General features: G+C 73.4%; 95 protein-coding genes, 6 tRNA genes and 1 riboswitch (1 of these 102 only partly in view). Of the genes, 58 read left to right on the top strand and 43 right to left on the bottom strand.

The window, feature by feature from the left end; all coding sequences use genetic code 11:
- Nucleotides 1-247: 247 nt before the first annotated feature.
- Nucleotides 248-1642 carry a SpoIIE family protein phosphatase gene (locus tag ACIBH3_RS22695; protein ID WP_396313857.1) on the bottom strand — a complete coding sequence of 465 codons (1395 nt, stop codon included), beginning with the start codon at nt 1640-1642 and terminating at the stop codon, nt 248-250.
- A 151-nt stretch (nt 1643-1793) separates the two neighbouring features.
- Nucleotides 1794-3188, bottom strand: a complete 1395-nt coding sequence (locus ACIBH3_RS22690; RefSeq protein ID WP_396313848.1) for an NAD(P)/FAD-dependent oxidoreductase — start codon at nt 3186-3188, stop codon at nt 1794-1796.
- Nucleotides 3189-3628: 440 nt separating this feature from the next.
- On the opposite strand from ACIBH3_RS22690, the gene ACIBH3_RS22685 reads away from it, so the two are divergent.
- Entirely contained in the window at nt 3629-4684 is a 1056-nt protein-coding gene (locus tag ACIBH3_RS22685) for a TetR/AcrR family transcriptional regulator (protein WP_396313847.1), read from the top strand.
- A gap of 296 nt (nt 4685-4980) precedes the next feature.
- On the top strand, nt 4981-7392 hold the full coding sequence (locus tag ACIBH3_RS22680; protein ID WP_396313846.1) for a sigma-70 family RNA polymerase sigma factor: 2412 nt from the start codon (nt 4981-4983) through the stop codon (nt 7390-7392).
- A 76-nt stretch (nt 7393-7468) separates the two neighbouring features.
- On the opposite strand, the gene ACIBH3_RS22675 is transcribed toward ACIBH3_RS22680, so the two are convergent.
- The 3 genes from ACIBH3_RS22675 to ACIBH3_RS22665 all read right to left on the bottom strand — a co-directional run bounded on the left by ACIBH3_RS22675 (nt 7469) and on the right by ACIBH3_RS22665 (nt 11360).
- A complete protein-coding gene (locus ACIBH3_RS22675; protein ID WP_396313845.1) occupies nt 7469-8164 on the bottom strand; it encodes a DsbA family oxidoreductase in 696 nt (231 codons plus the stop codon).
- Between the two features lie 182 nt (nt 8165-8346).
- Nucleotides 8347-8898, bottom strand: coding sequence for a universal stress protein (locus ACIBH3_RS22670; RefSeq protein WP_396313844.1), 552 nt, complete (start codon nt 8896-8898; stop codon nt 8347-8349).
- 131 nt (nt 8899-9029) lie between these two features.
- Complete coding sequence (locus tag ACIBH3_RS22665; protein ID WP_396313843.1) at nt 9030-11360, bottom strand: asparagine synthase-related protein; 2331 nt, start codon at nt 11358-11360, stop codon at nt 9030-9032.
- A gap of 1155 nt (nt 11361-12515) precedes the next feature.
- Between ACIBH3_RS22665 and ACIBH3_RS22660 the strand changes: the two genes are divergently transcribed.
- The 8 genes from ACIBH3_RS22660 to ACIBH3_RS22625 all read left to right on the top strand — a co-directional run bounded on the left by ACIBH3_RS22660 (nt 12516) and on the right by ACIBH3_RS22625 (nt 22605).
- The gene (locus ACIBH3_RS22660; protein WP_396313842.1) at nt 12516-13943 is read left to right on the top strand and encodes an MFS transporter; all 1428 of its coding nucleotides are present in this window, start codon (nt 12516-12518) and stop codon (nt 13941-13943) included.
- 562 nt (nt 13944-14505) lie between these two features.
- Nucleotides 14506-16149 carry a TROVE domain-containing protein gene (locus tag ACIBH3_RS22655; protein WP_396313841.1) on the top strand — a complete coding sequence of 548 codons (1644 nt, stop codon included), beginning with the start codon at nt 14506-14508 and terminating at the stop codon, nt 16147-16149.
- Nucleotides 16150-16244: 95 nt separating this feature from the next.
- On the top strand, nt 16245-17480 hold the full coding sequence (lhgO, locus tag ACIBH3_RS22650) for an L-2-hydroxyglutarate oxidase (protein ID WP_396313840.1): 1236 nt from the start codon (nt 16245-16247) through the stop codon (nt 17478-17480).
- Between the two features lie 124 nt (nt 17481-17604).
- Entirely contained in the window at nt 17605-18435 is an 831-nt protein-coding gene (gene trmB, locus ACIBH3_RS22645) for a tRNA (guanosine(46)-N7)-methyltransferase TrmB (RefSeq protein ID WP_396313839.1), read from the top strand.
- 126 nt (nt 18436-18561) lie between these two features.
- On the top strand, nt 18562-19938 hold the full coding sequence (locus tag ACIBH3_RS22640; RefSeq protein WP_396313838.1) for a PrsW family intramembrane metalloprotease: 1377 nt from the start codon (nt 18562-18564) through the stop codon (nt 19936-19938).
- Between the two features lie 15 nt (nt 19939-19953).
- Nucleotides 19954-20027, top strand: a tRNA-Met gene (locus ACIBH3_RS22635).
- A 209-nt stretch (nt 20028-20236) separates the two neighbouring features.
- The gene (locus ACIBH3_RS22630) at nt 20237-21082 is read left to right on the top strand and encodes a hypothetical protein (protein ID WP_396313837.1); all 846 of its coding nucleotides are present in this window, start codon (nt 20237-20239) and stop codon (nt 21080-21082) included.
- A gap of 392 nt (nt 21083-21474) precedes the next feature.
- The gene (locus ACIBH3_RS22625) at nt 21475-22605 is read left to right on the top strand and encodes a hypothetical protein (RefSeq protein ID WP_396313836.1); all 1131 of its coding nucleotides are present in this window, start codon (nt 21475-21477) and stop codon (nt 22603-22605) included.
- 66 nt (nt 22606-22671) lie between these two features.
- Here ACIBH3_RS22625 and ACIBH3_RS22620 read toward each other — a convergent pair whose 3' ends face one another.
- From ACIBH3_RS22620 to ACIBH3_RS22605, 4 genes are all read right to left on the bottom strand, one after another.
- Nucleotides 22672-23334 (bottom strand): tyrosine-protein phosphatase, encoded by a 663-nt coding sequence (locus ACIBH3_RS22620; RefSeq protein WP_396313856.1) that lies wholly within the window; start codon nt 23332-23334, stop codon nt 22672-22674.
- A complete protein-coding gene (locus ACIBH3_RS22615; RefSeq protein ID WP_396313835.1) occupies nt 23327-24199 on the bottom strand; it encodes a hypothetical protein in 873 nt (290 codons plus the stop codon). The genes ACIBH3_RS22620 and ACIBH3_RS22615 overlap by 8 nt, the downstream gene beginning before the upstream one ends.
- Nucleotides 24200-24385: 186 nt before the next feature.
- Nucleotides 24386-25123 carry a sensor domain-containing protein gene (locus tag ACIBH3_RS22610; RefSeq protein WP_396313834.1) on the bottom strand — a complete coding sequence of 246 codons (738 nt, stop codon included), beginning with the start codon at nt 25121-25123 and terminating at the stop codon, nt 24386-24388.
- Between the two features lie 180 nt (nt 25124-25303).
- Nucleotides 25304-25915, bottom strand: coding sequence for a GNAT family N-acetyltransferase (locus ACIBH3_RS22605; protein ID WP_396313833.1), 612 nt, complete (start codon nt 25913-25915; stop codon nt 25304-25306).
- 34 nt (nt 25916-25949) lie between these two features.
- Between ACIBH3_RS22605 and ACIBH3_RS22600 the strand changes: the two genes are divergently transcribed.
- Both ACIBH3_RS22600 and ACIBH3_RS22595 read left to right on the top strand, forming a co-directional pair.
- Nucleotides 25950-26882 (top strand): hypothetical protein, encoded by a 933-nt coding sequence (locus ACIBH3_RS22600; protein ID WP_396313832.1) that lies wholly within the window; start codon nt 25950-25952, stop codon nt 26880-26882.
- A gap of 144 nt (nt 26883-27026) precedes the next feature.
- Nucleotides 27027-27509, top strand: coding sequence for a hypothetical protein (locus ACIBH3_RS22595; RefSeq protein ID WP_396313831.1), 483 nt, complete (start codon nt 27027-27029; stop codon nt 27507-27509).
- A gap of 206 nt (nt 27510-27715) precedes the next feature.
- Here the strand turns inward: ACIBH3_RS22595 and ACIBH3_RS22590 are convergent, their stop codons facing one another.
- From ACIBH3_RS22590 to ACIBH3_RS22575, 4 genes are all read right to left on the bottom strand, one after another.
- A complete protein-coding gene (locus ACIBH3_RS22590; protein ID WP_396313830.1) occupies nt 27716-28249 on the bottom strand; it encodes a DUF3995 domain-containing protein in 534 nt (177 codons plus the stop codon).
- A 173-nt stretch (nt 28250-28422) separates the two neighbouring features.
- A complete protein-coding gene (locus ACIBH3_RS22585) occupies nt 28423-28782 on the bottom strand; it encodes a hypothetical protein (protein ID WP_396313829.1) in 360 nt (119 codons plus the stop codon).
- 209 nt (nt 28783-28991) lie between these two features.
- Nucleotides 28992-29186, bottom strand: a complete 195-nt coding sequence (locus tag ACIBH3_RS22580; RefSeq protein WP_396313828.1) for a DUF397 domain-containing protein — start codon at nt 29184-29186, stop codon at nt 28992-28994.
- Nucleotides 29187-29197: 11 nt separating this feature from the next.
- The gene (locus tag ACIBH3_RS22575; RefSeq protein WP_396313827.1) at nt 29198-30058 is read right to left on the bottom strand and encodes a helix-turn-helix domain-containing protein; all 861 of its coding nucleotides are present in this window, start codon (nt 30056-30058) and stop codon (nt 29198-29200) included.
- Between the two features lie 322 nt (nt 30059-30380).
- Here ACIBH3_RS22575 and ACIBH3_RS22570 point away from each other — a divergent pair, with 322 nt between their 5' ends.
- The gene (locus ACIBH3_RS22570) at nt 30381-30761 is read left to right on the top strand and encodes an ATP-binding protein (RefSeq protein WP_396313826.1); all 381 of its coding nucleotides are present in this window, start codon (nt 30381-30383) and stop codon (nt 30759-30761) included.
- Between the two features lie 108 nt (nt 30762-30869).
- On the opposite strand, the gene ACIBH3_RS22565 is transcribed toward ACIBH3_RS22570, so the two are convergent.
- Nucleotides 30870-31868, bottom strand: coding sequence for a M23 family metallopeptidase (locus ACIBH3_RS22565; RefSeq protein WP_396313825.1), 999 nt, complete (start codon nt 31866-31868; stop codon nt 30870-30872).
- Between the two features lie 12 nt (nt 31869-31880).
- Nucleotides 31881-32039: riboswitch (cyclic di-AMP (ydaO/yuaA leader) on the bottom strand.
- A 257-nt stretch (nt 32040-32296) separates the two neighbouring features.
- Between ACIBH3_RS22565 and ACIBH3_RS22560 the strand changes: the two genes are divergently transcribed.
- The 18 genes from ACIBH3_RS22560 (at nt 32297) to ACIBH3_RS22475 (ending at nt 51169) form a co-directional block, all read left to right on the top strand.
- Nucleotides 32297-32587 (top strand): YiaA/YiaB family inner membrane protein, encoded by a 291-nt coding sequence (locus ACIBH3_RS22560; RefSeq protein ID WP_396313824.1) that lies wholly within the window; start codon nt 32297-32299, stop codon nt 32585-32587.
- Nucleotides 32588-32811: 224 nt separating this feature from the next.
- Nucleotides 32812-33672 carry an alpha/beta fold hydrolase gene (locus ACIBH3_RS22555; protein ID WP_396313823.1) on the top strand — a complete coding sequence of 287 codons (861 nt, stop codon included), beginning with the start codon at nt 32812-32814 and terminating at the stop codon, nt 33670-33672.
- Nucleotides 33673-33874: 202 nt separating this feature from the next.
- A complete protein-coding gene (locus ACIBH3_RS22550) occupies nt 33875-34444 on the top strand; it encodes a TetR/AcrR family transcriptional regulator (RefSeq protein ID WP_396313822.1) in 570 nt (189 codons plus the stop codon).
- 347 nt (nt 34445-34791) lie between these two features.
- On the top strand, nt 34792-37080 hold the full coding sequence (locus ACIBH3_RS22545; protein WP_396313821.1) for a SpoIIE family protein phosphatase: 2289 nt from the start codon (nt 34792-34794) through the stop codon (nt 37078-37080).
- Between the two features lie 188 nt (nt 37081-37268).
- Entirely contained in the window at nt 37269-37604 is a 336-nt protein-coding gene (locus tag ACIBH3_RS22540; protein WP_396313818.1) for a type VII secretion target, read from the top strand.
- A gap of 70 nt (nt 37605-37674) precedes the next feature.
- Nucleotides 37675-39384: an alpha/beta hydrolase gene (locus ACIBH3_RS22535; protein ID WP_396313820.1), complete on the top strand. Its 1710-nt coding sequence runs from the start codon at nt 37675-37677 to the stop codon at nt 39382-39384.
- Between the two features lie 101 nt (nt 39385-39485).
- A complete protein-coding gene (locus ACIBH3_RS22530) occupies nt 39486-39965 on the top strand; it encodes a hypothetical protein (RefSeq protein ID WP_396313819.1) in 480 nt (159 codons plus the stop codon).
- Nucleotides 39966-40144: 179 nt separating this feature from the next.
- Entirely contained in the window at nt 40145-40480 is a 336-nt protein-coding gene (locus ACIBH3_RS22525) for a type VII secretion target (protein WP_396313818.1), read from the top strand.
- A gap of 58 nt (nt 40481-40538) precedes the next feature.
- Nucleotides 40539-42251 carry an alpha/beta hydrolase gene (locus tag ACIBH3_RS22520; RefSeq protein ID WP_396313817.1) on the top strand — a complete coding sequence of 571 codons (1713 nt, stop codon included), beginning with the start codon at nt 40539-40541 and terminating at the stop codon, nt 42249-42251.
- Nucleotides 42252-42263: 12 nt separating this feature from the next.
- Nucleotides 42264-42854: a hypothetical protein gene (locus ACIBH3_RS22515; protein WP_396313816.1), complete on the top strand. Its 591-nt coding sequence runs from the start codon at nt 42264-42266 to the stop codon at nt 42852-42854.
- A 171-nt stretch (nt 42855-43025) separates the two neighbouring features.
- Nucleotides 43026-43361 (top strand): type VII secretion target, encoded by a 336-nt coding sequence (locus tag ACIBH3_RS22510; RefSeq protein ID WP_396313815.1) that lies wholly within the window; start codon nt 43026-43028, stop codon nt 43359-43361.
- A gap of 58 nt (nt 43362-43419) precedes the next feature.
- Nucleotides 43420-45126 (top strand): alpha/beta hydrolase, encoded by a 1707-nt coding sequence (locus ACIBH3_RS22505; protein WP_396313814.1) that lies wholly within the window; start codon nt 43420-43422, stop codon nt 45124-45126.
- Between the two features lie 117 nt (nt 45127-45243).
- Nucleotides 45244-45729, top strand: a complete 486-nt coding sequence (locus ACIBH3_RS22500; protein ID WP_396313813.1) for a hypothetical protein — start codon at nt 45244-45246, stop codon at nt 45727-45729.
- A 140-nt stretch (nt 45730-45869) separates the two neighbouring features.
- A complete protein-coding gene (locus ACIBH3_RS22495; RefSeq protein WP_396313855.1) occupies nt 45870-47261 on the top strand; it encodes an ATP-binding protein in 1392 nt (463 codons plus the stop codon).
- Nucleotides 47242-47658, top strand: a complete 417-nt coding sequence (locus ACIBH3_RS22490; RefSeq protein ID WP_396313812.1) for a roadblock/LC7 domain-containing protein — start codon at nt 47242-47244, stop codon at nt 47656-47658. Before ACIBH3_RS22495 ends, ACIBH3_RS22490 begins: the two co-directional genes overlap by 20 nt.
- Complete coding sequence (locus ACIBH3_RS22485) at nt 47655-47999, top strand: DUF742 domain-containing protein (RefSeq protein ID WP_396313811.1); 345 nt, start codon at nt 47655-47657, stop codon at nt 47997-47999. Before ACIBH3_RS22490 ends, ACIBH3_RS22485 begins: the two co-directional genes overlap by 4 nt.
- A gap of 73 nt (nt 48000-48072) precedes the next feature.
- On the top strand, nt 48073-48642 hold the full coding sequence (locus ACIBH3_RS22480; RefSeq protein WP_396313854.1) for a GTP-binding protein: 570 nt from the start codon (nt 48073-48075) through the stop codon (nt 48640-48642).
- Nucleotides 48643-49957: 1315 nt separating this feature from the next.
- A complete protein-coding gene (locus ACIBH3_RS22475; RefSeq protein WP_396313810.1) occupies nt 49958-51169 on the top strand; it encodes a cytochrome P450 in 1212 nt (403 codons plus the stop codon).
- Between the two features lie 191 nt (nt 51170-51360).
- On the opposite strand, the gene ACIBH3_RS22470 is transcribed toward ACIBH3_RS22475, so the two are convergent.
- Both ACIBH3_RS22470 and ACIBH3_RS22465 read right to left on the bottom strand, forming a co-directional pair.
- Nucleotides 51361-52197, bottom strand: coding sequence for an isocitrate lyase/phosphoenolpyruvate mutase family protein (locus ACIBH3_RS22470; RefSeq protein WP_396313809.1), 837 nt, complete (start codon nt 52195-52197; stop codon nt 51361-51363).
- Between the two features lie 167 nt (nt 52198-52364).
- On the bottom strand, nt 52365-52877 hold the full coding sequence (locus ACIBH3_RS22465; protein WP_396313808.1) for a carboxymuconolactone decarboxylase family protein: 513 nt from the start codon (nt 52875-52877) through the stop codon (nt 52365-52367).
- A gap of 50 nt (nt 52878-52927) precedes the next feature.
- Between ACIBH3_RS22465 and ACIBH3_RS22460 the strand changes: the two genes are divergently transcribed.
- Nucleotides 52928-54367: a PLP-dependent aminotransferase family protein gene (locus ACIBH3_RS22460; RefSeq protein ID WP_396313807.1), complete on the top strand. Its 1440-nt coding sequence runs from the start codon at nt 52928-52930 to the stop codon at nt 54365-54367.
- 115 nt (nt 54368-54482) lie between these two features.
- Here ACIBH3_RS22460 and ACIBH3_RS22455 read toward each other — a convergent pair whose 3' ends face one another.
- The 10 genes from ACIBH3_RS22455 to ACIBH3_RS22410 all read right to left on the bottom strand — a co-directional run bounded on the left by ACIBH3_RS22455 (nt 54483) and on the right by ACIBH3_RS22410 (nt 64127).
- Nucleotides 54483-54905, bottom strand: a complete 423-nt coding sequence (locus ACIBH3_RS22455; RefSeq protein WP_396313806.1) for a DUF2690 domain-containing protein — start codon at nt 54903-54905, stop codon at nt 54483-54485.
- A 243-nt stretch (nt 54906-55148) separates the two neighbouring features.
- Nucleotides 55149-55367 carry a DUF6126 family protein gene (locus ACIBH3_RS22450; RefSeq protein ID WP_396313805.1) on the bottom strand — a complete coding sequence of 73 codons (219 nt, stop codon included), beginning with the start codon at nt 55365-55367 and terminating at the stop codon, nt 55149-55151.
- Between the two features lie 100 nt (nt 55368-55467).
- Nucleotides 55468-56070, bottom strand: coding sequence for a helix-turn-helix domain-containing protein (locus ACIBH3_RS22445; protein WP_396313804.1), 603 nt, complete (start codon nt 56068-56070; stop codon nt 55468-55470).
- 73 nt (nt 56071-56143) lie between these two features.
- Nucleotides 56144-57856: a pyruvate dehydrogenase gene (locus tag ACIBH3_RS22440; protein WP_396313853.1), complete on the bottom strand. Its 1713-nt coding sequence runs from the start codon at nt 57854-57856 to the stop codon at nt 56144-56146.
- A 356-nt stretch (nt 57857-58212) separates the two neighbouring features.
- The gene (locus tag ACIBH3_RS22435; RefSeq protein ID WP_396313803.1) at nt 58213-60624 is read right to left on the bottom strand and encodes a glycoside hydrolase family 65 protein; all 2412 of its coding nucleotides are present in this window, start codon (nt 60622-60624) and stop codon (nt 58213-58215) included.
- On the bottom strand, nt 60621-61370 hold the full coding sequence (locus ACIBH3_RS22430) for an HAD family hydrolase (protein WP_396313802.1): 750 nt from the start codon (nt 61368-61370) through the stop codon (nt 60621-60623). The genes ACIBH3_RS22435 and ACIBH3_RS22430 overlap by 4 nt, the downstream gene beginning before the upstream one ends.
- Before the next feature lie 169 nt (nt 61371-61539).
- Entirely contained in the window at nt 61540-62325 is a 786-nt protein-coding gene (locus ACIBH3_RS22425) for a VOC family protein (protein ID WP_396313801.1), read from the bottom strand.
- Nucleotides 62326-62487: 162 nt separating this feature from the next.
- Nucleotides 62488-62919 carry an SRPBCC domain-containing protein gene (locus ACIBH3_RS22420; protein WP_396313800.1) on the bottom strand — a complete coding sequence of 144 codons (432 nt, stop codon included), beginning with the start codon at nt 62917-62919 and terminating at the stop codon, nt 62488-62490.
- Between the two features lie 278 nt (nt 62920-63197).
- Nucleotides 63198-63270, bottom strand: a tRNA-Lys gene (locus ACIBH3_RS22415).
- A gap of 161 nt (nt 63271-63431) precedes the next feature.
- Nucleotides 63432-64127, bottom strand: coding sequence for a DNA polymerase beta superfamily protein (locus tag ACIBH3_RS22410; protein WP_396313799.1), 696 nt, complete (start codon nt 64125-64127; stop codon nt 63432-63434).
- 238 nt (nt 64128-64365) lie between these two features.
- On the opposite strand from ACIBH3_RS22410, the gene ACIBH3_RS22405 reads away from it, so the two are divergent.
- From ACIBH3_RS22405 to ACIBH3_RS22390, 4 genes are all read left to right on the top strand, one after another.
- On the top strand, nt 64366-65565 hold the full coding sequence (locus ACIBH3_RS22405; protein WP_396313798.1) for a DNA glycosylase AlkZ-like family protein: 1200 nt from the start codon (nt 64366-64368) through the stop codon (nt 65563-65565).
- A 100-nt stretch (nt 65566-65665) separates the two neighbouring features.
- Nucleotides 65666-66415 (top strand): SDR family oxidoreductase, encoded by a 750-nt coding sequence (locus ACIBH3_RS22400; protein WP_396313797.1) that lies wholly within the window; start codon nt 65666-65668, stop codon nt 66413-66415.
- An 84-nt stretch (nt 66416-66499) separates the two neighbouring features.
- Nucleotides 66500-67237: a tyrosine-protein phosphatase gene (locus tag ACIBH3_RS22395; protein WP_396313796.1), complete on the top strand. Its 738-nt coding sequence runs from the start codon at nt 66500-66502 to the stop codon at nt 67235-67237.
- A gap of 46 nt (nt 67238-67283) precedes the next feature.
- Nucleotides 67284-68000, top strand: coding sequence for a YDG/SRA domain-containing protein (locus ACIBH3_RS22390; RefSeq protein WP_396313852.1), 717 nt, complete (start codon nt 67284-67286; stop codon nt 67998-68000).
- Here ACIBH3_RS22390 and ACIBH3_RS22385 read toward each other — a convergent pair.
- Nucleotides 67899-68180: a hypothetical protein gene (locus tag ACIBH3_RS22385; RefSeq protein WP_396313795.1), complete on the bottom strand. Its 282-nt coding sequence runs from the start codon at nt 68178-68180 to the stop codon at nt 67899-67901. The two genes, ACIBH3_RS22390 and ACIBH3_RS22385, sit on opposite strands and share 102 nt — an antisense overlap.
- Nucleotides 68181-68305: 125 nt before the next feature.
- On the opposite strand from ACIBH3_RS22385, the gene ACIBH3_RS22380 reads away from it, so the two are divergent.
- The gene (locus tag ACIBH3_RS22380) at nt 68306-69406 is read left to right on the top strand and encodes a hypothetical protein (protein WP_396313794.1); all 1101 of its coding nucleotides are present in this window, start codon (nt 68306-68308) and stop codon (nt 69404-69406) included.
- A 188-nt stretch (nt 69407-69594) separates the two neighbouring features.
- Complete coding sequence (locus ACIBH3_RS22375) at nt 69595-69906, top strand: hypothetical protein (protein ID WP_396313793.1); 312 nt, start codon at nt 69595-69597, stop codon at nt 69904-69906.
- Nucleotides 69907-69975: 69 nt separating this feature from the next.
- On the opposite strand, the gene ACIBH3_RS22370 is transcribed toward ACIBH3_RS22375, so the two are convergent.
- From ACIBH3_RS22370 to crcB (ACIBH3_RS22350), 5 genes are all read right to left on the bottom strand, one after another.
- Nucleotides 69976-70851, bottom strand: coding sequence for a TIGR02452 family protein (locus tag ACIBH3_RS22370; RefSeq protein WP_396313792.1), 876 nt, complete (start codon nt 70849-70851; stop codon nt 69976-69978).
- 217 nt (nt 70852-71068) lie between these two features.
- Nucleotides 71069-73339 carry a DEAD/DEAH box helicase gene (locus tag ACIBH3_RS22365; RefSeq protein ID WP_396313791.1) on the bottom strand — a complete coding sequence of 757 codons (2271 nt, stop codon included), beginning with the start codon at nt 73337-73339 and terminating at the stop codon, nt 71069-71071.
- 1225 nt (nt 73340-74564) lie between these two features.
- Complete coding sequence (gene crcB, locus ACIBH3_RS22360) at nt 74565-74939, bottom strand: fluoride efflux transporter CrcB (protein WP_396313790.1); 375 nt, start codon at nt 74937-74939, stop codon at nt 74565-74567.
- The gene (locus ACIBH3_RS22355) at nt 74936-75256 is read right to left on the bottom strand and encodes a DUF190 domain-containing protein (protein ID WP_396313789.1); all 321 of its coding nucleotides are present in this window, start codon (nt 75254-75256) and stop codon (nt 74936-74938) included. The genes crcB (ACIBH3_RS22360) and ACIBH3_RS22355 overlap by 4 nt, the downstream gene beginning before the upstream one ends.
- 125 nt (nt 75257-75381) lie before the next feature.
- Nucleotides 75382-75849: a fluoride efflux transporter CrcB gene (gene crcB, locus ACIBH3_RS22350; RefSeq protein ID WP_396313788.1), complete on the bottom strand. Its 468-nt coding sequence runs from the start codon at nt 75847-75849 to the stop codon at nt 75382-75384.
- Nucleotides 75850-75919: 70 nt separating this feature from the next.
- Between crcB (ACIBH3_RS22350) and ACIBH3_RS22345 the strand changes: the two genes are divergently transcribed.
- The 4 genes from ACIBH3_RS22345 (at nt 75920) to ACIBH3_RS22330 (ending at nt 76707) form a co-directional block, all read left to right on the top strand.
- Nucleotides 75920-76261, top strand: coding sequence for a metallopeptidase family protein (locus ACIBH3_RS22345; RefSeq protein ID WP_396313851.1), 342 nt, complete (start codon nt 75920-75922; stop codon nt 76259-76261).
- A 139-nt stretch (nt 76262-76400) separates the two neighbouring features.
- Nucleotides 76401-76473, top strand: a tRNA-Glu gene (locus tag ACIBH3_RS22340).
- 59 nt (nt 76474-76532) lie between these two features.
- Nucleotides 76533-76606 (top strand) — tRNA-Asp (locus tag ACIBH3_RS22335).
- A gap of 27 nt (nt 76607-76633) precedes the next feature.
- Nucleotides 76634-76707, top strand: a tRNA-Phe gene (locus ACIBH3_RS22330).
- 162 nt (nt 76708-76869) lie between these two features.
- Here the strand turns inward: ACIBH3_RS22330 and ACIBH3_RS22325 are convergent.
- Entirely contained in the window at nt 76870-78114 is a 1245-nt protein-coding gene (locus tag ACIBH3_RS22325; protein ID WP_396313787.1) for an ALF repeat-containing protein, read from the bottom strand.
- A 391-nt stretch (nt 78115-78505) separates the two neighbouring features.
- On the opposite strand from ACIBH3_RS22325, the gene ACIBH3_RS22320 reads away from it, so the two are divergent.
- Nucleotides 78506-78781, top strand: a complete 276-nt coding sequence (locus ACIBH3_RS22320; RefSeq protein WP_396313786.1) for a hypothetical protein — start codon at nt 78506-78508, stop codon at nt 78779-78781.
- A gap of 131 nt (nt 78782-78912) precedes the next feature.
- Here ACIBH3_RS22320 and ACIBH3_RS22315 read toward each other — a convergent pair whose 3' ends face one another.
- The 3 genes from ACIBH3_RS22315 to ACIBH3_RS22305 all read right to left on the bottom strand — a co-directional run bounded on the left by ACIBH3_RS22315 (nt 78913) and on the right by ACIBH3_RS22305 (nt 82838).
- On the bottom strand, nt 78913-79359 hold the full coding sequence (locus ACIBH3_RS22315) for a hypothetical protein (RefSeq protein ID WP_396313785.1): 447 nt from the start codon (nt 79357-79359) through the stop codon (nt 78913-78915).
- 141 nt (nt 79360-79500) lie between these two features.
- On the bottom strand, nt 79501-82041 hold the full coding sequence (locus tag ACIBH3_RS22310; RefSeq protein ID WP_396313784.1) for an ABC transporter permease: 2541 nt from the start codon (nt 82039-82041) through the stop codon (nt 79501-79503).
- Nucleotides 82041-82838 (bottom strand): ABC transporter ATP-binding protein, encoded by a 798-nt coding sequence (locus ACIBH3_RS22305; protein WP_396313783.1) that lies wholly within the window; start codon nt 82836-82838, stop codon nt 82041-82043. The genes ACIBH3_RS22310 and ACIBH3_RS22305 overlap by 1 nt, the downstream gene beginning before the upstream one ends.
- A gap of 98 nt (nt 82839-82936) precedes the next feature.
- Here ACIBH3_RS22305 and ACIBH3_RS22300 point away from each other — a divergent pair, with 98 nt between their 5' ends.
- The 8 genes from ACIBH3_RS22300 to ACIBH3_RS22265 all read left to right on the top strand — a co-directional run bounded on the left by ACIBH3_RS22300 (nt 82937) and on the right by ACIBH3_RS22265 (nt 92548).
- Entirely contained in the window at nt 82937-83920 is a 984-nt protein-coding gene (locus ACIBH3_RS22300) for a LuxR C-terminal-related transcriptional regulator (protein WP_396313782.1), read from the top strand.
- Between the two features lie 391 nt (nt 83921-84311).
- Nucleotides 84312-84791 (top strand): helix-turn-helix domain-containing protein, encoded by a 480-nt coding sequence (locus ACIBH3_RS22295; protein WP_396313781.1) that lies wholly within the window; start codon nt 84312-84314, stop codon nt 84789-84791.
- The gene (locus tag ACIBH3_RS22290) at nt 84788-85351 is read left to right on the top strand and encodes a hypothetical protein (protein WP_396313780.1); all 564 of its coding nucleotides are present in this window, start codon (nt 84788-84790) and stop codon (nt 85349-85351) included. The genes ACIBH3_RS22295 and ACIBH3_RS22290 overlap by 4 nt, the downstream gene beginning before the upstream one ends.
- A complete protein-coding gene (locus ACIBH3_RS22285) occupies nt 85344-86582 on the top strand; it encodes an MAB_1171c family putative transporter (RefSeq protein WP_396313779.1) in 1239 nt (412 codons plus the stop codon). Before ACIBH3_RS22290 ends, ACIBH3_RS22285 begins: the two co-directional genes overlap by 8 nt.
- Nucleotides 86579-87301 (top strand): oxygenase MpaB family protein, encoded by a 723-nt coding sequence (locus ACIBH3_RS22280; RefSeq protein WP_396313778.1) that lies wholly within the window; start codon nt 86579-86581, stop codon nt 87299-87301. The genes ACIBH3_RS22285 and ACIBH3_RS22280 overlap by 4 nt, the downstream gene beginning before the upstream one ends.
- A gap of 79 nt (nt 87302-87380) precedes the next feature.
- Nucleotides 87381-88127, top strand: a complete 747-nt coding sequence (locus tag ACIBH3_RS22275; protein ID WP_396313777.1) for a histone deacetylase — start codon at nt 87381-87383, stop codon at nt 88125-88127.
- 235 nt (nt 88128-88362) lie between these two features.
- Nucleotides 88363-92358, top strand: coding sequence for an ATP-dependent RNA helicase HrpA (gene hrpA / locus ACIBH3_RS22270; RefSeq protein WP_396313776.1), 3996 nt, complete (start codon nt 88363-88365; stop codon nt 92356-92358).
- A gap of 116 nt (nt 92359-92474) precedes the next feature.
- Nucleotides 92475-92548: transfer RNA gene (locus ACIBH3_RS22265), tRNA-Asp, on the top strand.
- A gap of 348 nt (nt 92549-92896) precedes the next feature.
- Here ACIBH3_RS22265 and bldC read toward each other — a convergent pair.
- The gene (gene bldC / locus ACIBH3_RS22260; protein ID WP_014137253.1) at nt 92897-93103 is read right to left on the bottom strand and encodes a developmental transcriptional regulator BldC; all 207 of its coding nucleotides are present in this window, start codon (nt 93101-93103) and stop codon (nt 92897-92899) included.
- 511 nt (nt 93104-93614) lie between these two features.
- The gene (locus ACIBH3_RS22255; RefSeq protein ID WP_396313850.1) at nt 93615-94493 is read right to left on the bottom strand and encodes a hypothetical protein; all 879 of its coding nucleotides are present in this window, start codon (nt 94491-94493) and stop codon (nt 93615-93617) included.
- Between the two features lie 183 nt (nt 94494-94676).
- Here ACIBH3_RS22255 and ACIBH3_RS22250 point away from each other — a divergent pair, with 183 nt between their 5' ends.
- Both ACIBH3_RS22250 and ACIBH3_RS22245 read left to right on the top strand, forming a co-directional pair.
- Nucleotides 94677-95837, top strand: coding sequence for a Glu/Leu/Phe/Val dehydrogenase dimerization domain-containing protein (locus ACIBH3_RS22250; RefSeq protein ID WP_396313775.1), 1161 nt, complete (start codon nt 94677-94679; stop codon nt 95835-95837).
- Nucleotides 95838-96247: 410 nt separating this feature from the next.
- Nucleotides 96248-96499 carry a DUF3073 domain-containing protein gene (locus ACIBH3_RS22245; RefSeq protein ID WP_396313774.1) on the top strand — a complete coding sequence of 84 codons (252 nt, stop codon included), beginning with the start codon at nt 96248-96250 and terminating at the stop codon, nt 96497-96499.
- Between the two features lie 187 nt (nt 96500-96686).
- Here the strand turns inward: ACIBH3_RS22245 and purM are convergent, their stop codons facing one another.
- The 3 genes from purM to ACIBH3_RS22230 form a co-directional block, all read right to left on the bottom strand.
- Nucleotides 96687-97772, bottom strand: coding sequence for a phosphoribosylformylglycinamidine cyclo-ligase (purM, locus tag ACIBH3_RS22240; protein WP_396313773.1), 1086 nt, complete (start codon nt 97770-97772; stop codon nt 96687-96689).
- Between the two features lie 71 nt (nt 97773-97843).
- Nucleotides 97844-99424 carry an amidophosphoribosyltransferase gene (gene purF / locus ACIBH3_RS22235; RefSeq protein WP_396313772.1) on the bottom strand — a complete coding sequence of 527 codons (1581 nt, stop codon included), beginning with the start codon at nt 99422-99424 and terminating at the stop codon, nt 97844-97846.
- A 251-nt stretch (nt 99425-99675) separates the two neighbouring features.
- Nucleotides 99676-100530 carry a diacylglycerol kinase gene (locus tag ACIBH3_RS22230; RefSeq protein WP_396313771.1) on the bottom strand — a complete coding sequence of 285 codons (855 nt, stop codon included), beginning with the start codon at nt 100528-100530 and terminating at the stop codon, nt 99676-99678.
- Between the two features lie 126 nt (nt 100531-100656).
- On the opposite strand from ACIBH3_RS22230, the gene ACIBH3_RS22225 reads away from it, so the two are divergent.
- Complete coding sequence (locus ACIBH3_RS22225; protein ID WP_396313770.1) at nt 100657-101940, top strand: adenylosuccinate synthase; 1284 nt, start codon at nt 100657-100659, stop codon at nt 101938-101940.
- Between the two features lie 184 nt (nt 101941-102124).
- Nucleotides 102125-102727 carry a GNAT family N-acetyltransferase gene (locus ACIBH3_RS22220; RefSeq protein WP_396313769.1) on the top strand — a complete coding sequence of 201 codons (603 nt, stop codon included), beginning with the start codon at nt 102125-102127 and terminating at the stop codon, nt 102725-102727.
- Between the two features lie 26 nt (nt 102728-102753).
- Here ACIBH3_RS22220 and ACIBH3_RS22215 read toward each other — a convergent pair whose 3' ends face one another.
- Nucleotides 102754-103242 carry an LURP-one-related/scramblase family protein gene (locus tag ACIBH3_RS22215; protein ID WP_396313768.1) on the bottom strand — a complete coding sequence of 163 codons (489 nt, stop codon included), beginning with the start codon at nt 103240-103242 and terminating at the stop codon, nt 102754-102756.
- A 257-nt stretch (nt 103243-103499) separates the two neighbouring features.
- Here ACIBH3_RS22215 and ACIBH3_RS22210 point away from each other — a divergent pair, with 257 nt between their 5' ends.
- Nucleotides 103500-105320, top strand: a complete 1821-nt coding sequence (locus ACIBH3_RS22210) for an NHL domain-containing thioredoxin family protein (protein WP_396313767.1) — start codon at nt 103500-103502, stop codon at nt 105318-105320.
- A gap of 240 nt (nt 105321-105560) precedes the next feature.
- Here the strand turns inward: ACIBH3_RS22210 and ACIBH3_RS22205 are convergent, their stop codons facing one another.
- Nucleotides 105561-106856 (bottom strand): M18 family aminopeptidase, encoded by a 1296-nt coding sequence (locus ACIBH3_RS22205; RefSeq protein ID WP_396313766.1) that lies wholly within the window; start codon nt 106854-106856, stop codon nt 105561-105563.
- Nucleotides 106857-107278: 422 nt separating this feature from the next.
- On the opposite strand from ACIBH3_RS22205, the gene ACIBH3_RS22200 reads away from it, so the two are divergent.
- A complete protein-coding gene (locus ACIBH3_RS22200; RefSeq protein ID WP_396313765.1) occupies nt 107279-108892 on the top strand; it encodes a peptidoglycan-binding protein in 1614 nt (537 codons plus the stop codon).
- Nucleotides 108893-109070: 178 nt separating this feature from the next.
- Nucleotides 109071-109567: the 5' end (the start) of an ABC transporter permease gene (locus ACIBH3_RS22195; RefSeq protein ID WP_396313764.1), read on the top strand. It continues 751 nt past the right edge of the window; only the first 497 of its 1248 coding nucleotides appear in the window; the start codon lies at nt 109071-109073; the stop codon falls past the right edge of the window.

Genomic DNA, 109567 nt, shown 5'->3' with positions numbered 1-109567 from the left:
TTCCCAGCCCCAGGAGGCTTTGCCGGGCCCGACCTGACGGCCTGTCCGACGTCCCAAACTTTAGCCGAGGCCCGCTCCGAAAAGCGAATCCGACCGCACTCGTGAATTCCGCGCAGCAATTCGCGCCGGGATGCGACGAGGCGCAGCCCGGGGCTGGTGCTGAGTGGTGTTTCGAAGGAGTGGCCACCCCGGGACCGTCCGTGCGATTCGCGCGTCCGGTTCTCCCTGTCAGGCAGCTCGGAGAACACTAGACCTCGCGGGAGAGTGAGTCAAGTGACGGATGGATGTCGACTGGGAGGCTCTCAGCGGCCTCGCACGTGTCCTGCTCGCACCGATCTTGCTCGCTCTCGGGATCGGCCGGCAGGTGGAAGGCCAGCACCGCCACGTCGTCGTCGTGCTCGGCGGTGACACCCATCGCCCGGAGCAGGCGGGAGCAGATCACGTCCGGGGCTCCCACCGCTCCGCCGAGGGTTCTGGCCAGCAGGTCGAGACCCTGGTCGATGTCCTCGTCCCGGCGCTCCACCAGGCCGTCCGTATAGAGGACGCCGGTCGTGCCGGGCAGCAGGCGCAGGGTGTGGGAGAGGTGGACACCACCACCGGTGCCCAGCGGGGGGCCGTTCTGTTCCTCGCTGCGCAGGACGGCGCCGTCCGGGCAGCGCAGCAGCATCGGGAGGTGGCCGGCCGAGGCGTAGGTGAGGGTGCGGCGCTCCGGGTCCCAGACGGCGTAGGTGCAGGTGGCGATCTGATTGGCGTCGATCTCCATGGCGAGGCCGTCGAGCAGGCGCATCACCTCGTGCGGCGGCAGGTCGAGGCGGGCGTAGGCCCGGACGGCCGTCCGCAGCTGGCCCATGACCGCGGCCGCCCGCAGGCCGCGGCCCATGACGTCCCCGATGACCAGGGCCGTCCGGCCGCCGTCGATCGCGATGACGTCGTACCAGTCGCCGCCGACCGCGGCCTCGTTGCCGCCGGGCTGGTAGGTGGCGGCGACCCTGAGGTCGGCGGGCTGGTCGAGCTTCTGCGGCAGCAGGCTGCGCTGGAGGGTGACGGCGGCCTCGCGCTGGCGGCGTTCGGCCTCCCGCAACCGGGTGGCGGCCAGCACCTGGTCGGTGACCTCCGCCGCGAAGATCAGTACGCCGACGGGGGCCGGGTCGCCGGCCGGGCCGGCGCTCTCCTCGGCGCCGAGCGGGACGCACGAGACGTTGTAGTAGCGGTTGCCGTTGAGGCCGAGGATGCAGCGGGCCTTGACGCTGCGCGGGCGGCCGCTGCGGATGACCTGGTCCATCAGCGGCAGCACGCCCATCGTCCTGAGCTCGGGGAGGGCGTCGCAGGCGGGCAGTCCGGTGCGGCGTTCGCCGAAGAGGTCGTGGTACGCCCGGTTCGCGTAGCCGAGCAGGTGCAGCGGCCCGTGGGTGACGGCGACGGGCGCGGGGATCCGGCCGAGCACCTCGCGCAGGTCGTATGGCTCGTGGAGCTCGCGCGGGTGCCCGGAGCCGCTCGGGTCGCGTGGCCCGGGCACGATCACCGGCTCGCCCGTCCCGGCGGCCGCCGCGGTGTTCGTGCCGCCCTGGGCGGTGGCGGTGGCCGGGCCCGGTGGGGTGACGGCACGCCAAGGTGCTCCGGTGAGCCGGGCGCTCCAGCGCATGAGGTTCAAACGACGGCCGCTTCCTCGGGTTCCGGGCATGTCATCACTTCATGTGTGCACCGTGGCACACGGCGTAATGACTTGGTTGGGCAGATCCTGTCAGGCGGGGGGCCGATTCCGGAAGTCGCGCGAGTGTCGGCCCGTCGTCGTCTCAGCGCCGGTCCCGCTTCCCGGCGCCGCCGCTCCCGCTCGCGAAGCCCGCCTCGAACTCCGATCTCGGGTGCTCCACCGTCCCCAGCGAGACGATCTCCCTGGTGAACAGCGCGGCCAGCAGCCAATCCGTCAGGACCCGCACCCGCCGGTCCGCACTGGGCAGCCGACGCAGCTGCCGCGCCCGGTGCAGCAGCCAGGCCCGGCGTCCGGTGACCCGGCCGCGCCGGGTGTGCGCGACGCCCCGGCCCAGGCCGAGCGAGGTGGAGCAGGCGGCGCGGTCCGGCAGGTAGGCGCGCGGCCGGCCACCGTCCAGCACCGCGATCACGTTCTCCGCCAGCAGCACGGACTGCGCGAACGCGTGCTGCGCGTTCGGGGCGCAGGGTGCGCCGCCGGCGTTCGGATCGGGCACCGCCGCGCAGTCCCCGGCGGCCCAGACGCCGGGCAGCGCGAGCCCGTCCCGCCCGACGGCCTGCAGGGTCGCCAGGCAGCGGACCCGGCCGAGCGCGTCCAGCGGCAGATCGGTGTCGCGCAGCACGGGCGCGGGCCTGACACCGGCGGTCCAGACCAGCGTGCGGGCCTCGAAGCGGCTGCCGTCCGAGAGCACGATCAGCCGGTCGGCGGCGGACTCCAGCCGGGTGCCGAGCCGGACGTCGACGCTCCGCTCGCGCAGCTGCGAGAGGGTGTGCGCGGCCAGTTCGCCGGACTCCTCGGCGAGGATCCGCGGCCCCGCCTCGACCAGTACCCAGCGCAGGTCCTCGGGACCGAGGTTGTGGTACCCCCGCGCCGCGTACCTGGCCATGTCCTCCAGCTCGGCGAGCGCCCCCACGCCGGCGTAGCCAGCGCCGACGAAGACGAAGGTGAGGGCGGCCTGGCGCAGGGCCGGGTCGCGGGTGGAGGAGGCCAGGTCGAGCTGCTCCAGGACGTGGTTGCGCAGGCTGACGGCCTCGCCGACGGTGGAGAAGCCGAACCCGTGCTCGACGAGGCCCGGCACCGGGTCCGTCCGGGAGACCGAGCCGGGCGCCACCACCAGCACGTCGTAGTCGAGTTCGACCGGCACCGCGGGCTCCCCCGGCTGGGCGGCGTCCGCCCAGGCACGCCGGGTGGCGTGCTCGATCCGGGTGATCCGGGCGGTGAGCACCCGGCAGCCGGGCAGCGCGCTGCGCAGCGGCACCACCACGTGGCGGGGGTCGATCGAGCCGGCCGCGACCTCGGCGAGCAGCGGGTGGTACGTCAGATAGGGCTGCGGTTCGACCACGGTGATCTCGACACGGCCGGTACGCAGCCGGTCGCGGAGGCCGCGCTGGAGCCGTAGCGCGGCGGACATCCCGGCGCAGCCGCCGCCGGCGATCAGGATTCTGATGGGGGCACCCCCTGCCGATGTGACCTGCTTCACGCAACCATGACGCCCTGCCGCGGCCCCTCTTGTCCACAGGCCGTACCGGATCCACTGGGACTGATGTGACATGACAGGGACAGACGTGCGGATGTGGTGCCTTCCGACGCACTTTCGGCCACGAACTCCCGTGAACTATGGTCGGATTGTGCTGCTGCAGCGTTTCTGCCGGCCGGGATCGGGCGCAACGCACCGTAGAGCAGCCGCTACGGCCTGTTCTACCGTGGGCGCAGACCCCGACTGCGGAGGGGCGTTCCGGGGAAGGGATGTCCCGGACGAAGTCCGCAGACGGAACGCAGCCGCGCCGCGACCGCCGTTCCGCCCGGGTTCGGAACGCCGGTCCAGGTCTGGACGGCGGGCGGAGCCGCACCCGGGGGGGTGCAGGGGCGGGTGAGGGCAGGGGTCCGGGATCGGGCGCCCTGCGGGGGAGAGTTGGGATGATGGAGCAGGAGCGACTGTTGGGGCGGGCGGGCTCGTCACGCGCCGACCAGGGTGGGGTGCCGGAGCAGCGCGTCCCGGCCGGGACGCCCGGGTACGAAGGCGTCTCGTACGCGTACCGGGAGGGCCTGCGCCAGGAGCAGGCCTGGCCCGAACCGGGCGGAGGTCCTGATCCGGTGCGGCAGGAGCCGGCCTGGCCGGAGCCGGTGCGGCAGGGTGCACCGCCGCGGGAGCCGGCGCGGCAGGAGTCGGCGCAGGGCGGCGGCCGGACGGTCGAGGACCCCGGGACGCCTCCGGCCGGGACCCGGCTGCGGGTGGACGCCCGGCGGAACCTGGAGAGCGTGCTGCGGGCGGCCCGCGAGGTGTTCGGCGAGTTCGGCTACGGCGCGCCGATGGAGGAGGTCGCGCGGCGCGCGGGCGTCGGGGTCGGCACGGTGTACCGGCGCTTCCCGAGCAAGGAGGTGCTGGTCCGACGGATCGCGGCCGAGGAGGTCGGCTGGCTGACCGCCCAGGCACGCGAGTCGCTGTACGGCGACGCCGGCCCCTGGGAGGCGCTGGCCGGGTATCTGGCGCGGGCGGTGGGCACCGGCGCCGGGCGGCTGCTGCCGCCGGAGGCGTTCCGGTACGCGGCGGACATCGGGCGGGTGCCCGAGCAGCGCGGCCTGGAGGCGCGGCCCGCCGGCTCCGTCGTGGGCGCCGGGTCGGGCGCCGGGTCGGTGGGCGATCCGGCGGAGCCGGGCGACGCCGACCCCCGTCCGTTGCTCCAACTGCTGGCGGCGCTGGTGGCCCGGGCGGGCGCGGCGGGAGAACTGCGCCCGGGCGTCACGGTCTCGGACGTGGTGCTGGTGCTGACCGCATCGGTGCCGGTGCACGCCACGCGCGGCGCGGCGGGCTCAGGGACGCAGCCCCGGCCGGGTGCCGGACAGCTGACCGGGGATCAGGCCGATGCCGACCGGTACGCGATGCCGGCCACCGGCCGGACCGGCGCCGGTCGACCGCCGGCGGCCCCGGCGGACCGGCTGCTGGAGATACTGCTGGACGGGCTGCGCGCCCGCTGAGAACCGGGGGGCCGGGCGGACTCCCGCCCGGCCCCCGGTTGTGTCACCCGCGCCTGCGGGTCCACCGCCGAGCGGACCCGAACAGATCCCCGACGGCCCCTCGGAAGAGTGGGGCCCGGGCCGATCCGGCTACCACACCACTCTGCGCTATGCCATCCTTTGCCCGTGGTTGGAGCCAATGTACCGATGCGCACCCTTCACGCGCGGTCGGCGCCCGGTGTCGGGGTGCCCCGCGCCCACGCAGCGGTGTTCGGCCCACTACGACACGGGGGTCGACACGGATGCTGGGGGCCGCGGTGAGCGCCGAGGAACAGAACGACCACGGCTACGGCCTCGACTTCGGGCGCTCGGCGGCCGGCGGAGCTGACGGCCCGTCCACCGCGCCGTCCACGGGACCTGCTGACGGTACGGCCGGGTCGGCAGGGGTGGGAGGGGCGGCCGACGGCCCTGCGCCCGGCCCGGCCGACGGCCCTGCGCCCGGCCCGGCCTGCGGTCCGCCCGGCATGCCGCTGAGCGGGTCCGGCGGCACCGGTGGCCAGGGCGGCGCCGGCGGTCGAACCGGCTCCGGAATCCCGGCGGGCGGATCAGCCGTCGGCGGGCCCGCCATTCCTGGTCAGGTGCCCGACCAGGGCGGCATCCGGGGCGGCCGCGAGTCGCTCGCCGGCCCCGTCTCCGCACGGGTGCCCGGCCAGGCCCCGGCCGGACGGGGCGGCGTGATCCCGGAGGCCTTCGTCGCGGGCCACCCGGCGACCCGGCCCGCCCGGGCGACCGTCCCCGCCCCCGCCGACCCCGTGGACGGCGAGCGCCCGCCCTCCGACGCCGAGTTGACGGCCCTGGTCCGCGCCGGGGACGAGGCGGCGTACGAGGAGATCTACCGCCGGCACGCCGAGTCGGTGCGCCGCTACGCCCGTACCTGCTGCCGGGACAGCTTCACCGCCGAGGACCTCGCGGGTGAGGTCTTCGCCCGTACGCTCCAGGCGCTCAAGGCGGGCAAGGGCCCGGAGTTCGCGGTCCGCGCATACCTGCTGACGGCCGTGCGCAACGTCGCGGCGGCGTGGTCCCGCAGCGAGCGGCGCGAGCAACTCGTCGACGACTTCACCTCCTTCGCGCACGGCTCGGCCGCCGTCCTCGACCCGGACCTCGCCGACCCCGGCGCCGACGCCTGGGCGATGGCCCTGGCCGACCAGCGGATGGTGATGCGCGCCTTCGTCGAACTGCCGGAGGAGGACCGGCTGGTGCTCTGGCACACCGAGGTCGAGCGGGAAGCCCCGAAGACCGTCGCGGTGCTGATCGGCAAGACCGCCAACGCCACCGCCGTCCAGGCCCACCGGGCGCGCGACCGGCTCGCCGCCGCCTTCCTTCAGGCGCACGTCTCGGGCAGCCAGGAGCAGGGCTGCGCGGCGTACGCCAACCGGCTCGGCGCGTACGCCCGGGGTTCGCTGCGCAAGCGGGCCGCCGGGGAGGTGGGCAGCCACCTCAGGGAATGCGATCGCTGTACGGCGGCCTACCTGGAACTCGCGGACATCAACACCGGGCTGCGCGCCCTGCTGCCCGGTGGCGTGCTGGTCTGGGCCGGCCTGGGCGGGTTCAGCGCCGCGGCGGCGGCCGTCGGCGCGGGTGCCGCAGTCGGCGGCGTGGCCGCGGGTACGGCCGCCGTGACCGCCGGCGGTGGCGCCGGAGGCGGTGTGGCCGGCGGGAGTGCGGCCGGCGGGGCTGCGGCCGGTGGCGGCGCGGGAGCGGGCGGCGCCGGCATGGGCGTGGTGGCGGGCGAGGGTCTGGGCATCGCGGCCAAGGCCGGCCTGGCCGCCGCCGCCGCGGTCGCCGCGGCCGGGGTCGCCGCGTACGCGCTGGCCGGACCGCCCGCCACCACGCCCATGCCGGCGGCGGCGCCCGTGGTGTCCGCCCCCGCCGTACCGTCGTCGCCTCCCGCAGCCGCCCCGGCGGCGGCCGCGCCGACACCGACACCGATGCCGCCGCCGAGCGCGACGCCCGAGCCGAAGCCCGCCCCGCCGGCCGTGACCGCGACGCCCAGCCGCGCCGTGCCCGCCAGGCCCGCTCCTTCCCCTGCGCGGACGCGGGCGCCGCAGCCCGGCCCGACGTCCACCCCGGCGCCGGTGGTCGCTCCGCCGACCCCGACGGCGGCCGTCCCCACCCCACCGGCGCCGAGCGTTCCGCCGCCGCCGACCCCGGAGGTGCCCAAGCCGTCGGCGTCGCCGCCGGTGGTCACGCCGACGCCCACGGTGCCGCCCGCGCCCACGCCGACCGACTTCTGGGTCGACAACCTGCCCTTCTCCCCGCCCGGCCCCGGCCGGGTGCCGGCCACGGGCCCGAGCATCCGACGCGGCGGCGACTGGCTCTGGCAGCGCGGCTCACTGCGGGTGGGCGGCCGGCACTACCGGCACGGCGTCACCATGCGCGCGCCGTCGGCGACCACCATCGACCTCAACCGCAGCTGCACGTCCTTCGACGCCGTCGCCGGGCTGGACGATCTCGCCCTTCAGCTCGGTGACCTCGTCTTCAGCGTGCAGGGCGGCGACGGCCGCACGCTGTGGACCTCGCCCGAGCTGCACTCCGGCGACGCACCCGTCCCGGTGCACGTGCCGCTCGCCGGGCAGCGATCGATCCGGCTGGTGGTGACCCCGGTGTCGGGGGCCTGGCCGATCGTCAATGCGGCCGACTGGGCCGATGCCCGCCTCAGGTGCGTCTGAAGCGGGCATCGGCGGCCGGCGGCGGCCGGGACTGCCGGGACTGCCGGGACTGCCGGGACGAGAACGGCGGGGCGGGTCAGCAGGCGCAGGCGCCGTCCGCGCAGGACGCCTCGGCCTGCGCCGGCACCGGCGCCGCACCCGACGTCTCGGCGGCGACCTGCTCCAGCACCCGCAGGAAGGTCGCGGTCTCCTGACCGCCCTGCACAGCCCAGCGCCCCTCGAAGACGAAGGTCGGCACGGCGCTGATGCCCAGCTCCCGGGCGGCCGCCAGCTGCGCCCGCACCTCGGCGGCGCCCTCGTCGCCTGCCAGGTAGGCCGCCACCCGGGCTTCGTCCAGCCCGGCGGCGACCGCGATCTCGGTGAGCCGCTCGACGTCCGCGACGTCCACGCCCTCGCTGAAGTGCGCCCTGAGCAGCCGCTCCTTCAGCTCGCCCTGCACGGCGGCGCCGTACTCCGCCTCGGCGAGGTGCAGCAGGCGGTGCGCCCGGAGGGTGTTGACGTGCAGCGCGGTGTCGAAGTCGTAGCTGATGCCCTCGTCACGGCCGAGCTCCGTCACCCGGGCGTCCATCGCCACCGACTGCGGGCCGTAGCGCTCGGCCAGCCAGGCGCGGTGCGGGGTCGCCGTCTCGGGGGCGTCCGGCACGAGCTGGTACGGGCGGTAGACCACCTCGACGTCCGCCCTGCCCTCGAAGCCGGCGAGTGCCTGCTCGAAGCGTCGCTTTCCGATGTAGCACCAGGGGCAGGCGATGTCCGAGTAGATCTCGACCTTCATGACGGGGTGACTCCTGAGGTGGGGCGAAACGGGCCGAATGGGTGAACGGTGAACCATCTCCGCCCATTCCCGCCACCCGGGGCCGTCCCCCTGCCCGTCGCCGCTGCCGGTTCCTGGCCGCCTTCGGTGGACGGCTGCGGTGAACGGCTGCGGTGGACGGATTCGGTGGACGAAAGGCCTGGTCAGCGGGCCGGCGGCGCCGGGACCACCAGGACCGGGCAGGCCGCGTGGTGCACCGCCGCCGTACTCACCGAGCCGAGCAGCAGCCGGGCGAAGCCGCCGTTGCCCCGGGTGCCGACCACCAGGGTGTGCTGCTTGACCGTCGCGGCGAGCAGCACCTCGATGACGTTGCCCAGCACCACGTGCAGCGAGATCTCGCCCCTGTACGGCGCCGGGCGGGCGCCCTGCACGGCGGCGGTCGCCCGCCGCAGGCCGTCCGCCATGCTCTCCACCAAGCGCTCGACGCTCTCGTGCACCAGCTCGGCCATCCCCGGCGGGTAGCCGGCCGGGGCCGGGTTCACCACCGCGAGCACGTACAGCGGGAGCCCGAACAGTTCGGCCTCGGTCATCGCCCGGGCGAGTGCCCAGAGCGAGCCGTCCGAGCCGTCGCAGGCCGCCAGGATCCCCGGTGGCCCGCCGACGGGGGACTCGCCGAACACGGGCAGGGCGGCGGGGTCGGGCGGCTCCGGGATCGGCACCACGGCCTCCAGGGGATTTCGGGGCGGGAGGGGCATCCGCCATGATCCCGCGCCGGCCCGCCCCCTCCCCCGAGCCGCGCCGCCCGCGGCGGGCGGGGCGGGCGGCTGGGGGCTGGGCTGGGCGGGCTGGCTTGAGGGCCGGGCGGCGTGGAGGTGGCGGCCGTGACTCACGCGAAGCGGGCCGCCGCGAGGGCGGTGCGTTCGGCGAGGGGCAGACCTGTCCAGCAGGAGCCGTGCCGCCGGGCCCGGACGCGGCGGAGCCAGAGCTCCGTCGAGACCAGCTCGGCCAGCCCGGCCAGCTCCGCCGGGGGCAGTTCGGCGCCCGGATCGGCGGCCTGCCGCAGGCTCTGCCGGACGGCGGCGAGGTCGATCAGGCCCGCCTCGGCGAGCAGCGGATCGTCGAAGAGCTCGGCGATCCCGTCGGCCGCGCGGCGCAGTCCCGCCCGGGCGGGGGCGACGCGGTCCGGCCGGGGGCCGCGGCCCCAGTCGGCGGGCAGGTCGGTGCGGCCGGCGCCGGTGAGCACCGCGTGCAGCAGGGCGTGCCGGGCGCCGGGCTGGAGCCGTACCTCGTCGGGCAGCAGGCGGGCCGCCCGGACCACCCGGTTGTCCAGGAAGGGCGCGTGCAGCCGCTGGCCCGGCTGCTCGGTGGCCTGGACCAGCGTGCGGTACGCGGCGGCCTGCCGGTGCAGGGCGTGCCGGGCGCGGCGGGCGCCCGGGTGCTCTCTCGGCACCGGTCCGCGGGCGGCCAGCCGCAGGCGCAGCGCGACCGCGGACAGCGCGTCGTCGGAGAGCCAGCGGGCCGCCGGGCCCGGCACGCACCACGCGAGGTCGGCGGCGGAGTGCGCGCCGGCCGTGCCGGCCCCGCCGCCGGCCCCGGTGCGGCCGTGGCGCAGGGTCAGCTTCACGGCGGCGTCGTCCAGCGCGTCGGCGTAGCGGATCCGGGAGAGGCGGTGCGCGGCCCGCAGCACCGTCACGGGTGTGCGCAGCGCGCCGACGAGGACGCCGGCCACCGCGCGGTCGGTCGCGGCGAGCGCGGCGACCGGCGGCAGCAGCTCCCTGGGGCGGCCGGCCCGGATCAGGTCGGCGAGGCGGGCCGGGTGGCCGTCCAGTACCTGGCGGGCGCCGTAGCCGGTGAGGTGGTCGGCGCCGCCGGCCTCGAAGCGGGCCTCGGCCCGGGCGGCGGAGATCAGCTCGGGGCCGGGCTCGTCGGTGAGCGGACCGGACGGGGCGTCGGCGGCCAGCGCGGCGAACGGGAGGGTCCGCTCGGTGGCGGGCAGGACGGTGTGCCGCAGCCGGGGGGTGCCGGGCACCAGGGCCTCGGGGGTGGGGGGCGCGCCCGCGGGGCCGGCTCCGTCCCCCTCGCGGGTGTCGTCGCTCGCGCTCTCGTGCGGGGCGGCGGACCAGGCGTCCGCCCCGCCGCCGGCCTCGGCGTCCGCACAGGCACCGGCCCCACCGGCATCCGCACCGAGCTCGACCTCAGCCAGCGTGATGGCCGCGAGCTGCTCCGGTTCGTTCGGCTCGCCGGCGGGCCCACGCGCCCAGGAGCCCTTGGTGGCACCCGTCCTGACGCGGTGGCCGGGGTGCGGCACCAGGGCCCCGGTGCGGGGTCCGGCGGGCCCGGGGCCGATCGGCACGGCGGCGGCGAGCAGCGCGACGGTGGCCGAGGCCGTCCCGTACGAGAGGTCGACGCCGAGGCGGGGCCGGGCCGCGGGCGCGGGCGCGGGCACCCCGGCGGGGTGGCCGGGGGTGCGGACCCGGGAGCGGACGGCCTCCAGCAGCGCGCGGGTGAGCTCCCGGACGGCCGGTGCCTCCCCGCGCGGGCGCTGCCCGGCGCCGTGCTCGTCGTTCTCGTCGTACGCGGCGACGTACGGGCGCCCGCCGCGGATGCCGAGCACATGGCCGGGCGGTACCCGCTGGACGCCGAGGTACGGGGTGCCGGTGCCGAGCGCCTCCGGTGACTCCGGGCAGGCCAGCCGGGCGGCCAGGTGGCCGGTGTCCAGCGGTGCGCCGACCAGGTCGGCGAGCGGGAGCGCGGCGGTGGCGTAGGCGGTGCCGTCGTACCAGGGCGTGTGGAAGACGGGCAGCGAGCCGGCCAGGTCGGTGAGCAGGAGGGTGCTGCGCAGGCCGGTCCGCAGGACGACGGTGTAGCTGCCGGGCCAGCCGCTGAGGTGACGGACGGCGCCGCCGCGGGCGGCGGCGAGGCCGGCCGCGAGTTCGACGTCGGAGGCTCCGCAGTGGCCGAGGACGGCGAGGCGGGTGGTGGCGGGGGTGTCCTCGACGGGGTCGGGTGCGGTGGGGCCGGTACTGACCACGGCCGGGGCGCCCGGGCGAAGGGTGACCAGTCGGATCTCGTCGGGCCGCCAGTCGCCCACGGCCCAGAGCGGGTTGACGCCGCCCCACAGGGGGCGCGCGGCGATCGGGCGGACGGCGCTCGGCGCTTCGCGCGCCGGTGTTCCAGCGCCGAGGGCGCCCCCGCTCCAGCCCGTAAGCCACCGCATCGCGCCTCCACCTGCCAGGGACCTCCAGCCCGGCGCACCGTCCTGCCCGGCCGGCCGGTCGGGCAGGCGGGCCCCGGCGGGCGGCTGCCGGAGGAGGGGACCTCCGGCGGGCAGTAACCGTCCGGTCGAAGTTCACCCGATCGAGCGATCACCGCCGGGGAGGCCGGGGCCTACCGTCGGGTCGTCCACCGGGCGGTCGTCCGCCGGAGCCGTCCACCGGGGAGCCGTCCGCAGGCGGTCGGCCGACCGGCGGGCAGTGGCGGGGGAGCCTTCCGGTGCCGCCCGCGGAGCCCGCCCGCGGAGCCGCTCCGGGGCTCGCCCGGCTCGCCGTACCCGCCGGGCACACCCGGTCGCACCTGCCCGTTCGGCGGCTGTCCGCTGTGATCCGGCACACCGTCAGGAGACATCGTGCCACCGGATCGGCCTCGCGTGACCGGAGTTGCGGGGTCGGATTCCTGAGGCGAGCAGGTGTGAGCACCCCCGCCCTGCCCGGTGGCGGCCGCCCACCGCGGCGCACCCGCCCGTCCACCGGTCGGCCCACCCAGGTCCACAGCGAGGTCCGCCAGGGGTCACCGGGTGGTCCACGGGGCGGTCCGCCCGCCGTCCGGGCCGCCCTCGGCCGCCCTCAACCACCGCTCAGCCGCGCCCGACCGCGCTCCGGGCCCGCCGCAACGGCGGGCCCGGGCGGCCCGGACCTCCCCCTCCTCGGCCCGGACCGCCCGCCGCGGCGCCATGTCATGGCCATCGCAAAATGGCCGAAAGGCGTCGCAAGGCCCGGGAGGGCATCCGCATGCCCTCCCGGACTTCACCGCCGCCCGCGGGGATCGAGGCAGCGGTTCCCCCGACCCGCCGGGTCCTCGACGGCGGGCCGACCCACAGGCACCAGCGAATCGCCCACCTGCCGGTCGGGCCAGGGAGCACGGCCGGGCGCACATCGACACAGGACCGGAGCACACCACTCCGGCACACGGCTCGGCGGGCGCCCCCGCCCCCCGACGCGCCCTGCCGACCGCGATCGGCCCGGGTGCACGATCTCGCCATCCGGAATGCGGACCCTTAACCCTCGGAACGCGTCCGACTACTCTAGGTACAGCAGCCACGGCCCGACCCAGCCCGGGTTCCGGGCACAACGCCGCAGGAGGTGCCGCCGCCACCATGACCGTCAGCCCACGTGGACCGAACGAACGGCTCGGCACGCTCCTGTCCCTCGCCCAGATCAGCAACGCCGGCCTGGCCCGACGGGTCAACGACCTCGGTGCGCAGCGCGGGTTGACGCTTCGCTACGACAAGACCTCGGTGGCCCGCTGGGTCAGCAAGGGGATGGTGCCGCAGGGTCCGGTGCCGCATCTGATCGCCACCGCGATCGGCGGCAAGCTCGGGCGGCCCGTGCCGCTGGAGGAGATCGGGCTCGGCGACACCGACCCGACGCCGGAGCTCGGCCTGGCGTTCCCGCGCGAGGTCTCCGAGGCCGTGCGTTCGGCCACCGACCTGTGGCGGGTGGACCTCGACCTTCGGCGCGGCTCCGGCGGCGGACGCTGGAGCGACAGCCTGGCCGGGACGTTCTCGGTCTCCGCGTACGCGACGCCCGTCTCACGCTGGCTGATCACCCCGGCGGACGGCTCGGTGGCCCGTGAGGCGCCGCGTACGACGGCCGACCCGGGCTCGTACCGGGTGGGCCACTCGGACGCCGCCAAGCTGCGCGAGGCGGCCCACGAGGCCCGGCACTGGGACTCCAAGTACGGTGGCGGGGACTGGCGTTCGTCGATGGTGCCGGAGTGCCTGCGGGTGGAGGCGGCGCCGCTGCTGCTGGCCTCGTACAGCGACGCGGTCGGCCGGGCGCTGTTCGGCGCGACGGCCGAACTGACCAGGCTGGCCGGCTGGATGGCCTTCGACACCGGACAGCACGAGGCGGCGCAGCGGTACTACATCCAGGCCCTGCGCCTGGCCCGGGCGGCGGCCGACGTGCCGCTGGGCGGGTATGTACTGGCCTCGATGAGCCTGCAGGCGGGCTACCGGGGCTTCGCGGAGGAGGCGGTGGACCTCGCGCAGGCGGCCCTGGAGCGCAACCGGGGGCTGGCGACGGCCCGGACGATGAGCTTCTTCCACCTGGTGGAGGCCAGGGCCCAGGCCAAGGCCCGCAATGCGGCGGCGTGCGCGACGGCGCTCGGCGCGGCGGAGAGCGCACTTGAACGGGCGCGCGCCGGGGATCCCGATCCGGCGTGGATCGACTTCTACGCCTACCACCGGCTGGCCGCCGACGCCGCCGAATGCTTCCGCGACCTCGGCGTGCCGGCCAAGGTCCGCCAGTTCACCCGCGAGGCCCTGGCCCGTCCGACCGAGGGTTACGTCCGCTCGCACGGGCTGCGGCTGGTGGTCTCCGCGATGGCCGAGGCCGAGGCCGGCGACCTGGACGCGGCGGTGGCGGCGGGCGAGCGCGCCGTCGAGGTGGCGGGCCGGATCTCCTCCCAGCGCAGCCGCGAGTACGTGGTGGAGATGCTCCGCCGGCTGGAGCCGTTCCAGGGCGAGCGCCGGGTCCGCGAACTCACCGAGCGCGCCCGCTCGATGCTGGTCGCCCCCGCCTGACCGGCCGACCGGGCCGGGGCCAGGTAATTCGGATGCGGGTGCGGGCGCGCACTGGCTATCGTCCTTCCTGTCCAGGTGCGCAGGCAGAGGTTACTTCCAACTCCTAATTGGGCAGGTCGCGGGTTCGAATCCCGTCACCGGCTCCAGGCCGGTGTAGCTCAGCGGTCCAGAGCAGCTTTGTCACCTCAGCCGACCTTGATCTCTGGACATCAGACATCCGAACAGCAGTTCCGCACCTCCCGGTGCGTAGGCAGCGGTTACTCCGTGGAGCGCCCTCACCGGCGCGGTGAAGCAGAAGCACAACGACCGCCGCCACCTTGATCTCGGGAGGCGATGGCGCCGGTGTGCCCGGTGCGCAGGCGGGGGTTACTTCTGGGATCACGTTGTTCCGGGTTCGAATCCCGGGCGGCGGCAGGCGACTGCCGCCGGTAGCTCAACGGTAGAGCGCGCGACATGTACCTCCACCGACAGCCGGCCCGTGGCCGGCCCGATCTCGGGCACACCGCACCGCGCCACGCCTTCCCCTTCTTCAGCAGTCAGCAGTCAGCAGGGGGACTTCACCATGTCGCGCTTCAACAACCGCCGGGCCCGCCCGGCTCCGGCCTCGCCCGTGACCACCACCGGGCAGCGCACCGCCACCCGCGAGGGCGGCACCGGGTTCCTGCGCGAGGGCAAGTCCGAACTCTTCCTGCTCGCCGTCGCCAATCTCGTGGGCCAGGACACCTTCTACGAGCGGGGCGGCGAGCGCGACGACCGCTACACCTCGCTGGTCCGCGAGCTCGCCGTCGCCGACCCCGGGTGGACGCTCGGCCTGCTCCGCTGGCTGCGCACCGAGGGCGGGCTGCGCACCGCGGCGCTGGTCGGCGCCGCCGAGTTCACCCGGGCCCGGCTCGACGCCAAGGCACCCGGCTTCTCCCGGCAGGCCGTCGACGCGGTGCTCCAGCGCCCCGACGAGCCCGGCGAGCTGCTCGCGTACTGGACCTCCCGGTACGGCCGCAGCCTGCCGCAGCCGCTCAAGCGCGGCATCGCCGACGCCGTCCGCCGGCTCTACCACGGCCGCGCGCTGCTCAAGTACGACACCGCCTCCAAGGGCTACCGCTTCGGCGACGTCCTGGAGCTGACCCACCCCTCGCCGGACCCGGCGAAGCCCTGGCAGGGCGAGCTCTTCAAGTACGCCCTGGACCGCCGCCACCACCCCGACGAGGCCGTGCCGCCGGCCGGCGACCGGGTGCTGAGCGCCAACCGCGCGCTGCTCGCGCTGCCGGTCGGCGAGCGCCGGGCGGCCGTGACGGCCGAGGGCGGCCCCGAGCGGCTCGCCGCGGCCGGGCTGACCTGGGAGGCGCTGGCCGGGTGGCTGCAGGGCCCGCTGGACGCCGCCGTCTGGCAGGCCGTCATCCCCTCGATGGGGACGATGGCGCTGGTCCGCAACCTGCGCAACTTCGACCACGCCGGGGTGCCGGACGCAGTGGCGGCCGAGGTCGCGCGGCGGATCGCCGACCCGGCGGAGGTCGCCCGCTCGCGGCAGTTCCCGTTCCGCTACTGGGCCGCCTACAAGCACGCACCCTCGCTGCGCTGGGCACAGGCCCTGGAGCAGGCGCTCACGCTGTCGCTGCGCAACGTCCCCGCACTGCCCGGCCGGACGCTGATCCTGGTCGACCGGTCGCCGTCGATGTTCCCCGGGTACGGCTTCTCCACCCGCAACACCTCGGACATCCCGCTCGCCGAGCAGGCCGCCGTGTTCGGCTCCGCGCTCGCGCTGCGGGCCGAGACGCCGACGCTGGTCGAGTTCGGCATGACCAGCCAGGTGGTCGAGGTCCCCAGGGGCGGCAGCGCACTGCGCCTGATCGAGAGGTTCGGCCGGATCGACGGCACCGACATCCCCTCCGCCGTGAAGCAGCACTACGCCGGCCACGACCGGGTGGTCGTGGTGACCGACGAGCAGACCCGGCCGGGCTGGCTGCCCTCGAACTGCCACGGCTACTACGGCGGCATGCCGGAGACCCACATCGACGAGCTGATCCCCAGGGACGTCCCGGTCTACATGTGGAACATGGCGGGCTACCGGGCCGGCGCCATGCCCTCGGGGACGGGCAACCGGCACGCCCTCGGCGGCCTCAGCGACGCCGCCTTCCGGCTGATCCCGCTGCTGGAGGCGGGCCGGGACGCCGGCTGGCCGTGGGAGCGGAGCCCGGCCCCGGTGGGCTGAACGGCCCTGCCCGGCCGCGCGCACGGCACCCTCGACCGGGCCCCGGCGGCGTGGCAGGATCGCGACGGCGGGGTCCGGACGGCGAAGGGGCAGCGGTGGCACAGGACTTCGACGTACTGGTGGTGGGCGGTGGCATCGTCGGGCTGTCCACGGCGTACGCGCTCACCCGGGCCCGGCCGGGCCTGCGGCTCGCGGTGCTGGAGAAGGAGGACGGCTTCGCCGCCCACCAGACCGGCCGCAACAGCGGGGTGATCCACAGCGGGGTATACTACCGGCCCGGCTCGCTCAAGGCCCGGTACGCCACCGAAGGCGCGGCCGAGCTGGTGGAGTTCTGCCGGGAGCAGGGCATCCCGCACGAGGTGACGGGCAAGCTGATCGTCGCCACCGGCCGCGGCGAACTGCCCGGGCTGCACTCACTCGCCGAGCGCGGGCGCGCGAACGGGATACCGGTCACCGAGCTGGACCCGGCGGGCATCGCCGCGTACGAGCCCGAGGTGTCGGGCCTGGCCGGGCTGCACATCGGCACCACCGGCATCTGCGACTTCCCCGCCGTCGCCAGGACGTACGCCCGGCTGGCCCGGGAGGCCGGGGCGGTGCTCAAGCCGGGCACCGAACTGCGGGCCGTCGGCCGCCGCCGGGACGGCGTCACCGCGCTGACCTCGGCGGGTGAGCTGCGCTGCGCGGTGCTGGTCAACTGCGCCGGGCTGCACAGCGACCGCGTCGCCCGGCTGGCCGGGGACGACCCCGGCGTGCGGATCGTCCCGTTCCGCGGCGAGTACTACGAGCTGGCCGAGAAGCGCCGCCATCTGGTGCGCGCCCTGGTCTACCCGGTGCCCGACCCGGCGTTCCCCTTCCTCGGCGTCCACCTCACCCGGGGCATCCACGGGGATGTGCACGTCGGCCCCAACGCGGTGCCCGCGCTCGCCCGCGAGGGGTACGACTGGCGCACCGTCCGCCCCCGCGACCTGGCCACCACCCTCGCCTTCCCCGGCAGCTGGCGGCTCGCCCGCAGGCACTGGCGCTACGAGGTCGGTGAGCTGCACCGCTCGCTCTCCAAGCGGGCGTTCACCACCGCCGTCCAGCGGCTGCTGCCCGCCGTCACCGCCGCCGACCTGGTGCCGGCCGCGGCGGGCGTCCGGGCGCAGGCGGTGGCCAGGGACGGATCGCTGCTCGACGACTTCGCCTTCGCCGGTTTCGACCCGGACGACCCCGCCTCCACCCGCCGCCTGGTGCACGTCCTCAACGCGCCCTCGCCCGCCGCCACCGCCTCCCTGCCGATCGGCCGCGAGGTGGCCCGCCGCGCGCTGGCCGCCCTGGCCGCCGGAGGCTGAGGCCGCCCGGAGTGGGAGGTCGGCCGGTCCGACTTCCCACTCCGGCGGGCCCGCTGGGAGCTGTGTCACAGTCCCTGCCCGGGCCCGAGGGCAGCCGCCCGGCCCCCCGTAGACTGGGGCGATTGTGACTGCCACCGCCCCCATCCCCCAGCCCTCCCCCTCCGTCCGGCTCTCCGCCGCACCGGCGGGGTACCCCGCGCCGATGTACCCGCACCGGGCCACCGAGGCCCAGCACAGCGAGCGGCGCATCCGCAGCTTCCAGCCGCGCCGGGGCCGGATGACCAACGCCCAGGCCGGCGCGCTGGACCGAGGCTGGGAGAACTACGGCATCGCGATCGACGGCAGCCCGCTCTCGCTGCCCGCCCTCTTCGGCGACCTCCCCGTCACCCTGGAGATCGGCTTCGGCATGGGCGAGACCACCGCCGCGATGGCCGCCGCCGACCCGACGACGGGCATCCTCGCGGCCGACGTCCACACCCCCGGCCACGGCAACCTGCTCCAGCTGCTGGAGCGCGACGGCTCCAAGAACGTCCGGCTCGCCGCCGGTGACGCCGTGATCCTGCTGCGCGACATGCTCGGCGACGCCTCGCTGGCCGGCCTGCGGGTCTACTTCGCCGACCCGTGGCCCAAGCCGAAGCACCACAAGCGCCGGCTCGTCCAGCCGTCCTTCCTGGACCTGGTGCTCCCCCGGCTCGCCCCCGGCGCGCTGGTGCACTGCGCCACCGACTGGGAACCGTACGCCGAGCAGATGCTCGACGTGCTCTCCGCCTCCCCGGAGCTGGAGAACCTGCACCCCGAGGGCGACGGCACCGGCTGGCTGGAGCCCGCCGATCACCCGGATGGCAGCATCCCCGGCTACGCGCCGCGGCCCGACTGGCGGCCCGTCACCAAGTTCGAACGCGCCGGGATCGCCAAGGGTCACGTGGTCCACGACCTGCTGTTCCGTCGCCGCTGAGCCACCGCCGAGCCGCCGCCGACCGCTGCGCGGGCCCGCCCACGGGCCGTCACCCGAAGCACCCGGGCCGGTACCCGGCGTACCGGGGGCTCCCCGCGGGGCGGTCCTTCACCTACCCTGTGCCGGGTGAGCAGCCCGTCCAGCGGCGGGCCCTACCTGTGGGCGCCCCACCTCGCCGCTGAGGATCAGGACCCGCCCACGCGCGCCGTCGGCACCCGCACCATCCCGGGGCCCCGGACGCGCCGGGCCGGGCGCCTCACGCCCCGGCCCGCGCGCCCCCCGGCGGCGCCCGGCCCAGCGGACGCGCCCCCGGCGCGCCACCCCGCGGTCCCCACCGTCACCGCCACCGCCGTCCTGGCCCTGACCGGCTGCGGCGTGCTGATCCTGCACCTGGTCCGGCGGCAGACCGGCACCACCGGCCTGCTGGTGGGCCTGGGCCTCGCCCTGCTGCCACTGCCCTTCGTGCTGGGCTCGCTGGCCTGGCTCAACCAGACCGCCCGGATCCCGATGCGGCACCTGATGTTCTGCCTCGCCTGGGGCGCCTGCGCCGCGACCACGGTGGCGATCCTCGCCAACGGCTGGGCGAGCCAGTTCCTGACCACGCACGGCGGCCTCAGGGGCGAGACACTGGGCGCCGAGTTCGCCACCCCGCTGATCGAGGAGAGCGCCAAGGGCGCGGCCCTGCTGCTGCTCCTGCTCCCGCTCGGCCCCCGACTGCGCTGCCGCACCGAGCGCCCCTGCGCCGGGCTGCTGCGCCAGCTCCCCAGCCCCCGGTGCGCCCCCGCCAACCGACCACGCCCGTACGGGCGCCCGTACGCGCGTATCTACGCACGTATCCACGCCCGCTCCTACGCCCGGCTGCACTTCGGCGCGCGAGGCGGGCTGCGCGCCGTACCGCTCGCCGGGCGCCCACCGGGCCTGCGCCCTTACCTGCGCCCCCTGCCGTACCTGCGCCCCTACCCGCTCACGCCCGCCCACCCACGCGCCCGCTCCCGACCACGCACCATGGCCGCCGGGATAGTGCTGGGCGGGATCACCGCGTGCGGCTTCGCCTTCACCGAGAACGCCCTCTACCTCGGCCGCGCCTTCAGTGACGACCAGCAGCAGCGGCTGGACAGCATCGGCCTGGGCGAGACCCCGAGCCTGCGCGACTTCGACAGCACGGTGCAGACCTTCCTGCTGCGCGGCCTGCTCTCCCCCTTCGCCCACCCGCTGTTCACCGCGCTCACCGGCCTCGGCCTCGCCATCGCCCTCACCACCGGCCGCCGCTGGCTGGCCAGGATCGCCGCGCCGACCGGCCTGCTGCTGGCGATGGCCCTGCACGGCATCTGGAACGCCGCCGCCGACCTCGGCACCAACGGGTTCCTGCTGGTGTACGCACTGCTGATGGTGCCCTGCTTCGCCGCCCTGGTCTGCTTCGCCGCCTGGGCGAAAGCCCGCACCGCCCGTCACCGCGCGCAGGCCGGCGGATACGGATTTCCCATTCGGGCGACTTCCCCGTAGTGTTGTGTTTACCGACGCGGGGTGGAGCAGCTCGGTAGCTCGCTGGGCTCATAACCCAGAGGTCGCAGGTTCAAATCCTGTCCCCGCTACTCAGTAGCACAGAAGGCCCGGCAGATTCGTCTGCCGGGCCTTCTGCATGCCTGCGGGGCCCAAGTTACCGATCAAGGTACAAAGCGATAACGCCCCCACATTTCCGGGGTTCGAGGGGGCGGGCAAAAGCATAATGATCGCCGCCACCTGCTGCCTGACCTGCTGGTCTGGGCCGTGGCACCGATCGATCTCACCGAGAAGGAACCCCATGCCCTCGAAGCGCCTTGTCAACACCGCCGTGCTCTGTGTGGTCCTCGCGGCGGGCGCCACCGCCTGCAACGGCGACGAGGAGAAGGGCGCCGCCGCAGCCCCGACGACGGCAGCGGCGACCGCGGCCGCCACGCCGACCGCCACGCCCACCCCGACGCCGACCACACCGGCCGGCCTGGCGTTCGACACGCTCAGCGCGGACGAGATCTCGAAGCAGGCCGTCGCCGCCATGCACGGTCTCGCCTCCCTCAAGGTCGTCGGGCACGTCACCGTCGACGGCTCGGACATGAAGTTCAACCTGGCCGCCGACAAGGCAGGCAACTGCGTCGGCACCATGGGCAGCGAGAAGGGCGGCAGCTTCGAGGTCATCCAGACCCCGGACCAGACCTGGGTCAAGCCGGACGCCGCCTACTGGAAGGCGCTCGCCGAGCAGGGTGGCAACCCGAAGGCCGGCGCCATGATCGCCGAGCTCTTCAAGGGCCGCTACCTCACCGAGGGCAAGGGCAAGAACGGCACGGACACCGCCGAGGAGAGCATGATCTGCGGGCTGGCCACGGCGATCATGAAGGAGGACCCCAGCGAGGCGGGCGACAAGTGGGCCAAGGGCACCGCCGGCACCGCCGACGGCAAGAAGAGCTTCGGCCTCACCGTGACCAACGCCGACGGCTCGGCCAGCACCATGCAGGTCGCCGCCGAGGGCAAGCCGTACCTGCTGACCATGCAGCAGGGCGCCGACTCCCAGATGACCTTCGGCGACTTCGACAAGCCGGTCGCCGTCCAGGCCCCGCCGGCCGACAACGTCATCGACGGGTCGGTGTTCAAGCAGAAGCTCAAGTCTGTCTGAGAGCACCCTCGGTAAATCCGTTGCCCTCCCCGAGGTGGCATGCCTATCGTGGCAGCACACTGAAAGGAGGTGATCCTGGTTGAGTACCGTCAGGATGTGTGAGGTGGCTGCTCGCTAGAGCCGCCCCTGCCTGTGCAGGCGAGGCTCATGGCCTCCTGAGGCAGGCGAATTCCCAGCAGTCACCCGGCCCGTGGGCTCACCGGAACATCCCCGGTGCCTCGGCGCCTGGCCCCCGCGGAGGCCAAGCGTCCAGGAACAGCCCACGGGCCGTCTGTATGTCCGGACGCCGGCGCGGGCGTTGTCCGCGCCTGCGCCGCTGCTGGTTCCGGTTCCGGTACGGCCGGTCCGGGTACAGTCGCTGCGAGCGTTCAAAGCGGCACAGGGGGTAGGCGATGGCGGGGGCAGGGGTGGCCGGGGGCGCGGCGGCGGTGCTGCGGACGGCTCAGCGGGTGGGAGCGGCGGCGCTGCTCGGCGTCGGGTCGCTCGGTCTGCTGCTGTTCTCGCTGGAGCGGGAGCATCCGCTCCTGGCGCTCGGCGGCGGCGTGATGGCGGCCGGCGCGGCGACGGTGCTCGGTGCGGCGCTCGGCTTCCTGTTCGGCATCCCGCGACTGAAGGCCGCGGCCGAGGGCCCCGGCGGTGCGGCGGCCGGAGGTGCGGCGGCCGGCGCGCAGCGCTCGTACCTGCCGAACACCAACCTGGAGCAGGTCTCCGACTGGCTGACCAAGGTGCTGCTCGGGGTGGGCCTGACCCAGCTCGGCTCGCTGGGCGAGCGGCTGCACCAGCTGGGGTCGGCGCTGGCCCCGGCGCTGGGCGGCGGCCCGGGGGCGGAGTCGTTCTCGGCCGCGCTGGTGCTGTACTTCCTGGTGTTCGGGTTCCTGGCCGGCTGGCTGGCCACCCGGCTGCTGCTGCCGCGGGCGCTGTCGGACGCCGACCACGCACTGGACCTCTTCCTCGCCGGGCAGGACCGTGACCGCAAGGGCGACAAGGTCGGCGCGGACGACCTGCGGGTGCGCGCGATGCAGCACCTCGGCCTGCTGGGCGCCAGCGCCGACCACCCGGAGACCGTCCGCAGCCAGCTGCCACCGAGTGTGTCCGCGACGCCCGAGAACGTCGTCGCCGAGGTCCGCTCCACCGCGCGGCGCTCCGCACTCACCGCCGACCAGGTGCGCGAGCTGTTCACCGATGGCTCCGAGGGTCGGCGGATCCAGGCGCTCGCGCTGATGCAGGGCGATCCGGCGCTGGCAGACCTCGACAGCATCCTGGACGCGATCGAGCGGCCACGCTCCGGCTTCGAGCAGTACCACGCGCTGCTCGCCGCGCGCGGGCTGCTCTCCCTGCTGGCCACCGGCCAGTGGCGCAGGCTGCGCGACGCCGTCGCGGCACAGCTGATGGCACCCGAGGGCATCCCGTACGGCTCGGACCGGAGTTGGCTGGCGGAGAAGATCCTGGCCCGGCTCGAACCGGAGCCCGCGCCGACGGTGCCCCGCCAGCCCGCGCCCGAGCAGGCGGGCCAAGGCGGCTGACGGGGCGGGCCGGCCGGGCGGGTCAGGCAGGTGGTCAGGCGGTCAGGCGGTCAGGCGGTCAGGCGGTCAGGCCAGGAAGCGGGCCCGCAGCGCGGCGAGGTCGTCCGCGCCGAAGCCGTTCGCGGCGAGGAACCCGGTGCCAGAGCCGTGGCGTTCACGCAGGACCGCCAGGGCCCCGGTGATCAGCTCGGCGCCGACCACGTCGGTCAATCGGGTCACGCCGTGCGCGTCCACGTACTCCTGCGGGCCGTCCAGCACGCCCAGGCCCAGGTTGGAGAGCAGGTAGTCGTCGACGATGTCCTCGTCACGGACGCCGAGCGCGCCGAGCAGGACCGCGACGGCGATCCCCGTCCGGTCGCGGCCGACCGCGCAGTGCAGCAGCGCGGGCAGCGTCTCGTCCCCGGCGAGCCGGCGCAGCAGGGCGGGCAGGGAGTCGGCGGCGGTGTCGGTGATCAGCCGGTACGCCTCGGCGAGCGGCTTGCCGTAGTGGTCCGCGCCGCCCTGCGGGAGCATCGGGTGGTGGGCGGTGGTGGCCGCGAGGTCGTGCAGGCGGTCCGGCCAGCGGTCGATCTCCCGCAGGTCCCGCAGGTCCAGCACGGTGCGTACGCCGAGTTTGGTGAGCGCCCGGGCGCCCTCGGGGGTGAGGTCGGCGAGCCAGGCCGAGCGGTAGAGCAGTCCGGTGCGGACGGTGGATCCGTCGGTGGTGGTGAAGCCGCCGACGTCACGGATGTTGCGGACACCCGCTATCTCCAGCAGTCGGTGGGCGCCTGACGCCGCGAAGGGGTGGGCGGTGGCCGTGCCCGTGGATGTCGCCGTGGGTGCCGAACGCTCCGTGGGTGCCGAACTCTCCGTGGGCGCTGAGTTCTCCATGAGCCGACACGCTATCGGCTCGGCGGCGCCGGTGACCGGCGGATCTGAGGACCAGCACGCGCCGGGTCCGGCCGTCGCCGGGGCGCGGGAAGCTGCGGATCTCGCTGGCGACCCGGTGCGCCCCGAGGGCGTGGCGCAGCCCGTCGAGCCGGGGGGAGCGGCGGCCGGTGCCGTCGTGCAGGGGGTGGATCCGCACCTCGCCGTCCGGCGCGGTGACCCGGGCGAGTTCCAGCAGCGCGGCGAGCTGCTGGGCGGGGGTGAAGGACTGCGGGTAGGCGAAGAGCAGGAACGAGCTGAGGGTGAGCGCGAAGGTGCCGGCCGCGAAGGGGAGCCGGGGCAGGGCGGCGGCCACGTAGGCCTCGGGGTGCTGGGCGGTGTCGGCGGCGAACAGCTGCCGGGCGCGGTCCCAGCTGCGCAGGTAGCGGTCGTACGGCAGATCGCGGGGCCGCTGGAAGTGCTGCGGGGTGCGGTGCATGGCGGCGGCCATCGCGTCCCGCCCGGCGACGGCGCGGGCGGCGAGCACCTCGTGCGGCAGGGCGTACGCGGGGTCGGTGGCGATCACGTGGCAGCCGAGGGCGCGGGCCTCGGCTGCGAGGCCGGCGGCGCCGCCCGGGCAGTCCAGGACGGGACCGGTGAGGGCGGCGAGCCGCGCGCGGGTGAGGCCGAAGAGGGCGCAGTACTCGTCGAGCGGGCGGGAGGTGATCAGGATGTCCTGGGCGGCCATGTCGGCTCCGGGCGGCGCGGCGACGGTACGTCGGACATCCGAACACGGGTGCAGCCGGCCCGCATCCGGGGGCGGCCGGAGCGGGCACGGCGGGAACCGGGGGGTGGGAGCGCGGGAAGGGTGGGAGCGGGGAGGTGGGACGGGATCGGGAACGGCGCGGGCCCGGCAGGGCGCCGGACGAGGGGGTCAGCGGCTCAGCAGGCCCCGGATCGCGCACCGGTTGACGCCGTTCAGCCCGCGGACGAGCAACGGGGTCAGGAAGACCAGCAGGAAGCCGAAGGCGGACACACCCGCGATCTGGAGCGGCGAGGTGATGACGTACTCGTGGTGCCCGCCGGCGGAGTCGGTGTAGTCGAAGAGGTTGAGCCCCGCCCACGGGGTGAAGCGGGCGTAGGCCCAGTGGTAGAGCGGGTAGGCGGCGATGGCCCAGCCGAGCAGCAGGAAGTCCAGCGTCACGACGAAGCTGAGGACGGCCCAGGGGAACGTGATCACCTGGTAGAGCACGGCCTTCCAGCCGGCCGCGTCCGAGAGCCGGTCGACGACGCCGCCCCAGAACCCCGGACGCGCACTGCGGACGGGCGCCGGGCCGGGGACGTCCAGGCCGAGCATGGTCCGGGCCCGGGCGCGCTCCAGCGCCGCGAAGGCACGCGCCCCGCTCAGCAGCACGGCCAGCACCGGCAGGCCGATGACGGTGACGACGGTGCTCAGGCCGAAGCTGAACAGGGTGACGGCGAAGACGAAGCCGGCGGTGGCGACCGGCAGACCGGTGAGCGCGAAGCGGATCTCGCCAAAGGTCTCGGCGGCGAACGGGGCCCGCCAGAGGCCGGGACGGCCGGGGCGGTGCAAGGTGGCGGCCGGCCGGCGGGCGTCGTAGTGGTCGTCGTCGTAGGAGCCGTACTCGCTCTGCTGCGCGCTGCTGCTCATGCCCGGCCTCGGTCCCTCGTGGTCCTGCTGGTTCTGCTGACCAGTCAAAGGTGCCAGTGCGGGGCCGTCAGGGGCATCCGGCTCCCTGGCGGATCGGGGGTGGGGATAACCCCCTGGCCGAACCGAGCCGAGCCGGCCTGCCGTCGGTCCGTGCCGTCGGTCCGTGCGGTCGGTCCACGCTCAGTCCGCGTCCGGCCCGGGCCCGGGTCCGCTCGCCTGCTCCACCGCCTGGTGCTTCACCTGCTCCCACTCGTCCTCCAGCAGCGAGTACTGGAGCGCGTCGTGCCAGGTGTCGCGAAGGTAGAGGTCGTGTCGGATGCGCCCCTCCAACTGGAAGCCGGCCTTCGTCAGGACGCGGGAGGAAGCGGTGTTGGCCGGGTCCACCCGGGCGGCGAGGCGGTGCAGCCGGAGGGTCTCGAAGCCGAAACCGCAGAGCAGCCGGGTGATCTCGCTCGCGTAGCCGCGCCCCCAGGTGTCGCGGCGCAGCGCGTAGCCGATGAAGGCGGCCCGCCGGCCCTCGATGCCGAGCACGGCGTTGCCGATCGGTGGGACGTCGTCGCCGTCCTCGCGCAGAGTGACGGCGAGCCGGTAGACCGTCCGCGGGTCCTTCTGGGCCTCCTCCAGGTACAGCTCGATCTGGTCGGCGCAGGTCTCGCGGTCACGGGCCTCGAACGGGAGGTACCGGGCGGTCTCCGGGTCGCCGAAGACGGAGTGCAGTCCGTCCACGTCGCCGGGGGTGTGGTGGAACTCTCGGATGGCCAGGCGCGGGCCGGTGAGCTGTACGGGGACCATGTCTGCCGACCCTACAGCGGCTACGGTTCGTAACATGAACGACGATGACCTGCGGCTCGCCCCACGTACCCGGACCGCCGAGCTGCTCGCCTGGGCGGCGGACAACGGCCGCGAGCCGGTGGCCGAGGGCCCGCTGCGGGCGGTGCTGACGCTGCTGGAGCTGGGCGACGGCAGGCTGCACGACGGCTGGCCGGAGCTGACCTCCCCGGTGCTGGAACAGCTGCTGTACGAGCGGCTGTACCTGTACGTCCAGCCGGCCCCCGAGGAGGACCCGCTGGCGTACGGCGCGGCCGTACGGCTGCTGATCGACCACCAGCGGGCGGCGAAGCGGCTGAACGCCAAGCGGCAGGAGCGGCTGCACGCGGAGGCCGAGTGGCAGGGCGAGGTCGCGGCCGGGCTGCTGCGCCGGGCGGACCTGGTGACCTGGCCCCGGCTGTACACGCTGCTGCTGCGGGCGGACGGGGTGGACGTCGCGGACCTGACGGCGGTCCGGGGCTGGCTGGACGGCTTCCTGGAGCTGGCGCCCGAGCAGCGGCTGGCGGTGTACGAGGACCTGGAGAGCGCGGGCCTGCTGGACCGGGTCGACGGTGACGGCGGCTGGGGGCCGGCCCGGCTGCTGTCGGTCGGGATGGCCACCGACGGCGCGCGAATGCTGCTGGAGAACGGGCTGATGCAGCGCAGCTACCGCAATCTGGCGGAGCTGAACGCGCTTGGCCTGCCGATGCCCGAGGAACTGGCCGGGGACTTCGAGTCCTTCGAGGCGGCGGCCGGGGCCGCGGCGCTGGAGCTGTACGGCGAGTGGACGGTGCCCGGGCTGCCCCAGCTGCTGGCGGCGGAGTACCCGGAGCTGGCGCCCGAGCCGGGCCCGGAGGAGATCAACGCGTACCTCTCGCAGCTCCCGCCGGATGAGCCCGAGTACACCGGGGCCGGCGAGGTCACTGAGGCCACTGAGGCCCGCGAGGAGTGAGCCCGACCGGGCTGACGGGATGACATCTGTCATGCCGGAGAGGTGACCCCCGCCGCTGCCGGACGGCACGCCCCGAGCGGCAGACTGGTGCCACCGGCGGGGGCGATGGGCGCGAGGGCCGGGCGAGACACACGGGGGAATCCGATGAACGCCACGATCAAGCTCGGCAAGGCCACCGCCACCAACGCCGACGCCGACGCCACTGGGGCCCCGGCCGCCGAGCCGGTCCCGACCGTCGCGGAGCTGCGGCTGCCGACCTGGTTCTTCGGTTTCGAGGCGGTCGTGGCCGGCGCCTTCGACCTGCTGAACGCCTTCCCGGCGGCCTGGCCGGCGCTGGTGGCGCTGATCGTGGCCAACATCGCAGTCTCGCTGACGATGCTCCGCAGCCGCCTCAAGCTGGCCAAGCTGATGTGGCGCGGCAAGGGCACCCGCAAGGTCGCCTTCACCCTGGTCGGCCTGCGCATCGGCAGCCACCTGCTGCTCACGGCGGTCGGCCTGGCCGCCACCTCGGTGCTCGCGCACCTCGCCATGGCCGTGGCGATGGCCGCCATCACCATCGGCATGCTGACCTACGTCCAGCGCACCTCCCTGAACGCCCTCCTGGCCGCCGGCAAGATCGCCGCCTGAGGCGCAGCTGCGGTAGAAGAGTTCAAGGAGTGGGCCGGGCTCGCTCCTTGAACTCCCGGCTCCGCTCCGAGCGGCATGCGGCAGCGGCGGCAGTCGCGCGGGCTCCGGCCGGTAGCGCGTCACCAGCCCGGCGTGCCGGGGCTCCGCCCAGGTCCGCCAGCGGGCGTCCGTCAGATCGTCCGTTGCCCGCGAGTCCCCCTCGATCCTCAACCGGTCGGCGCTACGGCGCCTTGGCCGCACGCGCAACGGATGCGCCCGCCGCGAAGACGGTTCCAGGCGGCGGCGCCGAGCATGACGCCCCATGTCACGAACAGCGCGTACCAGAAGAGCCCCCAAGCGGCCTGCGGGTGCGCGTCCTTGGCGGCGAAGGCCGGAGCGGAGACGACCCGTTCGGCGGCGAGCAGGTATTGCAGGGCGAAGTAGGTGAAGCCCCAGAGCGTCATGGCCACCGAGGCGATCGCCACCGGAACGGCGAGCAGACGGCGTGGAAGCCGGCGGCCCCACGGCCGGACCAGGGCGAGCGCGACGACCGCGCCGAGCACCGCGACGCCGCCCATTCCCCAGTAGCCGATCGCCGCCTCCCAAGTGCCGTGCGGGGCCTCGGCGAAGTCGCCGGGGAAGGTGGCGCCGATCCCGGCGCCCCACCAGAAGTGCGGCGCCGCGTACGCGAGGGCCGCCGCCGCGGCGACGTACCCCGCCCAACCGTGCCGCCGTCCGCGTCGTGCTGCCGTCGTCCCCATGGCGTTCCCCCGAGATCTCTTCCAAAGCCCGGCGGGCCCACTACCTCCCGCCTGGCACAACTCTGGCCGAACGCCCGACCACGGAGATCGCTCTCCCGCAGGATCCGCCTCCCCCACGCGAGGGAGACCCGGGTCGAAGCACCCGGGCCCGGGCCGCTCACAGGTCCGGCCGCTCAGACCTGGCGCCGGAGGGCGACGCGGGCCGGGCTGCAGCCAGCGTTGCGGCCGGCGCCCTCGCGGTAGGCGATCCGCTTGGCCAGGAACAGCAGCCGGTGGGCGTCGTTGGCCGCGAGGATGCCCGGCGCGGCGGCGGCCTCCCGCTCGTCGGCGAGGAGGGCGAGCCGGTCGACGAGTTCGACCAGGGCGGGCCAGTCGAAAGCATCGGCTTCAACCCGCGCGAGCCCGGCGGCGGCGGGGAGGCCCGGTCCGGCCAGCTCCTCGAAGACGGTCTGGACGGCGAAGAGGGTGGCCGCGAACCCTGCGGCCAGCAGGTCGCCGACGGATGGCAGGTCACTCGGCAGATCGGGATCCACGGCGCTCTCCCGCTTCGGAGGAGGTAGGGATGCCCCGAATCAAGTCGCCGGGGCACAAAGCGCCTTGGGCATGGCTGTGCCGATCGGCCCGCCGCGCCGGATGTGCGCATCGTTACGGTAGGCCACGGTAAGTAATGTTGCAAGGATGGCACCTTGAGGCATACCTGCGGCCCCTCGCCCAGTGACGAGGGGCCACGTACTACTGCAGCTCAGGCGGTGAAGTGGTCAAACTCGCCCGCCTTTACGCCCTGGATCCAGGCGTCAAGCTTGGCCCTGGTGGTGGAGACGACGCTCGCCGGATCATCCGACTCCCGGATGTAGATCACGCCGTCCTCGGAAGCGATTTCCACACAGTTGGCCTGGTCTCCGCTGAAGCTCGACTTCTGCCAGGTGAGCTGAGACATGGATGCCTTCCCTAGAGTGTGTAGCGGATGTGCTGGATCAGCCCCCACGAATCACGCTCCGCGTGCGACCGCGAGGAAGGACTGGCATCCAGCGGCGGTAGCGCCAGGCTTTTGAGCCGAGCAAACTTCTCGCGATATGCAGCGATCGCCTCGGGCGCCCCGAGATAGACGGAGCCCGCGGGATGCTCCATCAGGACCGTATCCAGCTCATCGTGCGCGCCGCCCAGCATCATGAAGGTGGTGTCGGTCGATGCGTATTCGGCACAGCTGAACGGCAGGATCTGGATGGTGACCTGGGGGAGTTCACTCATCTCCACCAGATGGTCCAGCTGCCGCTTCATGACCGCCGAACCCCCGTACATGGCATGCAGAGCCGCCTCGTGCACCACCGCGTGCAGCGGCGGAGCATCCGGGCCGACCAGCACGTGTTGGCGGTCGAGACGGAACCGGACCTTGTCCGGGTCGCCGCTGAGAATGACCTCGGCGTAGGGCTCGATCTGGAGCAGACCGGGAATCAGCAGCGTTTCGTAGCTGTCGAGCGAGATGGCGGCGGCCTCGGACTCCGCCAGGTCGAGCGCCGAGGCGTTCATGACGCCCTTGTAGGTGCTCCACCAGCCTTTCCCTGTGCTCCGGCCCATCGCGATGAGCGCGGCCCGGAACTCCAGGTCGTCGCAGCCACACGCATCGAGCCAGGTGTCCAGGCGCTCAAGGTTGATACCGAGGCGTCCGGCTTCCGTATGACTGACCGCCGGCCCCTTCATGCCAATCTTGATGCCCATCTCCGGTGCGGACAGGCCGGCCGCCATGCGCAGGCGCCGCAGTTCCTCGCCGAATCGACGCTGCCGTTCACTGATTTCCGCCCTGAGTCCCACGCCCGCCCTCCCTCTGTCTGCGCAGTGTGGCTCGCGACCCGGCGTGGACGCCACCCGGCCCCCGGCTTGCCGCCGCCCTCCATATGCAGAAGTTTAGGCAGCTTGACCAAGTCGGTTGCAACGTTGGCACCTACTGCCCTACCTTCGGTGACAGTCAGCTCACCGGACGGAGCGTCAGTAACCCTTCTCCTCGCCGGCAGTAGGTACCGGCTGCCCCGGGACCGCAGAGCATCCGTCCACGGCACTGCCAGCCGCGCGCCGGACTCGTTCACGGTGACAATCCGCCCACGTGTGCACTCCGTCCACCCATCGAGGGGGATCCATGCGAGTCTCCACGCCTCCGAACACCACACCGCCGCCCGACTGGACGCCCGCGCTGCTCCTCCTGCGCGACCTCATGGTCGACGGTGGCTGGCACGCGGACCTCGTGCACGACGCCGAGACCGTCCTGTGCGAGCTCTACGTCAACAGCCATCGGCACGGCCGCAGCACCCCGGTCGTCTCGATCGCGCTCACCGGCAACCGCCTGCGCGTCCACGTCTACGACGACTCCCCCGACCTCCCCGTCCCCCGACCGCTCCCGCCCGGCGAGCCGTTCGCCACCTCGGGCCGGGGCCTGCTGATCGTGGCCGGGCTCGCCACCCGCTGGGGCTACAACCGGTGCGGCAAGGGCAAGATCGTCTGGTTCGAGCTGGTCGCGTGATGCCCGAGGAGCACCGCTACGCCCCGCGTCGCCGAACGCCGCCGCGCCGGTCCCGGCGTGCGAGCCGGGGCCGGCGCGGCGACCCTCACGTGTGGGGCACGCCCTCCGTCAGGGCGTGATGCCGTGCTGCTGGAACCAGGTCTCGGGGTCGACCGGCGCGCCGCCGCCGGGGCGGACCTCGACGTGCAGGTGCGGGCCGGTCACGTTGCCGGTGGCGCCGACCTTGCCGATCTGCTGGCCCGGGACGACCTTGCCGGAGGCCCGGAGGATCGAGGAGAGGTGGCAGTACCAGATCTCGGTGCCGTCGGGCAGCGTCTGGATGATCCGGTAGCCGTACGAGCCGGACCAGCCGGCCGACGTGATGGTGCCGGCACCGACCGCCATCACCGGGGTGCCGGTGGAGGCGGCGAAGTCCAGGCCGGTGTGCAGGTGGGCCCAGTACGAGGCGCTCTGGCCGTAGTGCGCGGTCAGCTCGTAGTCCGCGATCGGCAGCTTGATGGCCGCCAGCTTGGCCTTCTCGGCGGCCTCGGCCGCGCGTTCGGCCTCCAGCTGCTGCGCCGCGCGCTTGGCCTCGGCCTCCTTGGCGGCCTGGATCCGGGCGCTCTCCTCGGCGGCGGTGCGCTGGCTGTCGGCCTGCAACTGGATGCGGGCGGCGAGCGCGAGGCCGGGGTCGGGGTCGGCGGAGAGCGAGACGGGCGCCTCGTCCGGGGCCGCGATGGCGGGCGCGGCGGCGGGTGTCGCGGCGGCGAAGCCGGTGGCGCCGAGGGTGGCGGCCACCGCGGTGACGCCGAGCAGCGGGCCGGCGCCGCGGGACTGGCGGGGCATCCGGTGCCGGTTGACGTCGGCGCTCTCCGGGGCCGACTCGCCCGGGGTGTCGAGAGGCTGGCCGAAGGACGAGCCGAACGGCTGGCCGAAGGACGGGACGGCGGGCGCGGCCGGAGCGGCGGAGGCCTCGGCCGCGTACGGCGCCTCGTACGACGTCTCGGCGTACTGCGCGTCGGTGTACGGCGCGTCGTGGTGCTGGGTGGCCGAGGGCCACGGGTGGTCGAGCAGCTGGGTACCGGCTCCGGTGCCGGGCAGGTGTGCCGGGGAGTGCGACGACGCCACGGAGGCGCGCTCCTTTCCTTCCTTCGCGCCTACCGGGTTAGCTGACGGGTTCGGAGCAGGAAGGTCTCCTACGGCCTGGCCGGGGCCTGGCCGATTCACCCCAAGGAACATGGTTCCCCGGCTCCCCGACCTGTCCGAAGGCAGGTCGTCGGGATTAAGCGACGGCGCACGGTGCCGCGTGGGTACGGCGTTCAGGACCGCGCTGCGTTATCAAACGTTAATCCTAGGAGCCCATGATTCCAAGCCAATCGGGAGGTGCAGTTCGATCCTTCCGGGACGGGATGGGTGATTTGAGGCGGTTGACACCACTGTGCACCGTCACCACCCCATCCCCGCACTACCCAACGTGAGCGTACGTCAACGAACCACCCGGTGAAGTGAGTACGCGTACTCATGTGTGTGGCAACGGAGTTGGCGAGTCTTGCGGCATGAGCACACCGATGCAGTCACGCACCACGGCCGCATACTTCGTCCAGGCCGTGCTGTCCTTCGCCCTCTCCTCGATCGCCCTCGCGGCCGGGATCGCCTACCTGCCGGTGGACTCCTGGACCCGGGCCTTCCTGGCAGTCGGCCTGCTGTACACCATCACCTCCTCGTTCACGCTCGCCAAGGTCATCCGTGACCGGCAGGAGAGCACCGAGATCGTCACCCGCGTGGACCAGGCCCGACTGGAGAAGCTGCTGGCCGAGCACGACCCGTTCAAGGTGGACGGGATCTGAGCACCGCAGCACCGCAGCAGCCCCGTAAGCCCGGGAGCCCGGGCGCCCGGGAACCGAGGGTCCAGGCACCCGAGCACCCGGAGCACCCGAGGACCCGGGCCTCGGCTCCGGCGATCGCGACAGAGAACCATCGCGCCATCCTTGACGACTAAGGCTATTAGCCTTAGCTTTGTGGCTATCGGCATTTCGTTGATGGCACGGCCAAGAGGCCAAGGAGGCCCGCGATGTCCAGCTCCACCATCCCCGCGACCCAGTACCTCTCGCTCCCCGGCGGCCGCCTCGCCTTCGACGACACCGGCGACGACACCGGCGCCGGGCCCGGCAGCACCGCGCACGGCGCCGGCGCCCCCGTCCTGCTGCTCCCCGGCATGCTCGACTCGCGCACCGTCTACCGCCACCTGCGCCCGCTGCTGGTCGCGGCCGGCCACCGGGTGATCACCCTCGACCTGAGAGGCTTCGGCGAGTCCTCGATCGCCTGGGACGACTACTCCCCCGCCGCGATCGCCATCGACGCCCTCGCACTGCTGGACCACCTCGGCATCGAGCGCGCCGTGCTGGCCGGCAACTCCTACGCCGGAGCCAGCGTGGTCAAGGTCGCCGGGCTGGCCCCCGAGCGGGTCGCCGGGATCGTCCTGCTGGACGCCTTCATCGAGAACCTGCCGCAGAACGCCTTCCAGCGCCTCACGGTGAAGGCACTCGGCGCGGCCCTCGTCCGCTTCCCCTCCGTCTGGGGCTACTACCTGCGCAAGATGGCGTACCCCACCGCCAAGCCGGCCGACTTCGAGGAGTACGTCGCGGGGCTGGTCGTCGCCCTGCGGACCCCCGGCCGCAAGGCCGCGACCCGGGCCTACGCCCAGGGTGACTCCTCGCCGGTCGGCTGGAGCGAGGCCGTGAGCTGCCCCGCGCTGGTCGTGATGGGCACCAAGGACCCCGACTTCCCCGAGCCCGAGGCCGTCGCCGACCGGCAGGCCTCCGCCCTGAAGGCACGTAAGGTGATGATCGAGGGCGCCGGGCACTACCCGATGGCGGAGTTCCCGCAGGCCACGGCCGACGCACTGGTCCCGTTCCTGCGCGAGCTCGCGTAGGGTCCTCGGCGGCCCGGGCGGGTCCCACGGGCTCGCCTCGCCGTCGCCCGCCCTCATCTGCCCTCACCCGGTCACCCGGTCACCCGTCCCACGGGTCACCCACGGCCACACGGCCACGCGCCGGCCACGCGTACAGGCGCGGCGCACCCGCCACGGGCCGGCGTGAGCGCACCCCACCCCCCTCGCACCACGGAGGTCCCCCATGCCCCGAGTCGGACTGACCCCCGACAGCGTCGTCACCCACGCCCTCGGCCTGATCGACGAGCAGGGCCCCGAGGCCCTCACCCTGGCCGCCGTCGCCGCCCGGGCCGGCGTCGCCACCCCCTCGCTCTACAAGCACGTCACCGGCGGCCTGGCCGAGCTGCGCCGGCTGCTCGCGGTACGCGTCACCGAGGAACTGGCCGACCGGCTGGCCGAGGCGGCCGTCGGGCGCAGCGGGGACGACGCGGTGGCGGCGGTGCTGCGCGCCTACACCGCGTACGCCACCGAGTACCCGCACCGCTACAACGCCCTGCCGCAGGCACCGCAGCCGGACGACGAGCTGACCCGGGCGGCCGGGCGGCTGGTCGGGGTGATCATCGCGGTGCTACGCGAGTACGGGCTGGACGGCTCGGAGGCGATCCACGCGGCCCGGGCGGTGCGCTCGCTGGCCCACGGCTTCGCCTCGCTCTCGATCGGCGGGGCGTTCCAGCTGGCGGAGGACCCGGCGGTCACCCAGGACCGGCTGATCGGGCTGCTGACGGGCGGGCTGCGGGTCTGGCCGAGCTCCTGAGGCGTTCGGCCGCCGGGTGTCGGGTCGAGCGCGCCCGCAGGCCACCCCGCAGGCCGATGCCCCTCGCCGCCGTCTCCCGTGCGGCCGTCACCCGGCCGTTCCGTCAGCCGTTCCGTCAGCCGTTGCGCCGGGCAGCCCGACGGGGCGGTCGCGGTTGACCCATTCCCCGGCCAAGCGAAATAGGATATTAGGAATTCAGTACGAGACGGGATCGAGCTTCCCCGGGAGCGGAAAGGCCGGGTATCCCGATGGACCTGACCTCGCCCTGGCTCCCTCCCTCCGACGACGGGAACGGGACCCCCCGCACCAACCCCGGCGCCCGCAGCGCCATGCGGTGCGTCCGGTTATTGCTGCGTTGCAACAGTGCCGCCGAGCTGCTCGGCACCATCCTCGGCGAGGGCCCCGGCTGGATCACGGGTGAGGGCTCGGCCGTCTACCTGCTGGACTCGGCCGGGATGCTCCGGCTCACCGCCTCGCACGGACTCCCCGACTGGGCCCACGAGCGTTACGGCGTCCTCGACCCGGCGAGCGAGCTGCCCGCCGCGATGGCGCTGCGACTGCGCCGCCCCTACCTGCTCAGCCCCGAACGCACCAGCGTGGAGTACCCCAACGACAGCGTCGGAATGGGCACCGGCATGGTCGCGATCGTGGCGCTGCCCATGATCGTGGACGGGCAGCTGCTCGGCGTGGTCGCGCTGTCCCTGGCCCACCGGGGGACCGTCCCGCACCGCGACCTGGACATCCTGGAGACGCTGGCCGAGGCCTGCGCCCACCGGCTCTCCCACCTGCTGCACCACATGCACGGCGGCGGCGGCGCACCGGCCGGTGCGGGCGGCAGCCCGCCGGACGCCGCCGATACCGCCACAGCTGCCGGAGCCGACTCCGACACCGCAACCACCGGCACCCGTAGCGACACCCGGCCCGAAGGCCCCGACCGACCCGCGCGGCTCGCCCAGCCCCTGCTGTCCCTGGCCTTGCGCTCCGCCGGCTCCGGCGCCTTCGAACGCGACCTGGTCACCGGCGAGAACTTCTGGGACACCCAGGCCTACCGGGTGGTGGGACTGCCGCCACCCGCCGAGGGCGCGCCCACCGAGGCGCCCGACCTCAGCCGGATCGTCCACCCCGAGGACCTGCCCGACGTGCAGGCGGGCCTCGCCGACGCGCTCGCCGCCGGCGGGCCGTACCGGCTCTGCTACCGGGTGCTGCGCCGGGGCGGCGGGGCCGTACGGATCGAGGAGAACGGCGAGGTGATGCTCGACGTGCACGGCCGCCCGGTACGGATCGCCGGGCTGCTCACCGACCGCGACCGGGTGGCCGGCCCCGAGCCCACGCCCACGCCCGCGCCCGCCCTGGGGGTCCCGGCCGGCTCCGAGGGCTCCGAGGGCTCCGAGGGCGACGCGCCGCTGGCTGGCGCCCGCTCGGCGCTGCTGCTCGCGCTCACCCGCACGCTCTCGCGCGCCGTCACCGTCCGGGACGTCACCACGGCGATGACCGACGTGGCCCGCCCCGCGCTCGGCGCCGCCGGCCTGGTGCTCGACCTGGTCAACGAGGGCCGGCTGCTGCCGGTCTCACACACCGTCTACGGCGGCCGCCGCCGCAGCGAGCTGACCCGGCTGGCCGACCTCTCCGAGGGCGTGATGCAGCACTCGCTGGCCCGCTCCGCCCCGCTGTTCAGCGAGCCCGGCCACCGCCCGCCCGGCGGCGGGCCGCTCACCCCGCCCTCCTGGGCCGTGCTGCCGCTGATCGCCTCCGGCCGGCAGGTCGGCTCCTGCCTGATCACCTTCGCCACCGAGCGGGTCTTCAGCCGCGAGGACCGCACCCTGTACTCGGCGTTCGCCGGCATCCTCGCCCAGTCCCTGGAGCGCGCCCGGCTCTACGACACCCACCACTACCGGGCCACCGAGCTCCAGCGCGCGATGCTGCCCCGCAGCCTGCCCGAACTCCCGGGCGTCACCTCCGCCGCCCGCTACCTGCCCAGCACCGAGGGGATGCAGATCGGCGGCGACTGGTACGACCTGCTGCGGCTGCCGGACGGCCGGATCGGGCTGGTCATCGGCGACGTCCAGGGCCACAACGCCGAGGCCACGGCCGTGATGGGCCAGCTGCGCAGCGGCCTGCGCGCGTACGCCACCGACGGACACGACCCCGCCGCGACCCTGGCCAGGACCAGCCGCCTGCTCGCGGAACTCGACACCGATCTCTTCGCGACATGCCTCTACCTCACCCTCGACCCGGCCGAAGGCACGCTCCTGGCCGCCCGCGCCGGCCACCCCTCGCCGGTGCGGATCACCGACGCCGGCGCCGCTGAGCTCGACCTGCCGGGCGGCCCGCCGCTGGGCGTCGACCCGGGCGCCGAGTACCCGCTGACGACCGGACAGCTGGCGCCCGGCGAGACCCTGCTCGTCTACACCGACGGCCTGGTGGAGGACCGCGAGGAGGACTACGACGAGTCGGTGCAGCGGATGCTCGGTGGTCTGGAGCTGTGGTCCCGGCAGACCGGGCCCGTGGCGGACGCTTCCGGCCCCGCGCTGGAGCGGCTGGCCGACCTGCTCACGCTGAATGTGACTGAGCGTCGCTCCCGCCCCGACGACGTTGCCCTGCTCCTGCTGCACCGGATCGGACCCGACGGCCGCTGAGCCGCTGAGCCGCCGAACAGCTGAACAGCCGAACGGCTGCACCACTCACTGCACCGCTGCACCGCTGCACCACCGAAGCCTGCACCGCTGCCCGATTTGGCACAGAACCGGTACACCCCCGCCTGGCCCGCCGAGTAAAGAACTCGCTAAGTTGCTGAACGCCACATGTGAGACGAACGGGGGAACTCATGCCAGTAGCACCTGATGCGGGCGGCGGCTCGGGCTTCCAGGTGAAGCCCGGAGAGTTGAAGGGCGCCGGGGAGACGGGCAAGGCCACGGCCGAGCTGATTCCCGGTGAGACCAAGGGCGTGCTCGGCGCGTCCGACACCGCCGAGGCGGGGCTCAAGGGCTGGACGACCGGCGCCGAGCTCAACTCCTGCACCGACTCCTGGCGCGCGATCCTCGACGGACTCGCCGCCGAGATGGACCGCCAGAGCGCCAACCTGATCAGCACCGCCAAGAACTACGAGGACACCGACGCGCACGCCGCCGGCTCCCTCGCCAACGCGGGCGGTGGCCGATGACGAAGCGCCCCCGGCCCGCCACCGCAACGACCGTCATGCCCACCGCGACACCGACCGAGGCTGCCTGAGCATGGACATCCCCACTCTGCGCGATGCCAAGCCCGGCGACATGATCGCCGCCGCCGACGCCTACACCAAGCTCCAGGAGAACTTCGACAAGCACGCGACCACCTGGAACGACGGCGTCGACACCCGGGTCAAGAACTCCGGCTGGACGGGTGACGCGGGCGGCCAGGCCCAGCAGTCGCTGACCCAGACAACGGCCAAGCTGAGGGCCGCAGGCATCGAGCTCGGCATGATCGGGCCGGTCCTCAAGGACGGCTCCGAGGCCTTCCTGCTCGCCCAGTCCAAGCTGCTCGACGCCCTGGCGGACGCCAAGGCCGGCGGCTTCACCGTCGACGACGGCGGCGGCGTCTCCTGGCCGCCCACCAGCGCGGCCGAACGCCACGACCCGGACTTCAAAGACCCCTCCAGCGAGGGCAAGGCCATCAGCAAGCGCATCAACGACGCGCTGAACGAGGCCGCCCACGCCGACCAGGTCATCGCCGAACGCCTGCGCCACTACACCGACGCCGCCAAGAACGGCACCGGCCTGGACCTCGGCACGGCCACGATGGAGCTCAGCAGCAAGATCGCCAACATCTTCGGTGGCGACGAGGACCTGCTCGCCACGGGCATGCCTGCGGCCAACGCCTCCCCCACCGAGGTCAACTCCTGGTGGAACGGCCTGACCGCGGACGAGCAGAAGCGCCTCATCCAGGAACACCCGGACAAGTTCGGCAACCGCGACGGCATCCCGGTCGCGGCCCGCGACCAGGCCAACCGCATCATGCTCCCCAGGCTGATCAAGCAGTACGAGGAGAAGAACCCCAAGGACGACTGGGACCAGAAGAAGCTCGACGGCTTCAACGCCATCCAGAAGCGGATCGCCGAGGAGGACAAGGACCCGAGCCCGCCGCCCGTCTACCTGGTCGGCGTCAGCGACGAGGGCCAGGGCCGCGGCATCATCTCCTTCGGTAACCCCGACACCGCCAAGAACACCACCGCCTACGTCCCCGGGCTCGGCACCGAGCTGAAGGCCGTCGGCGGCGGCGGCGCGAGCAGCGCCAAGTCGGTGTGGCAGGAGACCGACCGGGCCGGCGGCAACCACGGTGACACCGCGTCGATGATGTGGCTCGGCTACGACGCACCGCCGAACAACGGCGTCAGCCTTGACTCCACCGCCGTGATGGGCAAGGAGCGGGCCGAGAAGGGCGGGGAGAACTACCAGAAGTTCATGCAGAGCCTGCGGGCCACCCACGAAGGCTCGCCGGGCCACCTGGTCGCGCTCGGCCACAGCTACGGGTCGACCACCGTGGGCCAGGCCGCACAGCGCGACGGCGGCATCCCGGTCGACGACATCATCCTGGTCGGCAGCCCGGGCACCGGCGCCCAGAAGGCGTCGGAGCTGAACATGGACCCGAAGCACGTCTGGGTCGGCGCCGCCGAGTTCGACCCGGTCACCCACCTGCCGTCGAAGACCGAGGCGGTCGGCTACGTCGTACCGATCGTCGGCGCCTACGAGGCGATCACCGATCCGCACGAGCTGTGGCACGGGCAGGACCCGGCCAGCGACGATTTCGGCGCGGAGCGGTTCAAGGTCCACCCCGGGCACGTCGTCGTCGGCAACCAGTTCGAGAACCACTCCGACTACTTCGACGACGGCAGCGATTCGCTGAAGAACATCGGCCGGATCGTCTCCGGTCAGCCCGACAAGGTCGAGCACCAGGACCGCCGATGACCACGCGCCATCTCCGCCTGGCCGGTGCCCTCCTGGGCGCCTGCCTGGCTCTCAGCAGCTGCAGTTCATCGGGGGACACACCGGGAAAGGAGCCGGGCGCCATGGAGGCGAGTACGGCACGCGACGAGATCAACACCCTGCTGGACGACACGTTCGGCGCGATCACGCCCGCCCTCAAGTGGCGTGACACGACCTTCACCCTGAAGCCCAAGCAGACCGCCGACAACAAGGACCGGGACGTCGCGATCGCGAACAAGGACCGCCAGGTCCTGACCCGGCTGTCCAAGGAGAAGGTGGGCAGCCTGCTCGGGCTGGTGGAGCGGCACTGGAAGCAGCGCGGCTACGAGGTCGAGTCCGTCAACCCCAAGGACCCGTCGATCCAGGTCCGCACCTCCAAGGGCTATGAGCTGCGGCTCGTCGTGGGCGGGGAGGAGAACATCGCGACCTTCTCCTCCTCCGTCGGTGACGTGAAGTACCACGGCGAGCCGTACCCGTTCGGCCCGGGCGACCCCGCGCCGACCAACTCGGCCGGCCAGCCCGATTACGGCCTCACCTACGACGACCCGTTCTGGTCGCACTGAGTGTCTGCCGGTGCGGCGCCGTTCCCCCGGCGCCGCACCGGATCTGACGGTCACTCAGCCACTGACCTGCTGAGCAACCGTCCGATCTGGCACAGAACCGGTACACCCCCGCCTGGCTCGTCGGGTAAAGAACTCGCTAAGTTTCTGAACGCCAGACGTACCACGAACGGGGGAAAGACATGCCAGTAGCACCTGATGCGGGCGGCGGCTCGGGCTTCCAGGTGAAGCCCGGGGAGTTGAAGGGCGCCGGGGAGACGGGCAAGGCCACGGCCGAGCTGATTCCCGGTGAGACCAAGGGCGTGCTCGGCGCGTCCGACACCGCCGAGGCGGGGCTCAAGGGCTGGACGACCGGCGCCGAGCTCAACTCCTGCACCGACTCCTGGCGCGCGATCCTCGACGGACTCGCCGCCGAGATGGACCGCCAGAGCGCCAACCTGATCAGCACCGCCAAGAACTACGAGGACACCGACGCGCACGCCGCCGGCTCCCTCGCCAACGCGGGCGGCGGCCGGTGACCGAGCGCTCGCTGACCGCCGCCGCAACGACCGCGATGCCGGCGGGGGGTGCCTGAGCATGGACATCCCCACCCTGCGCGACGCCAAGCCCGGCGACCTGATCACCGCTGCCAACGCGTACTCCACACTTCAGGACTCCTTCGGCAAGCACGCGGAGACCTGGAAGGACGGCGTCGACACCCGGGTCAAGAACTCCGGCTGGACGGGTGACGCGGGCGGCCAGGCCCAGCAGTCGCTGACCCAGACAACGGCCAAGCTGTCCGCCGCCCAGATCGAGCTCGGCATGATCGGGCCGGTCCTCAAGGACGGCTCCGAGGCCTTCCTGCTCGCCCAGTCCAAGCTGCTCGACGCCCTGGCGGACGCCAAGGCCGGCGGCTTCACCGTCGACGACGACGGCGGCGTCTCCTGGCCGCCCACCAGCGCGGCCGAACGCCACGACCCGGACTTCAAAGACCCCTCCAGCGAGGGCAAGGCCATCAGCAAGCGCATCAACGACGCGCTGAACGAGGCCGCCCACGCCGACCAGGTCATCGCCGAACGCCTGCGCCACTACACCGACGCCGCCAAGAACGGCACCGGCCTGGACCTCGGCACGGCCACGATGGAGCTCACCAGCAAGATCACCAACGTCTTCGGCGGCGACGAGGACCTGATCGACACCGCCATGCCGCCGGCGAACGCCTCCCCCACCGAGGTCAACTCCTGGTGGAACGGCCTGACCGCGGACGAGCAGAAGCGCCTCATCCAGGAACACCCGGACAAGTTCGGCAACCGCGACGGCATCCCGGTCGCGGCCCGCGACCAGGCCAACCGCATCATGCTGCCCAGGCTGATCAAGCAGTACGAGGAGAAGAACCCCAAGGACGACTGGGACCAGAAGAAGCTCGACGGCTTCAAAGCCATCGAGAAGCGCATCGCCGAGGAGGACAAGGACCCCGGCCCGCCGCCCGTCTACCTGGTCGGCGTCAGCGACGAGGGCCAGGGCCGCGGCATCATCTCCTTCGGCAACCCCGACACCGCCAAGAACACCACCGCCTACGTCCCCGGACTGACCACGGTGCTGAGCGATGTCGGCGACAGCGGCGCGGGCAGCGCCAAGGAGGTCTGGAAGTCCACAGAGGCCGGCAACGGCAACAAGGGCGACACCGCCTCGATGATGTGGCTCGGCTACGACGCCCCGCAGCTCGGCGCGAACCTGGAGACCGGCGACGTCACGCTCAAGGACCGCGCGGAGAAGGGCGGGGAGAGCTACCAGAGGTTCATGCAGGGCATGCGGGCCACCCACGAGGGCTCCCCCGGCCACCTGGTCGCGCTCGGCCACAGCTACGGCTCGCTCACCGTGGGCCAGGCCGCGCAGCGCGACGGCGGCATCCCGGTCGACGACATCATCCTGATCGGCAGCCCCGGCGTCGGCGCCGAGAAGGCGTCGGACCTCAAGATCGACCCGAAGCACGTCTGGGTCGGCGCCGCCATGCTGGATCCGGTCACCCACATGCCGTCCAAGGCCGAAGCCGGCGGCGGCCTGATCGCCGGGCCGATCGGGGGCGCGGTGGGCCACGTCGTCGACCCGCACCAGCTCTGGCACGGGCAGGACCCGGCCAGCGAGGACTTCGGCGCGCAGCGCTTCGCCGTCCACCCCGGACACGACCTCGCCGACCAGTTCAACAACCACTCGGACTACATGAACTCCAACGGCGGGCCGTCCCTGGGCAACATCGGGGCGATCGTCGGCGGGCACCCCGAGAAGGTCGTCCACGATGACCACCGATAGGCGCGAGGCAGCATGAGCGCACGATCCCGCTCCCGGCTCGCGGTCGCCGTCCTCGGCCTCGCCATCGCCGTCAGCGGTTGCAGTCAGTCATCCACCACCACAGGAGGGAAGCCCACCATGGAGGCGAGCACGGCCCGGGACGAGTTCAAGGCGCTGCTGGACGACACCTTCGCCGCGATCACCCCGCAACTGACGTGGGGTGACGACACCTTCACCGTCGAGCCGAAGCAGACCTTCGACAACCAGGACCGCGACGTCGCGATCGCGGAGCAGAGCCGGCACGTCCTGACCCGGCTCTCCGAGGAGAAGGTGGGCAGCCTGCTCGGCGTCGTGGAGCGCCGCTGGAAGGAGCGCGGCTACACGGTCGACTTCGTCAACCCCAAGGCGCCGTCCATCCAGGTCCACACCCCGAAGGGCTACCAGCTGGACCTCGTGGTCGGCGGGGACGGAAAGGAGCGGAGCGCGACCTTCACGGTGTCGGTCGACAAGGTGAAGGTCACCGGCGAGCGCCACCCGTTCGGCCCCGGCGACGCGGCGCCGACCGACGCGACCGGGCAGCCGAGCTGGCAGCCCAACGTCGACGACCCCTTCTGGTCGCACTGATCCCACGGCCCGAGCGGCTCCATCACCCTGCCCCCGTCGCCACCAGGCGGCGGGGGCAGGGATTTTGACGCGATCAGATCATGTGTTGGGATCCGGTGAACCTCGGCTGGCCCGACACGTCAGGAACTCGCTAGGTTGCTGAACGCCACACCTAAGACCGGGGGGAAAGACATGGCAGTAGCACCTGATGCGGGCGGCGGCTCGGGCTTCCAGGTGAAGCCCGGAGAGTTGAAGGGCGCCGGGGAGACGGGCAAGGCCACGGCCGAGCTGATTCCCGGTGAGACCAAGGGCGTGCTCGGCGCGTCCGACACCGCCGAGGCGGGGCTCAAGGGCTGGACGACCGGCGCCGAGCTCAACTCCTGCACCGACTCCTGGCGCGCGATCCTCGACGGACTCGCCGCCGAGATGGACCGCCAGAGCGCCAACCTGATCAGCACCGCCAAGAACTACGAGGACACCGACGCGCACGCCGCCGGCTCCCTCGCCAACGCGGGCGGCGGCCGGTGACCGAGCGCTCGCTGACCGCCGCTGCAACGACCGCGATGCCAGCGGGGGGTGCCTGAGCATGGACATCGCCACCCTGCGCGACGCCAAGCCCGGCGACCTGATCGCCGCCGCCGACGCGTACCGAACCCTGCACGAGACCTTCGGTAAGCACGCGGAGACCTGGAAGGACGGCGTCGACACCCGGGTCAAGAACTCCGGCTGGACGGGCGGCGCCGCCGACCAGGCCAGGCAGTCACTGGCCCAGACCACGGCCAAGCTCTCGGCCGCGGGAATCGAGCTCGGCTTGATCGCCCCTGTCCTGCGAGACGGCTCCGAGGCCTTCCTGCTCGCCCAGTCGAAGCTGCTGGACGCCCTGGCGGACGCCAAGGCCGGCGGCTACACCGTCGACGACGGCGGCGGCGTCACCTGGCCGCCCACCAGTGCGGCCGACCGCCACGACCCGGACTTCAAGGACCCCTCCGTCGGAGGTAAAGCCATCCACAAGCGCATCAACGACGCGCTGAACGAGGCCGCCCACGCCGACCAGGTCATCGCCGAACGCCTGCGCCACTACACCGACGCCGCCAAGAACGGCACCGGCCTGGACCTCGGCAACGCGATGATGGAGCTCACCAGCATCGGCCACTTCGTCGGCAACGAGGATCTGATCGCCACCGCCATGCCGGTGCCGGACGCCTCGCCCACGGAGGTCAACTCCTGGTGGAACGGCCTCACCGCGGACGAGCAGAAGCGGCTGATCCAGGAACATCCGGACAAGATCGGCAACCGCGACGGCATCCCGATCACTGCCCGCGACCAGGCCAACCGCATCATGCTGCCAAAGCTGATCAAGGAGTACGAGGACAAGAAGCCCAAGGACGACTGGGACGAGTCCAAGTTGAAGGGCCTGAAGAGCATTCAGCAACGCCTCAAGGACGAGGACAACGACGGCAAGGAGCCGCCGGTCTACCTGGTGGGCGTCAGCGGCGAGGGCCAGGGCCGCGGCATCATCTCCTTCGGCAACCCCGATACCGCCAAGAACACCACCGCGTACGTACCGGGGCTCGGTACTGAGCTGAGCGCAGTCGGCGGGGGCGGCGCGGGCAGCGCCAAGGAGGTCTGGAGGGCCACCGAGAACGCCAATGGCGACCACAGGGACACCGCCTCGATGATGTGGCTCGGCTACGACGCACCGCAGCTCGGTGCGAACTGGCAGACCGGCGACGTCATGTCCAAGGAGCGCGCGGAGAAGGGCGGGGAGGCTTACCAGAAGTTCATGCAGGGACTGCGGGCCACACACGAGGGTGATCCTGGTCATCTCGTCGGGCTGGGCCACAGCTACGGCTCACTCACCGTGGGCCAGGCCGCGCAACGGCCTGGCGGCATTCCGGTGGACGACATCATCCTGATCGGCAGTCCCGGCACCGGCGCCGACAAGGCATCGGATCTCAACATCGACCCCAAGCACGTCTGGGTCGGGGCCGCCATGCTGGACCCCGTCACCCACATGCCGTCCAAGGCCGAGGCCGGCGGCGGCCTGATCGCCGGGCCGATCGGGGGCGCGGTGGGCCACGTCGTCGACCCGCACCAGCTCTGGCACGGGCAGGACCCGGCCAGCGAGGACTTCGGCGCGCAGCGCTTCGCCGTCCACCCCGGACACGACCTCGCCAACCAGTTCAACAACCACTCGGACTACATGGGCGACAAGGGTGGGCCGTCCCTGGGCAACATCGGAGCGATCGTTGCCGGGCATCCGGAGAAGGTCACTCATGACGACTATCGATGAGCGAAGGGCACGATGAAGACACAATCCGGCCTTCGGCTCGCGGCTGCCGTCCTCGGCTTCTGCGTAGCGGTCAGCGGTTGCAGCCTGTCATCCACCACCTCAGGAGGGACGCCGACCGTGGAGGCGAGTACGGCCCGGGACGAGTTCAAGGCACTGCTGGACGACACCCTCCAGGCGATCACCCCATCAGTGAAGTGGCGTGACAATGGCGTCAATGTGGAACCCGAGCAGACCTTCGACAACAAGGACCGAGACGTCGCGACTGCAAAGATGAGTCGTCACGTTCTGACCCGGTTCTCCCCGGAGAAGGTGGGAAGCCTGCTGGGAGTTGTGGAGCGGCGATGGAAGGAGCGCGGCTACAAGGTCGAGTTCGTCAACCCCAACGCGCCGTCCATGCAGGTCACTACCTCCAAGGGATACAGGCTCACCCTCACCGTCGGCGGGGGAGACGAGCGAAAGGTCGCCAGCTTCGACGTCTCGGTGGACAACGTGAAGGTCACGGACGAGCGCTACCCGTTCGGCTACGGGGACCCGGTGCAGACCAACGCGGCTGGGCAGCCTGACGAGCAGTTCTACTTCGACGACCCGTTCTGGTCGCACTGATCCCACGGCCCGAGCGGCTCTCACGCCCTGCCCCCGTCGCCATCCGGCGGCGGGGGCAGGGATTTTGACGCGATCAGATCATGTGTTGGGATCCGTTCACCCATTCGTAGGATCATCACCCTAGAATTCGCCGCGTGACGATGACTCAGTGGTGCGGATCGGCAGTCGGCGTGCTCGCCGCCCTCTCCTTGGTGGCCGCCGCCCGCTACCGGGCGGTAGCCCGGGTCCAGCGCCGCAAGGTCACCGCGCAGCAGGACGAGCTCGACGCGCTGCGCGAGCAGCTGCGGGCCGAACTGGCCCGGCGCGGCGCCGAGATCGCGGCCGTCCAGCAGGAGCAGGAGCTCAACTCCTCCACCCGGCGGGCCTTCCTCAGCGTGGCCCGCCGGATCCTGGTGATGGCCCACGACCAGCAGGCCCTGCTGGACGAGATGGAGCGCACCCACGACGACCCCACGCTGCTGGAGGGCCTGCTCAAGGCCGACCACGCCGCCGCCCAACAGGCCCGGCTCGCCCAGACCCTGGCCGTACTGTGCGGCGCCAGGGCCGGGCGGCACTGGCCGGAACCCGTCGCCCTGGAGGACGTGGTACGCGGCGCCCAGTCGCGCATCCTGCCCTTCCAGCGGGTCGTCGTCCGCGCCCGGATCGAGACCGCCGTGGTCGGCGCCGCCGCCGAGGCGCTGATCCACGCCGTCGCGGAACTGCTGGACAACGCGACCCGCTACTCGCCGCCCAGCACCCAGGTGTTCGTCACCCTGATGCCGGTGCACAACGGCGCCGTCATCGAGATCGACGACGGCGGGGTCGGCATGCCCGAGCACTCCATCGCCAAGGCCGCCTCCGCACTCGCCGGCGGCACCACGCTGGAGGTCTCCCGGCTCGGCGAGGTACCGCAGCTGGGCCTGGCCGCCGTCGGGCGGCTGGCCGAGCAGTACGGCTTCCGGGTCACCCTGAGCTCCGCGCCCTCGCCGTACGGGGGTGTCCGGGTCGTGGTCCTGCTGCCGAACGCGCTGCTCACTGAGCCGCTGCCGGCCGCCGGACCGGGCCTGGACCGGATCCCGGTCCAGGCCGAACCCGCCGCGCCCCGACCCCAGGCCGGCCACCCCGGCGGGGCGCAGCACCACGGCGCGCCGCACAACGGGACTCAGCCCGTCGGCGCCCACCGGGCCCCGCCCGGACAGCCCCCGGCCGCCCCCGCGGCCGAGAGCGCCCCCGCGGCCGGGCCCACCGAGCCCCCGCCGCTGCCGCGCCGCAGTCACCGGCGCGACCGCGCCACCGGCACCCCCCGGCCGGAGGGCGTTCCGCCCGCACCGGCGCCGGCCCGCTCCGCCCGGGACGCGCAGTCCTTCATGGCGAACTTCCAGGCCGGCACCGCCAGCGGCCGCTCCGCCGCACGCGGCGCGGCCCGGCCCGGGAGCCCCGGCACGCAGCCGGCCGGCTCCGGCGTCCAGCCCGAGCACGACGACGAATCCAAGCCCGCTTCACACCGCCTCCCCCAGCGTTCCGGAGAGTTCCATGACCACCAGCAGTCCTGATCTCGGCTGGCTCCTCGCCGACATCACCACCGTCCCCGAGGTCCAGCACGCCGTCGTGGTGTCCAACGACGGCCTGGAGATCGGCCGCAGCACCGGCATCGTCCGGGAGGACGCCGAGCGCCTGGCGGCCGCCTGCTCCGGGCTGCAGTCGCTGGCCAGGGGCGTGGCCCAGGGCTTCGGCGGGCGGCAGAGCACCACCCGTCAGATCATCATCGAGTACGGCGGCGGGTACCTGTTCGTGGTCGCCGCCGGGGCCGGCGCGCACCTGGCCGTGGTGACCGGCGAGGCCGTCGACGCGGGCCTGGTGGCGTACCAGATGCAGGTCCTGGTCGAGCGGATCGGCACCCACCTGACCAGCCCGCCACGTGTGGAGCAGGCGGCGGGAGGCCTGCGGTGAGCGGCCCAGTACGGCCCTATGTGATCACCGGAGGCCGGAGCCGGCCCAGCCGCGAGGCGCTCGCCCTGGAGAGTCTGGTGAGCGCGTTACCGGAGGCGCCGGAGCCACCGGACGGCACGCTCAACCGTGAGCACCGTCGAATTCTGGCCATCTGCCGGAGCCTGCTCTCCGTGGCCGAGGTCGCCGCCCATCTGAGCCTGCCGCTCGGCGTCGTCAAGGTCCTGGTCGGCGACCTCTGGGACCTTCGCGCCGTCCAGGTCCTCCCGCCCGTACCGCAGGCCGAGCGCCTGCCCACAACCCTCCTGGAAGAGGTGCTCGTTGGCCTCCGCCAACTTCGCTGAGACCACGCCCGCCGAGGCCGAGTCCACGCCCGCCGAGCCCGGGACCAAGTCCGGGACCGCGGAGCCCGACTACCTGCCCGCCTCGGTGCGGGGGGCCGTGAAGATCCTGGTCACCGGACCGTTCGGGGTCGGCAAGACCACCCTGGTCGGCTCGCTCAGCGAGATCGCCCCGCTGCGTACCGAGGAGGTCATGACCGCCGCCAGCGAGGGCGTGGACGACCTCGACGGGCACAGCGGCAAGACCACCACCACCGTGGCCCTGGACTTCGGTCGGATCACCCTCAACCCGAGGCTCGCCCTCTACCTCTTCGGCACCCCCGGCCAGCAGCGGTTCTGGCCGCTCTGGGACGACCTCTCGCGGGGCGCCCTCGGCGCGATCGCCCTGGTCGACCTGCGGCGCGCGCACGAGAGCTTCGACATCCTCGGGCGGCTGGAGGAGCAGCGCATCCCCTTCGCGGTGGCCGTCAACACCTTCCCCGACAGCCCGAGTTACCCCGAGGACGAACTGCGCTCGGCGCTCGATCTGCTGCCCGAGGTGCCGATCCTGCACTGCGACGCCCGGGACCGCAGGGCCGCCTACGACCTGCTGATCGACTTCGTCGACCACCTGCACTCCACCGCCGTACTGGAGCTCCAGCGATGACCACTCCCGACCCGGCGCCGGGCCCACCGCCCGGCTGCCCGATGCACGCCGGCGGCGGTACGGGCGTCACCCCGCTCTACGGGGCCAGCGTCGCCGACGACCCGCACGGCCTGTACGCCCGGATGCGCGAACAGCACGGCCCGGTCGCCCCGATCGAACTGGAGCCCGGGGTCGAGGCCTGGCTGGTGATCGGCTACCCCGAGCTGCTCGAACTCACCCGCAACGAGCAGCTGTTCTCCAAGGACTCGCGCCGCTGGCGGGTACCCGCCGAGGGCCGGCTGGCGGCCGACTCGCGGCTGCTGCCGATGACCTCCTGGCGGCCCACCCTGCTCAACCAGGACGGCGCCGAGCACCAGCGGCTGCGGGCCGCCGTCGCCGACACCCTCGGCCGGATCGACCACCGGCAGCTGCGCGAGACCACCGAGGCCGCCGCCGACAGCCTGATCGACGGCTGGGGCCCGGACGGCACCGCCGACCTGATCACCCAGTACGCCCGCCGGCTGCCACTGCTGGTCTTCACCCAGCTGCTCGGCCTGCCCGCCGAGGCCGGCCCCCATCTGATCGAGCTGATCAGCCACTTCGTGGACAGCAGCGAGAAGTCCGTCCGGGCCAACGCCGAGTTCCAGGCGATCCTGGTCGACCTGGTCCGCCGGCGCCGGGCCGAGCCGGGCCCCGACCTGACCTCCTGGCTGCTCGCCCACCCGGCCGGGCTGAGCGACGAGGAGGCGGTCCACCATCTGGTGGTGATCCTGGTCGCCGGCAACGAGACCACCATCAACTGGACCGGCAACACGCTGCGGCTGCTGCTGACCGACCGGCGCTTCCGGGCCACCCTGACCGGCGGCCGGCTGACCGTCTCCGACGCGCTGGAGGAGGTGCTCTGGCGCGACCCGCCGACCCAGAACTTCCCCGGCCGCTGGGCCACCGGGGACACCGTGTTCGGCGGCCAGTACATCACCGCCGGCGACATGCTCGTCCTGGGCCTGGCCGCCGCCAACGCCGACCCGGCCGCCCAGGGCAGCGCCACGCCCGGCGCCGCCGGCGCGTACGCCCAGGGCGCGACCGGACTGGCCGGCAACCGCGCGCACCTGGCGTGGGGCGGCGGCAAGCACGTCTGCCCGGCCCAGCACCCCGCCCGGCTGATCGTCGAGACCGCCGTCGAGACCCTGCTGCACCGCCTGCCCGACCTCCAACTCGCCGTCCCCGCCGCCGACCTGACCTGGCGTCCGTCACCCTGGTCGCGCGCCCTGGTCAGCCTGCCGGTGCTGTACAGCGCCTTCACCCCACCCCGCCCCGCCGCACCCGAAAGGCCCGTATGGACACCGCCGACACCCTCACCGCCGTCAGGCTCGACCCCTTCGGACGGGACCAGCACGCCGAGAACGCCCGGCTCCGCGAAGCCGGGCCGGCGGTCCTGGTGGAGCTCCCTGGCGGGGTGGTGGTCTGGGCGATAACCCGCCACGACACGCTCCAGGACCTGCTGGCCGACCCCCGCGTCGGCAAGAACCCACGGCTGTGGAACACCTTCAACGAGGGCAGGCTCCCGGAGGGCTGGCCGCTGCTCAACTTCGTCACCGTGCCCGGCATGGTGACCGCCGACGGCGAGGACCACCGACGGCTGCGCGGGCTGGTCAGCCAGGCCTTCACCCCGCGCCGGATCGCCGAGCTCCAGCCCGCCATCGAGGCCCGCGCCGAGGCGCTGCTGGACGGGGTCGAGCTGCTGGAGGGCGAGTTCGACCTGCGCGAGCACTTCGCCTACCCGCTGCCGATGCAGGTGATCGGCGAGCTGCTCGGCCTGCCGCCCAAGCAGCAGGACGAACTGCACGCGCTGTCCGACACCCTGGTCAGCAGTTCCGCCACCCCCGAGGCGGCGCTCGGCGCCCAGCGCGGGCTCTTCGCGCTGCTCGCCTCGGTGGTCGCGGCCAAGCGCGCCGAACCCGGCGACGACCTGACCACCGACCTGATCCACGCCCGCGAGGCCGACGACCGGCTCAGCGAGGAGGAGCTGGTCGGCACGCTGCTGCTGATGCTGGTCGCCGGGCACGAGACCACCCTCAACCTGATCACCAACGCCGTCCGCGCCCTGCTCGCGCACCCCGAGCAGCTGCGGCTGGTGCTGGACGGCGAGCAGCCGTGGTCGGCGGTGGTGGAGGAGACCCTGCGCCACGACTCGCCGGTCGGCCAGTTCCCGCTGCGCTACGCGGTGGAGGACATCGAGGTCGGCGGGGTGCTGATCCGGCGCGGCGAGGCCCTGCTCGCCTCGTACGCCGCCGCCGGACGCGACCCGGGGCACTACCCTGACGCCGACCGCTTCGACCTGACCAGGCAGCCCGCCCGGCACCTCTCGCTCGGGCACGGCCCGCACTTCTGCCTGGGCTCGGGCCTGGCCAGGATGGAGGCGGAGACGGCGCTGCGCGGCCTCTTCGGGCGCTTCCCCTCGCTGGCCCTGGCCGACGGACCCGCGCCGGAGCCGATCGGGTCGTTCGTCAGCAACAGCGTGCGGGTCCTGCGGGTACGCAAGGCCTGACGGCGGTCTGCGGTGGGAGCGCCCGGCCGCGAGGGTGCTCCCACCGCCCGGCCCTTCGGGTGCCGCTCCCGGTCGTCGGTACCCCCGCCCGGGGCGTCCAGCACCTCGCCGCACACCGGCAGGGCTGAACGGCAGGGCTGGACGGCAGGGCTGGACGGCAGGGCTCAGGCGCAGGGCCGGCCGGCGCAGGCTCAATCCGCCAGCAGCTGGTTCAGCTCCTGGTAGGAGAGCCCGCCGGACAGTGCGCCGTACGTGCCGGTCGCGTAGACCTCCTCCGCCGCCCGGCGCAGCGCCGCGTACGCCACGCTGGCCAGGCCCGGGCCGAGGCTGATCCTCGCCACGCCCAGCTTCGCCAGCTCGGGCACCGCCGGGGCGCCCGGCCCGGCCATCACGTTCAGCGGCGCCGGCAGTGCCTCGGCCAGGGCCGCGACGGTCTCCTGGTCGCCGACGCCCGGGACGAAGATCCCGCTCGCGCCCGCGTCCAGGTACGCCCGGGCGCGGGTCAGCGCCGCCTCCAGCCGCTGCTCCGGGTCACCGACCGCCAGCAGGTAGACGTCGGTGCGGGCGTTGACGAACAGTTCCACGCCCGCCGCGTCGGCCGCCGCGCGGGCGGCGGCGATCCGCTCGGCCGCCTCCGCCACCGGCCGCAGCGGCGTGGCGCCGCCGTGCAGCGCGTCCTCCAGGTTGACCCCGACGGCGCCGGTGGCGAGCAGCGCGGTGACGCTCTCGCCGACCCCGGCGGCGGTCTCGGCGAAGCCGCTCTCCAGGTCGGCCGTGACGGGCAGTTCGCCGGCCGCCGTGACCACCCGGGCGGTCTGCGCGAGCACCGCGGCGAGGTCGGCCCGATCACCGTCCGGGAAGCCGAGGGTCCAGGAGACGCTGGCGCTGGCGGTCGCGACGGCGCCGGCTCCGGCGGCGGCCACCAGCCGCGCCCCGGCCGCGTCCCAGACGTTGGCGAGGACGAGCGGGTCACCGGCGCGGTGCAGCCGGTGCAGGAGTCGGGCCTTGCTCTGCTGAGTCGTCGTCATGGAGGAGAGCCTCTCAGTCCGTCGGGGTGAGGTCTGGCGGATTTCGGACGCGCACGGGCGACGCTCTCCCCGCACCGGGCGGCGCCTCGACGGGCGGGCGCGGGCCGGCGAACGCCGCCGGCGGGACCGCGGCAGGCAACCGCCGCCGGGGAACCGCCGGGTGGCTGTTACCGGGGGGCGGGGCTCAGCCGGGAGGTGACGCCGATCCGGTTCCAGGCGTTGATGGTGATGATCAGCGCGATCAGCTGCGCCAGCTCGGCCGGCTCGAACTGCCGGGCGGCCTCGTCGAAGACGGCGTCCGGCACATGGCCCTCGGTGAGCAGGGTGACGGACTCGGTCAGGGCGAGGGCGGCCCGCTCCCTGGCGGTGAACCACGGCGTCTCGCGCCAGGCGGGCAGCGAGTGGATGCGGTGGTCCCGCTCGCCGCCCTTGAGCGCGTCCGTGGTGTGCATGTCGAGGCAGTAGGCGCAGCCGTTGATCGCCGAGGCGTGGATCCGGACCAGCTCGGCGATCACGGGGTCGACGCCCTCGCGGGACGCGCGGTCCAGCCCGTACATGGCCTTGTAGAAGCCCGGGGTGAGGTCGGGGAGGGAGATCCGCTGCGCGGGGGCGGGCACCAGCGCGTCCGGGTTACCAGTGGTGGTGGCGGCAGTGGCGGTGGTGGTGTAGTTCGTCGTCATGGAGTCCAACCTAGAAGCAGACTGGACCGGCAGTGTGGTTCATTTGAGCCATGGAATCCTGGTCCACTTTCGGCGGCGACCTCCACCTCGACCTCACCGGGCGGCGGGCGCGCGGTCTCGGCCTGCGGGCCGCTCTTGAGGACGCGCTGCGCGAGGCGGTCCAGGACGGCCGGCTCGCCCCCGGCACCCGGCTGCCCTCCTCCCGGGCCCTCGGCGGGGACCTCGGCGTCGCCCGCAACACGGTGGTCGAGGCGTACACCCAGCTGGCCGCCGAGGGCTGGCTGACCTCCCGCCGGGGGTCCGGCACCACGGTGGCCGCCCGCGCGACACCCTCCCGCCCCGTCTCCTGCCCCGCCGAACCCGCCAGCGGGCCGGCCATCCGCTACGACCTGCGGCCCGGCCGCCCCGACCTCTCGCTGTTCCCCCGTACCGCCTGGCTGGCCGCCGCCCGCCGGGCACTGGCCACGGCCCCGCACGACGCGTTCGGCTACGGCAACCCGCTCGGCCGGATCGAGCTGCGTCGCGCGCTGGCCGGCTACCTGGCCCGGGTCCGCGGGGTGCGCACCGACCCCGCGCACATCCTGCTCTGCTCCGGGTACACCCAGGGGCTCGCCCTGCTCGGCCGCGCGCTGTCCGATCGCGGCACCGGCACGCTGGCGGTGGAGGCGTACGGGCTGCCGCGGCACCGCGAGGTGGCGCGCTTCGCCGGGCCGGCCACCGAGCCGCTGCCGCTGGACGAGGCCGGCGCCCGTACCGACCTGCTCGCCGGCAGCCGCGCCGGGGCGGTGCTGCTCACCCCCGCGCACCAGTTCCCGCTCGGTGCGCCGCTCCCGGCCGCCCGCCGGCAGGCGGCGGTGGAGTGGGCGCGGGAGCGCGACGGCTTCGTGATCGAGGACGACTACGACGGCGAGTTCCGGTACGACCGCCAACCCGTCGGCAGCATGCAGGGGTTGGACCCGGAGCGGGTGGTGTACGCGGGGACGGCCAGCAAGAGCCTCGCGCCCGGGCTGCGGATCGCCTGGCTGGCTCTGCCGGGTGCGCTGGTCGAGCCGCTCGCCCGTCTGAAGACACTGGCCGACGGCCAGTCCGGCGTGCTGGACCAGCTCACCCTGGCCGAGCTGATCACCTCGGGCACCTACGACCGGCATGTACGGCGCTGCCGCCTGCACTACCGGCGCCGACGGGACCGGCTGGTCGCGGCACTCGCCGAACGCGCGCCGGACGTACGGGTGACCGGCATCGCGGCCGGGCTGCACGCGGTGCTCCAACTGCCGGACGGCGCACCGCCGGAGGCCGAGCTGCTGGCACGGGCCGCGGCGGCGGGCCTGGCCGTGGGCGCTCTCGCCGACTGCCTGGACGACCCCCGACAGGCACCGCGGGCGGCGCCCGCCCTGGTGATCGGCTACGGCACGCCGCCCGAGTACGCCTTCGCGGGCGCGCTGGACGCCCTGTGCACGCTCCTCGAACCGCTCGGCCGCCCCTCGCGCTGACCTGCCCGCCCTGACCTGCCCGCCCTGGCCTGCCCGTGCGACCTGCCGGTGCAAGCTGCGCGTGCACCCTGCGCGCCCACACGCGCGGCCGACCCGCACGCGGCGCCCGTCCCGGTCAGCGCCAGCCGGTGCAGGACAGGACGTCACTGTCGGCGATCCCGAGGCAGGCCCGGGATCGGCCCGAACCGTCCACCATGGCCGTGAAGTTGGTGTTCCGCCCTCGGGGGATCGTCAGCGACTGCCGGGCGCCGTGCTCGTTCTCGACGAACAGGACGTGGCCCGCCGGCGCGGCGGTGGCCCGGGCCCAGTTCGCCCGGCAGCCGGCGCTCCAGCGCAGCTCCACCCGTACCGAGGCCCCCGCGAACGACACCGCCGTGCTCGCGCCGCTCGCGCAGCCGGTGGCGGACGGGTCCCGCCCGTGGCAGCCGCCCGCGGTGCAGCCGGCGGCGGCGCGGGCGGGGCTCGGGATGGCCGCCATGAGCGCCGCGGCCAGAACGAGTACCGCGCCGGCGGCCACCGGCTTCCTGACAGTTCCCACGACTCCTCCTGAGGGCCCGGCCTTCGGGGGCGAACGGCCCCTGCGCCTCAGACTGCCGCACCGGCCGAGGCGGTGGCGCGGGGCCGCGCCGACCGTGCGCCGGGCGGGGTGCGGGCGTTAGCCCTTGCGGCCCTCGCCCGCCTCCGCCCGGCCCACACCGGACCCGGGTGCCGGATCCGGTGCGGGATGGGGCCGGGATGGGGCCGGGATGGGGCCGGCATGGGGCCGGCGCCGGGGGCCCGGTCAGCCCTTGTGACGCGAGCCCACCTCGAACAGCAGCATGATGAAGCCCGCGAAGCCGTGCGTGGCGACCATGTAGATCAGGACCCTGATCCCGACCCGGCGATTGGCCCGCTTGCCGGCGTCGATGGTGGCGGGCGCGAGCGCCTCGGCGGCGCCGGCCACCGGCCCGGCGGTGGCGGACCCGGCGGACCCGGCGGGAGCAGCGGCGGACTCGTTCATGGAGGGCCTCCTTCCTTCCGGGCGGCACGCGGCCACCCGGGAAGTCGTGACGATGGGTCGGATCGGTGGAGTCGCACCCGCAGAAGCGCGGGCGTGGAGTTCAGTGCGGCGTCCCGCCGCCCAGGCAGAGCTCACCGCCGGGGCTCTGCAGCAGGGTGTGCAGGAACAGCAGCTCGACGCCGTCCCCGGACTCGGCGGCGATGCAGTGCGGGGTGAGCGAGTCGAAGTGCGCCGAGTCCCCCTCCTCCAACAGGTGGACCCGCTCGCCGAGGGTCAGCCGCAGCCGGCCCCGGACCACGCACAGCCACTCCTCACCGGGGTGCACCCGGACCACCTCGTCCTGGAGGCCCGGCGGCACCTGTACACGCAGGGCCTGCATCGCCCGGCCCGGGGCGCCGGCCCGCCGGTAGCCCCAGCCGCCGGCCTTGCCGGGCTCGATCGCGCCACCGCGCACCACCGGGTCCGGATCACCCGGCGCCTCGCCGAGCAGCCCCGAGACGGTGCTGCCGTACGCGCGGGCGAGGCCGAGCAGGACGGGCAGCGACGGCTGCCGTCTGCCGGTCTCCAGACGGGAGAGATACGCTGTGGAGAGCCCGACGCGCGCGGCGGCGGCCTCCAGCGTGAGGCGACTGCTCAACCGCTGCTCACGCAGCCGGGCCGCGAGGCCGGCCACCTCCTGGTCGTCCGGTGAGCTGGTGGTCATGCCTCCAGTGGACACCCCCTTCTGCCCGTCGGGCAAGAAATTTGCCCCAGAGGCAAACCGACCGGTGAGCCTTCTAGGGCCGCGGGATGTTCCGCAGGTTGCTGCGCGCCAGGTCGACCATCTTCCCCACGCCGCCCGAGAGCACCGTCCGGCCCGCCGCCAGGGCGAAGCCCCTCAGCTGGGCTGCGGTGATACGCGGCGGGATGGAGAGCGCGTTGGGATCGGTGACCACGTCCACCAGGGCAGGCCCGGGCCGCTCCAGCGCCTCCGCCAGCACCTCCCGCACCTTGGCCGGGTCCGTCACCCGCTTCGCCGGTACGCCCATCGCGCGGGCGATGGCCGCGTAGTCCACGTCCCCGTTGTCGACCTCGTACTCGGGGTAGCCGGAGACCAGCATCTCCAGCTTGATCATGCCGAGCGCGCCGTTGTTGAAGACCACCGTCTTCACCGGCAGCCGGTGCTTGACCACGGTCAGCAGCTCACCGAGCAGCATCCCCAGCCCGCCGTCGCCCGACATCGAGATCACCTGACGCCCGGGGCAGGCGAGTTGGGAGCCGATCGCGTGCGGCAGCGCGTTGGCCATCGAACCGTGCAGGAAGGATCCGATCACCCGGCGCCGCCCGTTCGGGGTGAGGTAGCGGGCCGCCCAGACGTTGCACATCCCGGTGTCCACGGTGAACACCGCGTCCTCGGCGGCCAGTTCGTCCAGCACGGCGGCGACGTACTCGGGGTGGATCGGCAGGTGCTTCTCGATGTCCCTGGTGTACGCGCCGACCACCCCCTCCAGCGCCCGCAGGTGGCGGTCCAGCATGTCGTCCAGGAAGGTGCGGTCGTCCTTGTGCTCCAGCAGCGGGAGCACGGCCCGCAGGGTCGCCGACACATCGCCGTGCACGGCCAGTTCGAGCGGCGTACGGCGGCCGAGCCGGGTGGCGTCGTGGTCGACCTGGACGGTGCGGGCCTGTGGCAGGAAGGAGTCGTACGGGAAGTCGGTGCCCAGCAGCACCACCAGGTCCGCCTCGTGCAGCGCCTGGTGGCAGGCGCCGTAGCCGAGCAGCCCGCTCATCCCGACGTCGTACGGGTTGTCGTACTGGATCCACTCCTTGCCGCGCAGCGAGTGCCCGACCGGCGCCTGTACGGCCGCCGCCAGCTCCATGACCTCGGCGTGCGCCCCGCGGGTGCCCGCGCCGCAGAACAGCGCCACCCTCCGGGCGGAGTTCAGCGCCCGGCCCAGCGCCTGCACCTGCGACCAGGGCGGCGCCGCCACCGCCTGCTCGGTCAGGAACTGCCCGCTGCCGGTCGGCCCGGCGGCCGGCAGCGCGGCGACGTCCCCCGGGAAGACCAGCACCGACACCCCGGGCGCGCCGAGCGCGTGCTGCACCGCCACCCGCAGCAGCCGGGGCAGCTGGGCGGGCGTGGAGACCATCTCGCAGAACGTGCTGCAGTCGGTGAACACCCGCTCGGGGTGGGTCTCCTGGAAGAAGCCGGTGCCGATCTGGCCGGACGGGATGTGCGACGCCAGCGCCAGCACCGGCAGTCCGCTGCGCTGGGCGTCGTACAGGCCCTGGATCAGGTGCGTGTTCCCGGGGCCGCAGGAGCCGGCGCAGACCGCGAGCCGGCCGCTCAGCTCCGCCTCGGCGGCGGCCGCGAACGCCCCGGCCTCCTCGTTGCGGACATGCACCCAGCCGATGCCCTCGGTCCGGCGGATCGCGTCGACCACCGGGTTGAGGCTGTCCCCGACCACGCCGTAGACCCGCTCCACCCCGGCCTGCCGGAGCACCTCCACCATCTGCTCGGCCACACTCACCACGGGGCACTCCTCCTCGGGCCTGTGATCGCTCCACACCGCGGCGACCGCGTCTCGGCGACCGCACCGCGTTCGCGCGCAGGCACCTGACGGCGGTCGCACACCGCAACGCGGGCGTACGGCGGCGCGGTCGTACGGCAGCGCGGTCGTACGGCAGCGCGGTCGTACGGCGACGTGGTCGCACCGCACCGACACCCTCCGGCGCCCGAGCCGGTGCCGCACCCCGGGCGCGCCCGGACGGGTGAGCGCCGCCGCGCCCCACCGCACGCCTCACCACCGCGCGCTCACCGCCGCACGCCTCACCACCGCGCGCTCACCGCCACCCGCCTGCGCCGGCCCTACTCCGCGGCCAGGTGGTCCGGCCCCGACCCGACCGTGCCTCCGCTGGCCACGCCCGGCTGGGCGTGCCGACGAGCCGGCTCGCGGCCCGGCGGCTGGACGCAGCGCTCCTGCGGCGGCGGCGCCAGCGTCGGCCGGTGCACCGGCCGGCCCGCCTTCACCAGCAGCTCCTCCCCGTCGTGGCTGAACTTCAGCTCCGTGCCCTGGCGCAGCGTGTACGTCGTCCCGGAGTGCGTGATGGCGATCTGCACCAGCTTCTCCCGCACCAGCATCGAGAACGTCAGCCGGCGCAGCCCGGCCGGCAGCCGGGGCCGGAAGGACAGGTGCTCGCCCTGGTCGCGCACGCCGCCGAAGCCCGCCACCAACGCGATGCAGGCACCCGCCAGCGAGGCCATGTGCAGCCCGTCCCCGGTGTTCCCGCCGAGGTTGTGCAGGTCCATCAGGGCGGCCTCGGCGGTGTAGTCGTACGCCAGGTCCAGCTGCCCGACCTCCGCGGCGATCACCGCCTGCGTGCAGGCCGAGAGCGAGGAGTCCCGGACGGTGAGCCGCTCGTAGTACGCGAAGTTGCGGGCCTTCTGCTCGGCCGTGAAGGCGTCGCCGCGCACCTGCATGGCGAGCACCAGGTCGGCCTGCTTGACCACCTGCTTCCGGTACAGGTCGAAGTACGGGTAGTGCAGCAGCAGTGGGTACTTCTCCGGCGGGGTGTGCTCGAAGTCCCACAGCTGGTGGTCGGTGAAGCCGTCCGCCTGCGGGTGCACGCCGAGGTTGGCGTCGAAGGGGATGAACATCGCCCGGGCGGCGTCCCGCCAGGCGGCGGCCTCCTCGGTGTCGACGCCGAGGGCGGCGGCCTCGTCCGGGTTGCGGGTGGCGGCCTCGGCGGCGGCCCGCAGGTTCGTCTGCGCCATCAGGTTGGTGTAGACGTTGTTGTCCGCGATCGCGCTGTACTCGTCGGGGCCGGTGACGCCCTCGATGCGGAACCGCCCGATCGCGTCGTGGTGGCCCAGTGAACGCCACATCCGGGCGGTCTCCACCAGCAGCTCCAGCCCGTACTCCCGCTCGAACTGGAGATCCCCGGTGGCCCGGATGTAGCGGACCACGGCGGAGGCGATGTCCGCGCCGATGTGGAAGGCTGCGCTGCCGGCCGGCCAGTAGCCGGAGCACTCCTCGCCGCGGATCGTCCGCCAGGGGAACACCGCGCCCGCGAGGCCGAGTTGGGTGGCCCGCTCGCGCGCCAGCGGCAGGGTGGTGTGCCGCCAGCGCAGCGCCTGGTTGACCGCCGCGGGCAGACAGTAGGTGAGCACCGGGAGCACGAAGGCCTCGGTGTCCCAGAAGCTGTGCCCGTCGTAGCCGGGGCCGGTCAGCCCCTTGGCGGGGATGGCCCGTTCCTCGCTGCGGGCGCCCGCCTGGAGGACGTGGAAGATCGCGAACCGGACGGCCTGCTGGAGCTCGACGTCGCCCTCGATCTCGATGTCGCTGGCGTCCCAGAAGCTCCTCAGGTACTGGCTCTGCTCGGCCGCCAGGCCGTCCCAGCCGGTGTACCTGGCGGCGGTCAGGGCCGCCTCCACCTGGTCCCGGACGGCCGGCAGCGAGCGGGTCGCCGACCAGCCGTACGCGATGAACTTGACCAGCCGCAGCGGCTCGCCCGGGCTGAGCACCGTGGTGACGCTGATCCGTCCCTGGTCGTCGGTGCTCTCGGCGGTGCTGTCCAGGCGGCCCGGCCCCTCGATCAGGTGGTCCATCCCGGCCGCGACCCGGATCCCGCTGTAGCGGGTGCGGTGCACCAGGACGGCCTTCGTCCCGGCGGCGTGGGCCGCCTCGCCGATCAGCGGGGCCTCCAGCGCGGCCGCCGCCCGCGGATCGCCCGCCCCGGCCTGCGGCAGCTGCTCGTTGGCCACCAGCTCGGACTGGAGCACGATCCTGACCGGACCGTCCACCGCCTCCACCCGGTAGTCCACGGCCGTCACCGCGCGCTGGGTGAGCGAGACCAGCCGGGCGGACGTCACCCGCACCGTCCGCCCGGCCGGCGAGGTCCACTCCACCTGACGGCGCAGCACGCCCTCCCGGAAGTCCAGCGTCCGGCTGTGGCCGTGCAGTTCGCCGTAGCGCAGGTCGAACGGCTCGTCGTCCACCAGCAGCCGGATGATCTTGCCGTTGGTCACGTTGATGACGCTCTGGCTGGACTCCGGGTAGCCGTAGCCCGCCTCGCCGTACGGCAGCGGGCGCAGCTCGAACACGCCGTTCAGGTACGTCCCCGGCAGGCCGTGCGGCTCGCCCTCGTCCAGGTTGCCGCGCAGGCCGATATGGCCGTTGGAGAGCGCGAAGACGGACTCCGCGCGGGCCGGCCCGGTCAGGTCCAGGGTGTGCTCGACGATCTGCCACGGGTCGACGGTGAAGTTGTCCTGGCTGGTCACGGCTCCTCCCCCGGGATCAGTTCGGCCAGGTCGCGCACCACCACGGTCGCGCCGTGCCGGCGCAGCTCCTCGGCCTGCCCGGTGCGGTCGACGCCGACCACCGCGCCGAAGCCGCCGGCCCGCCCGGCGGCCACCCCGGCGAGCGCGTCCTCGAAGACGGCGGCGTGCTCGGGCGGGGTGTCCAGCGCCCTGGCGGCGGCGAGGTAGGTGTCGGGGGCGGGCTTGCCCGGCAGGCCCTCGCGCCGGGCCACCACCCCGTCGATCACCACGTCGAAGAGCCCCTCGATCCCGGCCGCGCGCAGCACGTCGCGGCAGTTGGCGCTGGAGGACACCACGGCCCGGGGCAGCCCGAGCACCCGCAGCCGGTGCGCGTACTCCACCGAGCCCGGGTACGGCTGCACGCCCTGGTCGTGGATCATGCGCAGCACGGTGTCGTTCTTGGCGGTGCTCACCCCGTGCACGCTGCGGGTGCCCGGCGGGTCGTCGGGGCCGCCCTCCGGGAGGTCGATGCGCCGGCTGCGCAGGAACGCCCTGGTGCCGTCCAGGCGCGGCCGGCCGTCGACGTAGGTGTCGTAGTCGGCGACGGCGTCGAACGGGACGAACTCCTCGTCCGTACGGGCCGCCTCGGCGCGCAGGAAGGAGTCGAAGGTGTCCTTCCAGGCGGCCGCGTGGACCTCGGCGGTCTGGGTGAGCACACCGTCGAGGTCGAAGAGGAAGGCGCGGATGTCGTCCGGAAGACCCAGCATGTGTGCGGTCCTACTCCCGAATCGTGGCGGTACCCCCTGGGGCCGGCGGCGCCGGAGCGCCGCCGGGGCGGGGGTGCGGGACACCGGGGGCTCGGCAGGCCCGCCGCGGCGGGGGGCCGGGCGGGGCGGGCGGGGCCCGGGCGGGGATCAGGGGGAGTCGGGCGGGGGCTCAGGGGGAGTCGGGCGAGGCGATCAGCGCGAACAGGGCGCCCTGGGGGTCCTGGACCACCGCCATCCGGCCCGCCGGCATGTCGAACGGCGGCTGGATCACCGAGCCGCCGGCCTTGACCAGCGCGTCCACGGTCGAGTCGCAGTCGTCGACCGAGAAGTACGCCATCCAGTGCGGGAGCGTGCCGTCCGGCAGGTAGTCGGGCACCGGCTGCGCACCGCCGACCGTGCGGTCCCCCACGTTGAGCGAGTAGTAGCCCGGCATCCCCTGGATGGTGGCCGGGCGCAGCCCGAGAGCGCGGTGGTAGAACGTGCCGGCGCCCTCCACGTCGGTGGTGTTGAGCTCGTTCCAGGTCAGCGCGCCGGGCTCGTTGACGACCTGCGCGCCGAAGAACTCCAGCGGCTGCCAGACACCGAACACCGCGCCGGTCGGGTCCGCGCCGACCAGCATCCGGCCGGTGGTCCCGACGTCCGTGACGGGGAACATGATCGTGCCGCCGTGCTCGGCGATCGCCCGGCCGGTGGCGTCGGCGTCGTCCGAGGCGAGGTACGTGGTCCAGACGGTCGGCGGCTCGGGCCGGCCCTCCTGCGGCATCGCGGCCATGATCCCGGCGACCGGCCTCCCGTTCAGCGCGCAGACCGCGTACCCGCCGTACTCGGCCGGGCCCACCTCGCCCTGCCAGCCGAACAGGTCGCGGTAGAAGTCCAGGGCCGCCTGCTGGTCCTTGACCATGAGGTCCACCCAGCAGGGGGTGCCGGGCCGGTACGGAGAGGTGACTACGGGCATTGCTGTCCTCCTAGCGGTGGGTCCGGGCCGCCGCGCCACGTCCGGACGGCGGACGGTCCACACGGCCCACCTTCGTCGCGCGGCCCAGATCCCGCCACCGGACGGAGCTGCGGGCGGGCGGCCATGCCCGGCCCGGACTCACTGCTTCTTGACCGTGCGGACTCACTTCTTGACGAAGTAGGGCTGGCTCTTGCCGCTCTGCGCGTAGTCCTTCAGCCGCACCAGCAGCTCGGCCCAGGTGCCGGCCACCATCGGCACGCCCTCCTCGGTGCCCGGCTGCCAGCCGCCGTGCCGGAACAGCAGCCGGGTCCGGCCGGGCTCGTCCGGGTTGTCGGAGAGGTCCCAGCTGATCCAGGTGCCGGCCCAGTGCGGCGGGAAGGAACCGACGTTCGCCCAGACCACGCGCTCCAGGTCGGCCCGCTCGCGGCGAAGCCGGAACGGCTCGGGCACCCCGGGGAAGTCGAACAGCAGCACCTCACCGTCACGGTCCACGGCCGTCGTCCACCAGCTGATCAGCCCGTCGTGGGTGTTCAGCGCGGCCAGCACGACGGCGCGGGGTGCGGCGACGTCGATCTGCATCGCGATCTCGGTCATGGACACGCCTCCAGGGTTCCCGGCCCCCTCGCGGCCAGCCTGGCACGCGCCGCGAGCCGCCGCACGCCCTGGCCGAGCCCCCGCCAGGGCCCCGGTTCCCGGCAGCGTCGCCGCGGCCAGGACCAACCTGGCTTCCCCGCCCCCCACTTGGTGCAGGCCGATGCAGCAGCGGGACGGGACAGAACGAGACAGCGCGGCACCCCGGCCGTGGAGCATGGCCGGGGTGCCGTCGCGTCGGCTCCGGACGCATCGGACGCGTCGAGTGCCGGGAAAATCTGTGGGGCGCGTGGGGCTCGAACCCACAACCTACGGATTAAAAGTCCGCAGCTCTGCCAATTGAGCTAGCGCCCCGCCGACCTGCACCCCCCGCTGTCGCGGTACGGCGCCTGCGGGGTGATCCTACCCGGTACGGCCCAGGCCTTGGCCAGCGGATTGCCAGGGCGCGCCGGGTGCCCGGAGCGGCTCGGAGCGGCCCGGGGCCCGCTGCGATGCCGTCCGGACGGCGCGGCCGGTCAGCCGGCCACCGGGTCCGCGGCCCAGGTGTAGTGGGCGGCCCGGACCCGGCGCAGCCAGGCCTCCGCCGGAGCCGGGTCCGGAGCACCGGGCAGCACACCGCGGCGGTCGAAGCGCCGCTCGGCGTCCGCCAGCAGCTCGGCCGCCAGCTCCGGCCGCTCCGCGATCCGCTCGCCCAGCTCGCGTACCCGCTCGGGCTCGGCGGGGCGGACGACCAGTTCACCGCTCTCGTGCAGCCGCGTGCCCTGCTCCAGCAGCCGGACCAGGTGCCGGGCGTGCTTGGCCGCCCTGGCCCGGCCCGCGCGGTCCGCGGTGTCGCGGGTCCGCAGCTTCCTGAACTGCTGCTCGGCGTACCCGAGATAGGAGCCGCGGACGGCCTTCGAGCTGAGGAACGAACCGCGGATGGCGATCAACTCCTCACCGAGCGGCGTGCGGACCTCGTACAGCTCCGGCGGCAGCCAGGCCAGCTCGGAGGAGCTCGGGTTGCAACCGAGCGCGAGGCGGCACCACTTGGCCGCCTCGTGCAGCGTGCGGTCCGGGGCGGTCGTCACATGGGACTCGGCGGGCCGCCCCAGGCCGTGGAACTCCTCGGCGGGCGCGGCGAACAGGCCCAGCCGGTCGACGTCCGAACCGGCGTGCGCCAGGCCGTACGCGGTGGAGCCGACGATGCCGCTCAGCAGGACGTTCTCGGGCATGCCGCCTCCTCTTCGTCTACCGGCTCTGTCCACCGGTTTCGCCTCCCGGTTTCGTCTCCCCGCATCAGCCACGGGGCACCGTACGGCCGGTGCCGGTACGGCCGGTGCCGACCGGTGACGGCCGAGTCTGCCCGTCCGGCCCGCTCGCGGCCACCGAATTGCCGGCGCCGCCGAATTGCCGCCCCCTCCTGGTACGTCGCTGCCCCCTCCCCAGCCGCCCGGCGCCGATACTGACCCCATGGCGAACGCTCCCCTGGCGCACCCCGAGATCCCCACCGCCAAGCTCAGGGCCTGGTGGGCGCACCGGCAGTGGCTGGACGGCGCCCGCGCCGGGGCCACCGCCCAGCAGGTGCTGGCCGCCACCGGCTGGGCCCGCTCGGTGGGCGGAGCGGGCCCGTACCTGGGCCTGTTCGCCCGGGCCGGGCTGGCCCGCGAGGCGGTGGACGCGGCCATCGCCTCGCTCCAGGTGCACGAGCTGCCGTCCGCCCGCGGCTGCACCTACGTCCTGCCGGCCGGTGACTTCGCCCTCGGCCTGGCCGTCGGCGCGGGCACCCCCGAGGGCGAGCTGGCGGCCGCGGCGAAGCACCTCGGGGTGACCAGGGACGAGGTCGAGAAGCTCGCCCTCGCCATCACCCACGCCCTCACCCCCGACACCCCGTTGGAACCCCTCGCGATCAGGCAGGTGGTTGGTGACGCCGTGCGCGGCCTCGGCGAGGCGGGCAGGAAGCGCGGCCAGTCGACCACCCTCCCGCTGGCGCTCGGCCTGATGCAAGCGCGCGGCCAGATCCGCCGGGTGCCCGTCAACGGCCGCCTGGACCAGCAGCGTTACGGCTACGTCAGCTGGGACCAACCGGTCGCCGGCACCGCCGCCGACCTCGCCCGCCGGTACTTCTCCTGGGCCGGCCCGGCCTCGCTCAAGCACTTCCGCTGGTTCTCCGGCTTCACCGCCGCGACCGCCAGGACGGCCGCCGCCGAGAGCGGCCTGATCCCGCTGCCCGGTACCGAGCTGCTGATGCTGCCCGAACTGGCCGAGGAGTTCGCGGACTTCACCACCCCGGCCGAGCCGCAGTACACCCTGCTGGCCGGCATCGACGGCATCCACCTGCTGCACCGCGACCTGCCCCGCCTGATCGACCCGGCCGACGCCGAACGCTCCGTCCCCGCCTCCCGGGCCGGGCACAGCTTCGGCTCCGAGGCCGACCCGCAGACGCACATCGTGCTGGACCGCGGCCGGATCGTCGGGTTCTGGGAGTACGACACCGAGCAACGGGAGATCGTCCACCAGCTGTTCGTCCCGCCGGACGCGGCGCTGCGCGAGGCCGTCGCCCGTACCGAGGCCTTCGTCCGCGACCAGCTCGGCGACGCGCGCCGCTTCAGCCTGGACTCGCCCAAGAGCCGGGCCCCGAAGATCGCCGCCCTGCGCGCCGCGGGCGCCTGATCCCCGGCGGCCGACCGCGGGCACCTGATCCCCGGCGGGCCCCCGGCGCCCGATCCCCCGGCCGGCCACGGGCCGAAGGCCGCTCCGGTACGGTCGGGGCATGTCCAGCGAGGTCGTACTGATCACCGGCGCCGGCCGTGGTATCGGCGCCGCCACCGCCCGGCTCGCCGCCCTGCGCGGCTACCACGTCTGCGTCAACTACCGCGCCGAGGCCGAGGCCGCCGAGGCCGTGGCCGCCGGGATCCGGACGGCCGGCGGCACGGCCATCGCCGTCCGGGCCGACGTCAGCCGCAGCGCCGAGGTCGACCGGCTCTTCGCCACCATCGACGCCGAACTCGGCCCGCTCACCGCCCTGGTGAACAACGCCGGCACCCTGGAGCAGCAGTCCCGCTTGGACGCCCTCGACGAGGAGCGGCTCACCCGCATCTGGGCGGCCAACATCACCGGCCCGTTCCTGTGCGCGGCCCAGGCCGTCCGCCGGATGTCCACCCGGTACGGCGGCCGCGGCGGCGCGATCGTCAACGTGGGCTCGGCGGCGTCCCGGCTCGGCTCACCCAACGAGTACGTCGACTACGCGGCGTCCAAGGGCGCCATCGACTCGATGACCCGCGGACTGGCACTGGAGGTGGCAGGCGAGGGCATCCGGGTCAACACCGTCCGCCCGGGGCTGATCCACACCGGCATCCACGCCCTGGGCGGCGAACCGGGCCGCGTCGACCGAGTGGCGCCGAACCTCCCGATGGGGCGAGGCGGGCAGCCCGAGGAGGTGGCCGAGGCCATCCTGTACCTGCTCTCGCCGGCCTCCTCCTACTCCACCGGCGCCTTCATCGATGTCGCCGGCGGCCGCTGACCCGGCCACCTCCCTCCCAACCGCCCTCCTCCCACTTCCCCGATCTGCCCGCCCGGCCGGGCCCGCGCGCCTACCGTTGGCCTCATGACCGATCGCGAGCCCGACGCAGCCCCCGCCGACGACGCCGCCTCCGCCTTCATCGACATCCCCGGCGTCCGCAACTTCCGCGACGCCGGGGGCATCGGGGCGCTGCGCCCCGGCCGCCTCTACCGCTCCGGCTCCCTCCACCACCTCACCCCCGAGGGCGCGCAGCGGCTCAAGGCCCTGGGCGTGCGGAGTGTCATCGACCTGCGCAGCCCCGCCGAACTGGAGACCCGGCCCGACCTCCACCACGGCCTCGACCCGGTCGCCCTCAACCTCCCCACCTTCCCCGCCGACCGCACCGGTGGCGACCACCCGTGGCCCGAGGAGCAGGCCGAGCTCTACCCCTTCATGGCCGAGCACGGCGGCCCCTCCATCGCCGCCACCGTCCGCCACCTCGCCACCCCGGGCGCCCTCCCCGCCCTCGTCCACTGCGCCGTCGGCAAGGACCGCACCGGCCTGACCATCGCCGTCATCCAGTCCCTCCTCGGCGCCTCCGCCACCGAGATCACCGCCGACTACCTCCACTCCAACGCCGGCCTCGGCCTCCTCGCCGGCCCCACCCCCTACATCGACGAATCCGGCGCCGAACGCACCTCCCGCCCCGTCACCGCCGCCCTCCTCCACTCCTCCCTCCACTGGATCCACACCCACCACACCTCCATCCCCGCCTACCTGCGCTTCCACGGCGTGACGGACCCGGAGCTCGCCGCTCTGCGTGAGTCCCTGACCGGTGAATAGCCAAACGAAGTCCAGCAAATCGGACAATCGCGGCGATTTCTAAGCACTGGATTACCATCGCCGGCCCGCCGGTGGTGGCCCACGGATTGCTGATCAAGACTGGGAGAACAAGGGAAATGCGGCACTGCTCCGCAGCTACCAGAAGGGCTATCCGGTAAGGATCATCCGTGGCAGCGAAGGAGACCCGCTCTACTCCCCCTCTCAGGGCTACCGCTACGACGGCCTCTACCAGATCAACTCTGCGCTCCAGGTCAAGGGGCGCTCTGAATACACCATCTGCCAATTCAAGATCAGTCGCCTGCCCTATATCCAGCAGGAGCTGTCACCGATCGAGAATGCCTTCGCGGCAGCGCTCCTTTCCCCCGAGGGAGACGCCGAGCTGCCCGCCAGCAAGACGTACTCGGTGCAACGAATAGTGCGCTCATCCGCGGTCGCGCGTCGGGTCAAGGAATGGCACAACCACACCTGTCAGGTCTGTGCAGTACGCCTCATTGGACCCGACGGCACCCCCTATAGCGAGGGCGCTCACATCAGGGCCCTCGGCAAGCCGCATCGCGGTCCCGACATTGAGTCCAACATTCTCTGCCTCTGCCCGAATTGCCATGTCCGCTTTGATCTCGGCGCCATCTACATCGATGCCGAGTTCAACGTGGTGGACCGTTCAGCAAACCATGCGCTGGTGGGCGATCTGCGTCGAGACAAGCGCCACGAGATTCGACCGACGTTCCTCAAGCACCATCGAGAGCGGTGGCCGCACGACTAGACCTCCTGCACCCGCTCCAGGTGTCACCACTGGGTGGGGGTGCCTGAAGGCGTCGTACATCCACAAGACGAACACGAGGTCGAAGACGAGTGCCGGCGGGCTGACGCGCAGGGCGGTCCCGGTGGTGTGGTCAACTGCGTGGCCGGTGGCGTGGTGACTGGCGCGCTCGGCGGCGGTCACCGCGCGAGTATGGATCACCGGGCTGACCGGAGTGGGCAGTTCGCCTCACGATCTGTCAGGCAATCTGGGCGGCAGCCGGTGGGACGGCGGTACGCGCGCGGCGGCGGCGCGCCTATGCTGCCTGGATGGTGTCCGATCCCATTCACTCGAACGACAGGACCGAGACCGCTGCCGCGGGCCAGAGCGCCATGGGGGCGGTGATCGACGCGCTGGAGCACGCCGTCGTGAGCGGGGACCCTGCGGCCTTCGAGGCCGCCGTCGGGCCGGTGCAGCAGGCGTTGCAGGGCGCCGGGCCGGCCGAGGCCGCCGAGGCCGGGCCACGGCTGGCCGGGCTGCTCGGCGAGGTGCCGGCCTGGCCCAGGGCCTTCCTGGCCGTGATGACCGGGGCCTGTGTCGAACGCGGCGCGGACCCGCTGGCCTGCGCCGGCCCGATCCTCGGCGGGACGCGCCGGGCGCTCGAAGCCGCGCTGCTGCTCACTGAGTTGTGGAAGCGGACCGGCGGCGGCGAACTCCCCGATCCCGAGCAGGACGACCCGGGTGAGGCCATGGCCCGGCTCGGCGGACCGGCCTCGCCCAGGGCCGAGCGGGCCGTGACCGGCTGGTGGACCGTCCACCTCTGGGAGATGGCCGCCAACGCCGTACTCGCCCACGCGCCCGTCCGGCTGTCGGCCGCCGCGCACGGCGTCCGCGAGGTCCTGCTCGAACTGGCCAGCAGCTACGGCGAGGTGGGGCCCGAGATGAAGTGCCTGGTGCACTCCGCGAAGACCCTGGACGACGAACCACTGCTGGTGCTGCACCGGCCGACCGGCACGGGATACCGGCTGCGGATGAGCGGGCTGACCGACACCTTCCAGTTGCACACGCTGCTGGCCGATGTGCTGATCGGCGGCGGCCACCTGCCGGGGACGGCGCCCGACCCGGAGGTCGTGGCCGTGTCCCGGGACACCGATCTGGCACCGGGCCGACGCCTGCTCACCGGCGGCTCGTTCAACCTGGTCGCCATGGACGGGACGTGGATCTGGAACGAGGGCGCGCCGATCGACATCCCGGTGGTGGACGGCATCCGCATTTTGGTGCTTGATCCGCCGCCGTACGAGCGGAGCTGGCCGGCCGGCCGGCTCATCCCGGCCATCGCCGGCGACCTGGTGTTGGAGCGGGTCCTGCCGGCCGCCGAGGCCGCGGCCCTGCTGGCGAAGGCGGCACCCGGCTCGCAGTTCGGTCAGTGACGGGGGTGGAGGAAGGCCGGGCCGGTCCCGGGGGCGCAGCCCAAGGTCACGCGCCCGGCCCGGCCCGGGCGAGCGCAGCCGGGCTATCGTCGGACGAGCAGCGCAGAGCAGAGCAGCAGCAATCAGCGGCCGGAACATCGGGGGTCGGGCGGAGAGCCCGGCCCGTCGGCCCGATCCTGGAGTGGACGATGGCGAAGATCCCGACCGCGCTCGTCGCGGCGACCGGCCTGATCGGCGGCTACGGCGTGGCCCGTTGGAGCGGAAGGCGCGAGCTCGGCGGCGCGGTACTCGCGGCGGCGGGCTCCACCGCCGCCGTCCAGTGGCAGCGCCAGGTGGGCACGGCCGGTGCCGCCGCGCTCACCGGGCTGTACGTGGCGGCCTTCGGCGGCTCACACCCACTGGCGAAGAAGATCGGCGCCTGGCCGGCCGTCCTCACCGTCACCGGGGTGGTCGCCGCGACCTCCACCGCCGTGACCGCCGCCGCGAACCGCCGGGACTGACCCCGACGGCCGGGCGGCCGCACCGCGGCCGCGCCGTAAACCGCACGTCCCGCGTCTCACCCCCACGTCTCAGGCACCACGCCGGACACCTGACGTCGTACCTGACGTCGCACCTGCCCCGGCGCCTGACGCCGCGCCGAAGCGGGCCTCGAACGCGGACCGGTTGGCCGACACCGGTGTGCGGTCCCAGACCGCGAACACCACCCGGTCGAAGGCCGCGCCGTACCGCTCCAAGGCCGCGTCGAAGGCTGCCGCCACCTGCGCCGGGTCGTTACGGAACACCCCGCAGCCCCACGCGCCCAGCACCAGCTCCCGGACGCCGTGCTCCGCCGCCACCGCGAGCACCCGCAGCGCACGCTCCTCCAGCACCCCGCTGACGTCCGTACCGGGCCGGCGGAGCTCCAGCTGGCCGGCGTTGGGCGCGGGCGAGGTCAGGAACGCGACCTCGTACGGCTGCGCCAGCAGCTCGCCCGCCTCGCCCCGGATCACCGGCACACCCGGCGAGAAGATCACCCGGTGGCTGTACCGCAGGTCACTGGAGGCCCGGTGCGCCTCGTAGTAGTCGCGCGCCTCCAGCAGGCAGGTGTACAGCAGCGCGCTGCGGCAGACGTCCTCCTCCTGGGCCTTGGCTCCCCGCAGGTACCCGCCGCCCGGGTTGCGCGCGGACGCGAAGTTCAGCACCCCGACCCGGCCCGCACCGGCCGCCACCAGCCGCCGCGCGGCCTGCATGCTCCCCTCGGCGGTGACCTCGACCGCCTTCGCGCCGGGGCCCGGCGCCCCCTTCGCCAGCAACTCGTCCAGCCCCTCGGGCGCGTACGAGCGCGTACCGGCCCGTGCGACCGCCAGCGGCTCCCGGATCTCGACGAACTCTCCCCCGGCGGCGCTGTAGAACCCCTGGCCGGCGATCTCCTCGTTCACCACGGCTACCTGATGCAGTCTGTTCATGCCCGAGACCGTACGCGCACCCGCCGCACATCCGCCACCGGTTATTCTCACCCCCAGAACAACGGCCGCGACAGCGAGGCCGGACACCGAGGACACGGCCCGCAGCACGGACGCCGCAGCAGCGGCAGCACAGCAGCAGTGCCGCAGCAGGGGTACGACGACAACGGGCCCGCCCCACCGAAGTGGAACGGGCCCGGAGTCCGGAAGCTAGCGAGCGTCAGCTCTTCCAGCGCGGCTTGCGGTCGCCGCCGTTGAAGCTGCCGCCGCGGTTGTCGCGGTCACCGAACGAACGGCCGCCGCGGTCATCGCGGTTGAAGCCACCGCCGGCACCCTGCGGGCGGCCACCGGAGCGGTGGTCGTCCCGACGGGAGAACGGACGGCTGCTGCTGCCGCGCTCGTCACGGTCGCCGAACGGGCGGGCCGGACGGTCACCGAAGGAGCGCGCCGGGCGGTCGCCGAACGAGCGGGTGCCGCGGTCGTCGCGGTCGCGGTTGAAGCCGCCACCACGGTTGTCACGGTCACCGAACGAACGGGCCGGACGGTCGTCGCGGTTGAAACCACCCGAACGGGTGCCGCGGTCGTCACGGTCACGGTTGAAGCCGCCACCACGGTTGTCACGGTCACCGAACGAACGGGCCGGACGGTCGTCGCGGTTGAAACCACCCGAACGGGCACCACGGTCGTCACGGTCACGGTTGAAGCCGCCACCACGGTTGTCACGGTCACCGAACGAACGGCCGCCACGGTCATCGCGGTTGAAACCACCCGAACGGGCACCACGGTCGTCACGGTCACGGCCGGAGCCGCCACGGCTGTCACGGTCGCCGTAGGACGGACGCTCGGCGCGAGCCTCGCGGTAGGCCGGCACGCGCTCCTCGGCGGCGGCCGGAGCGGCCACCGTCTCGGCAGCGGACTCGGCCGAGGCCTGCGCCGGCTCCGCCGACTCGGCCGGAGCCTCGTCCTCGATGCCCAGCTCGGCCCGCTCGCGCGCCGCACGGGCGGCGAGGCGGTCGGCCTCCTCGCGCAGCTCGGTGGCGCGACGCTGCGCGCGCTCCAGCTGGCGGGTCATGTCGGCGATCTCACGCTCGGCGGCACCGGCGATGCCGGCGGCGCTCTCGGCCTGGACCTCGATCAGCGAGCGAGCGCCGGTGATCTTGGCGACCTCCGGGTCGAAGGCGTGGTCGAGGATGTGGCGCGAGGCGTCCACGCCCGCGTCCTCCATCAGACGGAACACGCCACGGCGCTGGTGCGGCAGCACGAGCGTCACGACGGCGCCGGAGCGGCCTGCGCGGGCCGTACGGCCGGAGCGGTGCAGGTAGTCCTTGTGGTCACCGGCCGGGTCCACGTTGAGGACCAGGTCGATGCCGTCGACGTGGATGCCACGCGCGGCGACGTCGGTCGCGACGACGACGTTGACGTAGCCGTCCTTGAAGTCGCCCAGCACCCGGGTACGGGCGCCCTGGGTCATGCCGCCGTGCAGCGCGTCGGCCTTCACACCGGCCTCGATGAGCTGCTCGGCGACGCGGTCGGCGCCCATCTGGGTGCGGACGAAGATGATCGTGCGGCCCTTGCGGGCGGCGATCGCGTTGGTGATCGGCGCCTTGTCCTTGGGCTTCACCACGAGGATGTGGTGGGTCATGGTGGTGACCGCACCGGCCGACGGGTCGACCTCGTGGGTGACCGGGTTGGTCAGGTAGCGCTTGACCAGGCCGTCGATCTCGTTCTCCAGGGTGGCGGAGAACAGCAGGCGCTGGCCGCCGGCCGGCACCTGGTCGAGGATCTCGGTGACCTCGGGCAGGAAGCCCATGTCGGCCATCTGGTCGGCCTCGTCGAGGACCGTGATCTGGACGTCGGCGAGCTTGGCGCTGCCGCGGTTGATCAGGTCGCGCAGACGGCCGGGGGTGGCGACGAGGACGTCCACGCCGCGCTCCAGCGCGTAGATCTGGTTCGACATCGAGGTACCGCCGCAGACGACCTTCAGCTTCAGGCCGAGCACCGAGCCGAACGGCTCCAGGGCGTCGGCCACCTGCATGGCCAGCTCACGGGTCGGGACGAGGATCAGGCCGCGCGGGTGCTTGGGCTTGGTGCGCTCGCCGCCGGCGAGGCGGGTGAGCAGCGGAAGGCCGAAGCTGAGGGTCTTGCCGGAGCCGGTACGGCCACGGCCCAGGACGTCCTTGCCGGCCAGCGCGTCCGGGATGGTCGCGGCCTGGATCGGGAAGGGGGTGGTGACGCCGCGCTTGGCGAGGGCACGCACGACGTCGTCGTGCAGGCCCAGGTCGCCGAAGGTGACGGTGGGCTCGGCCGGCTCGGTGAGCTCCTCGGCCTCGACCTCGACCTCGTCGGCCGCGGCGGTCTCGACCTCGACCGCGGCGATCTCGGCGATCTCGGCGACGTCGACGGTCTCGACATCGGAGGTGGTGGTGGCGGGGACATCGGCGGCGGACTCGCTCGCGGGCATGGCGAAGCGGTCGTCGTCAACGAGAGACATGCAAAACCTTCCGGAAGTGGCACGCGCCTAAGTCCGGGGTTCTGTTCACAACCGCCTCTATGCGGTCAGCCACGGATCGCCGGAACGCGCCAAGGGCGCCAGATGGGAATAGGGCGCCAATCAAATGGATCAAACTAACGATCTACCACCATAGACGAACCTCGGGATCAAAGGCAAATGTCCTGGCCAGATCGCTAATGGCCGACCGATCCCGGACTCGAGGCCGATGATCCGGAGCTGCCGGAGTTGCCGGAGTTACTGGGCGACGGCTCAGGGGCTGATGTGGCAGGCGGGGCGGATGCCGAGTGCTCGGGGGCCGGGCTCGCGCTGGGCTGGGCCGCGCTGGGGCTGGCGGCCGGTGAAGCCGCCGGGCCCCCGCCGGGCCCCGCGGTGACCCCGCCCGCACCGCCGCCGGTACCGCCCGGGCCACCGTTGCCGCCGGAGCCGCCCGTAGTGCCGGAACCGCCCGTGCCGCCCGCCCTGTTGCCCCCGCCGGCCGAGGGGGCGGGTGTGGGTCCGCCGCCGGGGTGCGCCACGGGGCTCACGCCGGCACCCGCGCCCCCGGCGGCGTTGCCTGCCGTCGCGGCCCCCGAGCCGGCCTCACCGGGCGCCGTACCGGGTACCGGCACCGCGCCGACCGCCGCGCCCGTCCCGCCCGGCACCCCGGAGCCCTCGCCGGCCGCCGGGGTCGCCACCGACGCCACGCTGCTGCTCTCACCCTGCGCGCCGCCCGTGTGCTCCGTACGCCCCCCGGCCGCCTTGCCCGCCGTCTGACCGGCGGAGGCGCCACCCGCCTTGCCGGACGGGCCCACCTGCCCGACCGGGACCGTCCCGTGCTGGTCCGAACTGGCGCCCACCGACATGCACCCGGTCAGCCCCAGGCCGGCCATCGCCAGGGCCGCCACGGCCCGTACCCGCCGAGCCCGCGCCGACGCTGCCCGCCGGGCGGCCCGGGCCGCCTCACCCGACTGCACCAGCTGCACCACCTGACCCACCGGCGCCGACCGACCTGACCGACCTGACCGAACCGAACGAATCGTCGTCACGAGCTCCCTCTCCACCGCCCAGCCAGGCCGCTCGCTGCAGACGGCCGCTTCCGGTGCCCAACGCGCGCGCGACCGACGGGGACACGGGCGCGCGCCCAGGAGGGTGGCGGGCCGGGGACCGGGGCGCAGCAGCCCGGGCCGGGCCGGAAGCACTCCGCCCCGCAACGCCCCGCCCGGGTTCACCCCCAGATGCCGCGCGCCAGCCCCGCCCCCGCGTACACCGCGGCCAGCCCGCCCACGACGCTGCCGACCACGTTCGCCGCCGCGTACAGCCGCGCCCCGCCCTCCGCCAGCCGCAGCGTCTCGTACGAGAACGTCGAGTACGTGGTGAGCGCCCCGCACAGCCCGGTCCCGAGCAGCAGCTGGACCCGTGAGGACGCGGCCCCGGCGGTCACGGCACCGGTGACCAGCCCCAGCACCAGGCAGCCCACGAGGTTGACCGTGAACGTGCCCCACGGGAACACCGAGTCGTGCCGCGACTGGACCGCGCGGTCGGTCAGGTACCGCAGCGGCGCGCCGACCAGCGCGCCCGCCACCACCAGCAACCAGTTCACCCGCCCACCGCCGGCCGCCCCGCGTACCGGACCACCTCGCAGTGGTCGAGCATCACCAGCCCCTCCGCCACCAGCTCCTCCAGCTGCGGCAGGAACGCCCGCACCGGCTCCTCCCGGTCCACGATCACCACGGCGACCGGCAGGTCCGCGCTCAGCGAGAGCAGCCGTGAGGTGTGCACCAGCGAGGAGGCGCCGAAGCCCTCGATGCCCCGGAACACACTCGCACCCGCCAGCCCCGCCGCCCGCGCCCGGTGCACGATCTCGCTGTACAGCGGCCGACGGTGCCAGGTGTCGTCCTCCCCCACGAAGATCGTCACCCGCAGGGCGGGCCCGCCGAGCCTGGCCGCCCCGGACTCCCGCTGGCCGGCCCCGGCCCCGGCCGTACCTGCCCCCGAGGCCGGCCCGTGGCGGCGACCGCGACCGCGCCCGCGCCCGCGCTCGTTCACCGCACCCGCCCCAGCACCAGACGACGTGTCAGCCCGGCCGCAGCCCACACCGCCGCCAGCGCGGCGAGCGGCGTCAGCGCCAGGTAGCCGAAGCCGAGCAACGGCCGGCCCGCCACCAGCAGGCCGCGCACATCCACCGCGTACGTGGAGAACGTGGTGAAGCCGCCCAGCACCCCCGTGCCGAAGAACGGCCGGAGCAGCGGGTGCGCCGGACGCCCCTCCGTGATCACCACCAGGAAGACGCCGATCACCGCGCACCCCGTCACATTCACCAGCAGCGTGGTCCAGGGGAACGACGCCGCGTGGGCCGTCGGCCAGAGCAGTCCGGCGCCGTACCGGGCCGCCGCCCCGAGCGCACCGCCCACCGCGACCACCGCCACCGCCGGCCCCTGCCCGCGCCACACCGGCGGCCGCCGCCGCGGCAGCGGCCCGGCCGGCGCCCGTACGGACTCCTGCGAACTCATGTCCCCATGAAACACCGGCCGCGATCACCTGGCACACCGTCATCGCAGACCCGACAATGAACCGGTGGAGATGACCCGGGAACACTTCGAGACGCTGGTCAGCGACGCCCTCGACCAGATTCCCCCGCAGCTCACGGCCATGATGGACAACGTCGCCGTGTTCGTGGAGGAGGAACCCGACCCCGCCACCCCGGATCTCCTCGGCCTGTACGAGGGCACCCCGCTCACCGAGCGTGGCGAGTGGTACGCCGGTGTCCTGCCCGACCGGATCATCGTCTACCGCGGCCCGACGCTGCGGCACTGCGAGACCCGCGAGGAGGCGGTCGCCGAGGTCCGCACCACGGTGATCCACGAGGTCGCCCACCACTTCGGCTTCGATGACCACGAGCTCGACGAGCTCGGCTGGTCCTGACCGGCGCGCGCCGGCGCCCGCACCGCCCTCCCGCCAGGCCGCTGCCCTGACCGGACCAAACCCGTTTTGGCGATCCGCCCGGGATCCCATATGCTTCTCGACGTCCCCGAACGCTGGAAATCAGCCGGACAGGCCGCAAGCCCTCATCGTCTAGTGGCCCAGGACGCCGCCCTTTCAAGGCGGTAGCACGGGTTCGAATCCCGTTGGGGGCACAGCAGTAACGTAGTAAAGTCGGCATCGCAAGATGCCGGGGCGGATTCCATCCGCACGAGGTCCTGTGGAGCAGTTGGTTAGCTCGCCACCCTGTCAAGGTGGAGGTCGCGGGTTCAAGTCCCGTCAGGATCGCTCGTCTCGCAAGAGGCGTCGCAGTACGGCCAGGTAGCTCAGTTGGTACGAGCGTCCGCCTGAAAAGCGGAAGGTCGCCGGTTCGACCCCGGCCCTGGCCACAGCTGCTGAACAGCACAAAGGCTCCACCGAGATCTCTCGGTGGAGCCTTTTGCATGCCGCGCATGCGATTCGCGCGAAGGCTTCCCAGCCCGGATGGTGGTGTGACGGAAGCACTCCGTCGGCCGGCGCGAACCCGCGCGCCGGCCGACGGAGGAGGGTGATCAGGCCTGCGAACGGCGGCGCGAGGCGGCGACCGCGCCGGCGCCCAGCAGGACGGCCGCGCCGCTCGCGGCGGCGAGCTGCCCGAGCGGGGTGGTCGAGCCGGTGGCGGCCAGCGAGCCGCCGGTGGCCTGGCCGTCCGTGAAGGGGACCGTGGTCGAGGCGGTCGTCGTGCCGGTGATGACGGAAGCGGGCACCACCGCGGCGGAGCCGGGGGCCACGGTGGCAGCCGGCAGAGTGGTACCGGAGTCGCTCTGCGCGGCCTCGGCAGGGGCCTTCGCGGCGGCCTTGTCCTTGGCGCGGGCCGTGAGCTGCCCCTCCTTCAGGAATGCCCGGACGTCCGCAAGGGTGCCGTTGAGCGCGGCGGTGCCGGCCTTCTGGACCTCGGGGCCCCCGGCCTCGATGACCTGGGAGGCATGGATCCGGTCGTCGCTGGCCCGCAGCGGCTCCAGCTCCGCCTTCAGAAAGTGCTCGACGTCCGCGGCGGTGCCGGCGAGCGCCTTCTCGGCTGCCTCCCGGACGTGCCGGCCGGTGTTCGAGTCGTCGACGACGCGCTGGACCTCGGCGCGGTTCTCGTCCTCCGCCCGGGCGATGTACTGGCCGGTCTTCAGGAACTCGCGGACATCCTCGACGGTACCGGACATCGCGGCGTTGGCGGCCTTCTGCACCGCCGGGCCACCACGAGCCATGATCTGACTGAGCAGGACCCGGTCGTCGTGCTCCGCGGCCGTCTTCAGCCCCGCCTTGAGGAAGTGCTCGACGTCCGTGGCAGTACCCGCGAGCGCCTTCTGCGCACCCTCGCGCACACCGGGTCCACTCTTCGGATCGTCGAGGATCCGCTGCACCTCGGCGCGGTTCTCGTCCTCCCCGCGGGCCGCGTACTGGCCGACCTTCAGGAAGGCGCGGAGCACCTCGATGCCGTCCGAATCGAGCGCGGCGTTGCCGGCCTTCTTCACGGTCGGACCACCGACGTTCATCATCCGCAGGATCGCGACCCGCGCGTCGTCCAGGCGGATCTTGTCCACCTCCACCGCGAGGAAGTGCGCCCGGTCCGCCGGGGCACCGGCGAGCGCAATCGCCGCATGCTCGCGGAGGTAGTCGCTCGGGGCCGTGAGCAGGTAGTCGTTCGGGTAGACGAGCAGCCTCTCGATCGCTGCCCGGTTCTCCTCGTCCGCCTTCGCCTCGGCCGGGTCGGTCTGCTCCTGCCCCGCCGGGGCGGTGTCGGCGAACGCCGGGGCGGCGCCCATGACAACGGGTGCGGCGGCCGTGGCAAGGAGGACGGCAGCAGCAAGCGAACGACGGATCTTCAACGGTCCCCCGGGATCTGAATACGAATGAGCCCCGCGTGACACCTCAGCGGTCGGCCGAGTGATCGTATAGCGACGACACCCCACCGGCGAACACATTTCCGCCACGTCCTACGCTTCGGGATCCGTCGCGCACCAGCGGGAGGGGCCGAGGGATGAGCAGCAACAACGGTTTTGGGCACTGCCCTCCGGAATCGCGACCCCGTATGCCAACTCGTATGCCAACAGCGGTGCAGTCGGAGACGCATCGGACGACAGCCACGGCCGCACCGGTACCCACCACATCACCTATGAGTTCGGGCTCCCCGATGGGCGGATCCTGCGTACTCGGGTGTCGCATCCGGTCGACCGCACCGCGTACGGCGCGAGCATGTGGGCGCACATCCTCCGCGATCAGCTGGACGTGACGGAGGACGTCTTCTGGCCGTGCGTCCTGGACGGCACGCTCCCCGATCGAGGCGAGCCTGAGCCACCACGCGAGGCACTCCCCGCAGATCTGGTCCACATGCTGATCAACCGCGTCGGGCTCGCCGAGGACCAGGTCGCCGAGCTGAACAAGGCCCAGGCGATCGCGCGACTCCAGCAGCTCTGGACCGAGGGTCAGTGACTCCAGCTGCCGGATTGCAGCCTGGGCCCACCGGTGTCCCTCGGCGTGCCCCATGCGGAAAGGACGGGCGTCAGCCCCGCAGGGCCCGGTCGTCGAGCCGGCGCAGCAGGCCGGGCAGGCGCCGGTACTGGTCACGGAGCGCGGCCAGCCGCTGCCGGAACTAGAGGGCCGCGTTCGACGTGGTCGCAGGCGTCACGGAGCTCGACCAGGAGGGCCACGGCGACGTCGTAGCGGGCCGCCTGCTCATGGGCTACGTGGTTCTCTACCTCGCGCCAGATCGCTTCCTCGTCGGCGGCCGGGGCGGTCAGCTTCTTCGCCCGTGCCTCGGCTCGAACCCGCTCGGCGCGCTGCAGGCGTTCGGTGGCTCGCGTGTGCGCTGCGTCCAGCAGTTCTGCGGCTGAGCGCTGCCCCGGCACGGTCACGGCAGGCGGTTCGCCACGCGGTCGGCGCAGGAGTTCGGCTCCCAGCTGAGGCTCATCGCCCATGGCCAGGCGCAACAGGAGATCGTTCTTCTCCGTCTCGGGAAGTGCGGCGATCAGCGGCGCCAGCTCCTTCTTCCCGGGCCGCTTTCGAGACACCGGGGCGGGCGGGCTGGCCTGAGCGGCGACCGCGAGCCACCGAACGCCGGCAAACGAGGCCGACGACAGAGCCGGCCGCCGGCGTACGGGGGTCCGTACGCCGGCGGTCGGCCGGGGCGCCACGCGGGCCGGCCGGCCGCGCTACTCCCGGGCGCCGATCGCGTCGACGGCGGCGGTGCGCAGCGCCGCACGCAGCGGGAGGCCGGTGGCGGCGAAGGCGAGCGCGGCCGCCGCGCCGATGACGCCGAGGTAGCTGAGCGGCGGCACGTACGGACTGCCGCCGGTCATACCGGTGGCGAAGGCACCGAGGGTCAGGTAGGCCACCGCCGTGCCGAGGGCGACGGCGAGCAGCACGACGGTGAGCGTCTCCCACCGCAGCACGGCGCGGACCTGGCGGCGGGTCGTGCCGACCAGGCGCAGCAGGGCGAACTCCCGACGGCGGGCCGAGGTGGCCATCACCAGGGTGTTGACGACCGCGATCCCGGTGAAGGCGATGATCAGGCCCATCGCGACGTAGTTGACCTGCGCCCGGGTGGTCGACTGGGCCTGCCGTGCCGCGTCGGTCTGCCGGCGGTCGAGCACCCGTACCGCGGGGAAGTCGCGCAGCGCCGTCTGCAGGGCGGCGGGGGCGGCGGTGCCGTGGACGAGCACCGAGCCGCTGATCGGGTTGTCGGTGTGGGCCGCGACCAGCGCGCGGGGCAGGGTGAGATCGCCGAAGCCGAGGCCCCGCCGGTAGACCGCGACGACGCGCAGCGCGACCTCGGTGCCGTCGCCCAGGGTGACCTTGAGGGTATCGCCGACCGCGACGCTCCTGGTCTCGGCGGCGAGCCGGCTCACCGCGACGGTGTCCTCGGCCATGGCGTCCAGGGAGCCGGAGATGACGTCGAGGTCCAGCGTGCGGGCCAGCCCCTGCGGGGTGACGCCCTGGGCGGGGAACTTGTCCCGGCCGGCCCGGACGGCGGTCCGGACGACCTCGGTCACGCCGTCGACGCCGGGTACGGCGCGGACGGCCTCGGCCGCGGCCGCCGGGACGCCCGGCCCGGAGGCGGCCAGCACCTGGCCGGCGACGGAGCCGGCCACGGCCTGCTCGCGGGCCGCGTGGTCGGCGGTGGTCTGGGTGAACAGGATGGTGGAGGTCATCGCGACGGCCAGGCTGAGCGGGGTGACGACGGCGGCGAGCCGCTGGGCGTTGGCCCGGGTGTTGCTTGCGGCGAGGAAGCCGGCCGCCGGGGAGACGGCCCGGGTGACCAGCCCGAGCACCGCGGTGGCGGCGCGGGTGGTGAGCGGGCCGAGCAGTGCCACGGCCACCGCGGCGAGCACGACGGTCAGGTAGGTGACGGGCGTGGCGGCCGCCTCGGTCTCCAGGCCGCGCAGCACCAGCAGCAGCACGACGTACCCGACCGTGATCAGCGCCCCCACGGTCAGGCGTACCGCGCCCGGGCGGGGCTTGCCGGCGGCCGCCTCGGCGAGCGCCTCGGTCGGGCGGACCTGGGAGGGCCGGCGGGCCGAGACCCTGGCCGCCGCCCAGGCGGCGAGCAGCGTGGCGAGGACCGCCGCGCAGGGCGGGAACGCGCTCAGCGTGAGCTCCAGGGTGTCGGGCAGGGCGCCGACCGCGACGAACCGGCCGTACATCCAGCGGGCCAGTCCGAGACCGGCGAACGCGCCGGGCACCGCCGCGAGCAGGCCGACCACCAGGGCCTCCCGGCCGACCAGCCGACGGAGCTGACGGGGTGTCGCCCCCACGGCGCGCAGCAGCGCCAGTTCGCGCGAGCGCTGCTGGATCGACAGTGCGAAGGTGCCGACCACCACGAGCATCGCCACCAGCAGCGAGGTCCCGCCGAGCGCGGCGCCCAGGCTGACCAGGCCCACCCGGGCCTTGTCGGCGCCGAGGAACTCCACCGGGCCGCGCTCGTCGCCGGTACGGACCTTGGCGCCGGTGCCGGCCAGCGCCTGGGCGACCCGGCCGCGCAGCGCCGCGATGTCGGTGCCCGGCTCGGCCAGCAGGCCGATGACCGAGACCCGGCCGGGGTGCCCGGCCAGCCGCTGTGCCTCCGGCGCGGCGAAGAACACCGACGACTGACGGCTCAGCGCCTCCCCGCCCGGCGCGCCGGCCTGCGGCAGGGCGAGGCCGACGACCCGGTACGTCCTGGGCGTGTCGGTGGACTGCACGGTGACGGTGGAGTCCACCCGGGCGCCCGCGCCCCGGGCCAGGGCCGCGTCCAGGACCACCTCGTCGGCCGAGGCGGGGGCGCGCCCCTCACGCAGCGCGAACGGGGTGAGTGGGGCGGAGTCCCAGGCGTGGCCGAAGGAGTCGCCGCCCACGGCCCGGCCGCCGGGCAGCAGCACCTGGGCGGGGAAGGTGAGCTCGGGGACGACGGCCCGTACGCCCGCGAGGCCGGTGAGCCGGCCGGTGGTGGCGGCGTCCAGCCAGGCCCGCTCGGTCAGCGGCTTCGACTTGACCTTGGTCTTGCCCTTCTTCGACTCGTCCCAGTGCACCTCCTGGTCGGCGGTGACCAGGACGGCTGCACCGGTGTAGCGCTCGGTGGGGATCCGTCCGCGCAGGCCGGTGTCGAGCAGTGCCCCGCAGGCCGTGACCATCGCGGCCGCGCAGAGCAGCGCGACGAACGCGCCCACGAAGGCGCCCTTGCGGGCGCGCAGCGTACTCATGGCGAGGGCGAACATCAGGCCCACGCTCCCAGTCGGCTCATCCGCTCGGCGACCCGGTCGGCGGTCGGCGCCGTCATCGCGTCGACGATGTCGCCGTCGGCGAGGAACAGCACGGTGTCCGCGTAGGAGGCGGCGACCGGGTCGTGGGTGACCATGACGACGGTCTGGCCGAGGGAGTCGACGGTCTGGCGCAGCAGACCGAGCACCTCCTTGGCGGTCATGGTGTCGAGCGCGCCGGTGGGCTCGTCCGCGAAGACCACCTCGGGGCGGGTGACCAGTGCCCGGGCGATCGCCACCCGCTGCTGCTGGCCGCCCGACAGCTCGGCGGGCCGGTGTTCGGTGCGGCCTCCGAGGCCGACCCGCTCGACGATCTCCGAGAGCCAGCCCTGGTCGGCCCGGCGGCCGGCCAGCCGCAGCGGCAGCGTGATGTTCTGGGTGACCGTCAGCGATGGGAGCAGGTTGAAGGCCTGGAAGACGAAGCCGATCCGGTCCCGGCGCAGGTGGGTCAGGCGGGTCTCGTCCAGCCCGCTCAGGTCCGTGCCACCGAGCTGGACGGTGCCGCTGGTGGGGTGGTCCAGGCCGGCGGCGCAGTGCAGGAAGGTGCTCTTCCCGGAGCCGGAGGGCCCCATGACGGCGGTGAAGCTGCCGCGCGGGATGTCGATGGTGACGCCGCGCAGCGCGTGGACGGCGCCACCGCCCTTGCCGTACACCTTGCCGACGCCGGTGAGGCGGACGGCCGCCGAGGAGCCCTCGTCGGACCCGGAGGCGGAACGGGCGGTCCCGCGGGCCGCCGTGGAGGAGATCTTTGCCATGCCTTCATCGTGGCGGCACTGATCCACCCCATCCACGGTCAGAAGTGGCAGCGGATGGCACGATGCTGTCATCGAACAGATGCACGGGGGATACGGCAGTGGAACTGAACGCGGTGGGGGTGCCGTCCGAGCACCTGCGGCTCTACCGGTACTTCCTCCGGCACCCGGGGCGGGGCGCCGAGTCGGCCTGCGAGGACTTCGGGATGGACCGCGACGCGGTCGACGAAGTACTCGAATCACTACAGGCCAAAAGCCTGTTGAGACTCTCCGACCGGCACACCGTGCTGGTCTCCGACCCGGCGGTGGCGGTGGAGTGGCTGATCGACCAGCGGCTCGGCGAGCTCCAGGCCGAGAGCGACGAGGTGCGCGCGGCGCGCAAGGCGATCGCCTCCCTGGCAGAGGATCACCGGCACGGCATGGAGGAGGCGCCGGCGGGCGACATCGAGCGGATCGACGGTGTCGACGCGATCCGCACCCGCCTCGCCGACCTCGCCTTCTTCACATTCCGCGAGCTGATGGCACTGGTGCCGGACCGCTGGCAGCCGGAGAGCATCGAGCTGGCCAGGCCCTCCGATCTGCGGATGCTGCGGCGGGGGATCCGCTGGCGCACGGTGGTCGGCCCGGCGGCGCTCGCCGACCCGCTGACCCTCGCCTACCTGCGGGAGCTGGTCGCCCTCGGCGGCCAGGTCCGCTGCACCGAGCAGGCGATCCGGCGGATGGTGATCTGGGACCGCGGCGTCTCGATGGTGCCGGTGGACCCGGACAACCACCTCCAGGCCACCCTGGTGGTCCGCCAGGCCGGACTGGTGGCCAACACGGTGGCCTGGTTCGAGCAGGTCTGGGAGAGCGCCGAGGAACTGCCCGCCGAGGACTCCCCGGCCGGCACCGGACCGCAGCTGTCGGAGACCGAGCGCCTGGTGCTCGGCGTCCTCACCCGTACCGAGAAGGACGAGGCGGCGGCGCGCGAGATGGGCGTCTCGATCCGGACCTTCCGCCGGTACGTCGCCGACATCATGCTGCGCCTGGGCGCGGCCAACCGCTTCCAGGCCGGGCTGCTGGCGAAGGAGAAGGGCTGGATCTGACGGCCGGGCCTCATCTGCTCGCGTCGGTTCAGCTCGCGTCCCGCAGGCGACGGCCCCGGCCGGCCCGGCGGGCTGCTCGTGAATGCCGTGGAGCCTCCCGTGCTGCACGCCGGGCGCCGTTGCCCACCCCCGTGAGGCAGCGGCGCCCGGAGCATGCGGTACAGGAGCGCGGGACGATCTGGAAGCCATGCGCCCCGGGCCACGGGCCCCGATCCTGCACCGGCACTGAAGGTGTGTCAACTATCGTGGATCGAGTGGCCGACGCCGAGGAGGATTGCACCAATTCCTCACGCGTTTCGCACCGTTCTCCCCGGTTCATCCCAAACGATCGTGCAGATCGGAACGAGGGAAGGATTCTGGCGAAGTGTCAGAACGTTCTATGATCCGGCACATGTCCACGGATACTCCACAGCCGGAAGCACCGGCTCCTCGGCCCCGTCAGGGCGACGAGCCCGCGGGCTCCGCAGACTTCGCGGCCAGGTTCCGGCGCCTGATCAAGGTGATCTACCCCAAGGACCTCGGCCGCCCCTGGCGCGACTCGGAGATCGCCGAGGGGACGGGCCTGAGCGGGACGTACATCGGGAACCTCCGCAAGGGCACCCAGAAGCCGAGCCTGGAGAACGCGGTCAAGATCGCCAAGTTCTTCGGGGTCCCGCTGGACTACTTCAGTGACTCCGCCACCGCCCAGGCCGTCGAACGCGACCTGCAGAAGATCGAGGCGCTGCGCGACGCCCGGGTGGAGCGCATCGCGATGCGCGCGGCAGGCCTGCCGCCCGCGATGCAGGACGCGGCCCTCACTATTGTGGAACAGCTGCGCAGGGCGGTCGGCCTGCCCGACGACGGTGGCTCCGACGGCAACCCTGCGGCGTGACCGACTATCAGGAGATGCCGCTGGGAGCCTGGCGGCTGCCCGAGGGGGAGCACGTGCAAGGTTTGGCCCGTACCCGCCGCCGGATGAGGGCGATGGCCAGGCAGCTCGACCTGCCGCCGCTGAGCACGGTGGAGGAGCTCTGCGCGGCCGTCGCCGACCGGGTCGGGCGTCCCGTGCGGCTGGTGCCCCGACGGATGCGGGTGGGCGAACCGTCCGGGTTCGTGGAGCGCCGGGCCGACGCCGACGTGATCCACTTCGAGCAGGAGACCTCGGGCCTGCACCAGGCCCACATCATCTGCCACGAGCTCGCCCACCTGCTGTGCGGGCACCTGGCCGAGGTCCCGCCGCCCGACCAGGAGGCGGCCCGGGTCGAACTGCCCACCATCGACCCGGAGATGCTGCGCCTGGTGCTCGGCCGCTCGCACTACGACGACGCGGCGGAGGCCGAGGCCGAGGTGCTGGGCGCCGAGCTGATGCGCATCCTGGTGCTGGCCCCCGGCGCCGGGACGACCTCCCAGCTGGCACCCGCGCTGGAACACCGCAGGGGCCAGCATGTCTGACATACCGTTCGACCTCGCCTACCTGGGCATCGGCGCCGCGGCCTGGGTGGTGGCCGGCCTCAAGATCCGGGCCTGGCGCCGGGAGCCCTCCCGCGGACTGCTCGTGGTCGCCCTGGCGATCGCCTCCCCCGCGACGGCGTTCGTGATGGCCTCGCCCGTGCTGTACCGGCTGATCGACCGGATCACCCACGTCGGCAACCTGGCCACATTACTGGTCTACCTGGCGATCACCGGGTTCTCGGCCGCCACCGTCGTACTGGCGACGATCTGGACCCCGCCGACCGAGCGGGCCGGCGCGCTCGTCTGGGCGGCCGCCACGGCCGAGACCTGGCAGCGGGCACGCCGGCGCCTGGCGGTCTTCGCCGCCCTCGTCCCGGTCATGATCGCGCTGTTCCTCGCGGGCGGCGCCGACAGCCCCGAGACACCCCTGACCTTCGACACCACCTTCGCGAACGAGCCGGCCATCGCCGTCTTCCTGGCCGTCTACCAGGGCCTGTTCGCCTTCGCGCTGATCGACATCAGCCGGGTCTGCCTGGGCCATGCCGCCCGGCTGCCCACCGGCTGGCTGCGCCGCGGCATCCGGCTGATCGCCTGCGGCGCCCTGACCGCCTGCGGGTACGTCCTGTGCAAGATCATCGCGGTCGGCGCCGCCGGAGCCGGGGCCACCGGCCTGGACTGGCTGAGCACCGGCCTCGGCCCCGTCTTCGCGGCCGCCGGAGCCGTACTGATCACCGTCGGCTTCGCCGGCCCCGCCGGCGCCGCCTGGCTGCGCCGCCGCCGCGACTACCGCGCGCTGCGCCCGCTCTGGGACCTCGTCTACCGGGCCGACCGGCGCCTCGCGCTGGAGGCGCCGCCCTCCGCCTGGACGGAACGGCTGGCCCTGCGCGACCTGGAGTGGCGCACCGCCCGGCGCGGGCTGGAGATCCGGGACGGACAGCTCACCCTGCGCCCCTGGGTCGACCCGGCCGTCGTCGCGGCCACCACCGCGGTCGCCGAGCGGGCCGCACTGGACGAGGCGGAGCGGGCCGCCCTGATCGTGGCCGCCGCCCTGCGCTCCGCCGTCGAGGCGCTCAACGCCGGGGTGCCGCCGCGCCCGCGCGAGGAGCAGGTCACTCTGCCCGGCCTGGACGCGGAGCCGGGCGAGGAGCGGGCCCACCTGGTACGCGTCGCCCTCGGCCTGGGCGGGCCGCTGACCGGCGAGGCCCTGGCCGCCGCCGCTCCTGCCCGGTGACCGGGGCCGACGGCGCGCGCAACGCGTACGCCCGGCTGGTCCTGGAGACGATGCCGCAGGAGTCCAAGGTCGGCCTCACCCTCGGCTTCATCCGGACCTTCGGCATCCCGGCCATCGCCACCGTGCTGCACGGCACCGGCCGGATGACCACCGATCCACGCGCCCGGGGCAAGGCGACCGGCGCCGCGATGTTCGCGCTGATCGAGCACGGCCCGCAGAGCGCCGAGGGGCGGCGGGTGGTCGCCGAGCTGCGCCGGATCCACGACCGGCCCGGCATCACACCCGAGCTGATGCACTACGTGCTGGCCTGCTTCACCGTCTGCCCGCTGCGCTTCATCGACGCGCACGGGCCGAGGGCGGTCGGCGAAGCCGAGCGGGACGCGGCCCACGCCTTCCAGCTCGCTCTCGCGGACGCGCTCGGCCTGCCCGAACCGCCCGGGGGCGACCTCGCCGGGGTGGCCCGGTGGATGGCGGAGGTCGAGAGCCGCGACTTCGCGCCCAGCCCGGAGGGCCGGGCCCTGTGGGCGGCGACCGGCGGCCTGCTGGCCAACCGGCTGCCCGGCCCGCTGGCGCCGCTGGCCCCCGCCGTCGCCGCCACCCTGCTGGACGGGCCGCTGCGGGCGGCGCTGGGCGTACGGCGGCCGGGCGCGCCGGTCCGCCTCCTGGTCGGCCTTGCCCTGCGGGCCCGGGCCCGCTCCGGCCGACGCGGCCGGCCCTGACCCGCGGGCTCCTCCCGACGACCCCGACAACCCCGACGCCCGACCACCGCCCGCTCCCCGCCGGTGCCAAGCTGGAAGGGTGGCCAGCCACCCCCGGTACCCCTCCCACCGGCACCCCACCGAGCTGCCGGACCGGCCGGATCAGCCGGATCAGCCCGGCGCCCCGGCCCGGGTCTGGTACGCCGCGTACGGCTCGAACATGCACCGCGCCCGCCTGGACCACTACCTCACCGGCGGCCGCCCGCCCGACGGCGCCCGTACGTACCCGGGCTGCCGGGACGGCGCCCCGCCCGCCCGGAGCCTGCCCGTCCTGCTGCCCGGCGGGCTGCACTTCGCCCAGGAGTCCCGGGTGTGGACGGGCGGCATGGCCTTCTACGACCCGCTCGACCCCGGCCGGCTGCCGGCCAGGGCGTACCTGATCTCGGCCGGGCAGCTCGCCGACATCGCGACGCAGGAGATGCACCTCGCCCCGGACACCCCGCCCGCCCCGGCCGACGCCCCGGCCACCGCCCTGGCCACCGCCCTGGCCACCGGCCGCGCCGAACTCGGGCCGGGCCGGTACGAGACGCTGATCTGCGCCGGCTGGCTCGACGGCGACCCCGTGCTGACCTTCACCGCCCCCTGGCGCAGCGCCCGGGCCGACCTCAACCGGCCCTCCCCCCACTATCTGCGGCACTGCGCCGCCGGCCTGCGCGAGGCGCACGGCTGGGACGCCGCCCGCTGCGCCCGCTACCTGGCCGGCCGCCCGGGCGCCCTGGGTGCCTACCCGCTGCGCGCCCTCGCGGCGCTGCTGGAGTCCCCCGGCACCGGGCCGCCGCCGATGTGAGGCGTCACCGCAGCCAGTCGGTGTCGGTGCCCAGCAGCCTGCCGTCCACGGTGGTGCAGAGACTCACCGTGTCCATGCTCGGCCGCCAGGCCCGCCCCACCGGCCGCCCCCGTCCACGGGCGGCCCCGGCCACCCGCAGGAGAGGGGGTTCGCGCGCGGCCGCCGGTGGCTGTGACACTGGAGGAGCTCAAAAACTGAGGTGCGCGCCGCCGTACCTCCTTGCGAACCTAGAGGGATGCCCGCAGTGAGTTCTCCCGTAGCCCAGTCCGCCGGCGCACCCAGTGAGGGCCTGAGCCTGGGCGAGCTGGCCGCCCGCCTGCCCCAGCTGACCCTGCGCGACCAGCAGCGGATCGGGCGCAGGCTGGAGGGCGCCCGGCGGGTCCGCAAGCCCGACGCCTGGCAGAAGATCGCCGCCGAGATCGCCGCCGACCTGGACAAGGCCGAGCTGCGGGTCGAACAGCGCCGCGCCGCCGTGCCCGCGATCCGGTACCCGGAAGAGCTGCCGGTCAGCCAGAAGAAGGACGAGATCCTCGCCGCGATCCGCGACCACCAGGTGGTGATCGTGGCCGGTGAGACGGGCTCCGGGAAGACCACCCAGATCCCGAAGATCTGCCTGGAGCTGGGGCGCGGAGTCCAGGGCCTGATCGGCCACACCCAGCCGCGCCGGATCGCCGCCCGCACGGTGGCGGACCGCGTCGCGGAGGAGCTGAACACCCCGCTCGGCGAGGCGGTCGGCTGGAAGGTCCGCTTCACCGACCAGGTCGGCCCCGACACCCTGGTCAAACTGATGACGGACGGCATCCTGCTGGCCGAGATCCAGACCGACCGCGAGCTGCGCCAGTACGACACCCTGATCATCGACGAGGCTCACGAGCGCAGCCTCAACATCGACTTCATCCTCGGGTACGTCAAACAGCTGCTCCCGCGCCGCCCGGACCTCAAGGTCGTCATCACCTCGGCGACCATCGACCCGGAGCGCTTCGCCCGCCACTTCGGCGACGCCCCGATCGTGGAGGTCTCCGGCCGCACCTATCCGGTCGAGGTCCGCTACCGCCCGGTCCTCGACGAGAACGACGAGGACGACACCGACGTGGACCGCGACCGCGACCAGATCCAGGCGATCTGCGACGCGGCCCAGGAGCTCCAGGCCGAAGGCCCGGGCGACATCCTGGTCTTCCTCTCCGGCGAGCGCGAGATCCGCGACACCGCCGACGCGCTCAACCGGCTCAACCTGAAGTTCACCGAGGTCCTGCCGCTGTACGCCCGGCTGAGCTCCGCCGAGCAGCACCGGGTCTTCCAGCGCTCCGGCAGCCGCCGGATCGTGCTGGCCACCAACGTCGCCGAGACCTCGCTGACCGTCCCCGGCATCAAGTACGTGATCGACCCGGGCACCGCCCGGATCTCCCGCTACAGCCACCGCACCAAGGTCCAGCGGCTGCCCATCGAGGCGGTCAGCCAGGCCAGCGCCAACCAGCGCAAGGGCCGCTGCGGCCGTACCTCGGACGGCATCTGCATCCGGCTGTACTCGGAGGAGGACTTCCTCTCCCGCCCCGAGTTCACCGACGCCGAGATCCTGCGCACCAACCTGGCCTCGGTCATCCTGCAGATGACGGCGGCCGGCCTGGGCGACATCGCCGCCTTCCCCTTCCTCGACCCGCCGGACTCGCGCAACATCAAGGACGGCGTCAACCTGCTGCACGAGCTGGGCGCCCTCGACCCGGCCGAGAAGGACCCGCGCAAGCGCCTCACCCCGCTGGGACGCAAGCTCGCCCAGCTGCCGGTCGACCCCCGGATGGCCCGGATGGTCCTGGAGGCGGACAAGAACGGCTGCGTCCGCGACGTCATGGTGATCGCGGCCGCGCTCTCCATCCAGGACCCGCGCGAACGCCCCACCGAGAAGCGCCAGGCCGCCGACGAGCGCCACCGCCGCTTCAACTCCGAGACCTCCGACTTCCTCGCCTTCCTCGCCATGTGGCGCTACGTCAGGGAGCAGCAGAAGGAGCTCTCCTCTTCGGCCTTCCGCCGGATGTGCAAGGCGGAGTTCCTGAACTACCTGCGGATACGGGAGTGGCAGGACATCTACTCCCAGCTGCGCACCGTCGCCAAGCAGCTCGGGGTCACGATCGAGGAAGGCCCCAGCCAGGCCGGCGGCCAAGAGGGTGAGCCGGACGCCGACCGCATCCACCAGTCGCTGCTGGCCGGCCTGCTCTCGCACATCGGCCTGTACGACGTGGAGAAGCGCGAGTACGGCGGCGCCCGGGCCGCCCGCTTCGCGATCTTCCCGGGGTCCGGCCTGTTCAAGAAGCCGCCGCGCTGGGTGATGTCGGCCGAGCTGGTGGAGACGTCCCGGCTGTGGGCGCGGATCAACGCCAAGATCGAACCGGAGTGGGTCGAGCCGCTGGCGGGCCACCTGATCAAGAAGTCGTACAGCGAGCCGCACTGGGAGAAGAAGGCCGGCGCGGTGCTGGCCTACGAGAAGGTGACCCTCTACGGGATGCCGGTGGTCGCCCAGCGCAAGGTCAACTACGGCCGGATCGACCCGGAGCTCTGCCGGGAGCTGTTCATCCGCAACGCCCTGGTTGAGGGCGACTGGGAGACGCACCACGACTTCTTCGCGGCCAACCGCAAGATGCTCAGCGAGGTCGAGGAGCTGGAGAACCGGGCCCGCCGCCGGGACATCCTGGTCGACGACCAGACCCTCTTCGACTTCTACGACGGCCGGCTGCCCGAGGACATCGTCTCCACCCGGCACTTCGACTCCTGGTGGAAGAAGGCCCGGCACGAGCAGCCGGACCTGCTGAACTTCGAGAAGTCGATGCTGATCAACGACTCGGCGGACGGCGTCACCGAGGCGGACTACCCGGACCACTGGCAGCAGGGCAAGCTGCGCTTCAAGCTGACCTACCAGTTCGAGCCGGGCAGCGACGCGGACGGCGTGACCGTCCACATCCCGCTGCCCGTGCTGAACCAGGTCACCTCCGAGGGCTTCGACTGGCAGATCCCGGGCCTGCGCGAGGAGCTGGTGACGGCCTACATCCGGGCGCTGCCCAAGGCGATCCGGCGCAACTTCGTACCGGCACCGGACTTCGCCCGGGCCGCGCTGCGCCAGGTGAAGGACCGCCAGGAGCCCCTGCTGCCGACCCTGGAGCACATCCTCAAGCGGCTGACGGCGGTCACCGTCCCGCCGGAGGCGTGGGACGACGAGCGGGTGCCGGACCACCTGCGGGTGACCTTCCGGGTGGTGGACGGCAAGCGCAGGCTGGCCGAGTCCAAGGATCTGGAGGAGCTGCGGCTCAGGCTCAAGCCCAAGCTGAAGGAGACGCTCTCCTCGGCCGCCTCCGGGCAGGGCATCGAGCAGGGCGGGCTGACCGCCTGGCCGGCCTCCCTCCCGGTGCTCCAGCGGACCTTCGAGCAGCGCTCGCGCGGCCACTCATTGCGCGCCTACCCGGCGCTGGTGGACGAGGGCCAGTCGGTGGGCGTGCGGCTCTTCGACACCCCCGAGGCGCAGCAGCAGGCGATGTGGGACGGCACCCGCCGGCTGCTGATGCTGACCACCAACTCGCCCGCCAAGTCCATCCAGGGCCGACTGGGCAACCAGGCCAAGCTGGCGCTGTCGCACAACCCGCACGGCTCGATCACGGCACTCTTCGAGGACATCGTGGCCTGCGCCACGGACCAGCTGATGACCGCGGCCGGCGGGCCCGCCTGGGACGAGACGGCGTACCGCAAGCTCTTCGACAAGGTGCGGGCCGATCTGGCCGAGCTCTCGGCCGACACCACCCTGAAGACGGCGATGGCGCTGATCGCCTTCCAGAAGGCCTCCAGCCGGCTGAAGACGGTCGGCAGCCCGGTGCTGCTGACCGCGGTGAACGACGTCCGGCTGCACCTGGCCTCGCTGGTGTACCCGGGCTTCGTCACCGACTCCGGCTGGCGGCGGCTGCCCGACCTGAAGCGCTATCTGCTCGCGGTGGACCGCCGGCTGGAGGCGCTGCCCAACCACCCCCAGCGCGACGCCCAGAACCTGCTGAAGGTGCAGCAGGTGCAGTCCGCGTACGGGGAGCTGCTGGCGTCCGTGCCGGCCGGGCGCCGGCCCTCGCCGGAGCTGCGGCAGATCCGCTGGATGATCGAGGAGCTGCGGGTCAGCTTCTTCGCGCAGTCGCTGGGCACGCCGACGCCCGTCTCGGAGAAGCGGATCATGAAGGCGATGGAGGCGGCGCAGGCCACCCTCTGACCTGCCCGGCGGGCCCTCGGGAGCCGGTTCGACCTGGGGGCCCGCCATGCAGTACGATCTGTCTTGTTCGCACAGCGCAAGCAGCGGACAAGCACTGAGATCAGCAGTGAAACCATGGTCCTGTGGAGCAGTTGGTTAGCTCGCCACCCTGTCAAGGTGGAGGTCGCGGGTTCAAGTCCCGTCAGGATCGCCGTACCGAAGGCCCGGAACCGCAAGGTTCCGGGCCTTCTGCGTTTGACGACCCCTCACCCGCTACCGCGGCTTGGATCCGGACCACAAGAGCCGCCGCTGTGACCGGCGTCACTTATGCATTCCTGAGACCGGACACCCCACACCCCTCACCGGCCACCCCTAATTTAATATGTAAAATTGTACCTCTATTCACTGATTATCCCCCCCGCCCCGCCGGCATCCCGCATCACTTCGACCGACACCCGGAATAGCGCATTCCATATCCCCGGGCATGCCGAAGGGGCCGCTTCCCGGACCCGGCGGAGTCTGGGATGCGGCCCCTTCGATCAAAGAGCCTCTGGCGCGATCAGGCCTCGGTGCGCTGCGCCGGAATACCGGCCAGCAGGGCGCGCACCTCCGCCTCGCGGTACCGGCGGTGCCCGCCGAGGGTGCGAATGGACGTGAGCTTGCCGGCCTTGGCCCAACGGGTAACCGTCTTAGGGTCCACGCGGAACATGGTGGCAACCTCCGCCGGCGTCAGCAGGGGTTCAGCATCAGGGGTACGAGCGGTCATGAGCGGCCTCCTCGGGAGAACCGAACCAGGGCGGTTCTATCCTTCAAATTCTGCACCTTGGCCCGCGATGCCCGAAATGGCATACACGGGCCGAGTCGGTTATAGGACGAACGGCTTGTCCTGGTGTCTACAACTACACCATCCGTCCAGCCCTATCGACCAAACCGCCAAAATTGACCCCTCACGGGTTCAAGAGCGACGGAAGGCGATGGACCACCCCATAACGGGCAGTCACTTCATAGTGACAACCGGTGACGAGGGGACCAGACCAGTTGATTCGCCGCAAAGCACGCATCGGCTCCAGAACCACCCAGAAGTGGGCACGCTCGTGTGAAGTTGGGCTGGTTGTCCCATTTTTGCACATAGGTGTTAGTTCGCGTCAACGGTGAGTAGTGTCACGTTCGATGGCTATTGACCCGAACCGGGACCTACGTCACCAGGCCCGGGCCCTACGCCCCCACCACCCTGACAAGTACCACTGACACCCTCCCCCACCTGCGGTGACGCCCCCTCAGTTGGCCTGCCGCAGCGCCTGCACCAGCCGCCAGCGAGCCGAGATGCGCTCGTACGCCCGGACCGCCTCCGCGGTGTCCCCGGCCCGCAGCGCCGCCAAACCCTCCTCCAGCTCCCCCGCCGAGCGGTCCGCCGCCAGCCGCTCCGGGCCGAGCAGATGTACCAGGCCCCCGTAGTCCAGCTCGACCAGCGAGCGCGGGTGGAACTCCTCCAGCCACCGCCCCACCCGCTCCGCAGCCCGGGCCGGCTCCGCGTCCGGCAGCTTCTCCCGCAGCACCCGGTAGCCGCGCGCCACCCGCCGCCGGGCCTGCGCCATCGGTGTCAGGTAGAACAGCGCGGCCGGCGACGGCTGCTCACCCTCCAGCTCCTGCGGGACGAAGCAGCGGTCCTCCTCACCGAACGGCAGGAACCACCGCACCGGAACCCCCCACCGGCTGGTCAGGATCCACGGCCGGGCGTCCGGGTGCTCGGCCCGCCAGCGCTCCCGGTCCGCCTCCGCGGCTTCCCTGGTGGCCGGCGGCAGCGCGGTGTCCAGCAGCGCCACCGGAGCGGACTCCCGCAGCTCCTCCAGTGCCTGCCAGCTGCGCAGCCTGGTCGCCCACGGGCAGACGTAGGTGACGCCCTCCACCACCCGGACGAAGGCCCGCCCGCTCTCCCGCTCCGGCAGCGCCCGGGGCGTGCGCCCCACCAGCTCCGCGAGCGCCGTCCGCTGCTCCTCCAGCGCCGCCCTGGCCACCGGCTGCTCCACCAGGCCCGCGTCCGGGCCGTGCGCGGCCGCGTAGCGCTGCCAGCGGGTCCGCTCGGGCTCGGGGTAGGCGGCCAGCGGCTCGTAGACCCGCAGGTGGGCGGCGTAGGGCGGGAGCACTGAGGTACGCACGGCGGTCACGCTCTGCATCGTCGCACGCACCGGCGGCCCCCGGGAGGGCGCGGGCAGCACCGCCCCGGACGAGGTGCGGTGGGTTGGCGCGAACAGGGGGGAGATCGGCGGCACCCGGCGGACTACGCTTCGCCTTAGGCGCCCGCACCACAGCAGCGGGCCTCGGATACTGGAGTCACCACAGTGACCGACGTACAGACCGCATCCGCGACGCACCCCGCACCCGGCGTGCTCAGCAGGATCTTCCGCACCGAGCAGGACGGCGTCCCCGGCGACGGCCACGAGCAGGTCGTGCTGTGCCACGACCGCAGCTCCGGGCTCAAGGCCATCATCGCCATCCACTCCACCGCCCTGGGCCCGGCCCTCGGCGGCACCCGCTTCTTCCCCTACGTCACCGAGGAGGAGGCCCTGGAGGACGCGCTGCGGTTGTCGCGCGGCATGAGCTACAAGAACGCTCTCGCCGGGCTCGACCTCGGCGGTGGCAAGGCCGTCATCATCGGCGACCCCAACAAGGACAAGAACGAGGCGATGCTCCGCGCGTACGGCCGCTTCGTGCAGTCCCTGCGCGGGCGTTACATCACGGCCTGCGACGTGGGCACCTACGTCCAGGACATGGACGTGGTGGCGCGCGAGACCGAGTTCGTGACCGGCCGCTCGCCCGAGGACGGCGGCGCCGGCGACTCCTCCATCCTGACCGCCTTCGGCGTCTTCCAGGGCATGCGCGCCTCCGCGCAGGCCCGCTGGGGCCAGCCGACCCTGCGCGGCAAGCGGGTCGGCGTCGCGGGCGTCGGCAAGGTCGGCCACTACCTGGTCAGCCACCTGGTCGCGGACGGCGCCACCGTCGTCGTCACCGACGTCTCCGAGGCGGCCGTGAACCGCGTCCGGGCGGCCCACCCCGAGGTCGAGGTGGTCGCGGACACCGCCGCGCTGCTGCGGGCCGAGCTGGACGTCTACGCCCCCTGCGCGCTCGGCGGCGCGCTGGACGACCACACGGTGGGCGCGCTCGGCGCGGCCGGCACCGCGGTGGTCTGCGGCGCCGCCAACAACCAGCTGGCCCACCCGGGCGTCGAGAAGGACCTCGCGGACCGCGGCATCCTGTACGCGCCCGACTACCTGGTCAACTCCGGCGGCGTGATCCAGGTCGCCGACGAGATCGACGGCTTCAACTTCGAGCGCGCCAAGAACAAGGCCACCAAGATCTTCGACACCACGCTGGAGATCTTCACCCGGGCCGCCTCCGACGGGGTCCCGCCGGCCGTGGCCGCCGACCGCCTCGCCGAGAAGCGGATGCGCGAGATCAGTTCTCTGCGCACGATCCTGCTGCCGGGCGCCCGCCGCTCCTGAGCCCGCCGCCGGGTCCGGGCCGAGCGCCCTGGCCCGGCCCCGGGCGGCCGCGCGGGAGGCGGGCAACCCTCCGCCTCCCGCGCATCACAATGTGGAACCGGATTCTCACTTCTGCGCCCGATCGGGTGATCGAAGGTCCCCCTTGGGGGGATAATCGAGGCTGGAACGACGGACCTGGGACACCTCCGGACAGCCTGCGAAAGCCCGGAAAACCTCCTGTGACCTGGAAAGACCGGGTTTCGGGTGCTGGCGGTGCGCGCCACGTCACACTGACGACGTACCGTCCAGCGGCAGAAACAGGTACCGTTAATGCTCCAAGGGACGGTTCTCCCCATTCGGGCAGGCCGCTCCTGATCATGAACACGTGTCAGACTCGGGGCCGTGAGCCCCATCGTTGAGGGGGTCGACCCATGGGGCGCGGCCGGGCCAAGGCCAAGCAGACGAAGGTCGCCCGCGAGCTGAAGTACAACAGCGGCGGGTTCGACGCCAACCGTCTGTCCAGCGAGCTGGGCGTATCGCCCTCCATCCCGATCAGCCCTGAGCCGATCGAGGAAGAGGACGACGACCCGTATGCGGCGTACGTAGACCGCTACGCCGACGATGACGATGACGACGACGCCGAGTCGGACTCGGGCCGTTCCCAGGCCCGCCGCCGCGCGTAGTCACAGCCTGGCCTGACCGGCCCTGGCGCCAAGTGCGCCGGGCCGGTTTTCGGCGTTCCCGCGCAGCCCTTCCCGCGCAGCCGCCACCATCGCGGCCGTGGTGTGCACCCACGGCGGCCGGAGGCACACGACAGGGCCCTCCCCGGCGTACCGCCCGGGGAGGGCCCTGTCGTGTGCCTCGGACGGGTCAGCCCGCGGTGAAGCCCTCGTAGGCGTTGTAGAGGGCCGCGCCACCCTCGTGCTCGGCGCCGCGGTCGACGATGTCGCCGAGCAGCCACGCCTCGACCCCGCGGTCCTCCAGGATCGACAGCACCACGTCCACCGACTCCGGCGGGACGACGGCGACCATGCCGATGCCCATGTTCAGGGTCTTCTCGATCTCCAGGGTGGACACCTTGCCGACCTGGGCGACGGTCTGGAAGACCGGCAGCGGCGTCCAGGTACCGCGGTCGAGCCGGGCGTGCAGGCCCTCCGGGATGACCCGGGCCAGGTTGGCCGCGAGGCCGCCGCCGGTGACGTGCGAGAAGGCGTGGATCTCGGTGGCGCGGGTGAGCGCCAGGCAGTCCAGGGAGTAGATCCTGGTCGGCTCCAGCAGCTCCTCGCCCAGCGTCCGGCCGAACTCCTCGACCTTGCGGTCGAGCTTCCAGCCGGCCTCGTTCAGCAGCACGTGGCGCACCAGCGAGTAGCCGTTGGAGTGGAGGCCGGAGGCGGCCATCGCGATCACCACATCGCCCGCACGGACCCGCTCGGCGCCCAGCAGCGCGTCGGCCTCCACCACACCGGTGCCGGCGCCCGCGACGTCGTACTCGTCCGGGCCGAGCAGGCCGGGGTGCTCGGCGGTCTCGCCGCCGACCAGCGCGCAGCCGGCCAGCGCGCAGCCCTCGGCGATGCCCTTGACGATCGAGGCGACCCGCTCGGGGACGACCTTGCCGACGCAGATGTAGTCGGTCATGAACAGCGGCTCGGCGCCGCAGACCACCAGGTCGTCGACGACCATGCCGACCAGGTCGTGGCCGATGGTGTCGTGCTTGTCCATCGCGGCCGCGATGGCGACCTTGGTGCCGACGCCGTCGGTGGCCGAGGCCAGCAGCGGCCGCTCGTAGCGCTTGAAGGCGGAGGCGTCGAAGAGCCCGGCGAAGCCGCCGAGTCCGCCGACGACCTCGGGGCGGCTCGCCTTCTTCACCCACTGCTTCATGAGCTCGACGGCGCGGTCGCCGGCCTCGATGTCGACACCTGCGGCGGCGTAGGTGGCGCCGCTCTCGTTGCTGGTCACTGCTGTGCGGCCCTCTCGGGTCTGTGGGGGTGAACGCGGTGGGGCCCCTGGTCGGGGCCCCACCGTCGGAACTACGGGCGCCGCAGCGCGTCGGCCGCGCCGCCCCCGCCGAGCAGCGACTGGACGCCGTCCAGGTCGGAGCCGACGGGCTTGCCGCGTACCGCGGGCGGCTGCTGGCTGCCGGCGATCTCGGCCTCCAGCAGGAGCTTGCCGAGCAGCGCCGGGTCGGGCAGCTCCATCGGGTACTCGCCGTCGAAGCAGGCCCGGCAGAGCTTGTCCTTGGGCTGCTTGGTGGCCTCGATCATGCCGTCGATCGAGATGTACGCCAGGGAGTCCGCGCCGAGCGTGCGGCCGATCTCCTCGATCGTCATGCCGTTGGCGATCAGCTCCGCGCGGGTGGCGAAGTCGATGCCGAAGAAGCACGGCCACTTCACCGGCGGGGAGGAGATCCGGATGTGCACCTCGGCGGCGCCGGCCTCGCGGAGCATCTTCACCAGCGCGCGCTGGGTGTTGCCACGCACGATCGAGTCGTCCACGACGACCAGCCGCTTGCCCGCGATGACTTCCCTGAGCGGGTTGAGCTTGAGCCGGATGCCGAGCTGGCGGATGGTCTGGCTGGGCTGGATGAAGGTGCGCCCGACGTAGGCGTTCTTCACCAGACCGGAGCCGTACGGAATCCCGCTGGCCTCCGCGTAGCCGATCGCGGCGGGGGTGCCGGACTCCGGCGTGGCTATCACCAGGTCGGCCTCGACCGGGGCCTCCTTGGCGAGCCGACGGCCCATGTCCACCCGGGACAGGTGCACGTTGCGGCCGGCGATGGAGGTGTCGGGGCGGGCCAGGTAGACGTACTCGAAGACGCAGCCCTTGGGCTTTGCCTCGGCGAAGCGGGAGGTCCGCATGCCGTTCTCGTCGATGGCGATCAGCTCGCCCGGCTCCACCTCACGGATGAAGGAGGCGCCGCAGATGTCGAGCGCCGCCGTCTCGGAGGCGACCACCCAGCCGCGCTCCAGCCGGCCGAGCACCAGCGGGCGGATGCCCTGCGGGTCACGGGCGGCGTAGAGGGTGTGCTCGTCCATGAAGACCAGCGAGAACGCGCCCTTGACCTTGGGCAGGACCAGCCGGGCGGTGTCCTCGATGGACAGCTCCGGGTGGCCCGCAAGGAGGGCGGTCACCAGGTCGGTGTCGTTGGTCGCGGCGTTGCGGCCCGAGCGGGAGACGTGCTCCTCACCGGGCAGTTGGGCGACCATCTCCGCCAGTTCGGCGGTGTTCACCAGGTTTCCGTTGTGCCCGAGGGCCAGCGATCCGTGTACGGTCGCGCGGAAGGTCGGCTGGGCGTTCTCCCAGACCGAGGAACCGGTGGTCGAGTAGCGGGCGTGTCCGACGGCGATATGCCCGTGCAAGGACCCCAGCGAGGCCTCGTCGAAGACCTGGGAGACGAGTCCCATGTCCTTGAAGACGAGAATCTGGGAGCCATTGCTCACTGCGATGCCCGCGGATTCCTGTCCACGGTGCTGCAGGGCGTAAAGGCCGAAGAACGTGAGCTTGGCGACCTCCTCGCCGGGAGCCCAGACACCGAAGACGCCGCAAGCGTCCTGGGGGCCTTTCTCGCCGGGAAGAAGATCGTGGTTGAGTCTTCCGTCACCACGTGGCACGTCTTCGAGTCTAGGGCAGTTGCCACAGCCTTCCGGAACGGGGGAGGCCGTGATTGTTGGCCGATCCACTGGCAACGCGCGTAGACAAAACCCCTTACCGGTACTGCATTTCCGCATTCGACGATTCGTCGAACCGGCGCCTGGCCTTGGAACGCGCACCCTGCGGGGGTGCGCGCCGGCTGACGGGCCGTCCACGCCCGCACGGCAACGTGACCCTGCTCACCTCGGGGCCCGTACGGCCCGCCGCGGGCCTAGCCGGCCGGCAGCAGCAGCCCCCAGGAGCCCGCGTGCACCGTCCAGGTCCTTGTCCGGACCGGGCCCACCTGGCGGCCGTCCGCCTCGTACGCGAAGCCGCGCCCGGCCACCGTGATGGTGCCGGCCCTGGCCCGCACCGGCGCCCCCGACGCGCGGACCACGATCTCCATCGCCCCCTCGCCCACCGGCAGGCTCACCTGCACCACCCGCACCGGCCGGTGCACGTCCGCGAGCAACCTGCCGTCCGCCTCCACCCGCAGCCGGGCCGTCTGGTGCTCGCCCGCACCCTCCGGCCCGGCGGAGGTCCCCTGCTCGGACGCAGCGAATTTCGCCCATAGCGAACGCCAGCCGCCCGGCCGTACCCGTCCGCCGCGCCCCGCGGCGCCGGCGATCCTGACCGCGCCGAGCACCACCCCGCCGCCGTCGTCCACCAGCAGGTCCAGCTTGCGCGGCGCGCCGCCGAGCACCGCCCGGGCGGCCGGCACGGGCTGCACCGGCACCCCGAGCGCCCGGGCCGCGGTCAGCTCGGCCGGGCGGCCCACCGGGATCAGCCCGACCGGGTCGCTGCCCAGTTCACGCTGGCGGTGCAGGGCCTGAAGGACCCGCTGGAGCGCCAGATCGGAACCGATCACCACCGGTCGGCGACGGCCGCGGTGCGAAAGCACCCGGTCCAGCTCGGACGGGCTCTCCGGGTACGCCACCTTGACGTCCGTGCCGCCGCAGAGCACGTCCTTCGCGATCCGTACCGACTCACCGTCGGCCTGCTTGGCCGCCGGGTCGAGCAGGACGAGCAGCGGCTCGCCGTTGCCGGGGGTACCGGCGTGGGATGCGGGCGTGGACAGGGACGACACGACCGGTCCTTCCTCAGGTAATCTCTCGGTGCAAGAGCCCCTTGCGCTATTGCGCCAGGGGCTTCGTCTATCTCGGGGCAGACTGCGGCCTACGCAGGATGCCCCAACCGGAAGGGGTGTACGCCTGTGCCGGCACTCGTGCTCGTTGGCGCTCAGTGGGGGGACGAGGGCAAGGGGAAGGCGACCGACCTCCTCGGTGGCTCCGTCGACTACGTCGTCCGTTACCAGGGCGGCAACAACGCCGGTCACACGGTGGTCATCGGCGACCAGAAGTATGCACTTCACCTGCTCCCCTCCGGAATCCTCAGCTCGAATGTGACTCCGGTGATCGGCAACGGCGTCGTGATCGACCCGGGCGTGCTGCTCTCCGAGCTGGCCGGCCTGAACGAGCGCGGCATCGACACCTCCAAGCTGCTGATCTCGGGCAACGCCCACCTGATCACCCCGTACCACCGCACCCTGGACAAGGTCACCGAGCGCTTCCTCGGCAAGCGCCGGATCGGCACCACCGGCCGCGGCATCGGCCCGACCTACGCGGACAAGATCAACCGCGTCGGCATCCGGGTGCAGGACCTCTTCGACGAATCGATCCTCCAGCAGAAGATCGAGGCGGCGCTGCACGACAAGAACCAGCTGCTGGTCAAGCTCTACAACCGCCGCGCCATCCCGGCCGAGCTGGTGCTGGAGGAGTACCTCGGCTACGCCGACAAGATCAAGCCCTTCCTGGCCGACACCACCCTCGTCCTGGACGAGGCGCTCAAGGCCGACAAGGTCGTCCTGCTGGAGGGCGGCCAGGGCACCCTGCTGGACGTCGACCACGGCACGTACCCCTTCGTGACCTCCAGCAATCCGACCGCCGGCGGCGCCTGCACCGGCGCCGGCATCGGCCCGACCAAGATCGACCGGGTCATCGGCATCCTGAAGGCGTACACCACCCGCGTCGGCTCGGGCCCGTTCCCGACCGAGCTGCTGGACGCGGACGGCGAGGCGCTGCGCCGGATCGGCGGCGAGCGCGGTGTCACCACCGGCCGTGACCGCCGCTGCGGCTGGTTCGACGCGGTGATCGCGCGCTACGCGACCCGGGTCAACGGCCTCACCGACTTCTTCCTCACCAAGCTCGACGTGCTCACCGGCTGGGAGCAGATCCCGGTCTGCGTCGCGTACGAGATCGACGGCCGCCGGGTCGACGAGCTTCCGTACAACCAGTCCGACTTCCACCACGCCAAGCCGATCTACGAGACGCTGCCCGGCTGGAACGAGGACATCTCCAAGGCGCAGACCTTCGGCGACCTGCCGAAGAACGCCCAGGCCTACGTGAAGGCGCTGGAGGAGATGTCGGGCGCGCCGATCTCCGCCATCGGCGTCGGCCCCGGCCGGACCGAGACGATCCAGATCAACTCGTTCATCTAGCAACCGGTGCCGCATCCGACACCCGGATGCGGCACCACCCGACCGGCCCTGCGCCGGCAGCACGCCGAAGGGGCCCAGCGGATTCGCCGGGCCCCTTTCGCGTGCCCTCGCACACCTCCCTCAATATATGAACTAGTGCAATAACCTCTTGCGCCTAGTGCAGAATGCGGCTACCTTGCCGATCATGACCGCGAAGCTGCCCGCACCCATCACCCTGACCGGCCGGCACGTCCGCCTGGAACCGCTCGGGCGCGACCACCTGCCCGATCTCTTCGCCGCCGGCGGCGGGGACGACCTGGTCTGGCAGTGGATCCCCGGGGGCACCCCCCGCACCGAACAGGAGCTCGGCGCCGTCATCGACCGGCGGCTCGCCGAGATCGCGGCCGGCACCGCCGTGGTCCTCGCGGTGATCAGCCTCGACACCGGCCGCGCCATCGGCATGACCGGCTACTACGACGCCAACGCCGAGGACGAGCTGGTCGAGATCGGCGGCACCTGGTACGCCCGCAGCGCCTGGCGCACCGCGGTGAACACCGAGTCCAAGCTGCTGCTGCTCACCCACGCCTTCGAGGAGCTCGGCATGGGCCGGGTCTTCTGGAAGACCGACCACCTCAACGAGCGCTCGCGCAACGCCGTGCTGCGCCTGGGGGCGACCTTCGAGGGCATCCACCGCCGCGAGCGCCGCCGCGCCGACGGCACCTGGCGCGACAGCGTCTACTTCTCGATGCTCGCCGACGAGTGGCCCGCCGCCCGGGCCCGGCTGGCGGAGCGGCTCAACCGGGGCTGAGCCGCCGCCGCGCGGCTCGGCCCGGCTCAGCCCTCCTCGGCCGCCAGGTGGTCCACACAGGCCGCGACGGCCAGCAGCAGGCCGGGATCGGCGCCGTCGGCGATCTCCACCCCGTACGCGTCGCGGATGGTGAACCACTTCTCGGAGATCCGGGCGACCTCGTCGCCGTTGTCGTCCTCGATCGTGTAGTCCTTGCCGATCAGGTCCCCGGTGATCTTCAGCTCGGCGCCGTCGGCCAGCTCCACCTTGTACTTGTCTCGGAAGGGTGTGAACAGCTTCTCCCGGACGGTGGCGACGACATCGCCGTCCGCGTTCTCGATCTTCATCGCGTCCCGGACGGTGAAGAACTTCTCCTTGATCACGGCCACCACCTGGCCGGCGGCGTCCCTGAGCTCGAAGGTGTCGCGCAGCCGCAGCACCTTGCCGTCCACCAGGTACGCCTTGCGGCCGTCCTCGTCCTCGATCCAGTAGTCGTCACCGATCGCGAACAGCCGCTCCCTGACCACGTACCGCATACCGCCTCCTGAGTGATCCGCATCGATCCGCGCCGGAGCGGACGCCCCGTGCCGGTGCCCCATTCGATCCGATTACGGGCCCCCGCGCAGCATCGGCGCGGACACGATTCACTTCCCCCATGCCCGACATCCCCGCCCCCGCGCCGGTCGCGCGGGCCAGCACCAGCACCGGCCGCGATCCACGCCGCCGAGCCCGCGGACGGGACCGGCGGGAGGGGTCCGGAATGCCGGGACGGGTGGTGGGGTTTGATTGCGTCATGGCATCTCGTGCACGTGTACGCGCCCCCGAGCTGGTCGGGGCCGGCGGCTGGCTCAACACCGGCGGCAAGGACCTCACGCTCGCGGACTTCCGCGGCAAGATCGTGATCGCGGACTTCTGGACCTTCTGCTGCATCAACTGTCTGCATGTCCTGGACGAGCTGCGTGAGCTGGAGGAGAAGCACCGCGACACCGTGGTGATCGTCGGTGTGCACTCCCCCAAGTTCGTGCACGAGGCCGACCACCAGGCCGTGGTGGACGCGGTGGCCCGGTACGAGGTGCACCACCCGGTGCTGGACGACCCCGCGCTGGTGACCTGGAAGCAGTACGCCGTCCGGGCCTGGCCCACGCTGGTGGTGATCGACCCCGAGGGGTACGTGGTCGCCCAGCACGCCGGCGAGGGGCACGCCCACGCCATCGCCCGGCTGGTCGGGGAGCTGGAGGCCGAGCACACGGCCAAGGGCACGCTGCGGCGCGGCGACAGCCCCTACGTCGCCCCCGAGCCGGTCGCCGGCGACCTGAAGTTCCCCGGCAAGGCCGTGCGGCTGCCCGACGGCGGATTCCTGGTCGCCGACTCCGGCCACCACTCGCTGGTCGAGCTGGCCGAGGACGGCGAGCGCGTGCTGCGCCGGATCGGTGACGGCGAACGCGGGCTGGTGGACGGGGTGAACCCCCGCTTCAGCGAGCCGCAGGGCCTCGCCCTCGTCCCGGCCGGGCTGGACCTCGGGTACGACGTGGTGGTCGCCGACACCGTGAACCACGTGCTGCGCGGCGTCCGGCTGGCCGACGGCCACGTCCGGACCCTGGCCGGCACCGGCAAGCAATGGTGGCAGGGCTCGCCCACCGCCGGCCCGGCCCGCGAGGTCGAGCTCTCCTCGCCCTGGGACGTCGCCTGGTTCGACGACCGCGTCTGGATCGCGATGGCCGGCGTGCATCAGCTCTGGTCCTACGACCCCGCCGCCGGCACGGTCCAGGTGGCGGCCGGCACCACCAACGAGGGCCTGGTCGACGGGCCGGCCGACGAGGCGTGGTTCGCCCAGCCCTCCGGCCTGGCCGTCTCGGCTGACGGCGAGAAGCTCTGGGTCGCCGACTCGGAGACCTCCGCGCTGCGCTGGGTTTCACGTGAAACAAAGACGGTGCACAGCGCCGTCGGCACCGGCCTGTTCGACTTCGGCCACCGCGACGGCGCCGCCGCGCAGGCACTGCTCCAGCACCCGCTGGGGGTGAGCGTGCTGCCCGACGGCTCGGTGGCGATCGCCGACACGTACAACCACGCGCTGCGCCGCTTCGACCCGGCGAGCGGCGAGGTGAGCACGCTGGCCACCGACCTTCGCGAACCCTCCGGCGCCGTCCTGGTCGACGGTGACATCGTCGTCGTCGAGTCGGCCCGGCACCGGCTGACCCGGCTGCGGCTGCCCGAGGAGGCCGTTCGGGTCGAATCGGTCGCGCACCGAACCCAGCGCGCCGCCACCGAGGTGGCGCCGGGCGCGCTCCGGCTGGACGTGCTCTTCTCCGCGCCCTCCGGCCAGAAGCTGGACGAGCGCTACGGCCCGTCGACCCGGCTGCTGGTCAGCTCGACGCCGCCCGAGCTGCTGCTGGCCGGCGCCGGCGCGGACAGCGCGCTCAGCAGGGAGCTGGTGCTCTCCGAGGAGATCACCGAGGGCGTGCTGCACGTCTCGGCGATCGCGGCCTCCTGCGACGACGACCCCGAGATCGAGTACCCGGCCTGCCACGTCCACCAGCAGGACTGGGGCGTACCGGTGAAGATCACCCCGGGCGGCGCCGGCCGGCTGCCCCTGGTCCTCGCCGGCATGGAGTAGCCCGGGGCGCTCACCCCCTCCGGCGCGGCCCTTCGGCTCGGGGCACGCCGGAGACGGGCAACGCACCGGACCAGAGCGCCCCGGAGGCGAGCCGGCGCCCCGAAGAAGGCACCCCGAGCCGAAGGGGCGCGCCGGTACCGAAAGGGAGAAGCGACAAGCGAGCGAAGCGAGCGCCGGAGCGCCGACCGTCGGCACCGGACCAGAGCGCCCCGGAGGCGAGCGGGCGCCCCGAAAGAGAGGTCAGCCCTCCAGGAACGCCTTGATCGCGCTTGCCAGCAGGAACGGGTCGTCGGCGCCGCACAGCTCACGCGCCGAGTGCATCGACAGCGCCGCGATGCCGCAGTCCACCGTGGTGATCCCCAGCCGGGCCGCCGTGATCGGGCCGATCGTCGTGCCGCAGGGCATCGCGTTGTTGGAGACGAAGGTCTGCCACGGTACCCCCGCCTTCTCGCAGGCCGCCGCGAAGACGGCGCGGCCCATCGCGTCCGTCGCGTACCGGTTGTTGACGTTGACCTTGAGGATCGGCCCGCCGTTGGGCATCGGGTGGTGGCCGGGCTCGTGCCGCTCGCTGTAGTTGGGGTGCACGGCGTGGCCCATGTCGGAGGAGAGACAGACCGTCCCCGCCAACGCGCGGGCCCGGTCCTCGGCGCTGCCGCCGCGCGCGTACACGCTGCGCTCCAGCACGTTGCCCAGCAGCGGGCTCTGTGCGCCGGTGTCCGACTCGCTTCCGGTCTCCTCGTGGTCGAACGCGGCCAGCACCGGGATGTACGGCAGTTCTGCGCCGGCCACCGAGGCCAGCGCGGCAGTGGCCGCGTGCACCGAGAGCAGGTTGTCCAGGCGCGGGCCGGCCAGCAGCTCGCGGTCCTTGCCCAGGTAGGCGGGCGGCTGGACGTCGTGGGTCATCAAGTCCCATCCGGCGATGTCCGCGGCGGCGACCCCGGCCCGCTGCGCCACGTACTCGATCAGCGAGCCCTCGTCGACCGGGCCCAGCCCCCAGATCGGGGTCAGGTGGCGCTGCTTGTCGAGCTTGAGCCCGTCGTTGACCTGCCGGTCCAGGTGGATCGCCAGCTGCGGTACGCGCAGCAGCGGCTCGTCGATCTGGACCAGCCGGGCCGTGCCGTCGCGCAGCGCGAGGCGGCCGGACAGGCCCAGGTCGCGGTCCAGCCAGGTGTTCAGCGGCACACCGCCGTAGATCTCCACCGCGACCTGGCGCCAGCCGGCCGAACCGGTGTCAGGAACCGGCTTGACCCGCAGGTTGGGCGAGTCGGTGTGGGTGCCGACCACCCGGAACGGCGTCTGTGGCCCCGCCCCCTTCGGCACGTACCAGGCGATCAGCGCGCCACCCCGGACGACGTACTTACCGCCCGTCGACGCGTCCCATGCATCCGTCTCGGCGACCTGCCGGAAGCCCGCCTTCTCCAGCCGCTCGGCCGCGCTCGCCACCGCGTGGTACGGGGAGGGCGAGGTGCCGAGGAAGGCGATCAGGTCATCGGTGTGCGTCCGGTCGAAGAAGGCCTGGCAGGCGGCGGTGGACATGCTGCTCCTGAGTCGGGGGAGGGCTGAGGCCGGATGGGGGATCGGCCTCGCACCTGAGCATATGCCCGTACACGGACAGGACACTCGTAACTCCCCAACGGGTGCACAGCAGTGACAGAGCGGTGACCTTCCGGATCCGGCCGGCCACGGCGGGCGCAGCGGGCGCCCACCGGGCGGTCTTCGGCCGCTCGGCGCGCACGCCCAGCGATACCGGTGCTTTCCGGTCGGCGGTGCCGAATTGACGGCTGCGGCGCACTTTCCGGTCGAACTTCCTGTTCGCGGAGCCGAGTTGCCGCAAGGATCGGGACCGGCGCGCGGGACGCCCACCGGCCGGCCTCCGGGTGGCATGCGGGCACGCCGCACAACCGGTCTGCCACGGCCGGGATTTGAGCCACGAGGTCAAGGGGCGAGGGTCGCGAGTCTTGAGGGAGAACGGCTTGTTACGGCGCGAGGTCGGCGGCACGGCGGCGGTCGGGCACGACGCGGCGGGCGGGTCGCCCGGCGAGGCCGCACCGGACCGGGCCGGCGGGCCGTCCGGTGCGGCGCGCCGGCGGCGGATCGTCCTGGCCGTGGCGACGGTGGCGGCGCTGGTGCCGGTCGGCGGGCTGGCGGCCGCCCCGTTGATCAGGTCGCCCGCCGAGCGCGCCGCGCAGACCGCGCCGCCCGCGCGCACCCTGCTGACGGCAGCCGCGACGATGCGGGTGCTCAGCCCCTCGGTGGTGATCCGGGGCACGGTCTATCCGCCGACGCAGTACAACGTCAGCGCCGGCCCGGCCGCCGCCGATGTCACCCAGCTGTACGTCTCCCGGCTGAACGTGCGGACCGGCGACGAGGTCGGCAACGGGCGGCTGCTCGCCGAGGTCTCCGGGCAGCCGCTGTTCGTCCTGGCCGGGCCGGTGCCCGCGTACCGGGACCTGAAGCCGGGCGGCACCGGTCCGGACGTGGGCGAGCTCCAGGATGCGTTGGCGGCCCTGGGCCACTCCACCGGCTCCGACCCGCGCAGCACCTTCGGCGCCGGCACCGCGCAGGCGGTGGACGCCTTCTACCGGGGCCTGGGTTACCCCGTGCCGACCACCGGGGCCGCCACTCAGCAGGCGGTGGACGCGGCGGGCAAGGCGGTGGAGGCGGACCAGCGGACCGTGGACGCCCTGGCGGCCCAGCGAAGGGCCGCCACGGGCCCGCCGGCGGGCCCGACCACCCCAGCGGCCCCACCTGCCCCGAGCACCCCTGCGGCTCCGCCCGGCAGCGCCCAGCCCGTACCCCCCGTACCCCCCGTACTCGCAGCCCCCGCCGTACCCGGTGGCCTGAGCCTCGACCAACAGCTCACCACCGCCAGGAAGCAGCTCGCCGACGACCGCGCCGCCCTGGCCAGGGCCGTCGCGGTGAACGGTCCGATGGTGCCGGCCGCGCACGTGGTCTTCCTGCCCGCGCTCCCGGCCGCGGTGACGGCGGTGAACGGTTCGGTGGGCGCACCCGCCGCCGGCCCGCTGCTCTCGCTGACCAGCGGCGGACTCTCGCTCACCGGGCTGCTGGCCCCGGCCCAGGCGGCGGCCGTCAGGCCTGGCATGGCCGTGGAGGTGTTCTCCGAGGCCACCGGCACCACCGTCGCCGGTACGGTCGCGGAGCTGGGCGCGCAGACCACCGCTCCACCGGCCGGCCGGGTGATCCCGATCGGCGGCGCTCCGGGCTCCGCGGCCGGCGCGGTCGGCGCGGCGGGCCCGGGCAACGGCACGCCCGCAGGCCCGCCGTACGTACCGCTCGCCGTCACCCCGTCCACGCCGCTGCCCGCCACGCTCAACGGCCAGAACGTGCGGATGACCGTACGCGAGGACGACTCGACCGAGCCCGTGCTGAGCGTGCCGGTGGCCGCCGTGTTCACCACCTCGGCCGGCCGGACGTCGGTGACCCGGGTCGACGCGGACGGCGGGCGCAGCACGGTGGCCGTCACGGTCGGCGCGAGCGCCGACGGCTTCGTCGGCGTCACTCCCGACGGCGCCGCCCTGCGGGCCGGCGACCCGGTGGTGGTCGGCCGATGAGCGCCGCCGTGCCGGCGCGGTTCGACCGGTCGCACGCGCGGGGCCGCACCCTGGTGCTGCTCAGGCACGAGTCTGGGGCGCGGGCCGCCCGTACGGTCCGGGTCGGCGACGGCCGCGTCGCGGAGCCCACGCGGCCCTCGGGCCGCCCCGCCGCCCCCCGGCGGAAGGCGGCCCGCTGATGGCGAGGACCGTCCTGGCCGGTCCGGGCTCCCGGCTCGGTGTACGCGATCTGCTCGCCGAGGCGACGGCGGGCGTCCTGCAGCGCCCCGGCCGCTCCGTACTGACCATGCTCGGCACCGTCCTGGGCATCGGGGCGTTCGTGGCCGTTCTCGGCCTGACCGCCACCGCCGCCGGCCAGATCGGCGCCCGGTTCAGCCTGACCGGCGCCACCACGGTGACGGTCGCCGACCACCCCGCCGCCGACGCCGTCCCGGCCGGCGCCGACCCGCCGATGAGCTTCCCGCACGACACCGACGCCCGGCTCGCCGGAATCGCGGGGGTGAGCGCGGGCGGGGTCTGGTGGCCGGTCGCCGGCCCGCCGGTGATCTCCGCCTCGCCCACCGGGCCGGAGACCGGACAGGGGCTGTCGCTGCTGGCGGCCACCCCGGGCGCGGTGGCGGCCATGCAGCCCACGCTGGTGGCCGGGGTCACCCTCGACCCGTACGCGCAGGACTC

The sequence above is a fragment of the Kitasatospora sp. NPDC050543 genome, from assembly GCF_044457565.1.
In the GTDB taxonomy this organism is placed as follows: domain Bacteria; phylum Actinomycetota; class Actinomycetes; order Streptomycetales; family Streptomycetaceae; genus Kitasatospora.
The sequence above is the reverse complement of the archived record's forward strand: the minus strand, read 5'-3'. Positions and strand labels throughout refer to the sequence as shown.

Bases quoted from the DNA above. Each gene is read 5' to 3' on its own strand.
- ACIBH3_RS22695 (WP_396313857.1), bottom strand. From the start codon at position 1,642: ATGCGCTGGAGCGCCCGGCTCACCGGAGCACCTTGGCGTGCCGTCACC.
- ACIBH3_RS22685 (WP_396313847.1), top strand. From the start codon at position 3,629: ATGGAGCAGGAGCGACTGTTGGGGCGGGCGGGCTCGTCACGCGCCGAC.
- ACIBH3_RS22675 (WP_396313845.1), bottom strand. From the start codon at position 8,164: ATGAAGGTCGAGATCTACTCGGACATCGCCTGCCCCTGGTGCTACATC.
- ACIBH3_RS22670 (WP_396313844.1), bottom strand. From the start codon at position 8,898: ATGCCCCTCCCGCCCCGAAATCCCCTGGAGGCCGTGGTGCCGATCCCG.
- ACIBH3_RS22665 (WP_396313843.1), bottom strand. From the start codon at position 11,360: ATGCGGTGGCTTACGGGCTGGAGCGGGGGCGCCCTCGGCGCTGGAACA.
- ACIBH3_RS22660 (WP_396313842.1), top strand. From the start codon at position 12,516: ATGACCGTCAGCCCACGTGGACCGAACGAACGGCTCGGCACGCTCCTG.
- ACIBH3_RS22655 (WP_396313841.1), top strand. From the start codon at position 14,506: ATGTCGCGCTTCAACAACCGCCGGGCCCGCCCGGCTCCGGCCTCGCCC.
- ACIBH3_RS22630 (WP_396313837.1), top strand. From the start codon at position 20,237: ATGCCCTCGAAGCGCCTTGTCAACACCGCCGTGCTCTGTGTGGTCCTC.
- ACIBH3_RS22625 (WP_396313836.1), top strand. From the start codon at position 21,475: ATGGCGGGGGCAGGGGTGGCCGGGGGCGCGGCGGCGGTGCTGCGGACG.
- ACIBH3_RS22615 (WP_396313835.1), bottom strand. From the start codon at position 24,199: ATGGCCGCCCAGGACATCCTGATCACCTCCCGCCCGCTCGACGAGTAC.
- ACIBH3_RS22610 (WP_396313834.1), bottom strand. From the start codon at position 25,123: ATGAGCAGCAGCGCGCAGCAGAGCGAGTACGGCTCCTACGACGACGAC.
- ACIBH3_RS22605 (WP_396313833.1), bottom strand. From the start codon at position 25,915: ATGGTCCCCGTACAGCTCACCGGCCCGCGCCTGGCCATCCGAGAGTTC.
- ACIBH3_RS22600 (WP_396313832.1), top strand. From the start codon at position 25,950: ATGAACGACGATGACCTGCGGCTCGCCCCACGTACCCGGACCGCCGAG.
- ACIBH3_RS22595 (WP_396313831.1), top strand. From the start codon at position 27,027: ATGAACGCCACGATCAAGCTCGGCAAGGCCACCGCCACCAACGCCGAC.
- ACIBH3_RS22590 (WP_396313830.1), bottom strand. From the start codon at position 28,249: ATGGGGACGACGGCAGCACGACGCGGACGGCGGCACGGTTGGGCGGGG.
- ACIBH3_RS22580 (WP_396313828.1), bottom strand. From the start codon at position 29,186: ATGTCTCAGCTCACCTGGCAGAAGTCGAGCTTCAGCGGAGACCAGGCC.
- ACIBH3_RS22570 (WP_396313826.1), top strand. From the start codon at position 30,381: ATGCGAGTCTCCACGCCTCCGAACACCACACCGCCGCCCGACTGGACG.
- ACIBH3_RS22560 (WP_396313824.1), top strand. From the start codon at position 32,297: ATGAGCACACCGATGCAGTCACGCACCACGGCCGCATACTTCGTCCAG.
- ACIBH3_RS22555 (WP_396313823.1), top strand. From the start codon at position 32,812: ATGTCCAGCTCCACCATCCCCGCGACCCAGTACCTCTCGCTCCCCGGC.
- ACIBH3_RS22550 (WP_396313822.1), top strand. From the start codon at position 33,875: ATGCCCCGAGTCGGACTGACCCCCGACAGCGTCGTCACCCACGCCCTC.
- ACIBH3_RS22540 (WP_396313818.1), top strand. From the start codon at position 37,269: ATGCCAGTAGCACCTGATGCGGGCGGCGGCTCGGGCTTCCAGGTGAAG.
- ACIBH3_RS22535 (WP_396313820.1), top strand. From the start codon at position 37,675: ATGGACATCCCCACTCTGCGCGATGCCAAGCCCGGCGACATGATCGCC.
- ACIBH3_RS22530 (WP_396313819.1), top strand. From the start codon at position 39,486: ATGGAGGCGAGTACGGCACGCGACGAGATCAACACCCTGCTGGACGAC.
- ACIBH3_RS22525 (WP_396313818.1), top strand. From the start codon at position 40,145: ATGCCAGTAGCACCTGATGCGGGCGGCGGCTCGGGCTTCCAGGTGAAG.
- ACIBH3_RS22520 (WP_396313817.1), top strand. From the start codon at position 40,539: ATGGACATCCCCACCCTGCGCGACGCCAAGCCCGGCGACCTGATCACC.
- ACIBH3_RS22515 (WP_396313816.1), top strand. From the start codon at position 42,264: ATGAGCGCACGATCCCGCTCCCGGCTCGCGGTCGCCGTCCTCGGCCTC.
- ACIBH3_RS22510 (WP_396313815.1), top strand. From the start codon at position 43,026: ATGGCAGTAGCACCTGATGCGGGCGGCGGCTCGGGCTTCCAGGTGAAG.
- ACIBH3_RS22505 (WP_396313814.1), top strand. From the start codon at position 43,420: ATGGACATCGCCACCCTGCGCGACGCCAAGCCCGGCGACCTGATCGCC.
- ACIBH3_RS22495 (WP_396313855.1), top strand. From the start codon at position 45,870: ATGACTCAGTGGTGCGGATCGGCAGTCGGCGTGCTCGCCGCCCTCTCC.
- ACIBH3_RS22490 (WP_396313812.1), top strand. From the start codon at position 47,242: ATGACCACCAGCAGTCCTGATCTCGGCTGGCTCCTCGCCGACATCACC.
- ACIBH3_RS22475 (WP_396313810.1), top strand. From the start codon at position 49,958: ATGGACACCGCCGACACCCTCACCGCCGTCAGGCTCGACCCCTTCGGA.
- ACIBH3_RS22470 (WP_396313809.1), bottom strand. From the start codon at position 52,197: ATGACGACGACTCAGCAGAGCAAGGCCCGACTCCTGCACCGGCTGCAC.
- ACIBH3_RS22465 (WP_396313808.1), bottom strand. From the start codon at position 52,877: ATGACGACGAACTACACCACCACCGCCACTGCCGCCACCACCACTGGT.
- ACIBH3_RS22460 (WP_396313807.1), top strand. From the start codon at position 52,928: ATGGAATCCTGGTCCACTTTCGGCGGCGACCTCCACCTCGACCTCACC.
- ACIBH3_RS22450 (WP_396313805.1), bottom strand. From the start codon at position 55,367: ATGAACGAGTCCGCCGCTGCTCCCGCCGGGTCCGCCGGGTCCGCCACC.
- ACIBH3_RS22445 (WP_396313804.1), bottom strand. From the start codon at position 56,070: ATGACCACCAGCTCACCGGACGACCAGGAGGTGGCCGGCCTCGCGGCC.
- ACIBH3_RS22440 (WP_396313853.1), bottom strand. From the start codon at position 57,856: ATGGTGGAGGTGCTCCGGCAGGCCGGGGTGGAGCGGGTCTACGGCGTG.
- ACIBH3_RS22430 (WP_396313802.1), bottom strand. From the start codon at position 61,370: ATGCTGGGTCTTCCGGACGACATCCGCGCCTTCCTCTTCGACCTCGAC.
- ACIBH3_RS22425 (WP_396313801.1), bottom strand. From the start codon at position 62,325: ATGCCCGTAGTCACCTCTCCGTACCGGCCCGGCACCCCCTGCTGGGTG.
- ACIBH3_RS22420 (WP_396313800.1), bottom strand. From the start codon at position 62,919: ATGACCGAGATCGCGATGCAGATCGACGTCGCCGCACCCCGCGCCGTC.
- ACIBH3_RS22410 (WP_396313799.1), bottom strand. From the start codon at position 64,127: ATGCCCGAGAACGTCCTGCTGAGCGGCATCGTCGGCTCCACCGCGTAC.
- ACIBH3_RS22405 (WP_396313798.1), top strand. From the start codon at position 64,366: ATGGCGAACGCTCCCCTGGCGCACCCCGAGATCCCCACCGCCAAGCTC.
- ACIBH3_RS22400 (WP_396313797.1), top strand. From the start codon at position 65,666: ATGTCCAGCGAGGTCGTACTGATCACCGGCGCCGGCCGTGGTATCGGC.
- ACIBH3_RS22395 (WP_396313796.1), top strand. From the start codon at position 66,500: ATGACCGATCGCGAGCCCGACGCAGCCCCCGCCGACGACGCCGCCTCC.
- ACIBH3_RS22380 (WP_396313794.1), top strand. From the start codon at position 68,306: ATGGTGTCCGATCCCATTCACTCGAACGACAGGACCGAGACCGCTGCC.
- ACIBH3_RS22375 (WP_396313793.1), top strand. From the start codon at position 69,595: ATGGCGAAGATCCCGACCGCGCTCGTCGCGGCGACCGGCCTGATCGGC.
- ACIBH3_RS22370 (WP_396313792.1), bottom strand. From the start codon at position 70,851: ATGAACAGACTGCATCAGGTAGCCGTGGTGAACGAGGAGATCGCCGGC.
- ACIBH3_RS22365 (WP_396313791.1), bottom strand. From the start codon at position 73,339: ATGTCTCTCGTTGACGACGACCGCTTCGCCATGCCCGCGAGCGAGTCC.
- crcB (WP_396313788.1), bottom strand. From the start codon at position 75,849: ATGAGTTCGCAGGAGTCCGTACGGGCGCCGGCCGGGCCGCTGCCGCGG.
- ACIBH3_RS22345 (WP_396313851.1), top strand. From the start codon at position 75,920: ATGACCCGGGAACACTTCGAGACGCTGGTCAGCGACGCCCTCGACCAG.
- ACIBH3_RS22325 (WP_396313787.1), bottom strand. From the start codon at position 78,114: ATGGGCGCCGCCCCGGCGTTCGCCGACACCGCCCCGGCGGGGCAGGAG.
- ACIBH3_RS22310 (WP_396313784.1), bottom strand. From the start codon at position 82,041: ATGTTCGCCCTCGCCATGAGTACGCTGCGCGCCCGCAAGGGCGCCTTC.
- ACIBH3_RS22305 (WP_396313783.1), bottom strand. From the start codon at position 82,838: ATGGCAAAGATCTCCTCCACGGCGGCCCGCGGGACCGCCCGTTCCGCC.
- ACIBH3_RS22295 (WP_396313781.1), top strand. From the start codon at position 84,312: ATGTCCACGGATACTCCACAGCCGGAAGCACCGGCTCCTCGGCCCCGT.
- ACIBH3_RS22285 (WP_396313779.1), top strand. From the start codon at position 85,344: ATGTCTGACATACCGTTCGACCTCGCCTACCTGGGCATCGGCGCCGCG.
- hrpA (WP_396313776.1), top strand. From the start codon at position 88,363: ATGCCCGCAGTGAGTTCTCCCGTAGCCCAGTCCGCCGGCGCACCCAGT.
- bldC (WP_014137253.1), bottom strand. From the start codon at position 93,103: ATGACCGCTCGTACCCCTGATGCTGAACCCCTGCTGACGCCGGCGGAG.
- ACIBH3_RS22245 (WP_396313774.1), top strand. From the start codon at position 96,248: ATGGGGCGCGGCCGGGCCAAGGCCAAGCAGACGAAGGTCGCCCGCGAG.
- ACIBH3_RS22220 (WP_396313769.1), top strand. From the start codon at position 102,125: ATGACCGCGAAGCTGCCCGCACCCATCACCCTGACCGGCCGGCACGTC.
- ACIBH3_RS22215 (WP_396313768.1), bottom strand. From the start codon at position 103,242: ATGCGGTACGTGGTCAGGGAGCGGCTGTTCGCGATCGGTGACGACTAC.
- ACIBH3_RS22210 (WP_396313767.1), top strand. From the start codon at position 103,500: ATGGCATCTCGTGCACGTGTACGCGCCCCCGAGCTGGTCGGGGCCGGC.
- ACIBH3_RS22205 (WP_396313766.1), bottom strand. From the start codon at position 106,856: ATGTCCACCGCCGCCTGCCAGGCCTTCTTCGACCGGACGCACACCGAT.